Annotated in this window: 114 protein-coding genes, 4 tRNA genes and 1 other RNA gene (2 of these 119 cut by a window edge); 79 read left to right on the plus strand and 40 right to left on the minus strand. The window is 43.4% G+C overall.

Annotation, left to right across the window (positions count from 1 at the left end; genetic code table 11):
• The 13 genes from ord to ffs form a co-directional block, all read left to right on the plus strand.
• Window positions 1–618, plus strand: partial view of a 2,4-diaminopentanoate dehydrogenase gene (gene ord / locus J3A84_RS05350; RefSeq protein ID WP_207598977.1) — the 3' portion only. Its footprint begins 414 nt before the window's first position; 618 of the gene's 1,032 nt are visible here — the last part of the coding sequence; its start codon lies off the left edge, out of view; its stop codon occupies window positions 616–618.
• A 16-nt stretch (window positions 619–634) separates the two neighbouring features.
• Entirely contained in the window at window positions 635–940 is a 306-nt protein-coding gene (gene ortA, locus J3A84_RS05355; protein ID WP_207598978.1) for a 2-amino-4-oxopentanoate thiolase subunit OrtA, read from the plus strand.
• Window positions 933–2,357, plus strand: coding sequence for a 2-amino-4-oxopentanoate thiolase subunit OrtB (gene ortB, locus J3A84_RS05360; RefSeq protein WP_207598979.1), 1,425 nt, complete (start codon window positions 933–935; stop codon window positions 2,355–2,357). Before ortA ends, ortB begins: the two co-directional genes overlap by 8 nt.
• A gap of 29 nt (window positions 2,358–2,386) precedes the next feature.
• A complete protein-coding gene (locus tag J3A84_RS05365; RefSeq protein ID WP_207598980.1) occupies window positions 2,387–2,755 on the plus strand; it encodes an ornithine aminomutase subunit alpha in 369 nt (122 codons plus the stop codon).
• Window positions 2,755–4,953, plus strand: coding sequence for a D-ornithine 4,5-aminomutase subunit OraE (gene oraE, locus J3A84_RS05370; protein ID WP_207598981.1), 2,199 nt, complete (start codon window positions 2,755–2,757; stop codon window positions 4,951–4,953). Before J3A84_RS05365 ends, oraE begins: the two co-directional genes overlap by 1 nt.
• A 24-nt stretch (window positions 4,954–4,977) precedes the next feature.
• Window positions 4,978–6,369, plus strand: coding sequence for a GlmL-related ornithine degradation protein (locus tag J3A84_RS05375; protein WP_207598982.1), 1,392 nt, complete (start codon window positions 4,978–4,980; stop codon window positions 6,367–6,369).
• Window positions 6,353–7,429 (plus strand): alanine/ornithine racemase family PLP-dependent enzyme, encoded by a 1,077-nt coding sequence (locus J3A84_RS05380; protein ID WP_207598983.1) that lies wholly within the window; start codon window positions 6,353–6,355, stop codon window positions 7,427–7,429. Before J3A84_RS05375 ends, J3A84_RS05380 begins: the two co-directional genes overlap by 17 nt.
• Before the next feature lie 272 nt (window positions 7,430–7,701).
• Window positions 7,702–8,790 carry a 3-phosphoserine/phosphohydroxythreonine transaminase gene (gene serC / locus J3A84_RS05385; protein ID WP_207599091.1) on the plus strand — a complete coding sequence of 363 codons (1,089 nt, stop codon included), beginning with the start codon at window positions 7,702–7,704 and terminating at the stop codon, window positions 8,788–8,790.
• Window positions 8,791–8,817: 27 nt separating this feature from the next.
• Window positions 8,818–9,729 (plus strand): D-2-hydroxyacid dehydrogenase, encoded by a 912-nt coding sequence (locus J3A84_RS05390; protein ID WP_207598984.1) that lies wholly within the window; start codon window positions 8,818–8,820, stop codon window positions 9,727–9,729.
• Window positions 9,730–9,746: 17 nt separating this feature from the next.
• Window positions 9,747–10,994 carry a DUF1015 domain-containing protein gene (locus tag J3A84_RS05395; RefSeq protein ID WP_207598985.1) on the plus strand — a complete coding sequence of 416 codons (1,248 nt, stop codon included), beginning with the start codon at window positions 9,747–9,749 and terminating at the stop codon, window positions 10,992–10,994.
• 168 nt (window positions 10,995–11,162) lie between these two features.
• Window positions 11,163–12,347, plus strand: coding sequence for a carboxylate--amine ligase (locus tag J3A84_RS05400; RefSeq protein ID WP_207598986.1), 1,185 nt, complete (start codon window positions 11,163–11,165; stop codon window positions 12,345–12,347).
• Window positions 12,348–12,464: 117 nt separating this feature from the next.
• Window positions 12,465–12,554 (plus strand) — tRNA-Ser (locus tag J3A84_RS05405).
• 3 nt (window positions 12,555–12,557) lie between these two features.
• Window positions 12,558–12,823: signal recognition particle sRNA large type (gene ffs, locus J3A84_RS05410), an RNA gene on the plus strand.
• A 63-nt stretch (window positions 12,824–12,886) separates the two neighbouring features.
• Here the strand turns inward: ffs and J3A84_RS05415 are convergent.
• On the minus strand, window positions 12,887–14,542 hold the full coding sequence (locus J3A84_RS05415) for a Na/Pi cotransporter family protein (RefSeq protein ID WP_207598987.1): 1,656 nt from the start codon (window positions 14,540–14,542) through the stop codon (window positions 12,887–12,889).
• Window positions 14,543–14,748: 206 nt separating this feature from the next.
• Here J3A84_RS05415 and dnaX point away from each other — a divergent pair, with 206 nt between their 5' ends.
• The 5 genes from dnaX (at window position 14,749) to J3A84_RS05440 (ending at window position 19,327) form a co-directional block, all read left to right on the plus strand.
• Complete coding sequence (gene dnaX / locus J3A84_RS05420; RefSeq protein WP_207598988.1) at window positions 14,749–16,425, plus strand: DNA polymerase III subunit gamma/tau; 1,677 nt, start codon at window positions 14,749–14,751, stop codon at window positions 16,423–16,425.
• A 63-nt stretch (window positions 16,426–16,488) separates the two neighbouring features.
• The gene (locus J3A84_RS05425) at window positions 16,489–16,821 is read left to right on the plus strand and encodes a YbaB/EbfC family nucleoid-associated protein (RefSeq protein ID WP_207598989.1); all 333 of its coding nucleotides are present in this window, start codon (window positions 16,489–16,491) and stop codon (window positions 16,819–16,821) included.
• Window positions 16,822–16,832: 11 nt separating this feature from the next.
• Window positions 16,833–17,432: a recombination mediator RecR gene (recR, locus tag J3A84_RS05430; RefSeq protein WP_207598990.1), complete on the plus strand. Its 600-nt coding sequence runs from the start codon at window positions 16,833–16,835 to the stop codon at window positions 17,430–17,432.
• Between the two features lie 1,095 nt (window positions 17,433–18,527).
• On the plus strand, window positions 18,528–19,031 hold the full coding sequence (locus J3A84_RS05435; RefSeq protein ID WP_207598991.1) for a hypothetical protein: 504 nt from the start codon (window positions 18,528–18,530) through the stop codon (window positions 19,029–19,031).
• On the plus strand, window positions 19,028–19,327 hold the full coding sequence (locus tag J3A84_RS05440; RefSeq protein ID WP_207598992.1) for a hypothetical protein: 300 nt from the start codon (window positions 19,028–19,030) through the stop codon (window positions 19,325–19,327). Before J3A84_RS05435 ends, J3A84_RS05440 begins: the two co-directional genes overlap by 4 nt.
• 774 nt (window positions 19,328–20,101) lie before the next feature.
• On the opposite strand, the gene J3A84_RS05445 is transcribed toward J3A84_RS05440, so the two are convergent.
• Entirely contained in the window at window positions 20,102–20,317 is a 216-nt protein-coding gene (locus J3A84_RS05445) for a helix-turn-helix domain-containing protein (RefSeq protein WP_207598993.1), read from the minus strand.
• A gap of 285 nt (window positions 20,318–20,602) precedes the next feature.
• Here J3A84_RS05445 and J3A84_RS05450 point away from each other — a divergent pair, with 285 nt between their 5' ends.
• The 12 genes from J3A84_RS05450 to J3A84_RS05505 all read left to right on the plus strand — a co-directional run bounded on the left by J3A84_RS05450 (window position 20,603) and on the right by J3A84_RS05505 (window position 33,272).
• Window positions 20,603–21,577, plus strand: coding sequence for a hypothetical protein (locus tag J3A84_RS05450; protein ID WP_207598994.1), 975 nt, complete (start codon window positions 20,603–20,605; stop codon window positions 21,575–21,577).
• Window positions 21,578–21,705: 128 nt separating this feature from the next.
• Window positions 21,706–23,139: a toll/interleukin-1 receptor domain-containing protein gene (locus J3A84_RS05455; protein ID WP_207598995.1), complete on the plus strand. Its 1,434-nt coding sequence runs from the start codon at window positions 21,706–21,708 to the stop codon at window positions 23,137–23,139.
• Between the two features lie 22 nt (window positions 23,140–23,161).
• Complete coding sequence (locus tag J3A84_RS05460) at window positions 23,162–23,668, plus strand: hypothetical protein (protein WP_207598996.1); 507 nt, start codon at window positions 23,162–23,164, stop codon at window positions 23,666–23,668.
• Window positions 23,669–23,676: 8 nt separating this feature from the next.
• Window positions 23,677–24,354: a hypothetical protein gene (locus J3A84_RS05465; RefSeq protein ID WP_207598997.1), complete on the plus strand. Its 678-nt coding sequence runs from the start codon at window positions 23,677–23,679 to the stop codon at window positions 24,352–24,354.
• 280 nt (window positions 24,355–24,634) lie between these two features.
• On the plus strand, window positions 24,635–24,964 hold the full coding sequence (locus J3A84_RS05470) for a hypothetical protein (protein WP_207598998.1): 330 nt from the start codon (window positions 24,635–24,637) through the stop codon (window positions 24,962–24,964).
• 274 nt (window positions 24,965–25,238) lie between these two features.
• Window positions 25,239–28,022: a type I restriction endonuclease subunit R gene (locus J3A84_RS05475; protein ID WP_242694020.1), complete on the plus strand. Its 2,784-nt coding sequence runs from the start codon at window positions 25,239–25,241 to the stop codon at window positions 28,020–28,022.
• A 19-nt stretch (window positions 28,023–28,041) separates the two neighbouring features.
• The gene (locus J3A84_RS05480; protein WP_207598999.1) at window positions 28,042–29,586 is read left to right on the plus strand and encodes a type I restriction-modification system subunit M; all 1,545 of its coding nucleotides are present in this window, start codon (window positions 28,042–28,044) and stop codon (window positions 29,584–29,586) included.
• 12 nt (window positions 29,587–29,598) lie between these two features.
• On the plus strand, window positions 29,599–30,837 hold the full coding sequence (locus tag J3A84_RS05485) for a restriction endonuclease subunit S (RefSeq protein ID WP_207599000.1): 1,239 nt from the start codon (window positions 29,599–29,601) through the stop codon (window positions 30,835–30,837).
• A 40-nt stretch (window positions 30,838–30,877) separates the two neighbouring features.
• Window positions 30,878–31,969, plus strand: a complete 1,092-nt coding sequence (locus J3A84_RS05490) for a WG repeat-containing protein (protein ID WP_207599001.1) — start codon at window positions 30,878–30,880, stop codon at window positions 31,967–31,969.
• Window positions 31,970–31,981: 12 nt separating this feature from the next.
• Window positions 31,982–32,458, plus strand: a complete 477-nt coding sequence (locus J3A84_RS05495; RefSeq protein ID WP_207599002.1) for a hypothetical protein — start codon at window positions 31,982–31,984, stop codon at window positions 32,456–32,458.
• Window positions 32,459–32,646: 188 nt separating this feature from the next.
• Entirely contained in the window at window positions 32,647–32,991 is a 345-nt protein-coding gene (locus tag J3A84_RS05500) for a type II toxin-antitoxin system RelE/ParE family toxin (RefSeq protein ID WP_207599003.1), read from the plus strand.
• Window positions 32,988–33,272: a helix-turn-helix domain-containing protein gene (locus J3A84_RS05505; RefSeq protein ID WP_207599004.1), complete on the plus strand. Its 285-nt coding sequence runs from the start codon at window positions 32,988–32,990 to the stop codon at window positions 33,270–33,272. The genes J3A84_RS05500 and J3A84_RS05505 overlap by 4 nt, the downstream gene beginning before the upstream one ends.
• A gap of 203 nt (window positions 33,273–33,475) precedes the next feature.
• Here J3A84_RS05505 and J3A84_RS05510 read toward each other — a convergent pair whose 3' ends face one another.
• Window positions 33,476–33,814: a hypothetical protein gene (locus J3A84_RS05510; protein WP_207599005.1), complete on the minus strand. Its 339-nt coding sequence runs from the start codon at window positions 33,812–33,814 to the stop codon at window positions 33,476–33,478.
• 196 nt (window positions 33,815–34,010) lie between these two features.
• Between J3A84_RS05510 and J3A84_RS05515 the strand changes: the two genes are divergently transcribed.
• Together J3A84_RS05515 and J3A84_RS05520 are read left to right on the plus strand one after the other, a co-directional pair.
• A complete protein-coding gene (locus J3A84_RS05515; protein WP_207599006.1) occupies window positions 34,011–34,256 on the plus strand; it encodes a hypothetical protein in 246 nt (81 codons plus the stop codon).
• 1,415 nt (window positions 34,257–35,671) lie between these two features.
• Window positions 35,672–36,232 (plus strand): tyrosine-type recombinase/integrase, encoded by a 561-nt coding sequence (locus J3A84_RS05520; RefSeq protein ID WP_207599007.1) that lies wholly within the window; start codon window positions 35,672–35,674, stop codon window positions 36,230–36,232.
• A gap of 220 nt (window positions 36,233–36,452) precedes the next feature.
• Here J3A84_RS05520 and J3A84_RS05525 read toward each other — a convergent pair whose 3' ends face one another.
• From J3A84_RS05525 to J3A84_RS05535, 3 genes are all read right to left on the minus strand, one after another.
• Complete coding sequence (locus J3A84_RS05525; protein WP_207599008.1) at window positions 36,453–36,944, minus strand: hypothetical protein; 492 nt, start codon at window positions 36,942–36,944, stop codon at window positions 36,453–36,455.
• A gap of 18 nt (window positions 36,945–36,962) precedes the next feature.
• Window positions 36,963–37,799: a GIY-YIG nuclease family protein gene (locus J3A84_RS05530; protein ID WP_207599009.1), complete on the minus strand. Its 837-nt coding sequence runs from the start codon at window positions 37,797–37,799 to the stop codon at window positions 36,963–36,965.
• Window positions 37,800–37,860: 61 nt separating this feature from the next.
• Window positions 37,861–38,277 carry a hypothetical protein gene (locus tag J3A84_RS05535; RefSeq protein WP_207599010.1) on the minus strand — a complete coding sequence of 139 codons (417 nt, stop codon included), beginning with the start codon at window positions 38,275–38,277 and terminating at the stop codon, window positions 37,861–37,863.
• Window positions 38,278–38,807: 530 nt separating this feature from the next.
• Here J3A84_RS05535 and J3A84_RS05540 point away from each other — a divergent pair.
• From J3A84_RS05540 to J3A84_RS05565, 6 genes are all read left to right on the plus strand, one after another.
• Window positions 38,808–39,620: a TnsA endonuclease N-terminal domain-containing protein gene (locus tag J3A84_RS05540; protein WP_207599011.1), complete on the plus strand. Its 813-nt coding sequence runs from the start codon at window positions 38,808–38,810 to the stop codon at window positions 39,618–39,620.
• Window positions 39,617–41,530 (plus strand): Mu transposase C-terminal domain-containing protein, encoded by a 1,914-nt coding sequence (locus J3A84_RS05545; protein ID WP_207599012.1) that lies wholly within the window; start codon window positions 39,617–39,619, stop codon window positions 41,528–41,530. The genes J3A84_RS05540 and J3A84_RS05545 overlap by 4 nt, the downstream gene beginning before the upstream one ends.
• A 22-nt stretch (window positions 41,531–41,552) precedes the next feature.
• The gene (locus J3A84_RS05550; protein ID WP_207599013.1) at window positions 41,553–42,908 is read left to right on the plus strand and encodes an AAA family ATPase; all 1,356 of its coding nucleotides are present in this window, start codon (window positions 41,553–41,555) and stop codon (window positions 42,906–42,908) included.
• Window positions 42,874–44,586, plus strand: coding sequence for a TnsD family Tn7-like transposition protein (locus J3A84_RS05555; RefSeq protein ID WP_207599014.1), 1,713 nt, complete (start codon window positions 42,874–42,876; stop codon window positions 44,584–44,586). Before J3A84_RS05550 ends, J3A84_RS05555 begins: the two co-directional genes overlap by 35 nt.
• 305 nt (window positions 44,587–44,891) lie before the next feature.
• Complete coding sequence (locus tag J3A84_RS05560; RefSeq protein WP_207599015.1) at window positions 44,892–46,919, plus strand: hypothetical protein; 2,028 nt, start codon at window positions 44,892–44,894, stop codon at window positions 46,917–46,919.
• Between the two features lie 516 nt (window positions 46,920–47,435).
• Window positions 47,436–47,987 carry a hypothetical protein gene (locus J3A84_RS05565; RefSeq protein ID WP_207599016.1) on the plus strand — a complete coding sequence of 184 codons (552 nt, stop codon included), beginning with the start codon at window positions 47,436–47,438 and terminating at the stop codon, window positions 47,985–47,987.
• Between the two features lie 234 nt (window positions 47,988–48,221).
• On the opposite strand, the gene J3A84_RS05570 is transcribed toward J3A84_RS05565, so the two are convergent.
• Together J3A84_RS05570 and J3A84_RS05575 are read right to left on the minus strand one after the other, a co-directional pair.
• Window positions 48,222–49,112 carry a hypothetical protein gene (locus J3A84_RS05570; RefSeq protein ID WP_207599017.1) on the minus strand — a complete coding sequence of 297 codons (891 nt, stop codon included), beginning with the start codon at window positions 49,110–49,112 and terminating at the stop codon, window positions 48,222–48,224.
• Between the two features lie 967 nt (window positions 49,113–50,079).
• Window positions 50,080–50,601, minus strand: a complete 522-nt coding sequence (locus J3A84_RS05575; RefSeq protein WP_207599018.1) for a hypothetical protein — start codon at window positions 50,599–50,601, stop codon at window positions 50,080–50,082.
• A 315-nt stretch (window positions 50,602–50,916) separates the two neighbouring features.
• On the opposite strand from J3A84_RS05575, the gene J3A84_RS05580 reads away from it, so the two are divergent.
• The 4 genes from J3A84_RS05580 to citG all read left to right on the plus strand — a co-directional run bounded on the left by J3A84_RS05580 (window position 50,917) and on the right by citG (window position 54,725).
• The gene (locus J3A84_RS05580) at window positions 50,917–51,081 is read left to right on the plus strand and encodes a hypothetical protein (protein WP_207599101.1); all 165 of its coding nucleotides are present in this window, start codon (window positions 50,917–50,919) and stop codon (window positions 51,079–51,081) included.
• Window positions 51,082–51,288: 207 nt separating this feature from the next.
• Window positions 51,289–52,893 (plus strand): mannitol dehydrogenase family protein, encoded by a 1,605-nt coding sequence (locus J3A84_RS05585; protein ID WP_207599019.1) that lies wholly within the window; start codon window positions 51,289–51,291, stop codon window positions 52,891–52,893.
• A 202-nt stretch (window positions 52,894–53,095) separates the two neighbouring features.
• Window positions 53,096–53,839 (plus strand): GntR family transcriptional regulator, encoded by a 744-nt coding sequence (locus J3A84_RS05590; RefSeq protein ID WP_342590940.1) that lies wholly within the window; start codon window positions 53,096–53,098, stop codon window positions 53,837–53,839.
• A complete protein-coding gene (gene citG, locus J3A84_RS05595; RefSeq protein WP_207599020.1) occupies window positions 53,823–54,725 on the plus strand; it encodes a triphosphoribosyl-dephospho-CoA synthase CitG in 903 nt (300 codons plus the stop codon). The genes J3A84_RS05590 and citG overlap by 17 nt, the downstream gene beginning before the upstream one ends.
• Before the next feature lie 98 nt (window positions 54,726–54,823).
• On the opposite strand, the gene J3A84_RS05600 is transcribed toward citG, so the two are convergent.
• The 8 genes from J3A84_RS05600 to citD (J3A84_RS05635) form a co-directional block, all read right to left on the minus strand.
• On the minus strand, window positions 54,824–55,936 hold the full coding sequence (locus J3A84_RS05600; protein WP_207599021.1) for a sodium ion-translocating decarboxylase subunit beta: 1,113 nt from the start codon (window positions 55,934–55,936) through the stop codon (window positions 54,824–54,826).
• 9 nt (window positions 55,937–55,945) lie between these two features.
• Window positions 55,946–56,296 (minus strand): biotin/lipoyl-containing protein, encoded by a 351-nt coding sequence (locus J3A84_RS05605; RefSeq protein WP_207599022.1) that lies wholly within the window; start codon window positions 56,294–56,296, stop codon window positions 55,946–55,948.
• 12 nt (window positions 56,297–56,308) lie between these two features.
• Window positions 56,309–56,599 (minus strand): OadG family transporter subunit, encoded by a 291-nt coding sequence (locus J3A84_RS05610; RefSeq protein WP_207599023.1) that lies wholly within the window; start codon window positions 56,597–56,599, stop codon window positions 56,309–56,311.
• Between the two features lie 10 nt (window positions 56,600–56,609).
• The gene (locus J3A84_RS05615; RefSeq protein WP_207599024.1) at window positions 56,610–58,031 is read right to left on the minus strand and encodes a pyruvate carboxylase subunit B; all 1,422 of its coding nucleotides are present in this window, start codon (window positions 58,029–58,031) and stop codon (window positions 56,610–56,612) included.
• A 273-nt stretch (window positions 58,032–58,304) separates the two neighbouring features.
• Window positions 58,305–59,609, minus strand: a complete 1,305-nt coding sequence (gene citS, locus J3A84_RS05620; protein WP_207599025.1) for a citrate/sodium symporter CitS — start codon at window positions 59,607–59,609, stop codon at window positions 58,305–58,307.
• A gap of 103 nt (window positions 59,610–59,712) precedes the next feature.
• The gene (gene citF / locus J3A84_RS05625) at window positions 59,713–61,263 is read right to left on the minus strand and encodes a citrate lyase subunit alpha (RefSeq protein WP_207599026.1); all 1,551 of its coding nucleotides are present in this window, start codon (window positions 61,261–61,263) and stop codon (window positions 59,713–59,715) included.
• On the minus strand, window positions 61,263–62,162 hold the full coding sequence (locus J3A84_RS05630; protein WP_207599027.1) for an aldolase/citrate lyase family protein: 900 nt from the start codon (window positions 62,160–62,162) through the stop codon (window positions 61,263–61,265). The genes citF (J3A84_RS05625) and J3A84_RS05630 overlap by 1 nt, the downstream gene beginning before the upstream one ends.
• A complete protein-coding gene (gene citD / locus J3A84_RS05635) occupies window positions 62,162–62,491 on the minus strand; it encodes a citrate lyase acyl carrier protein (protein WP_342590941.1) in 330 nt (109 codons plus the stop codon). The genes J3A84_RS05630 and citD (J3A84_RS05635) overlap by 1 nt, the downstream gene beginning before the upstream one ends.
• A 345-nt stretch (window positions 62,492–62,836) precedes the next feature.
• On the opposite strand from citD (J3A84_RS05635), the gene citC reads away from it, so the two are divergent.
• The 7 genes from citC (at window position 62,837) to trxA (ending at window position 68,226) form a co-directional block, all read left to right on the plus strand.
• On the plus strand, window positions 62,837–63,868 hold the full coding sequence (gene citC / locus J3A84_RS05640; RefSeq protein WP_207599028.1) for a [citrate (pro-3S)-lyase] ligase: 1,032 nt from the start codon (window positions 62,837–62,839) through the stop codon (window positions 63,866–63,868).
• A 6-nt stretch (window positions 63,869–63,874) separates the two neighbouring features.
• A complete protein-coding gene (citD, locus tag J3A84_RS05645; protein ID WP_207599029.1) occupies window positions 63,875–64,195 on the plus strand; it encodes a citrate lyase acyl carrier protein in 321 nt (106 codons plus the stop codon).
• The gene (citE, locus tag J3A84_RS05650; protein WP_207599030.1) at window positions 64,183–65,073 is read left to right on the plus strand and encodes a citrate (pro-3S)-lyase subunit beta; all 891 of its coding nucleotides are present in this window, start codon (window positions 64,183–64,185) and stop codon (window positions 65,071–65,073) included. Before citD (J3A84_RS05645) ends, citE begins: the two co-directional genes overlap by 13 nt.
• 2 nt (window positions 65,074–65,075) lie before the next feature.
• The gene (gene citF / locus J3A84_RS05655; RefSeq protein ID WP_207599031.1) at window positions 65,076–66,614 is read left to right on the plus strand and encodes a citrate lyase subunit alpha; all 1,539 of its coding nucleotides are present in this window, start codon (window positions 65,076–65,078) and stop codon (window positions 66,612–66,614) included.
• A gap of 21 nt (window positions 66,615–66,635) precedes the next feature.
• Window positions 66,636–67,190: a citrate lyase holo-[acyl-carrier protein] synthase gene (citX, locus tag J3A84_RS05660; protein WP_207599032.1), complete on the plus strand. Its 555-nt coding sequence runs from the start codon at window positions 66,636–66,638 to the stop codon at window positions 67,188–67,190.
• Between the two features lie 172 nt (window positions 67,191–67,362).
• Window positions 67,363–67,761, plus strand: a complete 399-nt coding sequence (locus J3A84_RS05665) for an OsmC family protein (protein ID WP_207599033.1) — start codon at window positions 67,363–67,365, stop codon at window positions 67,759–67,761.
• Between the two features lie 147 nt (window positions 67,762–67,908).
• Window positions 67,909–68,226, plus strand: coding sequence for a thioredoxin (gene trxA, locus J3A84_RS05670; RefSeq protein WP_207599034.1), 318 nt, complete (start codon window positions 67,909–67,911; stop codon window positions 68,224–68,226).
• Between the two features lie 69 nt (window positions 68,227–68,295).
• Here the strand turns inward: trxA and J3A84_RS05675 are convergent, their stop codons facing one another.
• On the minus strand, window positions 68,296–68,925 hold the full coding sequence (locus J3A84_RS05675) for a dUTP diphosphatase (RefSeq protein WP_207599035.1): 630 nt from the start codon (window positions 68,923–68,925) through the stop codon (window positions 68,296–68,298).
• Window positions 68,926–69,048: 123 nt separating this feature from the next.
• Here J3A84_RS05675 and J3A84_RS05680 point away from each other — a divergent pair, with 123 nt between their 5' ends.
• Both J3A84_RS05680 and J3A84_RS05685 read left to right on the plus strand, forming a co-directional pair.
• Complete coding sequence (locus tag J3A84_RS05680) at window positions 69,049–69,516, plus strand: HD domain-containing protein (RefSeq protein ID WP_207599036.1); 468 nt, start codon at window positions 69,049–69,051, stop codon at window positions 69,514–69,516.
• Window positions 69,517–69,563: 47 nt separating this feature from the next.
• Window positions 69,564–70,541, plus strand: a complete 978-nt coding sequence (locus tag J3A84_RS05685) for a Gfo/Idh/MocA family protein (RefSeq protein WP_207599037.1) — start codon at window positions 69,564–69,566, stop codon at window positions 70,539–70,541.
• A 200-nt stretch (window positions 70,542–70,741) separates the two neighbouring features.
• Here J3A84_RS05685 and J3A84_RS05690 read toward each other — a convergent pair whose 3' ends face one another.
• From J3A84_RS05690 to J3A84_RS05710, 5 genes are all read right to left on the minus strand, one after another.
• Window positions 70,742–71,164 (minus strand): LptM family lipoprotein, encoded by a 423-nt coding sequence (locus tag J3A84_RS05690; RefSeq protein ID WP_207599038.1) that lies wholly within the window; start codon window positions 71,162–71,164, stop codon window positions 70,742–70,744.
• Between the two features lie 18 nt (window positions 71,165–71,182).
• Window positions 71,183–71,656 carry a glutathione peroxidase gene (locus J3A84_RS05695; protein ID WP_207599039.1) on the minus strand — a complete coding sequence of 158 codons (474 nt, stop codon included), beginning with the start codon at window positions 71,654–71,656 and terminating at the stop codon, window positions 71,183–71,185.
• 140 nt (window positions 71,657–71,796) lie between these two features.
• Entirely contained in the window at window positions 71,797–72,270 is a 474-nt protein-coding gene (locus J3A84_RS05700) for a glutathione peroxidase (RefSeq protein WP_207599040.1), read from the minus strand.
• A gap of 214 nt (window positions 72,271–72,484) precedes the next feature.
• Window positions 72,485–72,763, minus strand: a complete 279-nt coding sequence (locus J3A84_RS05705; RefSeq protein WP_207599041.1) for a DUF427 domain-containing protein — start codon at window positions 72,761–72,763, stop codon at window positions 72,485–72,487.
• Between the two features lie 80 nt (window positions 72,764–72,843).
• A complete protein-coding gene (locus tag J3A84_RS05710; RefSeq protein ID WP_207599042.1) occupies window positions 72,844–73,449 on the minus strand; it encodes an NAD(P)H-dependent oxidoreductase in 606 nt (201 codons plus the stop codon).
• Between the two features lie 242 nt (window positions 73,450–73,691).
• Here J3A84_RS05710 and J3A84_RS05715 point away from each other — a divergent pair.
• A tRNA-Glu gene (locus J3A84_RS05715) sits at window positions 73,692–73,766 on the plus strand.
• Between the two features lie 211 nt (window positions 73,767–73,977).
• Here J3A84_RS05715 and J3A84_RS05720 read toward each other — a convergent pair.
• Window positions 73,978–74,664, minus strand: coding sequence for a 3-oxoacid CoA-transferase subunit B (locus J3A84_RS05720; protein ID WP_207599095.1), 687 nt, complete (start codon window positions 74,662–74,664; stop codon window positions 73,978–73,980).
• Window positions 74,664–75,323 carry a CoA transferase subunit A gene (locus J3A84_RS05725; RefSeq protein ID WP_207599043.1) on the minus strand — a complete coding sequence of 220 codons (660 nt, stop codon included), beginning with the start codon at window positions 75,321–75,323 and terminating at the stop codon, window positions 74,664–74,666. The genes J3A84_RS05720 and J3A84_RS05725 overlap by 1 nt, the downstream gene beginning before the upstream one ends.
• 175 nt (window positions 75,324–75,498) lie before the next feature.
• Between J3A84_RS05725 and J3A84_RS05730 the strand changes: the two genes are divergently transcribed.
• The gene (locus J3A84_RS05730; RefSeq protein WP_207599044.1) at window positions 75,499–76,422 is read left to right on the plus strand and encodes a LysR family transcriptional regulator; all 924 of its coding nucleotides are present in this window, start codon (window positions 75,499–75,501) and stop codon (window positions 76,420–76,422) included.
• Between the two features lie 45 nt (window positions 76,423–76,467).
• Here the strand turns inward: J3A84_RS05730 and J3A84_RS05735 are convergent, their stop codons facing one another.
• Window positions 76,468–77,415 carry an alpha/beta fold hydrolase gene (locus tag J3A84_RS05735; protein WP_207599045.1) on the minus strand — a complete coding sequence of 316 codons (948 nt, stop codon included), beginning with the start codon at window positions 77,413–77,415 and terminating at the stop codon, window positions 76,468–76,470.
• Window positions 77,416–77,565: 150 nt separating this feature from the next.
• Here J3A84_RS05735 and J3A84_RS05740 point away from each other — a divergent pair, with 150 nt between their 5' ends.
• Window positions 77,566–78,645 (plus strand): DUF3048 domain-containing protein, encoded by a 1,080-nt coding sequence (locus J3A84_RS05740; RefSeq protein WP_207599046.1) that lies wholly within the window; start codon window positions 77,566–77,568, stop codon window positions 78,643–78,645.
• Between the two features lie 126 nt (window positions 78,646–78,771).
• Here the strand turns inward: J3A84_RS05740 and ypfJ are convergent, their stop codons facing one another.
• The gene (ypfJ, locus tag J3A84_RS05745) at window positions 78,772–79,641 is read right to left on the minus strand and encodes a KPN_02809 family neutral zinc metallopeptidase (RefSeq protein ID WP_207599047.1); all 870 of its coding nucleotides are present in this window, start codon (window positions 79,639–79,641) and stop codon (window positions 78,772–78,774) included.
• Window positions 79,642–80,162: 521 nt separating this feature from the next.
• Here ypfJ and sfsA point away from each other — a divergent pair.
• The 4 genes from sfsA (at window position 80,163) to J3A84_RS05765 (ending at window position 83,374) form a co-directional block, all read left to right on the plus strand.
• Window positions 80,163–80,867, plus strand: coding sequence for a DNA/RNA nuclease SfsA (sfsA, locus tag J3A84_RS05750; RefSeq protein ID WP_207599048.1), 705 nt, complete (start codon window positions 80,163–80,165; stop codon window positions 80,865–80,867).
• A gap of 72 nt (window positions 80,868–80,939) precedes the next feature.
• A complete protein-coding gene (locus J3A84_RS05755; RefSeq protein WP_425350730.1) occupies window positions 80,940–81,623 on the plus strand; it encodes a beta/alpha barrel domain-containing protein in 684 nt (227 codons plus the stop codon).
• Window positions 81,620–81,850, plus strand: coding sequence for a hypothetical protein (locus tag J3A84_RS05760; protein WP_207599102.1), 231 nt, complete (start codon window positions 81,620–81,622; stop codon window positions 81,848–81,850). Before J3A84_RS05755 ends, J3A84_RS05760 begins: the two co-directional genes overlap by 4 nt.
• 15 nt (window positions 81,851–81,865) lie before the next feature.
• Entirely contained in the window at window positions 81,866–83,374 is a 1,509-nt protein-coding gene (locus J3A84_RS05765) for a carboxypeptidase M32 (RefSeq protein WP_242694022.1), read from the plus strand.
• A gap of 83 nt (window positions 83,375–83,457) precedes the next feature.
• Here the strand turns inward: J3A84_RS05765 and J3A84_RS05770 are convergent, their stop codons facing one another.
• Window positions 83,458–84,156 carry a 5'-methylthioadenosine/adenosylhomocysteine nucleosidase gene (locus J3A84_RS05770; protein ID WP_207599050.1) on the minus strand — a complete coding sequence of 233 codons (699 nt, stop codon included), beginning with the start codon at window positions 84,154–84,156 and terminating at the stop codon, window positions 83,458–83,460.
• Window positions 84,157–84,367: 211 nt separating this feature from the next.
• Here J3A84_RS05770 and J3A84_RS05775 point away from each other — a divergent pair, with 211 nt between their 5' ends.
• A complete protein-coding gene (locus J3A84_RS05775) occupies window positions 84,368–85,102 on the plus strand; it encodes a ThiF family adenylyltransferase (protein WP_207599097.1) in 735 nt (244 codons plus the stop codon).
• A gap of 2 nt (window positions 85,103–85,104) precedes the next feature.
• On the opposite strand, the gene J3A84_RS05780 is transcribed toward J3A84_RS05775, so the two are convergent.
• The gene (locus J3A84_RS05780) at window positions 85,105–85,317 is read right to left on the minus strand and encodes a DUF4250 domain-containing protein (protein WP_242694029.1); all 213 of its coding nucleotides are present in this window, start codon (window positions 85,315–85,317) and stop codon (window positions 85,105–85,107) included.
• Between the two features lie 291 nt (window positions 85,318–85,608).
• Here J3A84_RS05780 and J3A84_RS05785 point away from each other — a divergent pair, with 291 nt between their 5' ends.
• Together J3A84_RS05785 and J3A84_RS05790 are read left to right on the plus strand one after the other, a co-directional pair.
• Window positions 85,609–86,643, plus strand: a complete 1,035-nt coding sequence (locus tag J3A84_RS05785; protein ID WP_207599051.1) for an NADH:flavin oxidoreductase/NADH oxidase — start codon at window positions 85,609–85,611, stop codon at window positions 86,641–86,643.
• Window positions 86,644–86,712: 69 nt separating this feature from the next.
• Window positions 86,713–87,021, plus strand: coding sequence for a PTS sugar transporter subunit IIA (locus tag J3A84_RS05790; protein ID WP_207599052.1), 309 nt, complete (start codon window positions 86,713–86,715; stop codon window positions 87,019–87,021).
• A gap of 79 nt (window positions 87,022–87,100) precedes the next feature.
• Here J3A84_RS05790 and J3A84_RS05795 read toward each other — a convergent pair whose 3' ends face one another.
• The gene (locus tag J3A84_RS05795; RefSeq protein ID WP_207599053.1) at window positions 87,101–87,877 is read right to left on the minus strand and encodes a ChbG/HpnK family deacetylase; all 777 of its coding nucleotides are present in this window, start codon (window positions 87,875–87,877) and stop codon (window positions 87,101–87,103) included.
• Entirely contained in the window at window positions 87,874–89,214 is a 1,341-nt protein-coding gene (locus J3A84_RS05800; protein ID WP_207599054.1) for a 6-phospho-beta-glucosidase, read from the minus strand. The genes J3A84_RS05795 and J3A84_RS05800 overlap by 4 nt, the downstream gene beginning before the upstream one ends.
• 334 nt (window positions 89,215–89,548) lie before the next feature.
• Between J3A84_RS05800 and J3A84_RS05805 the strand changes: the two genes are divergently transcribed.
• The 7 genes from J3A84_RS05805 to J3A84_RS05835 all read left to right on the plus strand — a co-directional run bounded on the left by J3A84_RS05805 (window position 89,549) and on the right by J3A84_RS05835 (window position 94,526).
• A complete protein-coding gene (locus J3A84_RS05805) occupies window positions 89,549–89,851 on the plus strand; it encodes a PTS sugar transporter subunit IIB (RefSeq protein ID WP_342590943.1) in 303 nt (100 codons plus the stop codon).
• A gap of 78 nt (window positions 89,852–89,929) precedes the next feature.
• Window positions 89,930–91,270 carry a PTS sugar transporter subunit IIC gene (locus J3A84_RS05810; RefSeq protein WP_207599056.1) on the plus strand — a complete coding sequence of 447 codons (1,341 nt, stop codon included), beginning with the start codon at window positions 89,930–89,932 and terminating at the stop codon, window positions 91,268–91,270.
• Between the two features lie 75 nt (window positions 91,271–91,345).
• Complete coding sequence (locus J3A84_RS05815) at window positions 91,346–91,765, plus strand: hypothetical protein (protein WP_207599057.1); 420 nt, start codon at window positions 91,346–91,348, stop codon at window positions 91,763–91,765.
• Entirely contained in the window at window positions 91,762–91,983 is a 222-nt protein-coding gene (locus J3A84_RS05820; protein WP_207599058.1) for a hypothetical protein, read from the plus strand. The genes J3A84_RS05815 and J3A84_RS05820 overlap by 4 nt, the downstream gene beginning before the upstream one ends.
• The gene (locus J3A84_RS05825; RefSeq protein ID WP_207599059.1) at window positions 91,973–93,397 is read left to right on the plus strand and encodes a glycoside hydrolase family 1 protein; all 1,425 of its coding nucleotides are present in this window, start codon (window positions 91,973–91,975) and stop codon (window positions 93,395–93,397) included. Before J3A84_RS05820 ends, J3A84_RS05825 begins: the two co-directional genes overlap by 11 nt.
• 9 nt (window positions 93,398–93,406) lie before the next feature.
• Window positions 93,407–93,715 carry a PTS sugar transporter subunit IIA gene (locus tag J3A84_RS05830; protein WP_207599060.1) on the plus strand — a complete coding sequence of 103 codons (309 nt, stop codon included), beginning with the start codon at window positions 93,407–93,409 and terminating at the stop codon, window positions 93,713–93,715.
• Between the two features lie 106 nt (window positions 93,716–93,821).
• The gene (locus J3A84_RS05835; RefSeq protein ID WP_207599061.1) at window positions 93,822–94,526 is read left to right on the plus strand and encodes a GntR family transcriptional regulator; all 705 of its coding nucleotides are present in this window, start codon (window positions 93,822–93,824) and stop codon (window positions 94,524–94,526) included.
• A gap of 88 nt (window positions 94,527–94,614) precedes the next feature.
• On the opposite strand, the gene J3A84_RS05840 is transcribed toward J3A84_RS05835, so the two are convergent.
• From J3A84_RS05840 to J3A84_RS05865, 6 genes are all read right to left on the minus strand, one after another.
• Window positions 94,615–95,412, minus strand: coding sequence for an ABC transporter permease subunit (locus tag J3A84_RS05840; RefSeq protein WP_207599062.1), 798 nt, complete (start codon window positions 95,410–95,412; stop codon window positions 94,615–94,617).
• Between the two features lie 18 nt (window positions 95,413–95,430).
• Window positions 95,431–96,225, minus strand: a complete 795-nt coding sequence (locus J3A84_RS05845) for an ABC transporter permease subunit (protein ID WP_207599063.1) — start codon at window positions 96,223–96,225, stop codon at window positions 95,431–95,433.
• A 2-nt stretch (window positions 96,226–96,227) separates the two neighbouring features.
• A complete protein-coding gene (locus tag J3A84_RS05850) occupies window positions 96,228–97,112 on the minus strand; it encodes an ABC transporter ATP-binding protein (RefSeq protein WP_207599064.1) in 885 nt (294 codons plus the stop codon).
• A 151-nt stretch (window positions 97,113–97,263) separates the two neighbouring features.
• Window positions 97,264–98,946 (minus strand): hypothetical protein, encoded by a 1,683-nt coding sequence (locus J3A84_RS05855; RefSeq protein WP_207599065.1) that lies wholly within the window; start codon window positions 98,944–98,946, stop codon window positions 97,264–97,266.
• A gap of 27 nt (window positions 98,947–98,973) precedes the next feature.
• Complete coding sequence (locus J3A84_RS05860; RefSeq protein ID WP_207599066.1) at window positions 98,974–99,378, minus strand: hypothetical protein; 405 nt, start codon at window positions 99,376–99,378, stop codon at window positions 98,974–98,976.
• Window positions 99,375–100,571, minus strand: a complete 1,197-nt coding sequence (locus tag J3A84_RS05865) for a class I SAM-dependent methyltransferase (RefSeq protein ID WP_207599067.1) — start codon at window positions 100,569–100,571, stop codon at window positions 99,375–99,377. The genes J3A84_RS05860 and J3A84_RS05865 overlap by 4 nt, the downstream gene beginning before the upstream one ends.
• A 213-nt stretch (window positions 100,572–100,784) precedes the next feature.
• Between J3A84_RS05865 and J3A84_RS05870 the strand changes: the two genes are divergently transcribed.
• From J3A84_RS05870 to J3A84_RS05885, 4 genes are all read left to right on the plus strand, one after another.
• On the plus strand, window positions 100,785–101,957 hold the full coding sequence (locus J3A84_RS05870) for an MFS transporter (RefSeq protein ID WP_207599068.1): 1,173 nt from the start codon (window positions 100,785–100,787) through the stop codon (window positions 101,955–101,957).
• Between the two features lie 36 nt (window positions 101,958–101,993).
• Entirely contained in the window at window positions 101,994–102,929 is a 936-nt protein-coding gene (locus J3A84_RS05875; RefSeq protein WP_207599069.1) for a GNAT family N-acetyltransferase, read from the plus strand.
• 20 nt (window positions 102,930–102,949) lie between these two features.
• Window positions 102,950–104,176: an MFS transporter gene (locus J3A84_RS05880; protein WP_207599070.1), complete on the plus strand. Its 1,227-nt coding sequence runs from the start codon at window positions 102,950–102,952 to the stop codon at window positions 104,174–104,176.
• 181 nt (window positions 104,177–104,357) lie between these two features.
• The gene (locus J3A84_RS05885) at window positions 104,358–104,987 is read left to right on the plus strand and encodes a nucleoside/nucleotide kinase family protein (RefSeq protein ID WP_207599071.1); all 630 of its coding nucleotides are present in this window, start codon (window positions 104,358–104,360) and stop codon (window positions 104,985–104,987) included.
• Window positions 104,988–105,059: 72 nt separating this feature from the next.
• Here J3A84_RS05885 and J3A84_RS05890 read toward each other — a convergent pair whose 3' ends face one another.
• From J3A84_RS05890 to J3A84_RS05900, 3 genes are all read right to left on the minus strand, one after another.
• Window positions 105,060–105,824 carry a DUF975 family protein gene (locus tag J3A84_RS05890; RefSeq protein ID WP_207599072.1) on the minus strand — a complete coding sequence of 255 codons (765 nt, stop codon included), beginning with the start codon at window positions 105,822–105,824 and terminating at the stop codon, window positions 105,060–105,062.
• Window positions 105,825–105,948: 124 nt separating this feature from the next.
• Complete coding sequence (locus tag J3A84_RS05895; RefSeq protein WP_207599073.1) at window positions 105,949–106,569, minus strand: SOS response-associated peptidase; 621 nt, start codon at window positions 106,567–106,569, stop codon at window positions 105,949–105,951.
• A 2-nt stretch (window positions 106,570–106,571) separates the two neighbouring features.
• A complete protein-coding gene (locus J3A84_RS05900; RefSeq protein WP_207599074.1) occupies window positions 106,572–107,681 on the minus strand; it encodes an iron-containing alcohol dehydrogenase family protein in 1,110 nt (369 codons plus the stop codon).
• A gap of 167 nt (window positions 107,682–107,848) precedes the next feature.
• On the opposite strand from J3A84_RS05900, the gene J3A84_RS05905 reads away from it, so the two are divergent.
• From J3A84_RS05905 to cuyB, 7 genes are all read left to right on the plus strand, one after another.
• Window positions 107,849–107,924: transfer RNA gene (locus tag J3A84_RS05905), tRNA-Lys, on the plus strand.
• A gap of 159 nt (window positions 107,925–108,083) precedes the next feature.
• Window positions 108,084–108,159: transfer RNA gene (locus J3A84_RS05910), tRNA-Lys, on the plus strand.
• A 223-nt stretch (window positions 108,160–108,382) separates the two neighbouring features.
• A complete protein-coding gene (locus tag J3A84_RS05915; protein ID WP_207599075.1) occupies window positions 108,383–109,522 on the plus strand; it encodes an aminopeptidase in 1,140 nt (379 codons plus the stop codon).
• A gap of 42 nt (window positions 109,523–109,564) precedes the next feature.
• The gene (aroA, locus tag J3A84_RS05920; protein ID WP_207599076.1) at window positions 109,565–110,827 is read left to right on the plus strand and encodes a 3-phosphoshikimate 1-carboxyvinyltransferase; all 1,263 of its coding nucleotides are present in this window, start codon (window positions 109,565–109,567) and stop codon (window positions 110,825–110,827) included.
• A gap of 199 nt (window positions 110,828–111,026) precedes the next feature.
• The gene (locus tag J3A84_RS05925) at window positions 111,027–112,304 is read left to right on the plus strand and encodes a uracil-xanthine permease family protein (RefSeq protein ID WP_425350729.1); all 1,278 of its coding nucleotides are present in this window, start codon (window positions 111,027–111,029) and stop codon (window positions 112,302–112,304) included.
• Window positions 112,305–112,449: 145 nt separating this feature from the next.
• Entirely contained in the window at window positions 112,450–113,997 is a 1,548-nt protein-coding gene (locus tag J3A84_RS05930) for a Mur ligase family protein (RefSeq protein WP_207599077.1), read from the plus strand.
• A gap of 45 nt (window positions 113,998–114,042) precedes the next feature.
• Window positions 114,043–114,750, plus strand: coding sequence for a cysteate racemase (cuyB, locus tag J3A84_RS05935; protein ID WP_207599078.1), 708 nt, complete (start codon window positions 114,043–114,045; stop codon window positions 114,748–114,750).
• Between the two features lie 61 nt (window positions 114,751–114,811).
• On the opposite strand, the gene J3A84_RS05940 is transcribed toward cuyB, so the two are convergent.
• Window positions 114,812–115,343 carry the 3' portion of a cob(I)yrinic acid a,c-diamide adenosyltransferase gene (locus J3A84_RS05940; protein WP_207599079.1) on the minus strand. The gene runs 32 nt beyond the window's last position, so only the last 532 of its 564 coding nucleotides appear in the window; its start codon lies off the right edge, out of view; it ends in the stop codon at window positions 114,812–114,814.

The raw sequence follows: 115,343 nt of genomic DNA on the forward strand, positions 1-115,343 counted from the left end.
TTTGTACTGGATACGCTGATCATTCAGCTTTCCTTAGGCGTACGACGCGTGGATCATATCTTCGCACGAAGAGTCAACGATCTGTCCCCTTTCGGGCTCACCGTCATGGAAGAGCAGGGCGTGGGACTGTCCAGGGAGGCCTTTGAGCAGGGCGTTAAGGACGGAAGCATCTACGGACATGTTGGCTTCATGCAGTCCATTCCCATGATCGCCAAGTCTCTGGGACTCACCTATGATGAAATCAGGCAGACAAGAGCACCCATCATGACGGCGGTCCGTCGTGAGACAAAAGACGTGGTGGTGAAAGCGGGCATGGTCTGCGGATGCAACCATACAGCAGTGGCGCTGAAAGACGGGAAACCCGTGATCACCCTGGAGCATCCTCAGCAGGTGAGACCGGACATGGAGGACATCGAAACGGGAGATTACATCGAGATCCACGGAGACCCGGATCTTTCCATGGTCATCAGACCGGAGGTGCCTGGCGGCATCGGAACCATAGCGGCGGCTGTGAATGTGATTCCCCATGTGATTAATGCAGACCCTGGGCTCATCACCATGACGGACATTCCGGTGACCCACGCCATCATGGATGATTTCAGAAACCATCTGAAGTAGAAAGAAGGATAGATAGATGAAGATTGGTAAAGAAACATGGGTGGAGATCCATGACATCGTATTGAAACCCGAAGAAAGAACCGGGAATCTGCCGGAGGAGACGAAGAAAGTGCCCCTGGAAATGAGGCTGAAGGGATTTCTTCTGGAAGAGGCGGAGCTTGGTGACAGAGTGAAGATCAGAACCGTCACAGGAAGAATCGTGGAAGGAACGCTTCTCAAGGAAAATCCTGTCTATGAACACGGGTATGGGGAAACCTTCATTCCGGAGCTTCTGACCATCGGACAGAACCTGAGAGCCATGCTGGAGGTGGATCATGAGTAGAGATAAGAGCTATGCCGCAGTGATGGCGAGAAAGAACGAGATCATGAAGAAGGCACTGGGTGTGGATTATGAGGAATATGAGCTCTCTGACATCGCCTTCGATTATGACTCTTTGATGGAAGATGTGCATCTCACCATGGAGGACATCAGAAGAATTCAGAGAGAAGTGTCTGTGGGAGATACACCACTGGTGGAGCTTAAAAATCTCACAGCTCTGGCGAGAAAATTCTCGGAGTCCGGCAAAGGAGCGCGAATCTTCATCAAGGATGAAGCGGGCAATCCTTCTGGAAGCTTCAAGGACAGAAGAGCCTCCCTTTCCGTATACAAGGCAAAGGAGCTGGGCTATAAAGGCGTCGTCACCGCCACATCAGGCAACTACGGCGCAGCGGTGGCTTCCCAGGCTGCAAAGCTTGGCTTGAAGTGCATCGTGGTCCAGGAATGCTATGACAGTGAAGGCATCGGTCAGCCGGAGATTCTGGAGAAGAGAAGAAAGTGCGAGGCCCTGGGGGCGGAAGTGATTTCACTCACCGTGGGACCGGAGCTTTTCTACACCTTCTTGAGCATTCTCGAAGAGACGGGTTATTTCAATGCTTCCCTTTATTCCTCCTTCGGTATCCGTGGCGTGGAAAGCCTGGGCTATGAGATTGCAGAAGAGGTGAAGGAGAAATACGGCAAGTTCCCGGAAGCGGTGCTTGTGACCCATGCGGGAGGCGGAAACCTCACTGGAACCGCCAGAGGACTGAGACAGGCAGGCGCGGAGGAGACGAAGGTCATCGGTGTCAGTGTGGACCTCAAGGGCCTTCATATGGCCTCGGATGTGGACTTCAACAAGAAGTCCTTCACCACCGGGCATACGGGATTCGGCATTCCCTTTGCCACCTTCCCGGACCGGAGCGATGTGCCGAGAAGTGCTGCAAGACCTCTGCGCTACATGGATGAATACTATCTGGTGAAGCAGGGAGAGGTCTTCTATATGACCGAAGCTCTGGCCCAGCTGGAGGGACTGGAAAGAGGTCCTGCAGGAAACACTTCCCTCACGGCAGCCTTCGCCATGGCGAGAACCATGAAGGATACGGATATTCTTGTGGTGCAGGAGACGGAGTACACAGGTGCCGGAAAGCATCCTTTAGCGCAGCTTTCCTTTGCAAGGGAAAGAGGTGTGGAGGTATACTTCGGAAACGCTGATGAAGAAGTGCCTGGAAAGAACATCATTCTTCCCAAGAGTCCGGAAGACATCAGGCTCCGGCCTGTGGACCTGGAGAACCTGAAACGGTCTCTCCTGAAGAACATCGTGGCAGACAAGAAAATCGAAAGAGTCACGGAGCTGGACCTCTTCTATCTGATGGAAGAAGTGCGCGCATCCTATGACTTTGTGAAGCTGGAGCTTCAGCTTCTTGGTGTGAATGTGGTTTTATAAGACAAATGAGAGAGTAGGGGTAAAATAATATGGCAGAAAAAAGAAAAGACGACTTCAATATAAGACGGGCGCATCTAGCGGAGCTCAGTGACGAAGAACTCAAGGCGAGATTCTTCACCCTGGCGGAAGAGATTGTGGAGCCGCTCATTGCGCTCTCAAAGAAAAGCACATCTCCCTCCGTGGAAAGGTCCGTGCTTCTTCGGATGGGCTTCTCCAGCCTTGAAGCGCGGGATATCGTGAATCATGTGCTGGATCTTGGCCTCATGGGCAAAGGCGCCGGCAACATCGTGCTGAAGACGGCGGAAAAGCTTAAGAAAGACTATCTAGAGGTCGGCAGGGAAATGGCTGAAGGAAAGCATCTGGATCTTGCACAGAATATCTTCAAGGGGGGTAAATAATGAAGCTTCAGAAGAATGAGAAACTGAGTGTGGAGGAAATACTGAAGGACCTGGAAAGCTATACCCCCAAAAGGCGTGGATGGCACTGGAGAGAGCCGGTGAAGGACCTGACCATGGGACAGTTCACCTACAAGGAAATGAGCAGACCCCTGACCCAGAGTGAAAGTCTCCCTTCCGCCAAGTATTTCGAGAACATCGATCCGCAGCCGAAGGCTGTGATCACCACGGAAATCGCATCAGGCAGGTTCGAGGATGACATCAGAAGAATGAGGATGGCCGCCTGGCATGGTGCAGACCATATCATGGTCATCAGAACTGCAGGTCAGAGCCACTATGATGGCCTAATTGAAGGAACCCCTCAGGGCATAGGCGGTATTCCCATCACCAGAAAACAGGTGAGAGCCCAGAGAAAGGCTCTGGATCTCATCGAAGAGGAAGTAGGCAGAGAAATCAACTATCACTCCTATGTTTCCGGTGTGGCAGGTCCTGAAATCGCCGTGATGTTCGCCGAGGAAGGCGTCAACGGAGCGCATCAGGATCCTCAGTACAACGTGCTCTACAGAAACATCAATATGGTCCGGTCCTTTGTGGATGCGGGCTATGCGAAAAAAGTCATGGCTTTTGCCCAGATGGCCCAGATTGACGGAGCCCATAATGCCAATGCCACGGCCAGAGAAGCCTATAAGGTGCTGCCGGAGCTCATGGTGCAGCATGCGCTAAACTCCGTATTCTCCGTGAAGGTGGGCATGGAGAAGGAAAACATCTGTCTCAGCACGGTACCGCCTACGGCACCGCCTGCGCCTTCCATGACCCTGGATCTTCCCTATGCGGTGGCACTCCGGGAGTTCTTCGATGAATATCGCATCCGTGCCCAGCAGAACACGAAATATATGGAATCCGACACTAGAGAAGCCACGGTGACCCATGTGCTGAATCTGCTCATCTCCGAGCTCACAGGCGCTGACATCCAGTCCACCATCACGCCGGATGAGGGTCGTAATGTACCCTGGAACTACAACAATATCGCAGCGCTGGCCACAGCCAAGCAGGCCTTCCAGGGCATGGACGGACTCATGGAAATGATCGAGCTGAAAAAAGACGGCTTCCTTCGAGACAAAACAAGAGAAATCAAAGAAAGAGCAGTGCTCTTCCTGGAAGAGATTCTGGAAGTGGGCGGATATTTCCATGCGGTGGAGAAAGGATTCTTTGTGGATTCAGGCTACTATCCTGAAAGAAACGGAGACGGCATCGTGAGAAAGGTCGATGGAGGCCTTGCGGCGGATACGGTCTTTGAAAAAGATGAGGACTATTTTGCGCCCGTGACCGGATTCTTCGGATACAACAATGTGGAGGAGAAATACGAAAGTCCTTCCGATGCCATCGGTGGAGATACACTGGAGCATAGGGAAAAGATCGTCTATATCGATGAACTGGACCCGGAAGACAATGTGAACAGGAGACTGGAGGAAACCAGGAAGTACTTCACCAGAGAGCACATCCGGCCAGAAGTGGAATGGGCAGGCGATGGTGTCATTCTTCAGACCATGATGCTTCCGGTGGATGAGATGACCGCAGAAGCGGCGGCTGTTGAAATCGGCAGAAAGATGGGGCTTCTGGATGTGGAAGTGGTCCATAAGGAAGTGCTTCAGGAAGCGGAAGGGACCTTAGTTGAAATCAAGGGAAGAATAGCCTTCTCGCTGGATGCGAAAGACCTGGTGATTCCGGAGAAACCGGAAGTGTTCTCGGACGAGGAAATCCGAGCCGACATCGAAAAGCAACCCATGAAGATCGTCGCAGGAACCCTTGGCAGTGACGAGCATTCCGTGGGTCTGAGAGAGATCATCGACATCAAGCATGGCGGCATAGAGAAATACGGCATCGAATCCATCTACCTGGGCACCTCCGTGCCTGTGGAGAAGCTGGTGGATGCGGCCATAGAGTCTGATGCCGATGCCATCCTGGCCAGCACCATCATCAGCCATGACAACATTCACTACAAGAACCTGAAGAAGCTCTGTGATACGGCGATCGAAAAGGGCGTCAGAGACAGACTCATCATTCTCGGTGGCGGAACGCAGATCATCAGCGACCTGGCATTGGATACGGGACTGGATATGGGATTCGGACGAGGAACCAAGGGGTCTCATGTGGCCACATTCCTGGTGAAAAAGAGAAGAGAACTTAGAGGAGAGGAGTAGTATCCCTTCTGGAGGAATCGAAAGATGAAAATAGATGTATTGGTTGCAGAAATCGGCAGCACCACCACGGTGGTCAATGCCTTTCATAATCTGAAAAGCGAGAATCCTGTCTTTCTGGGTCAGGGACAGGGGGTCACCTCCGTGGAGAAAGGGGATGTGACCATCGGTCTTCATGAAGCGATGGAGGACCTTAGAAGGAAGCTGGATGCTTCGGAGATTACCTATGACAGGTTTCTGGCCACTTCCAGCGCGGCAGGTGGGCTCAGGATGACGGTTCACGGACTGGTTCATGACATGACCGTGAAGGCTTCCAGAGAGGCGGCCCTTGGTGCGGGTGCCATCATAAGGCTGGTCACCTCCGGCAGACTGAAAAAATCGGATCTTCGAAGGATCATGGACATCAGGCCCAACATCATCATGATCGCAGGCGGACTGGACCATGGAGAAAGAGACACCGCGCTATACAATGCGGAGAAGATTCTGGAGCTGGGCCTTTCTGTTCCTGTGATCTATGCCGGAAATACGGACAATCGGGATGACATCGAGGAGATCTTCGCAGATTATCCAGGCAGACTGTATGTGACGGACAATGTGTATCCTCAGGTGGATGTCCTGCAGGTGGAGCCTGCAAGAAGAATCATCCAGGAAGTGTTTGAAGAAAACATCGTCCATGCCAAAGGCATGGAGAAGGTCCATGAGCTGGTCAATGGGAGAATTCTGCCCACGCCGGGTGCCGTGATGGAGAGTGCCAAGGTGCTGAAGGAGGTCCTGGGAGATCTCATGATCATCGATGTGGGCGGGGCCACCACAGATGTTCATTCCGTGACCAGAGGGTCGGAGGAGATCGCAAGGATTCTCCTTTCTCCGGAACCGGAAGCCAAAAGAACCGTGGAAGGGGACCTGGGGGTCTATGTGAACAGGAAGAATCTCATTGAGCGGATCGGAGAAGAGAAGATCTGTCAGGAGCTGAAGATTTCAGGTATTGATCTTGAAAAGCTCAAACCCATACCGGAAACACCTCTGGAGAAGGAGATCATCAGAAGACTGACCAGGGAAGCGGTGTTTGCTTCCGTGGAGAGGCATGCGGGCACCGTGAGGAATCTCTACGGAGAATCTTCAGGAAGGAAGAGTGTGGCGGAAGGAAAGGACCTGACAGAGGTGAAGTACATCATCGGTACAGGGGGAGCCCTCACCAGACTGGAGAACATGGAAGAGATTCTATCAGACATCCATCTGCAGGGCAGGGGACAGAAGCTGTATCCGAAAAAGGAAGCCGAGGTGCTTCTGGATACGGATTACCTGCTAGCTTCCTTAGGGGTTCTTTCTCTGCAGAATAAGGAAGCGGCGCTGAAACTGATGCTGAAAAGCCTGAAAATCGAGGATAAAGGAAGTGAACCTGATGTATCCGTGCATTGAAATCAATCTGGAAAAACTGGAAGATAATTCAAGAAAGGTCAACGGACTGCTGAAACCTCTGGGTATCAGTGTGATGGCTGTGACAAAGGGGTTCACTGCGGAAACCCGGATCGCCAGAGCGATTCTGGACGGAGGAGCAGATTACATCGCCGATGCCAGAATCAAGAATCTCATCAAGCTGAAGGATCTCCCCAGGGAGAAGGTGCTTCTCCGGCTGCCCATGCAGAGTGAAATCCATGATGTGGTGAAATACTGTGACTACAGCCTGAACTCGGAGCTAGACACCCTGAAGCTCATCGGAAAGGAAGCCACCTCGCTGGGCATCGTCCACAAGGTCATCATCATGGTGGATCTGGGGGATTACAGGGAAGGAATCCGGTATCACCGGGTGGAGCAGTTCGTGAAGGAAGCGGTGGAGATTGAAGGCGTGGCTATCCGAGGATTCGGTGTGAATCTGACCTGTTTCGGGGGCGTCATCCCCGAACAGACCACTCTGCAGAGACTGGTGGAGATCTCAGAAACCATGCGGGTGAAATATGATCTTAAGATCGACATCGTCTCAGGAGGAAGTTCCTCCAGCATCTATCTCATCAATGAGGAGAACGGGATTCCCAGGGGCATCAACAATCTGAGACTGGGGGAAGTGATTCTTCTTGGGAAGGAAACAGCCTTTGGAGAGCGTTTTGATGGACTGCATGAGGATGCGTTCATTCTCAAAGCCCAGATCATCGAGCTGAAGGACAAGCCGTCGGTTCCCCATGGACGAATCGGAAGAGATGCCTTCGGGAATATCCCCCATCATCAGGACCGCGGCATCATAAGGCGTGCCATACTGGCACTGGGGAAACAGGATGTGGACCCTTCAGGGATCATTCCCGTGAATCCGAATCTCAGCATACTTGGAGCAAGCTCTGACCACCTCATCGTGGATCTGTCGAAAGATAAGGAAGCCTATCAGGTGGGTGATATCATTTCGTTCTATGTGAAGTACGGGGGCCTGCTCAATGCCATGACTTCTCCTTATGTGGAAAAAGTCTATATCGAGAGAGATGACCGCTGAATAGGGAGGCTTTCCATAGTCGAGATACATCTGCTCTCGAATTGGCCATGACAGGTGGAAAATCGCCAATGTCAATGTAGAAAATATATTTCAAACAATTCGGTATTGTGTAAATGATTACAAGCTATAATTTCGAGATTTTTTTGTTGACCGGAACTTTTCTGCCAATTTAGAAATGGTTCATTTTTATGCTGTAAAATAAGGTTTACCAATATTTTTTTAGATGACATAATGAAAGTACTGTAACGAAACTATACATATTAAAAGGAGCGATTACATTGTCAAGAATTTTTAATTTTTCTGCTGGTCCATCCATGCTGCCTGAAAGTGTACTGGAAAGAGCCGCTGCTGAGATGCTGGAATATCAGGGTTCAGGAATGTCCGTCATGGAAATGAGCCATAGAAGCAAGGTGTATGACGGCATCATCAAAAACACCGAGAAGAAGCTGAGAGAGATCATGTCCATTCCGGACAACTACAAGGTATTGTTCCTTCAGGGAGGAGCGACGCTTCAGTTCTCCATGATTCCCATGAATCTCCTGGTGAAAAACGGAAAAGCGGATTACATCGTATCGGGAAGCTTCTCCGGAAAAGCCTACAAGGAAGCGAAGAAATATGGCGAGATCCATCTGGCTGCCACAAGCAAGGAAGACAACTTCAGTCACATTCCAACCCAGGAAGAACTGAATCTTTCCAAGGATGCGGATTATCTGCACATCTGTGAAAACAACACCATTTTCGGAACCACATATAATTATCTGCCGGAAACTGCAGGCGTACCCATCGTTTCAGATATGTCCTCCTGCATTCTGTCCAAACCTGTGGATGTGTCAAAATATGGCCTGATCTATGCAGGTGCACAGAAGAACATGGGACCTGCTGGGCTTACTGTGGTCATCATCCATGAAGACCTCGTAGGAGAGCCACAGGAGAAGACTCCTGTTCTCATGAGATATGATGAACAGGTGAAAGCGGAATCCATGTACAACACGCCACCAACCTATGCCATCTACATTCTGGGGCTGGTCCTGGACTGGGTGGACTCCATGGGTGGTCTTTCCGGTATGAAGGAGCACAATGAAAAGAAGGCTGCGCTTCTTTATGACTTCCTGGATGGAAGCAGGCTCTTCAAGACCAATGTGGTCAAGGAGAACAGATCCATGATGAACGTGACGTTCTTCACCGGGAACGAAGAACTGGATGCCAAGTTCGTGAAGGAAACCGCTGCCAAGGGATTCTCCAATCTCAAGGGTCACAGATCCGTGGGCGGCATGAGAGCATCCATCTACAATGCGATGCCAATGGAAGGTGTGGAAGCACTGGTGAAGTTCATGAAGGAATTCGAAGCTGCCAATTCATAGAAATCTGTTATTTAAGGGGGAAATCACATGATCAGAATATTAACCGCTGACGGAATGGAGCAAGGTGCCATCAGAACACTGGAAGACTTAGGCTATGAAGTCGTCAATGAGCACTACGAACTGCCGGAGCTAAATGAGAAAATCAAGGAATTCGACGTGATTGTCGTGCGTTCCGCAACCAAGATCAGAGAGCCGCTCATCGACGAGGCGCTGAAGTCAGGAAGACTGAAGCTCATCATCAGAGGCGGCGTCGGAGTGGACAACATCGATGTGAAGTATGCCGAAGAAAAGGGCATCGCCGTGAGAAATACACCCAATGCGTCCAGCGCATCGGTGGCGGAGCTTGCCATCGGACATCTCTTCACCATCGCAAGACACATGCACAGTGCCAATGTGACCATGAGAAAAGGCGAATGGAACAAGAAGAAATACAGTGGCATCGAGCTTGCAGGCAAGACCCTGGGACTCATCGGATTCGGAAGAATCGCAAGAGAAGTGGCGCTGAGAGCCAACGCCCTGGGCATGAAGGTCATCTACACCAACAGAAGCGGACACAAGCCTGAAAATGAACCCAATCGTTATGTGACCATGGAGGAGCTTTTCAAGGAAGCGGACTTCATTTCTCTGCATATGCCGAAGCTAGCGGACAAGCCCCATCTCATCGGCAAGGAAGAGATCGAAATGATGAAAGATGGCGTATATCTGGTCAATACAGCCAGAGGTGGACTCATTGACGAAGACGCTCTTTGTGATGCGCTGGACAGTGGGAAGGTTTCCGCTGCAGCCATAGACGTATTCAAGGAAGAGCCTACAAAGAATGAGAGAATCTACACCCACGACAGGATATCCCTGACACCGCATATCGGTGCTTCCACGGAAGAAGCGCAGCTGAGAATCGGTGAAGAGATCGTGTCCATCATCAAAGCGTTTTTCGCGTAGCGTAAAGGAGAAAAAGCATGGCAATAATCAGACCTTTTCAGGCAGTGCGGCCCCATGAAGATCTTGCAGATCGGGTTGCGGCTCTACCTTATGATGTAATGAATTCAGATGAAGCAAGAGAGATGGTCAAGGACAATCCCTACAGCTTTCTCCATGTGGACAAGGCGGAGATCGATCTGGATCCATCCATCGACCATTATGACCAGAGAGTCTATGACAAAGCGCGTGAAACCCTCATGAGATTCATCGAAGAGGGTACTCTGGTAAGAGAGGACAAGAAAGGACTCTATATCTACACCCTGGTGATGGATGGACATCCTCAGACCGGTCTTGTTTCCCTGGCCTCCATCGACGACTATCAGAACAATGTGGTGAAAAAGCATGAGTTCACAAGAGCGGAAAAGGAAGCGGATAGAATCCGTCACGTGGATGTGACGAATTTCCACACCGGCCCCATTTTCCTGACGTATGTATATAAGGAAGAGATCACGAAGATCATTGAAGACTACAAGAAAAACCATGACCCCATCTACGACTTTGTGGCGGAAGACGGTGTAAGACATTCAGCCTGGGCGATTCTGGAGGATGAGATCATTGAGACGCTTGTGGAGAAATTCAGCAGCGTGGAGTCTCTCTACATCGCAGACGGTCATCACAGAGCGGCTTCTGCCGTAAGAGTGGGAATGATGAGAAGAGAGCATAATCCCGATTATACGGGGGATGAGGAGTTCAATTACTTCCTTTCCGTGATCTTCCCAAGCAACGAGCTGAGAATCATGGACTACAATCGAGTGGTGAAGGATCTGAACGGATGTACCAGCGAAGAGTTCCTAAGGACCATCGAAAAGAACTTCACGGTGACTCCTCATGAAGGAGAAGGCCCATACAGACCCGAAGAGAAGCATACCTTCGGTATGTATCTGGACAAGAAGTGGTATAAGCTCACTGCCAAGGAGCACATCGTCTTTGATGAAGATCCGCTGAAGAGACTGGACTGCAAGATTCTGCAGGATCATCTGCTTCACCCGGTTCTGGGCATCGAAGATCCCAGAGTGGACAAGAGAATCGACTTCGTAGGCGGCATCAGAGGCCTGGAAGAGCTGGAAAGAAGAGTGGCGAAGGACATGAAGGTGGCATTCTCCATGTATCCCACAACCATCATGGATCTGGTTTCCATTTCCGATGCGGGCATGGTCATGCCTCCCAAATCCACCTGGTTTGAACCGAAGCTGAGAAGCGGACTGTTTCTCCATGATCTGGACTAGAGAAGAAATATTGTGACATAAAGACTGCCTGAATACGACTCCTCATGAAGGAGACGTCGGGCGGTCTTCTTTTCTTTTTGGCGGTCTCAGCGGTGACAAGCGTTTTTTCTATGCAAGGGAGAACAATATGGTTTATAATGTTGAGAGTATCAGATGGAGGACGAAGAAATGAAAAATAAAGCTGTGATTCTGGGTTCGAATTATTATATAGGATTGTCAATCATCAGATGTCTTGGAAAAGAGGGCATCCATACGGTGGCCATGGATTATGCCAGGGAGAACACCTATGGGGCAGACTCGAGATATCTCAAGGAACAGATCATCGTTCCTCATTACAAGAAGAATGAACAGCAGCTGCTGCAGTTCATGGTGGACTATGCAAAGAAAGAGAAGGAGAAGCCTGTGCTTTATCCCAGTGGAGACCCTTATGTGGAGTTCATCGACAGAAATTTCGATGCCCTCAAAGAAGGGTATCTCTTCCCCATGGATGTCAAAGGGAAATGGACGGACATCATGATGAAGGACACGCTGGAGAAGCTGGCTGTGCAATACGGCATGCCCATTCCGGAAAGCGTGGAGCTGAACGATCCGGCTATATTCGAGAAGGTGGAAAGAAGCATCGGATATCCCTGCATACTAAAGCCTACGGAATCTACCATGTTTGTGGCGAAGTTCCGTGTGAAGAACTTCATTCTGAACAGCAGGGAAGAGCTCACGAAGTACAGAGGCATCATACAGGAAAGCGGACTGGATGGAGTCATTCAGAGAATCATCCCAGGTTTTGATGATCACATGTACACCTACGATGCCTATCTGGACAGAAATTCCGAGGTGACCCACTGGATGACCTGTCAGAAGCACAGGCAGTTTCCCATCAATTTCGGCGCATCCGTGTACACAGAGCAGAGGCTGGTTCCGGAGCTTCATGAGATGAGCAGAGAATTCTACAGGAACATCGGATACAAGGGCTTCGGAGAAATAGAATACAAGAAAGATGAGAAGACAGGAAAATACTACCTCATCGAGATCAATACGAGAACCACGAATCTCAATAGTCTTCTGGAAAAAGCGGGGGTGAATTTCCCGCTGCTGGCCTACAAGGAAATGACCGGAGAGAAGATCGAGAAGGATAACAGGACCTATGATACCGGAATTCATTTCCGATACCTCTACGAGGATCTTCTGGCAATCAGAGAGTATGTCCGTGCCGGGCAGCTTACAAAAAGCCAGATCATGAAGTCTCTCTTCAGGCGCAAAGCGCCCGCAATCTGGAGTTTCACCGACCCGAAACCCGCCTTCGGTTTTCTGAAGATGGTCTATGGAAAGGTACGGAAAAGATCCGCCCGGTCCTGAAGAAGGGAATGAAAAAAAGCAGGATAAATAATCCTTGATTTAGTGTTGACTTCAGGAAGGTTTTCCTTTAAAATTAACTGTGTTGCTCGTAGATTCAGTTTTACGAGCAGCCTATATGGAGAGGTGGCCGAGTGGTCGAAGGCGCACGCCTGGAAAGTGTGTATCGGGGAAACTCGATCATGGGTTCAAATCCCATCCTCTCCGCCATTACCGTGCTAGACGGGGAGTTAGCGGTGCCCTGTAACCTGCAATCCGCTATAGCAGGGTGTAATCCCTAACCGAGGCTTGAACTTTCAGGGTCTGACCCTTAAAAGTGACGTTGATAAGTGGGTCCCACGCAACGGATGTCTATGAACCTCGTCAGGACCGGAAGGTAGCAGCGATAAATAGAATTTTTCGTGTGCCGTGGCAAACCTATTTTGAGTTTACTGTTCGGGTAACGCTTGAACGTTTACTGAACGGAGTTAGGTGCACGGTTTTAATTAAATAAGAAGCAATCCTCTGTCTGAAGTCAGGCAGAGGATTTTTTGCGTTTCCTATCATTCCACAGGTGCAGGAATCCCTCTCAGCTCATATCTGCAGAGCTTCTCGATTTTATACAGGTAATCGCTGATGCTCTCCAGGGTGGAAAGCATCTCCAGATAGATCAGCGAGGCATCCAGGGAGCATTCCTCATTCTCGAGACGATGGACATGACTGATGCTGTAGCTTTCCAGCTTGAGATCAATGGATGCGTGCAGGTTTTTCATTTCAACGAAGTCCGCTTCCCTGTAGCTGCTGAGGTTGGAGCAGGTTCTTTCATACATCTCATCCAGAAGTTCACTGACTTCTTTCATCTCACTTAATGCATCCTCCGTGAAAAACATCTCTTTTTCAACCCGATCCTTCTGGAGTTCCATGAGGTGACCGGTGTGATTGGCCATACGCTCCAGATATTTCGCTCCTTTTATGATGCCAGGCAGCATAATGGACTGGGTTTCACTGAGGGTTCTCTTGGACAGTGCAATCATGTAGTTGGTGAGATCCTTCTGCAGGAGAACGACATTTTTCTCCATGGATCCGACTTCTTTCAGGGCATCCAGATTGTTTTCCAGAATGGAGGAAAAGACGTTTCTGACCATGGTTCTGCTGTAGGCGGTTGTGCGCCTGAGCTCTCTGAGAGAAGCGCCAAGAGCCGCTACGGGTGTATCCAGAAGCAGTTTGTCCAGATAGCTTACCTGTCCCTTTTGTGAAGATTTCTTCTCTTTAATGATGGTCAGAAGAAGTTTCACGAAATAGTCGTTGAGAGGGAGAAAAATCAGTGCCACTACAATATTGAAGATGGTGTGGGAGTTCGCAATCTGCAGCTGGATGTTGGTGCTTCCCTGAACAGTCAACGTGAAGTATTCGATGAAGCGCACAAAGAGGTGCAGAAAGGGCAGCGCAAGAACCACGCCGATGACATTATGCAGAGCATGGCCCCAGGCGGTACGCCTTGCATTGATGTTTCCGTTAATGGAAGCGATGAGTGCTGTGACGGAGGTGCCGATGTTATCCCCAAGCATGAGAATCACTGCAGTGGTGAGAGAAATGAGTCCAGCGTTTCCAAGGAGAATCACGATACCCACGGTGGCAGAGCTGCTGTGGACAAGGGCTGTGGTTACGGTACCGATGAGGATGCCCAGAAAGACATTGGAGGCATAATGGGAAAAGAAGTACTGTATGGACTCGTTCTGCTGCATATAGGGAATCCCTTCATTGAGAATCATCAGTCCCAGAAGAAGAAATCCTACGCCCATGACGGAATGTCCGGCATTGATGATTTTCGAGCCTTTTCCCATGGTTTTCATAATAAAACCGATGGCCACAATGGGCAGAGACAGCTGAATCAGGTTGAAACTGAAGCTGAAGGCCATGAACTGGGCAGTGATGGTGGTTCCGATGTTTGCTCCGTAAATGATGCCGATGGCCTGGGAGAGCTTCATGATGCCGGAGTTGACAAAGCCTACGCTGAGAACGGAAATGGCAGTGGAGCTCTGAACAACGGCAGTGAGAAAGATTCCAGCCAGAAAAGCCTTCCAGAGCTTTCCGGTGAACCGCTCCAGAATCCGTTTCATCATGTTTCCGGACATTCTTTCAAGACCCTCTCCCATCATGTCCACACCATACATGAGAAGGGCTGTGCCGCCAACGATACCGAAAATGAACTGAATCATGGTGCATCATCCTTTGATAAATCCAGGTGAATAAATTAACAGGCTTATCTACTATCAACATACCACTAACTATCAGAATATTCAATGAAATCAAGAGAGGATAAATGACTGGAGATTCTTATGAACTTCATGATAATCCATGAAAAAGAGAGTCAACTCATGTATAATAAAAAGGTAAGAATTTTTAGGAAGCAGGTGAAAAAGTCATGGCATATACCGCACTGTATCGTGAATGGAGACCTAGAGTATTTAGTGATGTGATTGGACAGGAACATATCACCACCACACTCATTAATGAAATAAGAGCCAATCGCATTGGTCATGCCTATCTTTTCAGTGGAACAAGAGGAACGGGTAAAACCACCTGCGCCAAGATCATGGCAAAAGCACTGAACTGTGTCGATCTGAAAAACGGAGAACCCTGCAACAAGTGTCATATGTGCGTGAAAATCGATGGGGGCATGTCTCTGGATGTGGTGGAGCAGGATGCGGCCACCAACAACAAGGTGGATGACATCAGAGACCTGATTGATGAGGTCCAGTATCCGCCCCATGAAGGAAAGTACAAGGTATATATCCTGGATGAGGTGCATATGCTCTCTACAGGGGCTGTGAATGCGTTCCTGAAGACACTGGAAGAGCCACCCGAACATGTGGTATTCATTCTGGCCACGACGGATCCTCAGAAGCTTCCGGTGACCATTTTATCCAGATGTCAGCGGTTCGATTTCAAAAGGATCAAATATACGGAGATCGCAAAGCGTTTGAGAAGGATTGCCACAGAAAAGGGAATCTATGCGGAAGACCGTTCGCTGGATCTCATCGCCCGTATTTCCGATGGCGCCATGAGGGATGCGCTGTCCATCATGGATCAGGCCATCAGCATGGGAGAAGGGAAGCTCGATTACGAGGATATTCTGGATATGCTGGGTCTTTCCGGACAGGAGAATCTCTTCAGGCTTTCCGAGGCGATGCTTGGAAAGAACGTGAAGGAATCCATCCGGATTCTGGATGATGTGGTGGATGGAGGAAAAGATCCCTATAGCTTCACAAAGGATCTCATCACCCATTTCAGAAATATTCTGGTGGCGAAGATCATGCCCAATCCCGAAGAGGTCATAGACCTTTCCAAAGAGGATATTGAAGTGATCAGAAGGCAGGGCGATATCGCATCCAATGAAGTGATCACGAGAATCATCAGGCTTCTGCAGAAGGCGGAGGAACAGGCGAAGTTCAGCAAGCAGTCCAGAATTTATCTGGAGCTGGCCATCATCAGTCTCACGAAGAACGAGCTGGATGTGTCCCAGGAATCCGTTCTTGGCAGACTATCGGTCATAGAAGACTATCTCAGGCGCGGACATGTGGTGCCGAAGACCGATGAAGGGCAGAAACCCCAGGTAGCTGCTTCGACGGCTCCGGCGGCGGAGAAGGCGCCCGAGAGGAAGTCCAAATCCGATGAACTCACAAAGGCCGAAGAGCTGAAAGTCATGAAGAATGCGGTTAAAATCGAAGAAGAAGCGTTTAATGAGGACTGTAAGGTGACTCTGGACATGGTGAAGAGAAACTGGAAAGAGATCATGGAAGCGCTGAAAGCGAGAAGGCAGATGATCATCCAGGCTTCGATCATTGTAGGCCAGCCGGTGAAATGCGATCGCGGCGTGATCGAGGTGAGATTCACCAAGGAATACGCCTTCAGCAGAAAGAGGCTGGAAAAGAAGGAGAACAAGACTATTCTGGAAGAAGCGGCAAGCTCCATCCTGGGTGAGCCAGTGAAGTTCAGATTCAGCGTGGAGGGCGAACGTGCCCAGCAGGAGGAGGAATCCCCGGCAGAAACCTTTGATGATGCGCTGAAGAAATTCGGGATCGATGTGGTGGATGAGTAGCGTTGCAAGATCAGATGAGTTATAGTAGATTATAAAATGATGAAATATATGGAGGTATGAATTATGGCAAAAGGATTCCCAGGAATGGGTGGAGGAAACATGAACAACCTGCTGAAGCAGGCGCAGAAGATGCAGAAGGACATGGAGAAGAATCAGAAGGAGCTGGAAAGCAAGGAATACGAAGCTTCTGCTGGCGGCGGAGCCATTACGGTGGTCGTTACTGGTAAAAAGAGACTGCAGAGTGTCACCATCAATCCCGATGTAGTGGACCCTGATGATGTGGAAATGCTCCAGGACCTGGTCCTGTCTGCTGTGAATGCTGCAATGCAGATGGCAGACGAAGATGCAGAGAAAGTGATGGGTAAGCTGGCTGGAGGAATGCCGGGCTTATTCTAGGAGGAATATGAATGGATTTTTATCCAGTTGCCATTGAGAAGCTCATCGAGGAATTCGCGAAGCTTCCCAGTATCGGAAACAAGACAGCGCAGAGACTGACCCTGCATGTACTGAATCTGCCTGAAGATGAAGTCAGGGAGTTTGCAGAAGCGCTGATCAAAGCAAGAGGAACCATCAAGTACTGTCAGGTCTGTGGAAACTATACGGAGAAAGACCCCTGTGCCATCTGCGGCAATCCCAACAGAGACCATCATGTGATCTGTGTGGTGGAGCAGCCCAAGGATATCATGGCCATCGAAAGAGTAAGGGATTTCAACGGCGTCTATCATGTGCTTCATGGTAGTATTTCGCCCATGGCGGGACGAGGTCCGGAGGACATCAAGATCAAGGAACTGGTCCGAAGAATGTCCGGTGACATCAGAGAAGTCATTGTGGCGACGAACTCCACCATCGAAGGGGAGGCTACGGCCATGTATATCTCCAGAGTGCTGAAACCTCTGGATGTGAAGGTGACACGTATCGCCTCTGGTATGCCTGTAGGAAGCGACCTGGAGTATGCGGATGAAGTGACATTATCTAAGTCCTTCGAGGGCAGAAAAGAGATTCTATAAGCATAAAAAAATTGACCCATCAAAACAAAGTCATCCCAAAAATTTAAACACCCCTTAGAGCGAGAAGCAGCATCAACTGCCTCGCTCTTTTTTATTCCCAACCTTTCCCCAACCCTTCCCCCTTCCTTTGCGTCCTTGCGGACGCTCCCCCTATCCTCTTAATCCATTGGTACATAATGATTGCAGAGCTTACCCTAATCATCCACCCAACGATTAACCCAAGTTCATCCACTATCCCAATCATCACCCCATTCTTACACCACAATCCAATCATATCCCATTCATTTATCCTTCTTTGCGTCCGTAAGGACGCCTATATCAGGCACTTACTTTATTGAGACAAAAAAACAAGAAGGATTACAGAGTTTTTCCCTGATTCCTTCAAGCCTTATCCCAAGCCTTTCTCCGAGCATTTTACTCAGGCTATTATGGTCCTATGATATCTCGAATATTTCTATGAAATAGAGTGCAACACAATATCGCTAGAGTTGATTTGTCTAGCGTTCAATCATTTATACGAGGGATAACATTGAGAAAAGTGAGGGGCACAGTGAAAAAAGAGAGAAAAAGAGGGTGTTGATAATTGGGATAACTATATTCGATTTTTGAAAGAAATAGAGGGTAAAAATCTGTTTTGAAACAACTTTAAAGGTGGAAAAATAGGCAGAAACAAGAATTGGATAAACAATTGTGGAAATTGTGGTCAATTCAAGAATGGGGTAGATAGGGGGTTAGAGGGGTGGGAGAAGTACAACTTTATTGATAATTTGTGATGACATTATTCGTGGGTGACATAGTAGGAGATATGTTTTTGAGTACTTTTCCAGAACAGAACAGAAAGTGGAAAAATACGCAAAAAGTGGTTGTATTAAAATACAAATATAGTTGTTTCAAAGTACAACTTCAAAATTGACGATTGTACTGAGACTATTTTGCTGTGCTTATAGATATAAGTCATGAGTTAGCGTGTTGAATAGAAACGATTAATTATCACGCATATTGTTGAAATTTTCTATATATTTAGATTATAAGCAGTGGTACAATTAGATAGAGATGTAATGAATAATAATCATTATAAATGAAGTGAGGTGGGAGATGGATTATAAAAGTAATAAGTCATATGGTACTAAGTATTACAATACACAAAAGTCACTTATCACTGATAAATTTAGTAGATTACCTAATTGGTTAAGGTGGCTAGTGGCAGTACCTGCTGGAATTATTAGCTTTATATTGTTTTGGAGTATTTTTAGCTTTAGTTGGTTTTTTCTCTTTCAAACTAAAGCAAATAGTAACTATTTAGGATTATCAGTACAAAGTGTAGCTTTTGTATTGATACCTATCGTGGTTATTCACGACTGTATCCCAAAACATAGAATAATGATTACGATAGCTTTGGGAGCTCTTGCAATCATAATTTCAATAATGAATATTGGAGTCACATTAGTTTCAAGACCTTTTGAAATAGGGCTTGATTTCTTGATTGAAGATATTTTGCAGAATATATTAACCTCTATCGCAGGAGGAATAATAATAACATCTGTATTTGGTCAAAATTATAAAATATGTAAAAAGAATAAAGAGGAGAATATGTCATGAAACATCTCATTATTAATGGACTCGTTATTATAGGGTTAATTGGTTTAATTGTAGGATACCCATTACTAGCCTATGTAAGTGGGGTAGCTACAATATGGGACCATATATCTGAAGTTGCTAGTGGAGCACAGACATCTACATTAACTTTTTGGATAGCATTGCTTGTAGGTATCGGGATTGCCTCTAATAGTCCATTTAGTTGGTGGCAAGGCATTTTAATAGGGTTTACAATTGAAGGATTTATCATGTTAGTGTTATCTATAGCAACGGTTTTAATTTCAAATAGAAGATTTTAATTGAAAAAATTCTTTTAAATAATTATCCATTTAAAAGATTATCATTTTTTATTTGTGTAATTAGAAACATTCATTAATATAGTTAATAGACGAAACTTGACGTGATAGTCATGACAGCAATATTCCCATAATGTTTCGCGTGGCGAAACGGAGTGCCATAAAACTGTTGAGAACTAGTTGATATTGAAGTGACAGAAGAAGAACCCTTATTTCGATTCTTCTTCTATGCTTTGAACCAATACTTCAAATTCGAGTTATCCAAACTATAGTTGAAGAAAAGTAGGTTTCCTAATATCTTCCGGACTACTTCTAGGACTTCTACATACTCAAGGGTATTATCTGTTTCTTTATGAAAAGTAATGACTAAGTTATTGCTTTTACAATTAAGTAAAGCAGCGACATTTCCTTTCTCTAGAAGAATTAGATTATCCATAATCTTTGTTTGAGAACAACAATATTGTAGATTGCTACTTTCTACCGTGCAAATTTGTATTTCAAATGACCCGTATACCTTCATGAATACCTCCAATATTTTATTTGTAGTATTCTAGACGGTCACCTTTTAAAATATAACCAATAATAAAAGAAATTTGAAAAATTCTATATTAGAATTATTACATCGTTTAACTAATAAAGAAGATAGATAAAGGCAAAACTTTATCTATCTTCTTTTAATTGACTCGTAATATTAGGGAAGGCGCTTTCCTGTAGTCAAATCATTAAGTGTCTTATATCAATGCTCACAGGGGTTATCAGTGTAGAGAAACATGTATATTAGAATTTAAAGCCATCTTTAGGCTCACTAATTTGTAATGAAGTTTTAAGTTTGAAAACCAGTTGATAACCAAGCTTTTTTCTGGTTCCATTTTCAATTCTAGATATAGTAGACGCTTCTATACCAATTCGTTCAGCTAGTTCATTCTGGGTTAATCCTAATGATTTTCTGCCTTGGTAGACTAGATTTCCAAATGGTTCTGTTTTCGTGTTCATTATTTCACCTCATTTTATATTATGAATCGATTTGTGAAAATATAACTAATTCAGCAATACTAAATTCAAATAAATAAAACAATAAAATTATTCCAATTGGCAAAAAAAAGTAGTTATACATTTTGTTTCGATTGACTAATATGAAGTATCTAATACTTAAACTATTTTTTACAATTCTTTTGCGGTGAATATATATTGAACTTTAGTTTTCAAATTTTGAAGATGAATATCCTTAATTAGATTGATAGACAATGGTTTGAGTAAATTTAGAATGAGGTGAATAATATGAAAAATCAATGCTTTGGAAATGCTCACACTGCTAATATGTATGTAAGAGCCATACCCAAAACACAATCATTAATCATAACAAGTAATAAGCATCTTATAAGTAATTCACACAAAGGTTTAGAAATACAAAAAAATGGTTTTACATTTGTAATCAATAACAATAGTAGATATATAGATATTCAATTTGATTTCATAGAATTATTGAAAAAAAGTAGGATAGATGAAAAAGACTCAAATAAAATCCTCGATTTACTAAATAGTGCTATGCATGAAATACATCCTTTCGTTTTTGAACCTATCTTAAAAAGAATTGATTTGCGTTATGATATTGTGATGCAACCAGATGAGAGACAGGTTTTTTGGGAACTAATGACAAAAACAAAAGAGAGAATTGGAAAGCTATATAAACTTTATGGAAGCTCATCAAGTGATAAAAGTCTGTATTATCGAGGCAAAGAGGGGCGACATAATCATGGGAACCTACGTATAAACATCTACGATAAGGAGCAACAATTAAATAGCATTAATAGCAATATTTCCAGTAACGAAAAAAATATAATTAGGTTTGAATTACAATTTTTAAACAGACATCTCAACTATAATAAGTATAAGTATAATATAAACAAAGTTCTAAATAATTACTTGTCTGATGATTCCAGAAGGAGTAATTTTAACAAGTATATAATTCCAATAATATATCCAGGAACATACTATAAGCTTAGTTGTGCTAAAAAGATAATTAAGAGTAGTGGCTTAACCCAATCTATGAAATTAAAAATCATAAAACTTTTAGTGCAATGTTCTCAAACTAATATTGATGAAACCAGCAAAAATTACTCTGTAAATACGTGGAATAAATATTTAGGAATATTGAAAGACTTAGATATAAATCCGATTACCATACCATCAAAATCGCAATTAGATGAATTGCTGAATCCACTTTCGAATGATTACAAAAATCCAATAATTTAATTTTATCGAAACGAATAATCACATCCAATATATTTAATTTGTATGATGAATGAATTATAGCTGAATAGTTATGATAAAATGAACACATATGATTGGACGAGAAATGGTGTCACGAAGGGGGAGATTAAATGGGAAATGCCATTGAGAAGCCAAAAGTGTTTATTTCTTATGCTCGAAGCGGTAGTGAGTATGACGATAAAGTACTTGCATTAGCTGAGCGACTAGTTACTGACGGTATTGATGTTGTTCTTGATAAATGGGACTTGAAACCTGGTCAAGATATGTATGATTTTATGGAATCATCAGTGACTGACTCGAAAGTAACTAATGTCTTGATACTATTAAATGAACAATACAAATTAAAAGCTGACTCACGAAAAGGTGGAGTTGGTACTGAAACTCAGATTATTTCTCCTCAAATCTATTGCGAAGTAAAACAAGATAAATTTATTCCTGTAGTTTTTGAAAGAGGACCTAAAGGAGAGGTATATGTTCCAGAGTATTTGACAAGTAGATATCACATTGATTTGACTTATGCAGAAAGATTTGATAAAGAATACGCTGGTTTAGCACGTATATTATGGGGATTTGATATATTCAGAAAACCCGAGCTTGGGAATAGACCAAGTTGGATTAGCGAACCTAATTCAATTAAGCTTGAAACAGAGAGTAAATTAGAAGAATTGAAGAGGATAATGTCAGAGAATGCTAGAAAAGAGAAGTATAATGATTTTCTCGACGAAGTTAAGAACGAAATAATGCTTTTTAAAAAAGAATGGATAAATAGCACTGTAAACTCTGAAGAGTATATTGCTCTTTATTCTGAGACAAAAAATATTAGAGATAAATTCTTGGCTCTTCTCAAGTATTCTTCAGTTGTTGATGATAGTTATATATTGATTGCTAATGCAATAGAAGAATTGGCTAACAATATGAGACAAGATATACTGATTAGAGAAATACAAAAAACACTGATTCACGAGTTATTCTTATATACAATAACTTGGTACCTAAAAAAGAAAAATTATAGAGCGTTAGGCAATATCTTTGAAAGAACATATTTTAAAACAAGTTACGGCAGCCTAATGCATGATAGCTATAATATGTTTTACATCAATAATACAAGACTAGATAATGCAATAAATGAAAGAGACGATAAAAAATATTATAGTGGTACAGCCCAGTATTGGATTGAAAATTTGAATATTGATATCTGTAACAAGGACGAATTTGTCTTTGGTGATTTACTATGTTATCAGCATTCTGTAATTGGAGTAACATATTATAGTGATTGGAATTGGTTTCCGTTGACATATGGATACGGGCTAAACAACAAACTACTACAGGATTTTTCCGTACGTTTCAAATCAATGGAACAACTAGATAGTTTTAAAGAAATATTTGGATACAACGACTATGCTAAGTTTATTGAACGTTTGACTACGCTAGCAAATAATTACAAAGATGGAGATTTTAGACAGATACGCTATCCAAGGTCTTTTGATAGTGCTCCTATGATATTCTCTTTCATTATGCCCAATGAGATTGGAACATTAAAATAATAGGTGTAAGAAGGTGTCAGCATTGAGTCTTGGTGATGTGGCCTCAGTAGCAACTTTGCTTTTGTTTATTACATATATTGCTGGAAGAGTTTGGAGAGTGAAAATCGTTCTTGATAGTAAATTCGATGTCCTAGAAGTAAAAGATTTTTCCGAAGATATTCCTGCTTTAATTACTGAAGAAGATAATTATATAGATTTGGGAGGACCCCATTTAATCAAACTCTCATCTCCTATAAAAATTCGCCAGGTAACTTTTCATAAAATTGATTACAGTATTGATGATAGTGGGGATATGCAAAGTAAATTAAATTTTGGGTCTTCACATATTAAAATTGAGCCTCATGAGTGTCTTTATATTGGCATTGAACTATCCGAGACATTGCCACTACATCAAATTAGAATTGAGTACATAGATTTTAGCATAGCTACTTTTGGCATTTCTGAAAACCGAAGAAATGGTTCGATTGAAAAGGAAAACTATGAAGTGAAGTCTACTATTAAAACATATTTATACTATTTAGTGATATAGAGGTTAAAATGAAAAAGATAAATGTGATTATTTATATTTTAATTGGACTTAGTTTATTTTTTATATTTTATAGACCAGACCAAAGAGAATCAGTATATTCAAGCTTATTAGTGATTGTAACATCGGTCTCAGTACTAGTAAGCTATATGATGTACAGTTCCCAAATAGTTCCTAAGCTTTATGTGCTAGGAAGTATTAAAGACGCCAAGAATCAGTGGTCAGGAAGAGTTATGAACGATTTCATTGTTTCACAGACAGATGATATAGAGGGAATAGCGTATGATGGAAATGACAAGTCTGTTATTTTGGAGATTCACAACAATGGTAGTGTTCCTGCCACAAACATTAAGATAGAATACGATATTGTTACATATATTAAAAAGATTAAATTCGGAGTGGATAGAGCGGAGATTTTAAATTTTAGTAGTGTTATTCTAGAGAGGGTATCAAGAACGATAGAGTATGATTACTTACCCCCAGGAGATTCGAGAAGTGAAGTGATTTTTTATGTAAGCAGATATCCGCAAGTTGACATTGTAGTCAAGAAATTAATAAGTAAAGAGGAGAGATTTATTTCGAGTGATACAGTTATATTAAGATATAGAGATGAGAGATTTACTAAGCTAGGGGATAATCAAGATTTACTTTATTTATTGGGAATTAGTAATCCAGATGTATCTCCTTAAATAGAATAGAAGGTATCGCCATATTATTGGAGGCAAAGGATAGGAAACGCAAGTTGATATGATAAAACTGAAATGCATAATATTTCGTAAAGTTTGGTATAGAACTTTATAAGAAAAATTACGAATTAGAAATTTAAAGTAGATGATTTAGCATAAATCAATCGGATAATTATGAGTAGCCATCCAGATGAACTTATATTTAATGAGGTTCATCTTTATTTTATGTAGAGTGAATAATTCCCCGGATTACTAGAATAATAAAATTGGAGGTGTTCAGATAATGATTGACACAAAAATCCATGCACTTGAAGTCCTAAATTATGTACTAAGTAGAAGTAGTGAGAAGGATAAGAAAGAGATAATTAGGAAATCGATGGTAGAGTTAAAAAAATTCGAATTCAAGATTGATGAAGAGGTATTCTTTAAGGAGATACTCAAGAGGAAAGATGGACTTAAATTCATGCAATCAAATGGTATATTGACTTTAGAAGAACTTGTGATGAAGCAATACGAGTATCGTATGAAGTATGAGTGGGGTCTTTACAAGAAAATTCCTTCAATGATTGATATAAACGAAGATGACTTAGATGAATCATACTATTTAGATTAATATTCATGTATCAATCTGGAAGAATCAATAATAAAAGCCATTTTTGTGATTTTTTCATGTTGATGTCCCTAATTGTGGACATCAATTATAGTAGACTAAAATAGGTGCTTATTCTAAGTGCTGAATTGTTGTGATTAAATGGAAAATTGATTAATTTCAAAGTATAATTGATATTGCGAGTATTGTAGTTAAAAGATGATTAGTGATTTAAATATATCATACTATAATTTATAGTATATAGTTGGTTAAAACGAAAAAAATACGGGGGATAACGATGAAAAACATGAGTAATTCAGAACAAACCGCTGGATATCAGTCGGAGGCTCAGCTGGAAGCGCTTCTTGTCAAAAACCTGATAAGAAAGGACTATGAGCGGGTGGAGATAAGGGATAGGGATGACCTTGAAGCTAATTTCAGGCAAACCTTATATCGGTTCAATGAAAGTAAGCTAAATGGAAAACCGTTCTCCAATAAGGAATTCGAGAAAATACTGCTTCATATTGAAGGGAAGAGCATCTACCAGAGCGCAAAGAATCTCAGGGACCAGTTCGTGCTGACCAGGGATGATGGAACCGAGGTGTATATCGGATTCATGAGTGATGAGCATACCGACAACATCTACCAGGTGACGAACCAGGTGACAATGATTGGGAAGTATACCAACCGATATGATGTTACGCTGCTGATGAATGGACTGCCAGTATGCCAGATTGAACTCAAGCGAAGAGGCATGGACATGAAAGCGGCTTTCAATCAGATAATGAGATATCGAAGGCATTCCTTTGCGGGGCTTTACCGGTATGTGCAGCTTTTTGTCATCAGTAACGGAGTAGATACCAAGTATTTCTCCAATAATGATGGAGAAATCAATTACGGGAACACGTTCTTCTGGACAGATGAATCAAATAATCGTATATCCACTTTACAGGATTTTGCGGATTCCTTTTTCAATCGCTACTTCCTCACAAAGATTCTTTCGAAATACTTTGTCATCAATGACACAGACAAGATGCTTATGGTCATGAGACCCTATCAGATATTCGCCACAGAGGCTCTTGTGAAGAAGGCGACCGAAACCTTGTCTAACGGTTATGTATGGCATACAACAGGCGCAGGGAAGACGCTGACCTCATTTAAAGCTAGTCAGCTCATTGCGCAGGACAATCAGGTCAAAAAGGTATTCTTTCTTGTAGACAGAAAGGACCTGGACACCCAGACAACTCAGGAATTCAATAAATTTGAAGCAGGCTCCGTGGATACGACAGACAGTACAAAAGTACTGGTCAAGCAGATTAAGGACCCGCAGAGGAAGCTTATCATCACAACCATTCAGAAGCTGGCTCATGCAGTCAACTCAGCCAGATATGAAAAGGTCCTTTCTCAGTACAGTGAAGAGAAGGTCATCTTCATTATTGATGAGTGTCACAGAAGTCAGTTCGGTGATATGCACAAGGATATCAAGAAGCATTTCACCAAAGCGCAGTATTTCGGTTTTACCGGAACACCCAGGTTCATAGAGAACAAGAGCCAGGATGGAAGAACCACCACCGACATATTCGGGAAGTGTTTGCATACCTATCTCATCAAGGAAGCCATTCATGACAACAATGTCCTTGGATTCAATGTGGAGTATATCCAGACCTTTACAGGGCAGTATGATGAATCCGATGATGCTATGGTGGAGGGAATCGATACCAAAGAAGTATATGAGGACCCGGAGAGAATCTCCCTTGTTGCCAATCACATTGTGAATCATCATCACATGAAGACCAGAAACAAGCAGTATACAGCACTCTTTACCGTAGCGTCCATACCGATGCTTATAAAATACTATGACATGTTCAAGACCATTCAGCACAACCTGAAGATAACAGCGGTTTTCACATTCGGCCAGAATGAAGATGCGGAAGGTAAGGATGAACATTCCAGAGAGTCCCTGGAAAGAATCATTAAGGACTACAACAAGGAATTCGGGACCAACTATTCCACTGATACATTCAGTGCTTTCAACACGGATGTCTCCAAGAGAGTGAAGACGAAACAGATAGATATCCTCATTGTCGTGAATATGTATACCACAGGCTTTGACTCCAAGCCTCTCTCCACGCTTTATGTCGATAAGAGGATGAAGTTCCATGACTTACTTCAAGCCTTCTCCCGAACAAATAGAGTGGAACTGGCCACGAAGCCCTATGGCAATATAGTATGCTACAGAAATCTGAAAGAACGCACGGATGAAGCCATTAAGCTGTTCAGTCAGACAGACAGTGTGGATGATGTGCTGCTGAGAGAGTATTCCTACTACCTGGATAAGTTCCAGGATGCTATTGGTGACCTTCATGATGTGGTTAAGACGCCTGCTGATGTGGATAATCTCATGTCAGAGGACGACCAGAAGAAATTCATTATAGCATTCAGAGAACTCTCCAAACTTCTCCTCATCCTTCAATCCTTTGTTGAGTTTGAGTTTGACCCGTCTGTTCTCCATATCACGGAACAGACCTATCAGGATTTCAGAAGCAAGTATCTGGACCTCCATGAAGAGAGTACTCGAACCAGTGGAGATAAGGCGACAATCCTGGATGATATCGACTTTTCCATTGAGCTGATGCATACGGATAGAATCAATGTAGCTTATATCATGAATCTTATTCGAAACATCAACTTCGAAGATGATGAAAAGAAGAAGAAAGATGTGGAATACATCAAGAAGGAGTTGGACAGAACGGATAATCCTCAGCTCAGAAAGAAAGTGGACCTTATCAAGGCATTCCTTGATGAAGTCATTCCCAATGTTTCACCCGAAGATAATGTCGATGATGAATATTTTGGATTTGAAAACAGGAAAAGGGATGAAGAAATCACCGAGTTCTCCGAAGAAAAAGGAGTAGATGTGGGGATTCTTACAAGAGAGATATCAGAGCTTGAATTCACAGGTATCTTCAACAAGGAAAGAATAAGGGAAAACCTGGGTTCAGGAATATCCTTCCTGAAAAAGAAATCACTTCTTGAAGAAATAAAGAATTTCATATACGAATTAGTGGAGAAATACCAGTAAAAATGAAAGGGGTAAAAATATGACATTAACACAGAAACAGCAGAAACAGCAGAGAGAGCTTCATGGAAAACTATGGACAATGGTGAACGACCTTCGAGGCAATATGGAGGCTTATGAGTTCAAGAATTACATTCTTGGCGTCATCTTCTACAGATATCTGTCCGAGAGAACAGAAAGGTTCATGGCAAGACTTCTTAAAGACGACAACATCACCTATGAAGAAGCCTGGAAGAATCCGGAGTACAAAGAAGCTCTGATAGAAGAAGCCCTTGAATCTCTGGGATTCGTCATTGAACCGCAGAACCTCTTTTCACATCTGGTGAATAATATCAATACTGGCGATTTCACTGTGGAAGCCTTCCATAAGGCCATCAATGATGTTGTAGAGTCAACTTTAGGACAGCCTTCACAGGATGCATTCGATGGACTCTTTGAGGATATGGACCTGACCTCCACAAAGCTCGGAAGAGAGGTAAGAGAGAGGGGTAAACTGATGGGGAAAATACTCTCCACAGTGGATTCCATCAGCTTTGACCATGAAGACATCACCATAGACGTGCTTGGCGATGCTTATATGTATCTTATCGGTATGTTTGCGCAAACAGCGGGTAAAAAGGGGGGCGAGTTCTACACCCCTCAATCAATTGTGGAGCTGGTAGCCAGGATTGCTACGCAGGGAAGAAAAGACATCCTGTCAGTTTCTGACCCGACATGTGGAAGTGGTGGACTTCTTCTTGAAACAAAGAAGTATTCCAATGTAAGAATCTTTGACGGAGCGGAGCTCACGTCTACCACTTACAATCTCTGTCGTATGAACATGATTATTCATAATGTTCCATACACAAACTTTAACATCGCTAATACAGATACACTTGAGAGACCTGCTCATATGGACAAAACCTATTCTGTACAGGTTGCCAACCCTCCCTATAGTGCGAAATGGAGTGCTGATGCCAAGTTTATGGAAGACGACAGATTCTCTCAATACGGAAAACTGGCACCTAAATCTAAGGCAGACTTCGCATTTGTTCAGCACATGGTGCATCAGATGGATGAGGATGGAATAGCAGTAGTGCTCCTGCCTCACGGAGTGCTCTTTAGAGGGGCTGCAGAGGGAACCATAAGAGAACACATGATTAAAGAGCAGAACGTCATAGACACCATCATAGGGCTTCCTGCAGGGTGCTTTATGGGTACGTCCATACCAGTTGCGTGCCTCGTCTTAAAGAAGAACAGAGACAATAGTGATAATATCTTCTTCATAGATGCATCTAAAGAGTTTATTCCTGGAAAACCAGTCAATGCACTGTCAGAAGAGCATATCGAAAAGATTCTGGAGACCTACGTGGCAAGAGAAGATGTAGAGAGGTATGCATCGAAGGCATCCATGGATACAATTGCAGAAAACGGCTATAATCTCAACATACCAAGGTATGTGGATACCTTCGAGAAAGAAGAAGAGATAGATATCCAGGCTGTAAAGGAAAAGTATGTGGAGCTTGAAACAGAGGCAAAAGAGATTGAGAAAAAGATAGAAGAGTACTTTGCAGAGCTTGGGATATAGGGGGGTGAATGTATGAGCAAGAACACTTCACGATTAAGATTTAATAAGTATAAGTCTTCACCTCAAATTGCGAAATTAGGGGATTATTCCATAAAAGTAGGTAGTGGAAAAACTCCCAAAGGAGGCTCTTCTGTATATCAAGATGATGGTGTAATTCTTATTAGAAGCCAAAATGTTCTTGATGGGCAGTTAGAACTGAAAGAGGTTGCATTTATTTCTGATGAAATAAATAAAACAATGAGTAACTCTGAAGTTAATCCGAGAGATGTTTTGCTGAATATTACAGGAGCTTCCATCGGGCGATGTGCTATTGTCCCCAATGATTTTCCCCCAGCTAATGTTAATCAGCATGTATGCATTATTCGTGCAGATGAAAACAAACTAGACCCCAAATATCTTATGCAACAGATATTATCTCCCAGAATTCAGAATCAGATTAATAGTCTTCAAGCAGGAGGAAACAGAGAAGGACTGAATTTTCAACAAATTAGAGCTTTTGATGTGCTAATTCACGACTATCAAGAGCAAGTTCAAATTGGTGATTTCCTATCTACCATTGACTCCCGCATCACCAATCAATCCTCTAAACTGGACTCTCTCCAGGAGTTGAAGAAGGGGGTTATGCAGAAGATATTCTCACAGGAGATTAGATTTAAGAGGGAAGATGGGAGAGAATATCCTGATTGGGAAGAAAAAACACTGGGGGATATTTTTGCTCAAATTGACAGTGGAATGACTGCTGAGCAAGTAACTGGGCCGACTGATTTTCCTGTTAGCAGAATTGAAACGATATCTGATGACAGAATAAATATTGATAAAGTTGGATATGTTAAACATTTTGATGGCATAGAAAGATATAAATTAATGAAAGGAGATATTTTATTTAGCAACATAAATAGTCTGAAGTTTATAGGTAGGGCTGTATTGGTTGAAAATGAAAAATTATATCATGGTATGAACTTACTCAAACTTAGAGCTAAGGATGGATTCAGTAGCAAATTTTTGATTTACTCCTTCAATACTGAAAAGATGAGTAATCAGTTTAAGAGTAATGCAAAACGGGCTGTTAACCAAGCGAGTATATCTCAATCTGACATTAAGAGGCTCACGGTGAAAATCCCCATTATGGAAGAGCAACAAAAAATCGCAGACTTCCTCTCCACCCTCGACTCAAAAATCTCCCTCGAATCACAAATCTTGGAAACTCTTCAAACCATGAAAAAGGGATTACTGCAGCAGATGTTTGTGTAATTTGTTGTCATAAAATAATTTAATGGAGGAAAGAATAAGTATGAACAATCATCAAGTACTTTCAAATGTTAAACCAGGAAGAAGAGGCAGGTATTTCTCACTTATTATGTTGATAGTGTTATTGCTCATCATTTCTGGATGCTCTTCAAAAGAAAAAAATCCAGGACTCTTTTCTGAAGGTCTACTGTACGCAAAGCAAGGTGATTCGTATGGGTATATCGACAAAACGGGTACATTCGTAATTAATCCGCAATTTGATTATGCCTATGGTTTCAGCCCGAATGGATTGGCTCCTGTAGCAAATGATGACAAGTGGGGATATATCAATAAAAAAGGCGAAATAGTTATCCCGTTGCAGTATGAACTGGCCAATCATTTTAATGATGGTGAATTAGCAGTTGTAAAAATGAGCGGGAAGTATGGATTTATTGATAAAACTGGTAAGTTTATTATTAATCCAACATTTGATTACGCTTATGGGTTTGGAGTAGGCAAGCTCGCACCAGTTCAAATTGGGGATTCTTGGGGATATATAAACAAAGAAGGGACTATGGTTGCAGCTCCAATATTTAGTGAGGCTGATGAGTTCTATGACAGTGAATTAGCTGCAGTATGTATAGATGATAAATGGGGATATATTGATGAATCAGGTGAAATCGTGATTACCCCTCAATTCGATTCAGCAGCATCGTTCTATCACTCAAATCTAGCCCTCGTTTCCATGGGAGGGAAATATGGGTTTATAAACAAAGAGGGAACTCTTGAAATCAATCCAATATATGATAAAGCTACTATTTATTCTATTGATGGATTAAGTCGTGTTCACATTGCTGGTAAATATGGATTCATCAATGAGAAAAATGAATTTGCAATTAATCCGATGTTTGATGAAGTTGGGATGATGTTTAATGGTTATGCTTACATAAACGAAAATGACAAATATGGATTCATCAACAATAAAGGTGAAGTAGTAGTAGAACCACAATTTGAACCATTTAGTGAGTATTTTTCTTATGTAGGAAATGCTCGAAGCGATGGATTTGCAACTGTAAAACAGAATGGTAAGTATGGAATCATCAACATGAAGGGTGAATTCATTATTCAGCCAACATTCGATGATTTAGAATCTTAAAGGGAGATATAAATGATATTCGAAATCCACGATGAAAAAGATATTGAAAAGGTCAAGAAATTCCTGGAAGAAAGTGCCATTGTCCATGATGTGAGAGATAGTTCTTATGACTCATGGGATGGAGTGAACATATATGATACCCTGACATCCATGTTTGGCGATAATCCAACACTTGATGGAAATGAAGTGGTGGACCTGGTTTACCAAAGAGTCCCATCAATGGTTGAAAGACTGAACGAGATTGCTATTCATGACTTCAGCAATGAAATTGACGATAGTCCCTATCTTGCTATGGAAGGACATATCACAGACTATTACACCAAATTCATTGAAGAAGAATTGCAACTGATGGTGAATGAAGGAATAATTGAAATAGAAGAAGAGAAAATGCCTGAGTTAACGGCGGAGGAATTTGAAGACTATACCTGCACCTGCGGAAACACAAGTGCTGACAGTGGGTTTTCCCTTGTGACAAGGATGGGGGAATGATAGAGCCAACTTATGAGAGTGGCTGGACTGACCTCTGTGTCTGTGCCGGATGCGGGAAGATATTAAGAGTTAAATAATCGATTCACGAGCGGAGACAGATAGAGCTAAAAGTTTTATCTGTCTTTTTTAAATATAATCTTGTTATAATTTCGCATATATGCTAATATGATGATACAAAGGAGTCGAACATGTGGGATATTGAATTTTACAGAACTGAGAATGATATTGTTCCTGTCAGTGACTTTATTGAAGAAATGGATGTTAAGATGCAGGCTAAGATTTTTAGAGAAATAGACATATTGCAAGAATTAGGAATTGAATTGAGATTCCCTCATTCAAGAGCTTTAGGTGATGGGCTGTTTGAGCTTAGGATATCATCCAGAGGAAATATCTCACGCATCATATATTTTCATTTTAACAATAATAAATTTGTCTTATTGCATGGATTCGTAAAGAAAACTCAAAAGACTCCTAGAAAAGAAATTGAAGCAGCTAAAAACTATATGAATGACTACAGGAGGAGAAACGAATGAGTAAAGCAGGTGTAAGTTACAAAGAAATCAAAAAGAAACACCTTCAAAAACCAGAGGTAAAGAAGGAGTACGATGCTCTCGAATTAAGATATAGTATTGTCAAAGCTTTGGCAAAACTGAGAAAAGAGCAGAACCTGACGCAACTTGAACTTGCAGACAAAATGAAAACCACACCTTCTGTCATTTCCAGAATTGAGAGTGGAAATCAGAATGTATCTGTGGATACAATTGAGAAAATTGCAAAAGTACTGGGGAAAACGCCGGTGCTTTCATTCAAATAGGATGAGTAAGTTGTAATTGAATTAATGGACGAAAATAATAAAATAAGAAAAAAGATAGACGTCAATTTGTGACAGCTATCTTTTTTTTGTAAAAAGTTCTATTCCTAACTTTTTGAATACATTATTATCTGCTAGAGAGAGGATTATAGAGCGATGTGAAATGAACTCCAATAAAATGTTATAAGAGAATAAACTAGTGATTACTAATTAACGATATCAGAAATTCCATATGCTCCATGACCTGTAATGGAGTTTAGACTATCCTCGATATTGCTAAATTTATCATTTATATCAGAAATTGAGGTATATAACCCATAACCTTTTATATCTGAAAGATTATCATTAATCTCTGTTAACTTATCCCTAATGTCTGTTGCTACATAACTCAAGTCAGATAAAAGATTCTTGATTTCATCCATTGTCGTATTTAAGTCATTGATTTGATTAGCCTCCATTCTTAATGTATATATTATCAATACCAATTGTATCATACTAGGCACATAGATAATAATCATATTATAAGTTAAGTTTTTACGTTTCATTGCAACAAACTACCATTAAAGTCAAGTACACAACTTTAATGATTCATGAGAAGGTATTGCAAAATATTATGTAAATCATAATTGACCAATTACTACTTAACAAATTAAAAATGGAATATTTCATCTGTCTATTGGATAGAATAAGCATAAACAAGGAAGGTGTGTATATGACACAATTGAAAAGGGGGAAATGAAGATGAAAGAAATTATTAAGGCAGTCTTGTTTGTTGCATGTTTAGTGCTTTTAACTGGATGTGGCAATAAAGCTGTTGATGTGAAGGAGGTAAGTGCCCAAAGCATAATAAAATTAGGAGAGGAGTATTCTACTATTGAGGTTGTGAGGTGGGAAATTAAAGATGAGAGGATTAAGTTATTGTCGACCAATGGCGATATATATAATTTACTGTATAAGGATGTGGTTATAATCACTAAAGGATTCTAGGTTGAAGCTCTCATTGGGGAGCTTCTTATCTTTATATAGGATATTAAGCGTTGTCACTTTTAGGTAATACCAATCTAATATATTTTTTGAAAGCTTGAAATAACCTTACACTGTTATTCTAAATGAATTACAGTGTAAGGTTATGAGGTTTAGTGTTTTGTAAAAAGGTTCTTAAAGAATCTGAAAATTATTTAATTTACCCAAGAAAATTTAATGCAATAAAGTCTCTGTAGTGGTTATATTATTTGGGCCTGCTACCTATATTAAAGCATAAAGACAAAAAATTGAATAAGACAGAGAAGAATTACAATACAAACGCGTGATTGCATCCACGCCAAATATGCACGCAGTAGCGGGAATATCAAGAGTTCTGCTAACGGCGAAAGTAGGTAAAAACAGCGAAAAAAAATAAGCCTTCAAAAGTCCTCTTTAGAGCATATGACGCAATGTGACTCAAAGATAGGAGGATAAAGACGCTCGGGGGAATTAAGGCCAGCAATGGTAGCGGACGCTTTAAACGGTTGGGATTGATAACATGTATCATAACGGAGTAATCTGCAGTACGATGGTAAACCCATTTAAATTGATTGTGCTGATAAAATACATGCCTCTTGGACTGATATGGCTCTCACAGCTCAAAAAGTGGGGCAGACTCAGGAACTATGAAAGAAAAAGTCTTCTCTTTAGCGTGTCTTATTCAAGTCCTAGCATTTATTTTAAAAAATAACTATCAGGGGATAACTACGCCCAGAACTGCAAGCAGTCCTCGGAACTATGAAGTATGTATAAGTTTTTGATATATATGAACGCATATATATCATCACAAAGTGAATGATTATTAGTCATAATCTTTATAGTCATTTGCAAAAGTATCATACAATTAATGGGATTCACCAATAATGTATATTGTTTAGTTCTACTTCGAAAAGTGATTAGGCTAAAAATACCTTCCGTAACCATTCTGAACAAGGTAATGTAATTATACGCAATAGTTCAATAGCATACTTTCGAGTTAAGGCATAACACATCAATTAAATGTCATCATTTAAGTATTGTTCCTAGTAAATAGGATTCGAAGTCATTTATGTATGGGGAATTCGGTTTTCCATTATGAGGTAATTACGAATATTTATATTACGAAGCGATACGAAAATCAAGTATATATCTACTATAAGGTTTAATAAAATATAAATAATTCTGAAATACTGACGACTAAGTAATACTAAATGAATCAAATAGGATATATCCCAATGTATGAATTTGTATAAAATCATACATTAAAGAAATGGGTGTAAAGTGTTGGTATGCAAAGGTTTATCAACTTTTCTTCAAACTATAATAGAGGTATTTGTTTTGAATGTATTGTTTTTGCGATATAATAGATATAACAATACATTGAGAAAGGGGATAAAGAGATGGTTGTAGAACCTATTAGAGACAAGAAAATGGTTTCGAAGTTTCTCATCTATTTAAAAGGCACCAACGAAAGGGACTTTCTACTAGCCAAGTTTCAACTCAATACTGGTCTTCGAATAAGCGATGTAGTCCAAGTCAAAGTATCAGATTTACTTACAGAAGGTGGACGTTTTAGAGAATACTTTACAAAATCAGAACAGAAAACACATAAGACTACCAAAATTAAATTAAATGATGAATTGAAGAAAACGATAAAGAGCTACATAGAGGTCTTTAAACTCAGGAATGATGACTATTTATTTGCTAGTCGAAAAGGCGGCTGCATCAGTACCACACAAGCTTATAGAGTTTTAAAGGCCGCAGCAGATGCTCTTGGAATTGAACATTTTGGGACACACTCTCTGCGAAAGACTTTTGGCTACTGGACCTATAAGGAAAGCAAATACAATATAGGACTTATCATGGATATATTTAATCATACATCTCAATCCATGACGTTGCTATATATAGGGATTAATCAAGAACAGAAAGATAAACTTTATTCTGTCGTAAGTTTCTAATAGAACGATATAAATCGTTATTCTCTAAAGTTGATTATATGACTTTACCTTCTCTGAAAGTTATATAATCAACGTCAATCAAATGAAAATCTCCATATAGTTATGAGAATAATATATGGAGATTTTCTTTACATATATATGATGAGATTGACTACCAGCCTTAGAGTCAGATATTGTGGTTTTTTGTTATCTAGTATCTTTTGACTATAGAATAAGAAACTTAAGGTGCATTTTGGGTCAACATTGTTTTATTCACGGAGACAATAGCTTTTGAAATCCATTTTATACAAAACCAAGAAGGTACAAAAGGTCTTGCATCAATGTGAACGATTAAGGGGGATGCTTCAGGTTTGACATAGCCTTGAAACTCGATTTTGTTGAACATCTCATATAAGGATGTATCAGTTGGTTCAACTACTCCTTGGACTCCATCCAGATACTCAGTCATAGTATTCTCTATTAATAACTCCAACCATGACTGAAGCTCAGCTAAGAGATTTTCATTAGAATCATTAACGCGTTCAGGGAAATGAATATACATCAAGAACTCCTTTGCTGATTTAGCGTCAACTAAGAGTATACGATGGGTATCATATTTAAGAACACCTGAATATAGTGGATGTGGACTATATCGTAAAGCCTGGTTTATCTCATTGAGATAGTCTAATTCTCGTAATCCTTCGAAATCAACTGAGATTATATTTTCCTTCATGAACTCTCTCCTTTTAACTCAACTTATTTGTGGATTTTTGGTTTTCAATTTATTATGTCTTTTTCCAATTTTAATCTTTCCTATAGTGCTATATGAGACCCCGAATTCCTTTGCTATAATTGATACTTTCACACCTCGACTTAGTAGTACTAAAATGACCTCAACTTCTTCATTTTTGAGTCTTCTCCTATTATTCCTCTTTTCTTCAGATATAATACCATCACTAATATGTCTCCATCTTCTACCATTTTTAATATCCGAGATTAGAATAGGAGTAACATTATAAGCTTTTGCAATTATTTTCAACGGAACTTCATTCTCTATATCCATACATATATTATTAACATCACTTATACTGAGTTTTGATTGACAGTTATTCTCCCCCCTTGTTGTGATACCTGGGCCAATATGGGAAACTCGCATATCTTTAGACACAGCTGCTATATTGAACCCTTTCACCAATGAATTATACGTATTTATCCATTTTATTTCTGCATACTTTCGTTCCTTTCGTCCATTAACAACTTCAAGTGTTGCAAAATAAAATGAATCTTTTCCGTATTTATTAAAAGCTCTCTGAAGAAGTATATTATGGTGTGTATTCTTTTTTAGCTCCCTATAATGTATACCTATTCGCTTGTTGATATCGTTTGATTGTCCGATGTATACTTTTTTATCGGAAAGACAGGCTATTAGATAAATTCCGGAGATTATTTGATAATCAGACCAACCACGTTTAGATTCAATTTTACGAATATCGCCAAATTTCTCAGCGCTTACGTGGCAATAAATTTCACTGAAATCTCTTGATGCATTCATCTCTGGTTCTTTCACATAGTTCATCATAAACTTCATTTAAATATCCTCTTTTCTAATTTGCAGATTATCTTGTTGATGTGCCAAAAAGTGGTGTATGTTACGAATACTTTATAGTATTGATATACTCAATTCTGAAAGTCTTTTCATCTATTGGTACCATTCTCATTATACTTAGTATCCACAGCTTATTTTTTTCTAAATATAGAGCATTCATATTGTATTCCCAGAACAATACTGTTTTTTTACATATTTTATTTGTATTATCATCCATCTTGCTTATTAACATGTTTTTGAGAGAATTTTCTGAAAGAAGATTCGATAGGGTGTCTGATATCTTATCTATATTTTTAAAATAGTTTCTTTCTGAATAATATGATTCTCTTTTCCCCATTGGTTCTGTATATCGTGCTTTCAAATACCATTTTCTTTCATCACTTAGTTTTTTTCTTATATTTTCTTCATCACAAAATATAATATATTCTATTTTGTTTATAAGAACTCCAATTCTTTCCATATAATCGCCTCTTTCTATTGGATAGAGAAATTGAGAGTTTGCACTTGCCATAGAGTAGAACAGTAAGAATTCTATTTTTTCTGATAATAACTCCTTGAAGATTATTATAACATCGACAGCGCAAAAATCAATATGAATTAAATATATTACCTATAGTCAAAATTCTTAAAAGTTTTGCCTATAGTCAATAAGCAATTTAGATTAATTGCAAAAATGATTATAAAGGGATATAAAGAATGTCAGCATTGAGCTGCATAAAGCTTGCAAAATGTTCTGATGATATAAATGTAAATGAGTGGTAAGAGCAGGTTTTCACTAGAGCATTATAAGTAATATTTACAGTACCACTAACTTTGTATAATCTCCTATTAGTTGAGATTTCTCACGATAATTACAGATTGTTCACAACAAATCATGTGAGTATAACCTTAAAGTTATGTATATAACTTTAAGGTTATTAATATTTATTTGATATATATTATGAAATAAGCTATTATTTTTATAATAATACAACTTTATTGGAGGTTATTATGACTAAGCGTAAATTAGAATGGGATGAGAGTAAGTTGAAGAGATTTACAAAAGAAAAAAGAGGTCAAGGAGAGGGCATAGATTATACGCCATGGCTTAAAACTCAAGATTTTCCAAGTCTTGGAAGAGCTTCACGAGTTATGTCAATGACTACAGGAAGAATGCATCACCTATTTTCTAGAACGCAGCGAGATTTTTTTTTGGAACTGGATTGGGAAGAATCAGTCATTGATATTCGAGAACATTTCCCATTGCTCGATTATAAGGAAACAATTGAAAATCTTGATGATATAAATCAATCCAAATTTAGTGATGGAGAAATAGATTATGTGATTACAACAACATTTCTGGTAACAAAGAGAATTGATACAGATAAAGTTAAGTATTTTGCTCGCTCAGTGAAATACGCTTCTGAACTTGATAAAAAAATCACTCTAGAAAAGCTTGAGATTGAGAGACGTTATTGGAGTAATAAATCAATAAATTGGGGACTTGTCACAAATAAGGAAATTAACACAGTACTAGTTAAAAACATAGAGTTTATTAATCCAGTAGTATCGTCCAGACTGAAGATTAACAAACAGGAAGAAATTACAAGCAATCTAATTAGTGAATATACCAGAAGTTCTGATAAGGTTCTATATGGAATATTTAAGTCAATTGATAGAAGTCTCAATCTTAATCCTGGTGAGAGCATAACAGTCTTTAAATATCTCCTCGCAAATAGATTCATCCAAGTTGACATGAATTCCATGATAGATATCAGAAAACCAATAGAACTTCACTTTAGAAGATTGGAGGATACCCTATGATTCTAGTAAACTCATTATTAAAACTTGATGAGTCAATATACAGAGTCCTGTGGATTGATAAGGAGCAATACATTGTGATTTCTATGGATGAGAACCGAATGCCCATAAAACTTCGAAAGGAAGAAGTGAATAGTGGTATTTCAAATGGCGATATCATCGAAATTGAAGAAGAAATCAAATTTGCTCAAAATTCTGATATAGCGAAATACTTGGCAAAGAGAGACAGTAATTGGAATAAACTCAAGGTTCTGCTGAAAGATGAACCAAATATCTATGAAAAAAAATATAGAGTACTAAGACTTAAAACTTTACAAGAGAACATTGGATATTCTGAACAGCATATTTTATCAATGATGAAGAGATACTGGAGAAGTGGAAAAAATAAGAACTCTCTTATGCCAAGATACAGCAATTCAGGTGCTCCTGGAAAGGAAAGAAAATCTGGATTGGTAAAAAGAGGAAGACCAAGTCGCAGTGAATATGGTGTTAATATAGATGATGTTTGGAAAGTTAGATTTGAAAAGGCTATCCAGAAATACTATTATTCTAGAGCTAAAAATTCTATCATCATGACATATCATCTTATGAGGAAAGACTACGTTCAGACTGTTGATGCATTTCCTACTATGGGACAGTTTCGCTATTGGTTTAATAAAAGTAGAAGTATTAAATCTGAAATTAAAGGACGATACAGTTCAAAAAAATATTCAAGAGATTTCAGGCCATTATTAGGAACGAATGAAACTACAATGCCTGGAACCTTTGAAATAGATGCTCATATGGGCGATGTCTACCTGGTTTCGGACTTTAATCGAGAATATATTATTGGAAGACCAACATTATATATTGTAATTGATAAATACAGCAGGATGATTGTTGGAATGTATGTCGGCTTTGATAGCTCATATCCGAATGCTGCGATGGCTCTTTATAACTGTATAAGTGACAAGGTTGAGTTTTGTAATCACTTTGACATTAACATTGATGAATGTGAATGGCCAGCAAAAGCACTTCCTCAAAAACTTATCGCTGACCGAGGCGAGATAGAAGGTCAGGGCATCGAAAATCTTATTGAATCCTTAGGTGTGGAGGTTGAACTTACGCCAAGTCATCGAGCAGATATGAAAGGAATTGTGGAGGGCTTCTTTAATATATTAAACTCTCACATTAAAACAATACTTCCAGGAACGATTGATATGGATGGAAGAGAACGAGGTGATAAGGATTACCGAAAAAGTGCATCGCTAACCATGAGAGAGTATACAAAAATCGTAATTCACACAGTACTGTTCCATAATAAGAATTTTTTAGAGAACTATAATAGGTCGGAACAGATGATAAATGACAATCTTATCCCAACTCCAATTAATTTGTGGTACTACAGCTTAGAGAATTTTGGGACATCCTTGAAATACAGTTCAAATGAAATCAAACTTGCATTAATGACGAAGAGCGAAGGAGTCATTACCAGAAAAGGCATAAAACACAAAAACTTATTTTATGCATCTAAGAATTTCATCAAGCAAGGGTATTTTGATAAGGGAGGAAGAAAGCAAAGTCGTGTCGTAATATTTTTCGATAGGCGGAATTTGTCATTCATTTATGTGGAAAATCCACTAACCAATGAAATAGAACATTGTGAGCTACTTCCCAACAGTGAGAAATTTAGAAATAAATCTATTGAAGACTGTGAGATTCTCATGCAGAAGGAATCAGAAATTAGAGCTCAATTTGATATTGAAAATCAAACCAAAAGGGCTGAGTTGATTAAGAACATTGAAGATATTGTCGATATAGCAAAGAAAGAAGTTCAAACACCTTATAATTCAAGAGATGTTAAGAATATCAGGGTGAATCGAAAGTTGGAGAAAACTAGTTCGATGGAAGAGGAAGCATTCACGCTGGAATGATTTAGAAGGAGGAAGTGATGGGATGAATGGCATAAAAGCAATGTATAATGAGACAAATATACCTCAATATTGCGGGAACCCTCTCATAGAAGCATTACCAATTAAAAAAAGTAAACTTGATGAAATTAGAGATTTAAGTATAATTGCTGATTGGCCCGAATCAATTCAGCTACTGGATGAGCAATCAAAGATTTATGCACTCGATACGATTCAAACTGTTTTTCAACCTATTCCGCAAACTATAGACCTGAAGGAAAGTGTTGATAGATTAATCAGAGCAGGTTATGTTAATCGCAATCCATTGGCGAGAAGCGGGGATTTCTCTCAACCTCCAAGCATAGCTATTATCGGAATTTCAGGAATAGGAAAATCAACAACTATAAGCAGAATACTTTCTATGTATGAACAGGTTATTTATCATAATGAGTATAAGAGTCAGCCAATCCAAACAACACAAGTTGTATGGCTAAAGCTAAATACACCTTTTGACGGGTCGTTGAAGAGTCTCTTATTAGAATTCTACTCTGAAATTGATTCATTACTAAAAACAAACTACTATGAGCGTTTTATAAAGAATCGTGCTACAACAGATGTAATGATGCAATCCATCTATAAAGTGAGCCAATCTTGTAATCTTGGCGTTATCCTCATTGATGAAGTGCAACATTTAGAACATGTATCAAACAAAAATAAAATGATGATAATGAATTTCTTTGTTAATCTGAGCAACACAGCAGGAGTACCAATAATATTCGTCTCTACACCCTCTGGTATTAGTGTTTTGAGACAAGATTTTAGATTGGCAAGAAGAATGGTATCAGCGATGGATACCTTTATCTGGGATAAGCATGATAATGATAAAATATGGGGGCTACTTGTTGAGTCTCTAATGAGGTATCAGATAACCCAAGAGAAGGCCGTCTGCGATACTGGAATTCTTGATGCATTTCATAGAGCTTCTGGAGGTGTTGTTGATATTTTGAAGAAGATTCACATATCTTCTCAAGTACTGGCTATGAGGAGTGGATTTGATAGAGTAAATCCACACATTATTAAAGAGTCTGCAAAAAAGACTTTAAAACTTCTAGAACCTATGATGAAAGCAATCGAAAGTCAGAATCCATTCGAGGAATTAGTATACTCTGATATCAGAATTCCCGAAACGCTAAAGAATAATGATAAATGTCATATAGTGATTAAGACTACTGATAGTCTTAGAAAAGGGAATAAGCAAATGCAGTTAAAAAGCTTTGCGGACCCTCACGACATCAGGGTGATAGTGAAAGAAGCTGGATTGAGGGGGGAATCTGCATATATATCTTTGAAAGATGCGGGTTATATCATTGAAAAAGACAGTGTATTGTTTGGAGGTCGATGAAGTGTATTTCTTTCCAGTAGCGTATCCAGATGAGTTATTTTACAGCATAATGGCCCGATACAACACAATGACAGGGAATAATGCAGCTATACATACAGTTGATGATGTGTTTCAGACAAAGACTGCTGTAAGCACGATTGAGTTTCCATCTAGATTGAATATGTTGAGTCTATCCATGCCAAGTACAATACAGCTAGATGTAAGAAGTATAATCGAGAAAAATACTCTTCTTAACTTCTATTGTGCGTTCAAAAGTCCAGAAATCAAAAAAGAAATTATTAAGCGAATGCTTGAGTCAGATGGAAAAGGAGTTCACATTAAGTTAGGGCTTGTAAGTGGAGGCGTTAGTTTTCACAGGTATCTCAGATATTGTCCATCATGCTATATTGACGATATGAAAAAATTTGGCATGCCTTATTTTCATCGTGAGCATCAGATTTCAGGTGTATTTCAATGCACTAGACATAAAATTATAACTAAAGACAGTAACGTTCTCAGGAATCCTCCTAATAGACAGATATGGAAGGAACTTAAAGAAACAAGTGAAGTGGTGGCAGCCCGTTCTGAAGTTTATTCATTACAAACAATGAAGCATATAGAAATGTATGCAGAATGGGCGAAATATCTACTTGAAAATCCTCAATCAAAAAGTCTTGATTGGATTAAGAAGAGATATAGAATCATCTTGTTCGAGAAAGGGTATGTTAGACTGAACAATTACACGAAGGTAGCTAAGTTTATTGAAGACTTGAAAGAGTATTTTTCAGATGAATACTTGCGAATGATGAAATCTAATGAAAGCTACAACTGGGTTAAGGATATTCTGGTATCAGGAGTTAAAAATCCAGATGTAACAAGACACTTGATTCTGCTCCAGTTTTTGAACATTCATCCCAAAGAGTTTTTTGCTGCAACACTTGATTTAGACAAAATAGATATTCGGAGTTACTTCCAAAATGCTTGGGACAAAAACTTAGTGGAACTTATTAAGATGGGTAAATCACAGCGTGAAATCTGTAAAATTTTAGGAACAAGCAGAAAAACGATTATTCTTGCTACTGAACGATTGGGAATAGCTGCGGAGTGGAAATACAATGGTGGAAGAAGATATGAGAGAACTTATGAGGAAACTGAAGAATTTATAAAGAAGAAAAAAGAAATGGAAAAATTCTGGGAAAAATGGCATAAAGAAAATCCAGATTTAAGCAGCCATGCCATTCGAGAAAAACACGACCATATTTATTCATGGCTCAAAAAGTATGATAAAGAATGGATGAATGAAAGATACATAAGAAAGAATAATACTTCCAATGATAGAGTGAATTGGGGGAGAAGAGATGAGAAGCTTTACGTAGAGGCTAGGAATATAGTAGAAGCAATGAAAGCGAGAGGAAATAAGAGAATAACTGTTGGAAGGGTAGCAGCGTATCTCAACATAAAGGGTTGGGTATATAAGAAAAAGAACAAAATCCCAAAAACAATGGATTATTTAAATAAAGAGGTGGAAACTGTCGATGAATTTCATAAAAGAAAGTTGATGCACACATACGATAAATTAAAGACGATAACAGTAGTAACATATAATTCACTCTTTGAAGCTTCCAAAATAAATTATAGGTATAAAGATAAATTGAGAGAGTTCGGGGAGAAATTAATTAATGGAAATCATTTTAAGTGACTGCAAAAATTGAAATAATTTAATGAGGAAATGCATATAATAATTTATGAGAAACAAAGGAGTACTATATATAGTACATTTTATCTCATCGGTTGGAGTTAGTTTCCCCCACTAATGAGAACCAGGTTCGGAGAGTCAAAATGACTCTCTTTTTTTGATTTAATAATATTTAAGTTGTCTTATACAATAAAGTGTGGATTAAAATATACTTATTTATGATTATAAATAGTATATATACTATTATTTTTGAACCTAGAACATTATAATGTAATCAGTATACGGACAAGTTTGATAGGAGGATATCTATGAATAATAACTTATATCGCCTCGGTGCATTGATGTACACTGATGATACTTCTTCATTTAGCAGAAAGACAACTATTAGAAAAATTATTGAAGCATTTTTTGTTTTATGCAACAATGAATCAGTTGTTTGTTCTAACTTACCAGAAATGATAAAAGACACTTTTGATATTGAGTTACATATCGATGAAATTCACAAGGTCATATATAGTTCAAAATACTTTGAGTATATTGGCGGACATTGTTCAAAGCATCATTTCGAGCATTGTAATATTTTAGTTCGCCTTAGCGAGAAGAGGTATAGCTTAATTGCTTCACAAGAGAGCCTAAACTCCATCTATCATTATATGAATGAGTATTATAATGCAAACGAAGAACTTAAGAATTTAATTTCAATTGAGGGGTTTACCCAAATGATTGAAAAATTTCTTTACTTAGTTTTTGTGCAGAATATCGAGAAAAGCTCTAGAATGTTTGATGTGCATTTAGATAAAACAGAGTTATTAGATGATTTGAAGATTACTGAAATTGAAAAGAAGATAATCAACGAGTTTTTAGATTATGATGATGATAATAAGAATAAGGCGATATATGATATAGGTAGTCTGGCACTTGAATACGTTATACTGAGTGGTGGAATAGACTTAAAATCACAAGAGCCCAATATACTGAAAAAAACACTGTACCTAGATACTAATATTATTTATAGGTTGCTCGGGATTAATGGTGAGCAGAGAAGAATAAAAGTGCGAAACTTAATTGAGAGATGTATTGAGACGGGGCAACAAATTAGGATATCAGACGCTAGTAAGAAAGAGTTCTTTGACTCTATTAAACATCAGTTGCTGAAAATTGAAAAATTACCTTCACCAATTAGATATACAGAGCCGATTGATAATGCAATTATGAGAGATTTCTATGACTCAAATAGTGGGAATACTAAATTTTACTTAGCTAAAATCCAAGCAGAATATGAAGAAATGATTAGAGAGTTTAAAATACATGAAGATAAAAAAGACTTGTATGACACTGTTTCTGGGCATGAAAGAATACAGATAAAAAAATATGTTGAATCTATTTCTAGATATAAAAACAAAACAGAAAAAGAAGTTAAACCTGATGCAATCAATATATTTTACATTGAAAGTATGAGGAAAAATCAAGGACAAACATTTAGAGAACTTAAAGAGTTTTTTCTAACTTCTGATAAAAATCTAATTAATTGGGAAGCAAGTGAAAAAGATACCTATCCTGTTACTATTTATCCTAGTAATTGGCTAAGCATTATACTTAGATTCGGTAACAGAACAAGTGACGATTATAAGTCTTTTGTTAGTTTTATTAGAAATGTGCAACATGAAGAAAAAAGAGACCCAGATGTTGTCTTAGCTACAATGCAAGTAATAGCACAAAAGGCTGAGACAGCTGAAAAGCAGAAAGCTTTGTTTGATATTTTTGTTGAAAATGAATACGAAAATATTGCGAACACTATAACTTTTGAAGATAAAATATCATATGCTGAAGAAAAGATTCCAGAATATATAGATGAAATATACGAAAAACAGGAAGAGAGATTAAGAAAATTAGAAGAAGCAACTAGTATTAATAAAGAAGAGCATCAACAAGAAATAGAAATTCTGAGACAAGAGATTGAGATGAGCAAATCTAAAGAGGATAAACAAAGAAATGTACTGGTGACAGAAAGGTTTAATACTGAAATCTCTGATAGAAGACGTAATTTAGCTTATAATTTAGTTGCGGTTGTTGTAAGTGGAACTATTATTTGGAATACATTACCTAGTATATTAAGCTTGAATTCTGGTGAAGTGAATTCGGAAATGAAATTTTTAGAATTGGTAATTACAGTTATTTTTATTCCTACATTGTTACGGTGCTTAAGCAATATATTTAAGTTATCAAGTGTCAAATGTTTAGAAGAGAAATTATTATTAAAAGAAATCACCAGAGAGGAAATAGACAAACTACTTGAACATAAGAAAAAAATGTTCATATTCATTCTTTTTTCATAGATACTCTTTGGTAATAAACCTATAACTACTATGAGTTCATCCGTAGACAAATTCTGAAATGAAACTTGGGAAGATTCTTTGTTGTCAACCATGCAATATCTGGAGTATTAGATATTGAGGAATATTAGTCATCTATTTTATAATTGACAGTACTATGGAAAACGTGGATAATACAAAATAGAACAAATGACTTGTGCATTTTGTAGGGCGATGATGATTGATTACTTGCCATGAGGTGATTGGTCGTAGTTCCTTTTGGGTTTATGCATTCACCACGACATGGATAGTCTTTGGACGAAAGAAAATGTATCTTAGAGGATTCAGCTCTGCTGAATCTTCTTTTTTTTTCATTATGAGTATGGCTCTCTTTCAATTAACAAGGTGTAAAGTATTCATACTTGAATTATAGAATTGGAGATAGCTCAAGAGTTAAGAATTGTTTCAATGTGTTGAAACTATTTATACAATATTATATTATATAAATATAATTTATCATATCTGGAGGAAACATTAATAATGAAAAAGATTCTAATGTTGGTATTGACTATGCTGGTAGTCACAGGATGTTCTCAAGAACCTCAGTTTGAGAATGGTGATTCAAATAAATCAGATACAATGCAGAAAGAAACGATTGTAGATATTACAGATGGCGAACCTTGGGTTTATAATGGTAGCCTTGGAGAAGCGGAGCTTGAAGAAACCAAAGATATTTTCTTTGTAAATGACACGTTTGATATGACTGAAAACAAAATTGAAGCAACGCTATCAAAACTCTACTATGAGGAGGAAGGTTTGTTTGTTGAACTCAATATTACCAATGGAAAGAATGATTTAGTTGATACCATATCGATTGATAAATTCTCATTAATAGAACTTTTAGAAGAGGAAGAAGAGAATACAGAGATTACTATTGCTGAAAATCTTAAAATCGGAGAGTTTAATAACTTAAATCTGAGCAGTGGTCATAATACTATTGTTTCGTTCGTAATCCCAGATGAATATCTATTGGCTGATGCTTTTAACTTTAAGACAATGTCGTACTTAATCGAAATATCTGTTGGTGTATAGGTCTGATTATGAGTAATTCATGCAGAATGAAATGATTTTAAATTAATCATTCAGCATCTTGATAACTTTAGTTATGGACTGGTTCATCTTATTGAAGAAGGAAAAGATGAGTACATCATTGGTCACATCACCATGGACCTGAGTGCAGGAAGTAGAAGAGGTAAACTGGCAGAGTTCGGCACAAAGAGATTATAGACATTGAAAAAGAGCCCCGTTGAGGGCTCTTTACTATGCTTAGGGTCTTACAATAGCGGCGTCTTTGTATTTCTCGTATAAGACCATTGGGTCTGGGTAGTATTTCTCCTGAAAGGCCGTGCTTTTTGACATTCTTTTAAAAAGCCTTGCTTCTATGAAATCACTATCAAAGAAGCTGTGAACATTTTCAAACCAGATGATAAACTTCCCGTCTTTAATCCCTGCAATGATTTCAGAACTTCGATAATCATTACCATTATTAACTACAGTTTCATAAGCTTTCTTTATTTCTTCGACATGCATTTCGACTTCAAGAACTTCTGCATAATAAAGAAGAAAATCCAATGATGGTGTTTCTAAGAAACGACTTTCTCCGAATTCAAATTCGATTATTCGTTCACCATCAAGATAAAGCACGGATTCGTCCCAGTAATTATCTTTGTCAAAATCGGGGGTTGGGCCTTTTGCCTCAAGAAGTCTTGTTTCTCCCTCTCTTTCCAATTCAAGCATCCTTAGATTGATGAAATCCTTATTATCGTTTCCTTCTAACGTTCCTCTAAAGAAATAACGAGGAGACATTTCAGTTACGACCTCTTCATTTATGATTTTATAGGATTTTTGGACATTCCCTTTCATTAGTCTGCGGTATGTGTATTTTGTTTGCATCTTAGTGCCTTCAGCAAAAAATGAATAATTAATGTTGAATTCTGGCACATCAATTATTATTTCTGTGGGCTCTGTTTCTCTGATTACTTCTTCAAGTTTAATGTGGTAAAGATTTTCATTTATTTTATAGCCTTTGCTCTGATTATTGAGGCTTGCTGTAGCCTGTTCAGCTGATGGGGATAGAAAACCATATCCGAGTAGGTAAAAAATTGAAAAAGTAATAATGATTGTTACAATAACAGTTATAAGTATTCGTTTCTTCATGTAGTGCTCCTATTGTTTCAAGTTTAGTTATTAATGACAATATTATTGTAAAGTATAAAAATAGATTAAACAATATTATAAATATATTTAAAAATAGAATCTGTGGTTATTTAGTAAAGGAAATCTACTATGACCCATCAAAACAAAGTCATCCCAAAAATTTAAACACCCCTTAGAGCGAGAAGCAGCATCAACTGCCTCGCTCTTTTTTATTCCCAACCTTTCCCCAACCCTTCCCCCTTCCTTTGCGTCCTTGCGGACGCTCCCCCTATCCTCTTAATCCATTGGTACATAATGATTGCAGAGCTTACCCTAATCATCCACCCAACGATTAACCCAAGTTCATCCACTATCCCAATCATCACCCCATTCTTACACCACAATCCAATCATATCCCATTCATTTATCCTTCTTTGCGTCCGTAAGGACGCCTATATCAGGCACTTACTTTATTGAGACAAAAAAACAAGAAGGATTACAGAGTTTTTCCCTGATTCCTTCAAGCCTTATCCCAAGCCTTTCTCCGAGCATTTTACTCAGGCTATTATGGTCCTATGATATCTCGAATATTTCTATGAAATAGAGTGCAACACAATATCGCTAGAGTTGATTTGTCTAGCGTTCAATCATTTATACGAGGGATAACATTGAGAAAAGTGAGGGGCACAGTGAAAAAAGAGAGAAAAAGAGGGTGTTGATAATTGGGATAACTATATTCGATTTTTGAAAGAAATAGAGGGTAAAAATCTGTTTTGAAACAACTTTAAAGGTGGAAAAATAGGCAGAAACAAGAATTGGATAAACAATTGTGGAAATTGTGGTCAATTCAAGAATGGGGTAGATAGGGGGTTAGAGGGGTGGGAGAAGTACAACTTTATTGATAATTTGTGATGACATTATTCGTGGGTGACAAAAATATTTAGAAGACAAAAAAGAGTGAAACCGTATATGGAATCACTCTTTTTTGTTATATTCTTTTCTTTAAATTCGAGAAAGCCTCATTATGATCTTCCAGATACTGCTTCAGCTGGCTCAGCTTACAATTACCAGAATCGTATTTTCTGATTTCTGTCAGTAAGTCGTTTTCATCACCGGAAAGGTTCTCCTGCTGATCATCAAAGTGATTTACTACGTTCTGAAGCTCTGTCTTCAGCTCCTCGTCCTCTGTGATATCTGTAAATCCATAGCCTTTCAGCCTTTCGATGACTTTCTCCATGGAGGGATCATTGAATCTTTCATACCAGTCCAGGAATCCCTTGAGCTGCATGCTGTTTTCAGATACTCCATTTTCAGGGAGAACAAGCTTGATCCCACCATCTTTAATCCATTGCAGAGTAATGGCATCTCCAACACTTCTGAACTGCTTTTTTGTGGACATAAAGTCCGTAAAGAAGCCAATATTGATCTCTTCTACAAGTTCCTTACTCAGAGACAGGGTGGAGCTTTTACTGACAATACGGTAACCTCTAAAAATTTTATCAAACATCATTACTGTTATTCTTCCTTCCTTGTTTCAAACTAAAATTAATACCTCAAGCCAATAGTATATCGCAAGGGGCTCAATGAAAATGTGAATCTTTGATTCGCTTCCAAATTTTGAAGTGGATCGTATTTCGATAAAGAAGTAATACCAGATGTTACAGGGTGTAATGTTTAAATTGTGAATTTTGTTTGTTCACGTATCTCCAGTTGTTAGAGAATCTTAATGAAATTGATACAGAATCTCTTTGGTAGTTTACAACTTAAATTTGTATAATGAAATTAATCAATTTGATAATATATAATAAATCAGGAGGAATTATTCATGGCTGATAATGAAAACAAAGATATAAACGTGGAAAAGAGAAACGTAAATAGAAATGAGAATCCGGGTCTTGTTGGATCCACTTTCATAAAGTATGGAGCATATATCATCATTCTGCTGATTGTACTTTATTTCGTTATCAACTACATACTGCCTATGCTGTAAAGGTGCAATAATGAGATCAAGGCGTTTGTCTTGGTCTTTCTTTTTGTTTGGATACTGCTGTATCATGACAATATAGCGTTTACATTCGACTTCATGGCAAATATTGCTTTATAACGGATTAATTGTGGATATTTAATGATCTTTGGCATAAACTGAAACTATCAATCCTATTCAAGAGATAGGCAAATAAATCAGAGAGGTGAAATCATGGAACTTAAGGTAAAAAGCTTGAAAGAACTCGAGAGCAAGGGAATAAAGGTACCACAGTTTGATGTGGAAAGCATGGTGAAAAAAACAAAGGAGGATCCTGTGTGGGTGCACTTTGGTGCAGGAAATATCTTCAGAGGCTTTATCGCGAACCTGCAGCATGCCCTGCTGGACGATGGTGTAACAGATAAGGGGATCATCGCAGCGGAAACCTTTGATTTTGACATCATAGACAAGATCTATGAACCATACGATAATCTGACACTGCTGGTCAGTCTCAATGCGGACGGCAGCACATCAAACTCAGTGGTGGCAAGCATCGCGGAAGGTGTCAAGGCCAATCTGTCCGATGAGAAGAATGCGGCCAGACTGAAAGAGATTTTTGAGAATCCGTCCCTTCAGATGATCAGCTTCACCATCACAGAAAAAGGATATGCATTAACCAATGTGAATGGAGATGTATTCCCATTCGTAACCAAGGATTTTGAAAATGGTCCAACGAGCCCAAGTCATGCCATGAGCGTCGTCACATCCCTGCTTTATGCAAGATACCAGAAGGGCAAGTATCCTCTGGCAGTGGTCAGCATGGACAACTGCAGCCACAATGGTGAAAAGGTGGAAACATCCGTGAAGACCATCGCAGGCGAATGGCTGAAGAGAGGGTTCGTAGATCAGGGATTCATTGATTACATCAATGATGAAAAGAAGATTTCCTTCCCATGGAGCATGATCGATAAAATCACACCTAGACCAGCAGAAGAAGTGAAGAACATGCTGGATGAACTGGGTGTGGAGAACATGGCACCGGTGGTCACATCCAAGAATACGTTCATTGCACCGTATGTCAATGCGGAAGTGCCACAGTATCTGGTTGTGGAAGACAAGTTCCCCAATGGAAGACCGGAACTTGAGAAGGCAGGCGTATACTTCACCGACAGAGACACCGTGAACAATACGGAAACCATGAAGGTGACCACCTGCCTGAATCCGCTTCATACTGCACTGGCTGTCTATGGATGCGTACTGGGCTTTGACAGCATTTCAGCTGAAATGAACGATAAAGAGCTGAAAACTCTGGTGGAGAAGATCGGTTATGAAGAAGGTATGCCTGTGGTGGTTGATCCGAAGATCATCAGCCCGAAGAGCTTCATCAAGGAAGTCATTGAAGAAAGACTGCCTAATCCATTCATTCCCGATACCCCACAGAGAATCGCAACGGATACAAGCCAGAAAGTGGCCATCAGGTTTGGTGAAACCATCAAGTCCTACATGAAGAGAGAGGATCTGGATGCCTCTTCACTGACATATATTCCTCTGGCACTGGCCGGATGGCTGAGATATCTTCTGGGTGTGGATGACAACCTTGAAAAATTCGAGTTATCCAGCGATCCGATGCTTTCAGAGCTTCAGAGCAAGCTGGAAGGCATCAAGGTTGGAGATGTCTCCTCCTACACAGGTCAGCTGAAGGATGTGCTGTCCAATGAGATTCTGTTCGGACTGGACCTTGAAAAAGCAGGTCTGGCAGACAAGGTGGAAGGCATGTTCCTGGAACTCATTGCAGGCAAGAATGCAGTAAGAGACACACTGAAGAAGTACTTAGCTTAATAAGATCCAACTTTGAAACGGCCTTCGGGCCGTTTCTTTATATCCGGAAAATGTGCAGAGAGCTTCAGCATCAAGGATGTTTCGGGTTGCATTTTTACTGTTTTTGTGTGAAATGCATGGTCCGGACCTGTGAAATCCTTTATAATGGTCCTGTATACAGTGTGCAGAAGAAAAACAGAAGGAATAAAAGGAGTGTCGATAAGTGGATGAATACATGAAGGAAGTCATAAAGCTGGCGGATCTGAGCCAGAACAAACCGCTGAATGAAATCGTGTTTGAGGGACTTAGAATCGCCATCATCAAAGGAATCATTCCCGTGGGTGAGAGAATCAACGAGTCGGTCTATGCTGAGAAGATGAATATCAGCAGAACCCCTGTAAGAGAAGCCCTCCGAAGGATCCAGGAAGAAGGACTGGTGGAGTATGTTCCGCACTATGGCGTAGTGGTGAAGAAGATCACCATTGAAGATGCGGTTGAAATCTATCAGATCCGAAAGGCGCTGGATATTCTGGCTACCCAGAATGCCATGAAGATCATGACCGAGGAGCAGTTTGATGAGATGAAAGCGCTGCTGGAAAAAACCGATGAGGCGGATACCAGAGGAGATTATAAAGAAGTCATTGAGCTTTCCAGACAGTTCAACGACATGATCTACGAGTTTTGCAGAATGCCGAGACTGGATGTCATCGTGAAGAAACTGAGACAGTATCTCATGCGCTTTCGAGACATCTCTCTTACGGAAAACGACCGTAGACGAAAAGCGCTGGATGAGCACTGGCTCCTGTATCAGAATATGAGACAGAAGAACTATGAACAGGTGGCCATCATCACCTCGGAGCATCTGGATTACTCAGAGAAGTTCATCCTCAAAGAAATGAGAAGAATTGAAGAGGAAGCGGATGATCAGGCCAGGGAAAAGGATAGAAGTAATGGAAGAAAAAAATAGAGCACATCATTGGGCGGAGGAAGCGGCAAAGCTTGCAGAGGAATCCATTCTCACGGAAGCGGTTCTGACACCCAAACCAGGGCTTGTGGATGCGAAGGACAGCGGTTCCCACAAGGATATGGATATTTTCACCTTTCTTCGCAGTGCTGTAAGCCTTCGAGAAGGATTCAAAGAGATGTTTCTCTCCGGATATCATGGGGGTGCGGATCTCAAGGAGCTTCTCAAAAGCCTGCGACCAAAGGGGATGGATATTGAAGCCCGGATGTTTGAAGCGACGAAGGACATCAACACCCACAAAGGAATCATCTTTTCCATGGGACTTCTTCTGGCTGCCCTGGGAAACCATATGAGTAGATCCGATTATCAGAAAAATCAGCTCCCGACATTCACTGAAAAGGACACGGAAGAAGTGTTTCAGATCATCCGGTCCATGACGAAAGGCATCATTCAGAGCGATTTTAAGAATCTTAATGAGAAAACCCTGCTGACTCATGGAGAAAGACTCTACAAAGAATATGGTTTTACAGGCATCCGAGGAGAAGCGGAAAAAGGATATCCTGTATTAAGAGAAAAAGTGCTTCCTGTTTTACGGGAAGGTGGATACAAGGAACAGTCCTATGACAGCAGGCTACTGGACATGCTGATGATCCTCATGAGTGAAGTGGAAGACTCGAACATCGTGAGCCGAGGTGGCATGGAGTCACTGCAGTACGTAAGAAGAAGTGCAGATAGATTCATGAAGGATGGCGGGATGAGAAATCCCACCGCATTGGAGAAGCTTCATGAAATGAATCAGGACTTCGTGAAGAGAAATCTTTCTCCAGGCGGATCGGCAGATCTTCTTTCTCTGGCTGTTTTTCTGGGGAAAATGGAAAATATCTTATGAATAGCTAGTAAATAGAATAGATTAGTTACAGGCATATGAAAAACCCTCTCGCTTAGAAACGAGAGGGTTTTTGAATATATAAACTGATATCGGAATTGTTAACCGAAGAAGTTCAGGAGAACGCCGGCTGCTATGGCAGAACCGATGACTCCGGCTACGTTGGGTCCCATGGCATGCATGAGCAGGAAATTGGAAGGGTCTTCTTCCTGTCCAACCTTCTGAACCACTCTTGCGGCCATTGGCACTGCAGATACACCTGCTGCACCGATCATCGGATTGATCTGACCCTTGGTGAGCTTACTCATGAGCTTACCGAAGAGTACGCCTGAAGCGGTTCCGATGGAGAAGGCTACAAGTCCCAGTGCGATGATGCCCAGGGTCTTGGGGTTGAGTAGTGTTTCTGCATCCGCCTTGGCGCCTACTGTCAGTCCGATGAGGATGGTTACAGTGTACATCATGGCGTTCTTGCCCACTTCAACCAGATTCGGTACAACGCCCACTTCCTTGATCAGGTTACCGAACATTAGCATACCCACAAGAGGAGCTGCACTTGGAACCAGAAGAATCACGACGATGGTCACGATGATGGGGAAGAGAATCTTCTCCAGTCTGGAAACAGGTCTCAGCTGCTTCATCTTGATCTGTCTTTCTTCCTTGGTGGTGAGCATTCGGATGATCGGTGGCTGAATCACTGGCACAAGAGCCATGTAGGAGTAAGCCGCCAGAGCGATGGGTCCTAGAAGATGATCCGCCAGCTGGCTGGTCAGATAGATGGCTGTAGGGCCGTCTGCTCCACCGATGATTCCTATGGATGCTGCTTCAAGGGCAGTATATCCAAGAAGGATGGCACCGAGGAATGCGAAGAAGATACCCATCTGAGCAGCTGCACCCAGGAGCATGCTCTTGGGATTGGCGATGAGGGGACCGAAGTCTGTGGAGGCTCCGACACCCAGGAAGATCAGAGAAGGATAGATACCGTACTCGATCCCCATGTAGAGCAGTCTCAGAAGACCGCCCTCTTCCATCAGTCCGTTGCCTGGCAGATTCACCAGAAGCATACCGAAGGCGATGGGGATGAGCAGGTAAGGTTCGTATTTCTTATAAATGCCGAGATAGAGGAAAAACAGAGATATGCCGATCATGAGAAGGGCCTGTCCGTTCAGCTGCATGATTCCGCTGCTGGCAAAAAATTCGCTTAGTATTTCTAACATTTATGCCACCTACTTCGTTGCGATGGTCATAAGAAGAGCGCCACTATCCACGACCTGTCCGTCTTTTGCCTGAACAGTGGATACGGTTCCGTCAAATGGGGACACGATTTCATTTTCAAGCTTCATGGCTTCCAGAATCGCCAGAACCTGACCCTTCTTTACGGCCTGTCCTGGAGCAACCTTGACGGACATGATGGTTCCCTGGATTGGTGCCTCGATCTTTTCATCTGATGACTGTGGTGATGCAGCAGCTGGTGCAGCTGGTGCGCTCACGGGAGCTGAAGCGGTCTCATTGGCTCCTGCTTCCTCTACTTCTACCATATATACTTTTCCGTTAACGGTGATCTTGTATGTTTTCATTTATTTATCTCCTTACCCTATTCTCTTTATGGATTTTACTTTGACATTACCCTGATACTCTTCTTTGGCCAGTGCAGATGCTGTGAGCATCGCAACCATTCTGTCTTCTTCATCGTTATCCTGATGTGCAGGAGCCGCCACTGGTGCCGCTGTCACTGCTTTGTTCTTTCCATTCAGATCCTGTGGCAGGAACTTGAAAGAATAAATGATCATCTGCAGGAGTACAAGGATGAGGAAAACCACGAGCATGGCGAAGATGGACATGGTGATGCCATCTGAAAACTGGAAATTATTGATATCCATGTTGTTTTTCCTACCTTTCTATTATCATTTCGAATTCTACGACTTCGTTCTTGTTCTCTATCACCGGAGCGGCACTTTTTCCTTCAGGTGCCTCCGTCTTGGGCTTCAGGATGGCCTGCTGCGGATTCATGATGTAGGACAGGACTTCTTCGTCCTTGGCCTCGCGTCCGAGCTTCTCTTCCATTTCCTTCTTGGCTTCGTCATAGACCGGAGATAATTCGGAAACAGGTCTTGGAGGCTGAACGACTTCGTCTCCAAGGATCTTCTTCATGATCTCTTCATCTACGGGAGCAGGGGACTTTCCATAGCCGCCTCTCAGGTAGGTCTTGATTTCGTTGGGGATCATCTTGTAGCGTTCTCCGCTGATGACGTTCATGACCGCCTGGGTGCCCACCATCTGGGACAGTGGCGTTACTAGTGGCGGATAACCCATGTCTTTTCTCACTTCAGGGATTTCCTTCAGCACTTCTGTGAAGCGATGGAACATCTTTGCATCCTGAAGCTGACTCATGAGGTTCGAGAGCATTCCACCAGGTACTTCGTACTTGAGAATCTTCGGATTGACCACCAGGGCTCTTGCCTTGTACTGACCGCTGTCGATGTACTTCTGGGCAATCTTGTCTGCCAGTTCATAGGCATCATCCAGCGCCTGTGCATCATACTCCACTTCTCTGCCGATGTTCTTGGCCGTCTCGTAAATAGTTTCCGCAGCGATGTGGCTGGTTCCGCCGGAGAATGGAGAGATTACCGTATCCACGATATCCGCGCCGGCTTCCATGGCTCTCAGCATGACGAGGTGCGTGAGTCCTGCAGTGGTGTGACTGTGGACATTTATGGGAAGATCCGTTACGGACTTCAGTGCCTTGACCAGGCTGTAGGCCGCATCAGGAACCAGAATTCCTGCCATGTCCTTGATGCAGATGGAATCTGCGCCCATGTCCGCCATCTTCTTCACGAGATTCACGAAGTATTCCTCTGTATGCACTGGGCTCACAGTGTAACTGATGGCACACTGGCAGTGGCCGCCGTGCTTCTTGATGAACTTCACGGAATTCTCGATGTTGTTCATATCATTCAAGGCATCGAAGACTCTTATGATGTCTATGCCGTTTTCGATGGCAAGTTTTATGAATCTTTCCAGGGTGTCGTTGTCATAGTGTCTGTAGCCCACCAGGTTCTGACCACGCAGAAGCATGGACAGCTTGGTGTTTTTGGCTGCTTTTCTGATTTCTCTCAGAATTTCCCAGGGGCTTTCGTTCAGGAATCTCAGAGCGGAATCAAAGGTGGCGCCGCCCCATACTTCAAGGGCATTGTAACCGACTTTGTCCAGAGCGGTGACAAGCTTTATGATGTCTTCTTTCTCCATTCTTGTGGCAAGAAGACTCTGATTGCCATCTCGGACGGTCAGGTCATTGAGCAGGACTTTTGTCATATTTTCTCCTCCTATTTATTAGGATGTCTTTCAGTAAAGTACACGAAACGGATTTTCATCGGTCTTAATTTCATGCGGGAAAGACAGTCTAAATTTCAATCACTACTAGTATAAACGATTACGAATCAGGGAACAACCACACCATCATGAAAATACAGCGAAAGTACATGATTAAAATCCGGGATATGAATAAAGTGCACGACTGTCTATGAGTCGTGCACTTTTAAGGGAGCTACCTAATGATAGTATGATAGTTTCAATCTAAGGCTTCAGCTACATCATGAAGGAGAAGGCAAAGCTTCCCAGAATCAGGATGATGGCTCCGCCAAGACGGCTGGACAGCTGTGCGTAGGCGATGAGGTCCATTCTGTCCGCAGCACCAAGGACCGCCAGGTCTCCAGATCCACCTCTGTTGGCCATACAAAGACCAGCTGTGATGGCAGCGTCGATGGGATAGAATCCCACAAGGTATCCGACCAGTGCGGATCCGATGATGGCACCGACAACGATGAACAGTGCAATGATTGCATTCTGTGGCGTAAGGGCTGCAACGAATTCTCCAAGGTCCATATCTGCACCTACACCAACCATGATGAGGATGGTAAGGTTTGTTGTTGTGAAGGACTGAAGCTTCTTGGCACCCATTCTGATGCTCTTAGGCACAACACCGGTAGCTGCAAGAACCACTACAAAAAGAATCATGTAGGCAAGCTGATGGATGGGTGCTCCGAATATTTCTGGAAGGATGCTCTTTGACATCAGTCTACCGAAGGTGTACGCCGCAACGGTCAGGAAAAGACCAGCTCCGATATCCCCCATGGTAACTTTGTAGTTCACATCATCAGATACATCAAAGGTGGAGTTTCTAAGAAGCGTCTTCTTGTCTCCAGTCCAGGATGGCTTCTTCTCCCCAAGGGAGTTCAGCAGAGCACCGGAGATGATGGCGAAGATATTGGCGATGGTCAGAATGACGATGGCGAAGGCATAGTAGGAATCACTGCTTCCGCCTGTCACATCCGCATAGATCTGTGACAGTGGGATTGCACCAGCTCCGTTACCACCACCCATGACTGGCAGCACATACTGCAGCATGATCATAGCAGGGTTCACACCAAAGACCAGTCCTGCAAGGGAACCAAGGATTCCGGCACCTATAACACCACCAAGGATGGCAGGAACGTAGCCTGCAAAGCTCTTCAGCAGGATGTCTCTATCCAGAGATAGTACTGAACCTGTGATCAGAACGATGATGAAAAACGTAAGGAAGTTGGTATCGCTCATGAATACATCCATGGATTCCACATAGCTTTCAGGAATCAGGTTCCACTGAACGAGGGCAGAAGTACCGAGGAAGGTAAGGACAAGTCCGCCTCCCACATATTTGTTCCAGATGGGAATTCTCTTTCCGATTTCATTGAGCGGGATGGCGATGGCAAGCATAAGGGCCATGATTCCGCCCATATCTGTGGAGAGAACCTCCAGATAAGTGGCAACGTAAATAATGAGTATGGCAGCTAAAGCAAACCACCATGGCATGGAAAAGAGCCTGAGGCCTTTTTTGTCGGTAGTAGTAGTCATTGATCATTCCTCCGATTATGTATTATTTAGTATGAATATATTATTTCAAGATGAACATCGCTCAAGATAGGATTAGACATTCATCATTGGAATCCAATTGATATCATGTTATTTTCTTTGGTTTTCTGACCACATCGATGAGCGTACCGTCACGATATTCAACCAGAGCCACCACTTCATCTTCAAACTGGATTTCTTCCGGTTTTCCCACCAGCTGATAGGCTTCATCGCGAAGCTTTTCAATTGTCATAAGCGGGAGGCCGGAGTCTTTCAGCGCTTCAAGAAGATCGGTTCTCGCTGGATTGACGGCTACGCCAACTTCAGTCACGACGATATCGACGCTTTCCCCGGGAGTTGTCACAGTGATGACGGAATCTTTGATGGTGGGGATACGGCTTCTTACAAGAGGAGCCACGATGATGGAGCATTTGGATCCGGCAGCTGTATCCACATGACCACCAGGAGCACCTCTCACTACGCCATCCGAACCGGTCACGACATTGACGTTGAAGTCTGTGTCCACTTCCAGTGCACCCAGTATGACGAAATCCAGTTTATTGACGAATGCGCCTTTGTTCATGGGATTGGCGTACTGGGATGTGGAAATTTCGAAATGTCTGGGATGGTTATGGACAGAAGCGATGGATGTGAGATCAAAATCCTGTGCATCCACGATGGTTCCTATGAGCCCCTCTTCCATAAGATCGATCATGGGCTTCGTGATTCCTCCTATGGCAAAGCCCATCCTGATGTCTTTCTCCACCATATAGGGTTTCAGAAATCTCGTCACAGCAAGAGAGGGTCCGCCGCCTCCGGTCTGGAAGGAGAATCCGTCTCTGAAATAAGGTGTGCTGACAAGAGCCTTGGTGGCATATTCCGCGATGAGCAGTTCTCGGGGATCTGTTGTGAAGCGAAGCAGTTCATTGGCGATTTTTCTGGGATTTCCTATTTCTGGCACTACAACCACATAATCCACATCCACCTGCTTTATGCTGGGAGGGAAATTCGGGAAAGGGACCAGTGTATCGGTTATGACAACCACTTTATCCGCATACTCTGCATCCACCATGGAATAGGACAGAACACCGCAGTCGGATTTTCCGCCTTTACCTCTCGCATTTCCATAGAGATCCGATGTAGGTGCTCCGATGAAGGCAACATCAATATGGATGTCTCCGGTTTCAATAGCACGTACTCTTCCACCATGACATCTGATATAGGCGGGATTCTTCAGTTTTCCTTCTGAGATGGCTTCTCCGATCTCACCACGAACGCCACTGGAAGAGATGCCTGTGATGGTTCCATCTTCAATATATCTGACGATGGGAGCATGGGCGGTCCCCAGTGAACTGGCACAGACAGTGATGTCTCTTATGCCCATCTCATGGATGGCATCCATGACCATGTTTACGATGTAGTCTCCATCTCTGAAGTGATGATGGAAGGAAACGGTCATTCCATCACGGAGCTCTGATTTTATGATGGCTTCCTTCAGATCCGAAACCACTTTACTCTCCTGAGGTCGTATAGAAGCTTTCACTTTCGGTGCGGCTTTCCTGTACTCATACCCTTCTCGGTAATACTGGCCCTGAAAGACCTCTACATCATGGACAAGAAACTGGTCCGGGATGTCTCTTTTCACCTTGTTGATCATTATAAATCCCCCCTATACACACCGGATGCTTTCGCCAGGGTAAGCACTCTTCTTGCACCCTCCACCATGGCGATATCGATCATCTGACCATCCACCACAATTACACCGACCCCTTCTTTGGCCGATTCTTCTACACCATAGATGGTTTTCTCTGCCATCTGGATCTCCTTCTGACTGGGTGTGAAGACCTGATGAATGATGGATATCTGTTTTGGGCTGATGACGGATTTTCCATCAAAGCCCATATTTTTGATCTGTTCTGTATCTCTTCTCAGACCTTCGAAATCATCCACGTTCGTATGCACGGTATCAAAGCACATGATATCAGCGGCTCTTGCTGCAAGGACCAGCTGACTTCTGGCTGCAAGCATCTCATAGCCTTCAGAGGTTCTTTTGGCATGCATGGTTCTCATGAAATCGCCGGCACCGATGGAGATGCCGAAAATACGATCCGAGCTCTGTGAAAGTTCCAGCGCGTTGATGACCCCCATGGGTGTTTCAATGGCTGCCATGAGAAGTGTGCTTCCGAGAGGCCTTTGAAACTCAAGCTCCGCTTTTCTTACTTCTTCTTCCACAAGGGTGACATCGCTCCTGTATTCACATTTCGGGATTCTGATACCGTCACATCCTCCTGCTACAGCAGCACGAATATCTTCTTTCCAGTGCAGAGATTCTTTACCATTGATTCGGACCAGACGCTCTACACCTTTATAGTCCGAATACTTCAAGGTATTGTACAGCTGGATTCTGGCTGAATCTTTCTGGTTTTCAGAAACAGCATCTTCCAGATCGAAGATCACGGAATCCGGTTTATAGATGTAGGCATCTTTCACAAGCCCGGCACGATGGGCATTGAGAAACATCATGGTTCTTCTGATTCTGTTTTTGTTCGGATGCATTACATCACCTCCCAGGGCAGATTCTCTTTCTGATCCATGGCGCGAAATACAGCGGTTTCCACGCGGGATCGGATGGTACAGTCCAGAGCACCCTTATCCATGGCGATGATCTTGGCGTTCTTCACATCGAGTTTTTCTAGAACATCCATGATGGTACTTCGGATCTGTTTGCCATACTGGCTCAATACACTGCTTTCGAGAATCAGTTCCAGGCCATCTTCTTGTGGTGAGATCATGATCTGGATGTCACTGGACTCTACAGTGCCGGCTACAGCTGAATGAAGCAGGTTCATATCGTTCCCTCCTGTTCTGATAAAGATCGGTTCCATACCATTCCTCATCTCAACGTTTTCACTCAGTATAAATTAAAGATATTCTCTTCACAATATATTTTGATTTAAAGAACAGTAAAAAAACAGCATCTCATTAACGCAATTATAATGTAGAGATGCATTTAGTGATGAATCGATAATTGTGCAGCAATCAGCATCAGAAGTACTGACAAAGTTGTTTCCTGGTCGGGTACATGGTTCTGATTGTCAGGAATAAAACATAAAGTACAGGTAAAAAACACATGAAATAAAAAAGTTGTCGTATAATGAAAATGTAATCGATACGATAGGGGTTGTCTGATGATCCCTGAAATCCTATATAGGTAAATGGGGGAGATTTTCATGAATTATATACTTCAGAGAATGTGGATCGGAAGAAGCAGATCTGCCAGAGAAGCATGGGAGACCATGCTGAGTCAGGCTGGAATCAGATCGGAAGACACGGTGGAATATACCGTAGGGGTATATGACGGAGAAAAGCTTGTCGCCACGGGATCCCGCTACAAGAATGTGCTCAAGTGCATAGCGGTCTGCAAAGATTATACGGGAGGAGAAGTCATAAGTCTTCTCATATCCCATCTCATGACGGAAGTCTTTGATGAGGGTCATACCTCCTGCTATGTCTATACGAAACCGGAGTCTGTCCAGTCCTTTGTCTACATGGGATTCAATGAGATCGAACGAGTGGGAGAGGATCTGGTCTTTCTGGAAAAAGCGGTTCACGGATTTGATGAGTTCCTGAGAAACCTCGAAAAAGAGAGGATTCCAGGTGAAAAGATCGCAGGCATTGTCATGAATGCCAATCCATTTACAAAGGGTCATCAGTATCTCATCGAAACAGCGGCAAAGGCCAGTGATGTGCTTCATGTTTTCGTTCTTACGGAAGATCTGTCCGCTTTTCCCACGAAGGTGAGAAAAGAGCTAGTGAAAAGAGGGACAGCTCATCTGAAGAATGTGAGGATTCACGAGACAGGAGACTACATGGTCTCCGCCAAGACGTTTCCTTCCTATTTCCTGAAGGAAAACAAGGATGTGACGGAAGTCCAGGCAAGCCTGGATGCCAGGATCTTCAAAAATCATATTGCAAAGGCCCTAGCCATCACCACCAGATATGTGGGAGAAGAGCCGCTTTCCTTTGCGACCAACATCTACAATGAGGCCATGAAGAAAGTGTTTCAGGATGAGATGAACCTGGTGATCATTCCGCGTAAGGAATTCGGCGGAGAAGTCATCAGCGCATCCAGAGTGCGGAAATACCTGAAAGAAGATCGTGTAGAGGAGCTGAAGGGGCTGGTTCCGGAAACCACCTTCCAGTTTCTGGTCTCTGAAGAAGGGAAAAAGATACAGGAAAAATTAAGAAGCGAGGAGCAGTAACAGCGTATGCAGAAGTTTAACATTGTAAGGCAAGCCATTGCAGGTACCATGGAATCATCTGATCTTCAGATCATTCTGGACCAGAACGAAGGCAACGGCATTGAAATCGAACTGAAAAGTAGTGTGGAAAATCAGTATGGAAGAAGAATCAGAGAGGTCCTTCTGGATACTCTGAAGAACCTGGGCATAGAGGATGCGAAGCTGACGGTGACGGACAAGGGTGCGCTGGACTGCACCATCGTGGCCAGAACCATCGCAGTGGTGCATCGCGCAGCGGATGCCACAGATAAAATCGACTGGGAGGGACTTGAAGAATGGAACGTTTAAGAAGAACCATGATGTTTGTGCCTGCCAGTAATGCAGGAATGCTGAGAGATGCCTATATCTACGGAGCCGATTCCATCATGTTTGATCTGGAGGACTCCATCTCCCTGAAGGAGAAGGACACTTCAAGATTTCTGGTCTACCAGGCAGTGAAGACCATCGACTACGGCGCAACGGAAACAGTGGTCAGAATCAACAGCCTGGATATGGGCGGAAAAGATGATGTCCATGCCATGGTCAGAGCAGGCATTGATGTCATCCGGCTGCCAAAGACGGAAACCGCCCAGGATATCCTGGATGTGGAAGAAGTGATTCTGGAAGCGGAAAGACAGTGCGGCAGAGAAGAAGGAAGCACGAGGATGATGGCGGCCATCGAAGGCCCTGTGGGTGTTCTCAATGCCCTCAGCATCGCCACAGCAAGCAGAAGACTCATCGGTATCGCACTAGGCGCAGAAGACTATGTCACCTCCATGAAGACCAGAAGGTATCCTGAAAGAAACAGCGAGGAAATCTTCTTCGCCAGATCCATGATCGTCCATGCAGCCAGAGCTGCAGGGATCGCGGCGCTGGATACGGTGTTCTCCGATGTCAATGACTCCGAAACACTGCGGAAGGAAACAGAGCTGATCAGGCAGCTGGGCTTCGACGGAAAATCCGTCATCAACCCAAGACAGATTTCCATTGTGAACTCCGTCTTCACACCTACGGAAAAGGAAATCGCCAATGCCGTGGCTGTGATGCATGCCATCGAAGAAGCCGAAGCAAAGGGTTCAGGCGTCATCGCGCTCAATGGAAAGATGATCGACAAGCCCATTGTGGAAAGAGCGGAAAGAGTTCTGATGCTTGCTGAAGCAGCCGGCGTATACAGGAAAGGGGAATAATCATGGCAGAGAACAAGTTAGGTAGGGAAATCCCTGAACAGTATGCAGATGTCTTCGGCACCTTTGAAGGACAGTTTTCCAGAAGACATGACTATAAAAGATCCAGCGGGAAAGTGACCTCTGTGAAACCGGGAGAATCAAAGCTTCTTAGTTCCATCAGAGAAGCCATAGAAAAATCAGGACTGAAAGATGGCATGACCATTTCCTTCCATCATCATTTCAGAGAAGGGGACAAGGTCCTGAACATGGTCATGGAGGAGATTGCTGCTATGGGCATCAAGAATCTGACCCTGGCACCAAGTTCCATCGCCAATGTCCATGCACCGCTTATTGACCATATCAAGAACGGTGTGATCACCCAGATTACCTCTTCCGGTCTGAGAGACAGGCTGGGCGCGGAAATCTCTCACGGGCTCATGGAGAAACCGGTGATCATCCGGTCTCACGGCGGTAGAGCCAGGGCCATCGAAAAGGATGAAATTCACATCGATGTGGCGTTTCTGGGTGCACCCAGTGCTGATGCCTACGGCAACGCCAACGGTTCCCATGGAAAGGCCAACTGCGGTTCTCTGGGCTATGCCAAGGTGGATGCGGAATTTGCAGACAAGGTGGTCATCATCACAGACAATCTGGTGCCCTATCCCAATACACCCATCAGCATCCCTCAGAACCAGGTGGATTATGTAGTGGTTGTGGACTCCATCGGAGACCCTGATGGCATCGCAAAGGGAGCCACCCGAATCACCACCAATCCGAAGGAGCTTCTGATTGCCGAGAATGCCAATAAAGTCATCACAGCTTCACCATACTACAAAGAAGGATTCTCCTTCCAGTCGGGAACTGGCGGTTCCACCCTTGCCGTGGCAAGATTCCTTCAGGACTCTATGAGAAAGGACAACATCAAGGCGTCCTTCGCATTAGGTGGGCTGACAGGACATCTGTGCAGCATGCTGGAGGAAGGTCTCATCGAAAAGATCATCGATACCCAGTGCTTTGATAGAAGCGCCATCGAATCCATGAAGAAGAATGAGCATCACTATGAAATCAGCGCCTCCTTCTACGCCAATCCTGGAAACAAGGGCGCAGCAGTGAATCAGCTGGATGTGGTTGTGCTGTCTGCACTGGAAATCGATACGAACTTCAATGTCAACGTCATGACAGGTTCTGACGGTGTCATCAGAGGAGCCTCAGGGGGGCACAGCGATGCATCAGCAGGAGCAAAGCTCAGCCTGGTTCTGACACCGCTGATCAGAGGAAGAATTCCTACCATCGTGGAGGAAGTGAATACCGTGATCACCCCTGGAGCTAGCATCGATGTGGTGGTGACGGAGATCGGAATCGCCATCAATCCTCGCAGGCAGGATCTCATGGAAGCCTTCAGAAATCTCAATGTTCCTCAGTACACCATGGAGGAGCTGAAGGAGAAGGCCTATGAGGTGGTAGGGCGACCAGACCCCATCGTCTACGAGGACAGAGTGGTGGCGCTCATTGAATACCGTGACGGAAGCCTCATTGATGTGGTCAGAAAAGTAAGAGACTAGCATAATTTGGAGGTGCGAAGGATGAAGAAAAATCCCTTGGCAGAGGGCAGCAGCCCCTCGCTGGAAGAAGTGCTTCATACAAGAGAGAATCGTGTGCGATTTCAGGAAGCTCTGGCTGCAGAGTATGCTCCTGATTCCGTAATCTCCTTCAAGCTGAATATTCCAGGACCCGTGAAAAGCAATGAAACCATAGGAAAAATCTTTTCTCTCGGAAAATCCGACATCACAGATGCGATCGCTGCCGAAGGGTGGGAGATTCTCTATGAGAAAATCATGGATCTTAAAACAGGGCCGGAGCTTTTTCTGGTGACCAGAGGAACACTTGCGGAAGTGAAAAGTGCCATGATCAGGCTGGAAGAGGAAATGCCTCTGGGGCGGCTCTTTGATCTGGATGTCTTTGCGGCAGAGGGGACTGTTGTCAGGACCCTCTCCAGAGAAGCTCTGGGGTATCCCGAGAGGAGATGCCTGATCTGTGAGAAGCCTGCAAAGGTCTGTGGAAGAAACAGAACCCATGAAATCCGTGAAATGCATGAGAAAATCATGGAAATCCTGGAAAAAGAAAATCGACTGAAATAGAGTGAGCAGGTCTGAACTCCGGAAGAGGGGATCAGAGCTGCTCTTTCTAGTGCGGGAAAAAGTGATTCATCACTTCACTCCGTGTCTTAGCCCGGAATCATATGACACGTTCTGATTCCTATGTTAAAATCTAACTATAGAACAGAACACATATCATCAGGAGGTATAAATTATGAAATGGGTCAACATGGAATTTGACTATGCATTCAAAGGGATACTGAAGGCGAAGAGAGGAACTGTGGACATCGGCATCGAAGAAGGAACCATCGAACCCTACGATATGGTCTTCGGCGCACTGGGATCCTGTCTCTACTCCACTTTTCTGGATATTGCCGTGAAAAAGAAAATCGTCTATGAAGGAGTCAGAATGAAGGTCTCCGGAGAAAAGAGAACGGAAGTACCTACAACACTGAAAACCGTGAATGTCGAGGTCACTGTCATCAATCCTGTGAAGGAAAAGGGACTGGACCAGGCCATGAGACTGGCAACCGAGTACTGCTCCGTTTATCAGACACTGGCACATGTGGCGGAGATGAGCTACAGCCTGAACTTTGAATATACCGACAAGTAGGAGAGCATCGGCCCTGATTTGATCAGGGCTTCTTTTTTTGCAATCATGGAATGGAGTTCACAGGATAATACATTGTGCAAAATCGGATTTTGCTGTATAATAAGTTTTATAAAATTTAATTTGATAGTAATATGGAGATGATAATGCATGATAAGAAATACAGGAGAAGGCACTTTCGAGAAAGATGTTCTGGAAAGAAAAGGACTGGTGCTGGTGGATTTCTGGGCACCCTGGTGCGGTCCCTGCAAGATGATTGCGCCGGTGCTGGAACAGGTGGCGGAGGAACACAAAGAAGAGATTGAAATCGCCAAGCTGAATGTGGATGACCACAGCATCATCGCCCAGAGATACAAGATCAGGAGCATACCCACCATGATTCTGTTCAAGGACGGAAAGCCGGTGGATGGAGCCATAGGAATGAGATCAAAGGATTATTTCAAGGAACTCATCAGAAAACACAAATAAGGGACAACAGAAAAAACACCGTGCATGGATTGCCATGAGCGGTGTTTTTGTGTTCGTAAACGGTTGGAATTATTTCAGGCCGGTGCTTCCATAGCCGCCACCCCGATTTTTTCCGATGATTGATACATCATCGGTTTCAATGAATTCTGCATGGATCACTTCATTGAAAACCACCTGGGCGATTTTTGTGCCTTTTTCGATGTAGAGCGTGCCATAGGGGTTGTTCTGCTCATCGAGCACAAGAAAGGGAGCAAGTCCCAGCGTTTCCTGGGTTTCTGTTCCCTTGGCGCTGTAGGTGGTGAAGACACCATCCTTTTTATCGGGAAACAGGATTCTGCAGTTTCTCTGAACCTCAGCCCGGAGCTCTTCGTTATAGAGCATCTCATAGGGAAGGGTTGCGATGTTGTAGGTGTTTTCCGCTATGACGCCTACAGGATTTCTGTAGCCCGCATCAACGGTGCCGGGGCTGTTTGGTATACTGAGGCTGGTCTTCAGGGAGAGTCCGCTTCTGGGTCTTACCTGCATCTCGATGGAATCCGGCAAGGCGACTTTGAAATTCAGCGGGATGATGATTTTTTCTCCCGGCCTTATGACCAGATCCTCTGCCGCATAGACATCCGCCCCTGCATCATTGAAATTGGCGTATGCCGGAATTCTGCCATCCTCCATGAGTTCGATGTGTATTTTTTCTTTCTTCATTTTACTGCTCCCATCTCTTCTTCTTAAATAAGGTATAATAGTATCAATATCTAAGGGAGGCTGCTCCCTACCTTCTATTATAAGCCAATGGAATCTTGCGGCAAAGAGAAAGGAGCTGGTATAGTGGAAAAAGTGAAACTGAAAGGACTGCCTCTCTTTGAAAGAGCGCTGACCCTGGCAGCGGTGATGCATGCAGGTCAGAAAGATAAGGGGGGACAACCCTATGTGATGCATGTGATCCGGGTCATGATGGAGCTGAAAGAACCGGAACTGAAAGTGGCGGCTCTGCTTCACGATCTTCTGGAGGACACCGACCTTACAGCAGAGGATCTGCTTTCCTATGGATTCAGTGAAGAAACCATAGGAATCGTGGCGCTTCTTTCGAGAGAACCGGAGGAGCCGTATATGGACTATATCAGAAGATTGTCCAGGGATGAGGGAGCCATCCGGATCAAGCTCAGTGATCTCAAAGACAATCAGAATCGCACCAGACTCAAGGGAAGCCTCAGCCAGGAAGACCTTAAGAGGATGGAAAAATATCACCGGGCAGAAGAATATCTTCTCCGTGTTCTTCATGACAGGGAAGTATAGGATTCTACTGATTTATTCTAAAGGATGAAAAATAAGGAGGAAATGTAATGAAGAACATCACATTTGGAATCATCGGCTGCGGAGACGTGACAGAGAAAAAGAGCGGACCTGCCTTTCAGAAGCTTCCACACACCACGCTGAAGTGGGTGATGCGAAGAAACGAAGAGAAACTCATTGACTATGCAAGAAGACATCATATCAAGGATTATACTACGGATTACAAGGAGATTCTGAAGGATCCTGAAGTGGATGCGGTCTACATCGCCACACCGCCGTCTATGCATAAATTCTATACCATCGAGGCAGCAAAACATAAGAAGGATGTCTATGTGGAAAAACCCATGGCTATGACAGTAACGGAGTGCAGAGAAATGATAAAGGTCTGCAAAGACGAGGGAGTGAAGCTGTTTGTAGCGTACTACAGAAGGTCCCGGAAGAAGTTTCGGACTGTGAAGAAGCTTCTGGAAGATCATGAGATCGGAGAAATCAGATCCTTTCAATATCACTATGTGAATCCCCTGCCGCTGCATAATCCTAAGAGAGCATGGCTCTATGATCCGGAAGTGTCCGGAGGCGGTCAGCTCTATGATGTGGGTTCTCACATGATGGATATGATGCTCTATCTCTTTGGAGAAGTAAGCTATGCCAAAGGAATATCATCCAATCAGTCAGGCGTACTGGATGTGGAAGACAATACATCAGGGATTCTTTCGTTCAGAAACGGCGTTCAGGGAACGGTGCAGATGACTTTCAACGGAAAAATCAGTGAGGATGAGATGGTGGTGACAGGAAACGAAGGCACGCTGAAATTTTCCATCATGAATAATGAGCCTCTTAAGATCATGAAACCTGAGGGCGTCGATGAGATTGTTTTTGAGGAACTGGAGCATGTTCAGATGCCACTGATCAGTGATGTGGCTAAGGCCATGGCTGGTGAAAATGAACTGGATTCCACTGGACTATACGGGCTGAGAACTCAGGAAATCATTGAAGCATTCAGAGACAGCAAGGAAATCAGATACTGAAAAATAAATTGGGGCAAAAATTAAGACTTCTGCAAGTAATTGCAGAAGTCATGTCCATTCTTTAAAGCAATTTGAGGATTTCCTCTGGATTCCTTTTGTCCTGTATTGGTTGTCAGAAGTACAGTGAGAATAATACTCTACTTCCTTCTTTAGTATAACAAAAATCGGATGATTATAACAGTAGATTCTATAAAAAATATTCAGTTTCCTTGATAAATCCACAGCTCTTCATGAATATTCTTTTCATCAATGAGAAAGTAGTTCTTGGACTCGGTTCTGCTGATATGGGTATAGATCATCTCATCGCTGATCTGAGATTTATTGGAGTCCCGATCCATGAAATATCTGGAAGCATGAAGCAGTTCACCATCGTAATGGATGGAGATCACATACTGGCTTCTGGTCAGATCGTAGATGACGATATGGACCGAATCTTCTCTTTTCGCATCGACATTCTGCAGGAAGATTTCAAATCGTTCATGATTTGCGCTGTTGGTTCCATCTAAGACAATATAGCCTCTACTGACTGCATCTTCCCTGGGAAAATATTCCTCTTTCGCTGAACATCCCGTGATGAGAAACAGAACCAGAAGAGCGGCCAGGGGGATTATGAGTTTTCTCATGGGAGTTTCTCCTATCGTCTACAGCAATTCCAGTATGTCTTTTTCTATGGATAGAGGATTGGTGGTGGGTGCATATCTTCTGATGACTTGCCCTTCCTGGTTCACAAGAAATTTTGTGAAGTTCCATTTCACAGCATCGCCCAGGAGACCGCTGGTTTCTTTTCTCAGATACTTGAATAGTTCATGGGCATGTTCTCCATTGACATCGACTTTGGAAAACATGGGGAAGGTCACGCCGTAATTGATTTCGCAGAAATTACGGATTGCTTCTTCATCACCAGGTTCCTGACTCTTGAACTGGTTGCATGGAAATCCAAGCACAAGAAAATTCTTGTCCTGGAGCTTCTGATACAGTTTTTCCAGATCCGCATATTGTGGAGTAAAGCCGCATTTGCTGGCGGTATTCACAATAAGAAGAACTTTCCCCTCGTACTTTTTCATGGACTGCAGTTCTCCATCGATGTCTCTCGCATGAAATTCATATATACTCATAAAGCACCTCAAAAAATTAATAATATTGTTACAGTTAGGATAAGACAAAAATTAAATAATGTCAAATATTATTGTGTGCAAGGTATTTTTTGGCGAATGAAAAGAAGCGCCTTTTTCAAAGCGCTTCTGATAGTTTCGGATTATAAAATTGCTCTGATGTCCTTTTCAATATCCATGGGATCTACCTGTGGAGCATATCTTCTGATCACTTTTCCGTCTTTTCCCACAAGGAATTTGGTGAAATTCCATTTCACGGAATCGCCAAGCAGTCCTTTGGTTTCTTTTCTGAGATACCGGAAAAGGGCATGGGCATGTTCACCGTTCACATCGATTTTAGAGAACATGGGGAAGGTTACCCCGTAATTCAGCTCACAGAAATTCTTGATTCCAGCCTCATCTTCCGGTTCCTGATTCTTGAACTGGTTGCTGGGGAATCCCAGTACCATGAAGCCCTGATCCTTCATATTCTCATAGAGGGTTTCCAGTCCCTGGAATTGAGGGGTAAATCCGCACTTGCTTGCAGTATTCACAATGAGCAGGACTTTACCTTCATACTGGCTCAGATCCTGCTTCTCTCCATCGATGTCAATGGCGCTGTACTCATATACACTCATCAAAATAAGCTCCTTCTATTATTATTTCTTACAATAATTGTATTACGAATATTATATTTAGTCAAATTAAATTGCAGTAAATTTAATAAGAATAGAAAATGAAACACTCTACGTACAGCAGTGAGCTGGTGTAGAGTGTTTGCTTCTTGTTTGTTTACGAATCACAATGTGTGAAGAAGTAAGGATATTGGGGAGAAATTTCTTCTGCCCGAAGTCAGGGCTTCACATATTTTGATTCAAACGCCAGGTGTCCGGCAATGTTTTTCGCCTTTTCCTTCGGATTCTCATAGGACCAGGCCGCATTTTTCAGCTGATCCTCTCCAGCTTGAATATGATAGTATGTTGCATCGCCTTTCCAGGGACAGGTGTACTGTTTGTCACTTTTGGTGAAATGCTCCATCTTCACATCTTCTCTTGGGAAATAATGATTGTTTTCCACAATTTCAGTGCGATCGCTTTCTGCAAATACGGTATCTTTATAGACTACTTTCATGAAGGGCCTCCTTTTCACATGTAATCTTTTTATCACAAGAGAGCTTCATCTTCTGAAGCTCTCAAAGTTGTCATGTTGATTTATTTATTAAGAAACTGTTTGGTTACATCCACCAGTCTCTTCGCCTGATGTCGGACAGCGCCTTCCACATCATTGAGGATCTTTCCGTCCACGATACTTGCTGTGGTTCCGTAAGGATTTCCGCCTGCCTGATAAATCACCGGGTCACTGTAACCAGGAGCTACGATGATTGCACCGAAGTGCATAGCGGATGTATAGATGGATCTGACGGTTTCTTCCACACCACCATTTACGTTCATGGCAGAGGACATGGCGGTGACCATCTTGTTCACAAGAAGACCTTGTGACCAGACTCCACCAAGAATATCAAAGTACTGCTTGAACTGGGATGTTACATTACCATAACGGGTTGGGGTGGAGAAAATAACGGCGTCCGCATCCACGAAGTCCTGAGGCGTTGCCTCTGGGATCAGATCCTTTGTTTCCTCATAATGCTTCTTCCATAACGGATTCTGTTCGATGGCTGATTCTGGAGCAAGCTCCTTGACTCTCAAAAGCTTGACCTCAGCGCCTGCCTTTTCAGCTGCGTCCTTTGCCCAAAGGGCCATCTGATAGTTTCCTCCAGTTGAGCTGTAATAAATGACTGCTACTTTGACTTTTTCCATTATTTCATCGTTCCTTTCACTGTGTTTATTGTATTTCTGAAATTTATTTTGTTCCATGTAATAGTTATACCATTAGATTGTGTACGATGTGTAAATGGACTGTATCCTTTGAGTTAATTTAATACTAATTAGTAGTATTTACAATTGGTTCATAAATTATCCGTTTTTTCAGTTCTGCTATGAAATTTCTTGACTTGTCATTTTTTGAGTGCTATTATTTAAAGGTCATGTAGACAGATTGTGGCCCCTTGGTCAAGCGGTCAAGACGCTAGCCTCTCACGCTGGAATCAGGGGTTCGATTCCCCTAGGGGTCACCAGTATAAATACATCTTTCGTAGAGTTCAAGGATAGTTCTTCAAAGAACTTCCCGCTGGACTTCACAGAAGGTGTATTTTTTTGCGTCAGGATGCAGAAGCAGTCCGTATGGAGTGTTGCTCTTCAGAAAGGATGAGGACAGGATGAAAAAATCCATTATGGCGAAGCAAAAACCGTGGAAGAAGGATTTTCCACGGCTTTTTATGTGCGATGTCAGATTACACCTTCATCGGATAATTCATCTTCATTCATGTAGATCAGATCTCTGGAAAATGTCAGTGGTGCTTCCGTCAGTTTCTGGATTTCCTCCTCCGAGAACAGCGGATTGATTTCTCTCACCAGAAGACCTTTTTCGGTCACTTCGATTACAGCCATTTCAGTGATGATCATATCCACCTGATTTCTTGCTGTCAAAGGAAGCGTGCAGTCTCTCAGTATTTTCGGATTTCCTTTTGCAGTATGCTCCATGGCCACAATCACCTTTTTTGCACCGGATATGAGATCCATGGCGCCACCCATGCCAGGCACCATTTTTCCGGGGATCATATAGTTTGCGATGTTTCCTTTTTCATCCACCTGCAGGGCACCCAGGACTGTCAGATCCACATGCCCGCCTCGGATGATGCCGAAGGACAGCGCGCTGTCGAAGAAAGCGCCTCCGGGGAGGATGGTCACAGGCATGCCACCGGCATTGGTGATATAGGGGTCGAATTCCTCTTCCGTGGGGGAAGGTCCGAGACCCACGAATCCGTTTTCCGACTGGAAAACGATGTTCTTTCCTTCTGGAAGGAAATTAGCCACCAGGGTGGGCAGTCCAATGCCCAGATTGACCACGTCGTTTTCCTGCAGTTCCTTTGCCACTCTTTTTGCGATATAGTTCTGAATCTCTCTTTTCTCCATCATAAGGCATGCCCTCCATCTACAATATAGTCAATGAAAATTCCGGGGGTATGAACATGGTCAGGAGGTAGTTCACCCACTTCCACAAGTTCACCGGCTTCCACGATGGTAAGGTCTGCTGCCGTCGCCATGATTTCATTGAAGTTTCTTGTGGAACCATGGAAATTCATGTTGCCGAAATGATCGACTCTATTTGCAAAGAGAATGGCGACATCGGCTCTCAGAGGTTTTTCCAGCAGGAACTCTTCTCCATCCACAATCACCTTTTCTTTCCCTTTTTCCACTTCTGTCCCCAGACCTGTCCTTGTCAGCACTCCGCCCAGACCGAAACCGGCGCAGCGGATCTGCTCGATGAGTGTTCCCTGAGGGGTGAGAACCACCTCTGTTTCTCCGGCAAGCATCTGCCTTCCGGTTTCCTTATTGGTGCCGATATGCGACGCGATGATCTTTCTGAACTGTTTGTTCACCACAAGTTTTCCGGGTCCTTTATCTATGAATCCGGAATCATTGCAGATCAGTGTCAGGTCTTTGGCGCCTGATTCGCAGAGTGCATCGATGATCTTTTCGGGACATCCCACACCGAGGAATCCACCGACCATGATGACATCACCATCTTTGATTTTTGATGCAGCATCCTGTATTGAGATCAGCTTGCTCATATTTACCTCCAAATCTTTCTTCCTGATTCTATTTCTGATTTTACGTATACGATTACACTCTGATTCTATTTCTTTGTGATGCTTTTGTCTAATTGCAATCCTTCATATTTCCTATAACGGGAAGTTATAAGAAAATGATATAATGAGGGCAGAATGATATGCAAGGAGGTCTGTCATGGATATCAACCAGCTGAAATATTTCATTGCCATTGTGGAGAATGATCTGAATCTCTCTATCGCATCCAAAAAGCTGCACATCAGCCAGCCTGCTCTGTCGAAATACATCATCAAGTTTGAAGAGGAAGAGAAGGTGCGGCTATTTGAACGAAATCACGGAAGACTAACAAGACTGACTCCTGCGGGCGAAAACTTCTATGCCAATGCGCTGATTGTCATCGAGAAGCATGATACGCTCATGAGTGAGTTCCGTGAACATGGAAGTCTTATCAAGGGAACCGTGAAGATCGGGATCCCGCCACTGATTCTGACTGTATTGTTCACTGAGGTCATGGCAGATCTCATAAGGTTGAACCCAGATATAAGGTTCATCATTGTGGAGAAGGGGGCTTTTGAGCTTCGACGAATGCTTCTTCTGGATGAACTGGATCTCGCTGTACTTCTTCATCCGACAAATCTCAACGAACTGCTTTTCAAAGAGGAGATCATAAGAGAGGATGAACTCAGCGCATTCATGAGCACAGACAATCCACTGGCGGTGAATAAGACCATAGCATGGACAGATCTCAGAGGGAAAGATCTGGCGGTCTTCAATGAGACCTTCATGATTCACCATCAGCTCATGGGTAAGTTCAAATCCATAAAGATGGAACCGAAGATTTCGCTGATGTCGGGTTCCTGGGACTTTCTTCTGGAAGTCACAAGAACCTCCAGCTTCATCACCATTCTCCCTGCGCCCATCAAGGAACACTTCTCCTTCAGGGATGTGAGGGAAGTCCCCTTTGAAAAACCCATTTCCTGGCAGGTGGTCATGACCTATAGACAGAAATCCCATTTCACGAGAATCGAGGAATACACCATTGATTCCATAAGGAGATACTTCAAGGAGAAGAAGAAAATAGAGTCCCTGACAAATGAATAAAGAGAAACACTGCCCTCTATGCGATTCGCATAGAGGGCAGTGTTTTCATTGGATCTCATTCAGAGCCACCATTTCCTCTATCTTCATAAGAAGATCCTGATAGACTTCCTTTCGGTTGAGTTCATTAAGCATCTCATGCCTGCCATCCTCATAGAGCTTCATGGTCACAGTCTTGACCTCGGTATCGAGGAGCCGGTTGAATGTTTCCGTCACGCCTTTTCCGTAGCTTCCTACAGGATCGTTTTTTCCACTGAAAAGATGTACAGGTACTTCCTTGGGCATCTGCGCAGCCCATTCATCAGAAGTGACATCTTTCATGATTTCAAGAAATCCCTTGAAGCCGTTCATGGTGAATACGAAATTGCATTTCGGATCTTTATGGTATGCAGCTACAACTTTCTCATCTCTTGTGAGCCAGGAGAATTTATTCTTCTCATCCTGGAAATTCTTGTTGAAGCCATTGAAGAAGATGGAATTAAACAGTGTGCTTCGATGCTTCTCGCCTCTCACGGCGGAGATGGATTTTGCAAGGGTGATGCCGGGGACGACACCTGGATTTGCACCACCGGTTCCACTGATGAAGATTCCGGACAGGCTTCTGCCGAATCTCATGAGATATTTTCGCAGGACAAAAGAACCCATACTGTGTCCCAGTATGAAGTGAGGTAGCTCAGCATAGCGCTCAGATAAAAGATCGGTCATGGTCTTCAGATCCTTGACCAGTGTCAGGTCCGTTGCATCCTCTGAGAAATAGCCTAAATCATCCAGAGTGCGGATGCTTCTGCCATGGCCCGCATGGTCATGACCGGCGACCAGTACACCTTCTCTGGAAAGATACTTGATGAATCCCTCATACCTTTCGATGTATTCACACATCCCATGGGTAATCTGAAGCACGAAACGAACAGGTTTCTTGGGCGTATAGATATAATAGTGGATATCAAAGAGACCGTTGCTGCTGGGGAAGGTTTCCATTGTTTTGTTATAACTCAAAATTATCACGCTCCAACTTCCTTATTAGTTCCATTATAAGGTTGGAACTGAAGTTAAACAAATGATTTTGAAGATTTCGTCATTTGTACAAAGCTGTTTGAAGGAAGATATGGTAAAATCAGAGTATGATTTAAATCTTGGGGGATGAGTATGAAGAAAATCGCAATCATTGTATCTGTTCTGTTGCTGTCCGTAGGGTTATCAGCCTGCGGCAAAGAGGAGGTGCCGGAGGGACCCATGGAAACACCGGTGGAGACGCCTGCCGAAGAAGAACCGGAAGAAGAACCGGTGGAAGAGCCGGTGGAGGAGCCAGAAGTGAGAGAAAAGCATCACTACGACTCACCACAGCCTGGTCTGTCTCCACTGACAGGTCTTCCTTATGAGGGTGACGGTAAAGTCATCATGGTTCAGATCGAGAATACGGAAGCTGCAAGGCCTCACAGCGGTCTGGCGGAAGCGGGTCTGATCTATGAGATGGAAGTGGAAAGCACCATCACAAGGCTCACGGCCTTTTTCCATGGAAGTTATCCGGAAAAGGTGGGTCCGGTCAGAAGTGCCAGAAAACAGCATATGTTTTTGTGGAGCGAATGGAATTATCTGTATGTATTCTATGGTGGTTCCACGCCGGAGGGACAGAACATCTACAACTGGATGCGTGACCTTGACATCACAGCCAGAAGAGTGGATGGAATGAGAGATACCATTGGATTCTCCAGATCAGCGGATAGAAAAGCGCCGCATAATGCCTACACTAATCTGGACACGATCATGGAAGAGGCCTATGACTTCGAACCGTATGATCGAACGCTTTATTATGCCGATGGGGCGGGAGTAGACGGAGAGCGTGCGGTGAAGGTATCCCTTTCCTACAGAAGCGACAACAAGGTCACTTATGAATACGATGAGGAGAGAGCGGAGTATCTTCGTTTCATCAACGGGAAGCCTATGATGGATAAGGAATCCGATGAGCAGATCGCGGTGAAGAATATCATTGTCCAGCACACCAATCACTATCATGTGACGGGAACAGTGTATACCAATATGGATCTCGTTGGTACGGGAGACGCGGAGTATTTCATTGATGGCGTCATGAAGAAGGGAACCTGGGAAAGAAGGGATGAAGGAGTCATGACCCGATATTTTGATGAAGAGGGTAATGAGATTCCATTCGAACCCGGAAAGACGTTCATTCAGATCATGAGAAACGACAGCGAAGTGCATTTCGAGTAGTGAAAACCGTGGGTCTGCTTCATGTAGAGAAAGTCCATATGGGTAGCAGAAAGGCCTGAAACATCGCAGTGTGATGTTTCAGGCCTCTGCTTATTCATAAGGGAAGGCTTCAAGTACCGCTTCCCATCAGAGATCATTTGTGTTGAAGGTGTCCCCATGTTCCAGATCACCATACTGGAAACCTCTTTTGAACCATCTCATCCGCTGCTCGGATGTGCCATGGGTGAAGGTGTCAGGAATCACATATCCCTGAGACTGCTTCTGGAGACGGTCGTCTCCGATGGCATTGGCTGCATTGATGGCTTCCTCCAGATCCCCTTCTTCCAGATAGCCTCTGCCATGCACATAGTGGGCAAAGACACCTGCCAGATAATCCGCCTGAAGTTCCAGACGAACGAGATAGGTATTGTATTCCGTTTCACTGACTCTGCCGCGAAGATCCTGGACCTGCTGAGAAATGCCGAGGAGCGTCTGCACATGGTGGCCTACTTCATGAGCCACCACATAGGCCATGGCGAAATCTCCCGGTGCGCCGAACCGCTGACTCAGCTGCTGGTAGAATTCAAGATCGATATACACTTTCTGATCCGCCGGGCAGTAGAAGGGGCCGGTGGATGAGCCTGCCACGCCGCAGGCAGACTGGACACTGTCATTGAAGAGAACCAGCGTCGGTTTCTGATAGGTGCCGCCGTTCTCTCTGAAGATCTCAGTCCAGACATCCTCCGTATCCGCTAAAACCACAGACACGAATTCTGCCAGCTCGTCTTCCTGCTGGGTGCTTTCATAAGGCGCCTGGGTACCAGGGTTCACGACACCGGGGTTGGGGTTGAGAAAAGATCCGATGTCTCCACCAAGCAGAGCGATGATGATGATAAGGATGATTCCGAATCCACCACCCATGATGCTTTTTCCGCCGATGCCTCCACCCATGCCGGACCTAGTGCGGCCTCTTCGATCTTCCACGTTGGAGCTGCTTCTTCTACCTTTCCATTTCATATCTAACTCTCTCCTATGCTATGATTTTTACACACACAGTCTTACTGCTTTCATGATTCTGATTACTCTAATTATACCATTTTCCGGAAGTGATATATTTTGACAATCAGTGAATTGAGAGCCCTATCATGAAGAATATATGAACAGGTTGTGCCTGTTATTCATGGCGTTCGGAGATTCACGGAACTTTGCAAAGGAATTATTAAGATTAATGGTATAGCATGAATGCTACAGCTACCTATTGAATGAAAAGGTTTTAGACAAGATATAGCGGGTAGATATTATGGAAATGTTAAATCTCATGAAACGGGTTGACATTCGAGAATTCCCAGTCAAAAAGTTATACACAAAGAATGTGGACAATAATGAGAATCTGTGGATAACATCAGCATTGATTCTGTGGGTTTCCACTGTTTTAACCACATTATCCACAGGAAAAGGAGTAGAACATCCACTGTTCTGTGGATAACATTTGATGGCTGCTAAGCATACTGTGAATCATATTTCAAGGAGAATTTATTATGAAATTCATAAAAGATACTGTTCGAGCCACCTTTGTGAAAAGACCAAACCGCTTTCAGGGGTTTGTGGAATATGAAGGAGAAGTGATCATGACCCATGTACCCAATACGGGCCGTGTTCAGGAGATCCTGCTGCCGGGCGCAACGGTGATTCTGAGAAAAGAAGACAATCCTGCGCGTAAAACCGCCTTCAGTCTCATTGCAGCCTATAAGGGAGAAGCGCTGATCAACATCGATTCTCAGATTCCCAATAAAGTGGTGGAGGAAGCTCTTCTATGTGGTCATATACCGGAACTCAGGAAATATTCCATCATACAGAGAGAAAAAACATACAATAAGAGCAGGTTCGATTTTCTCCTTGAAAGTCCTGAAGGGGAGAAGTTCTATCTGGAGGTCAAGGGCGTGACACTGGAGGAGAAAGGACGAGCAAGTTTTCCAGATGCCCCTACAGAAAGAGGAACAAAACACATCAATGAGCTGATGGATGCCTATGATGAAGGGTACGGGGCAGGAGTGCTTTTTGTACTTCAGATGGCGAATATGAAAGAATTTTCACCGGCCTATGAAAAGGATCCGCTCTTTTCCTCTACGCTCTACAAGGCCAGCCAGCATGGCGTCATGGTCATGGCTTATGAATGCAAAGTGACAGAACATTCCCTTGATCTCACGCAGCCGGTTCCGGTGCGATTCCGGGAGGAAGGCTGACCGAAGTTTCAGAAAAAAACTTCATATCGCTGGGCTTGATTAGTGATATAATAATTCAAAATGAATGGAATTCTGGAGGGACATATGGAAAAGAGACCTGCACCGACCATCACCACAAACCTCCGAGGACACATGCTGGAAGTGCCTGAAGTGATACGAAAGGCAAGTGGTATCGTGATCCTCGGTAAACGAATCAAATCGCTGCTCTTTACGACGGATGTGGCAGTGATCAAGAATACCAATGCGGACGCCATCATGAGTGTCTATCCCTTTACACCGCAGCCCATCATCACCCAGAGCCTCATTGCGGCATCGGATGTACCGGTTTTCTGCGGTGTCGGCGGGGGAACCACCACGGGCAAGAGGGTGATCAATCTGGCTCTGGATGCGGAGTTTAAAGGAGCCATTGCCGTGGTGCTGAACAGTCCCACGAAAAATGATATACTGCAAGGGGTGAGGGATACCATCGATATCCCCATCGTCATCACCGTCATTTCCATACTGGACGACTTCGAGGAAAGAATCCGATCCGGTGCCACGATCTTCAATGTATCCGGAGCGAGAGAGACACCGGAGATCGTGAGAAAGATCAGGGAAAAGTATCCGGAGTTTCCGATCATCGCCACAGGTGGTCCAACAGAGAAGAGTATTCTGGAAACCATCGAAGCGGGAGCCAATGCCATCACCTACACACCACCATCCAATACGGAAATCATGAAGAAGCTTATGGATAAATACAGGGGGCAAAATTATTGAGTGCAAATGTATTAGCGGAAAACTGCAAGCACTGTCCGGAATATCAGAAGAGCTGTGAGGGCAATGACCCCTCCTGTCTCTGCTACAGATGTCCAAGGAATCTCGGGCAATGCATAACAGTTAAGTACTGCAGAGAAACAGAATCGGTTCTGGAGCTGGCCAGTTCTATAGACATGGAACGTGAATATATGATAGAAAGATATTACAAGACAAAAAATATGGAATAGATAGGAGTGAAGATTTTGGAAAACTACAAAGAAGGATTCAAGAGATTTCTTGAGATTCAGGAAGAGATGAAGAACATCGGAGATGCACAAGGTGTCCTTTACTGGGATATGGCGACGATCATGCCTTCCAAGGGAGTGGAGAGAAGATCTGAAGTGATGGCATACCTCAGTAAACTCATGTATGATCTGGAAACCAGCAAGGAATACAATGATCTGGTCTATGGTCTCCATGAACATCTGGAAGAAATGGACGACAAGGAAAAGGCCATGATCAAGGCTGCTAAGAAATCCCTGGATTTCATGAATAAGATTCCAGAGGAAGAATATCTTGAGTACAGCAAGCTCGTGGCATCCGGTGAAAACTACTGGGCAGATGCAAGAAGCAAGAATGACTATGAAGCATTCAAACCGATTCTGGAGAAGATCGTTTATTTCAACAAGAAGATTGCAGGGTATATCGGCTATGAGGATACTCCCTATGATGCGCTTCTGGATATGTATGAACCAGGTGCCACAGTGAAGGAAATCGATAAGGTTTTCAAAGAGCTGAGAGATGGTCTTATTGAGCTGATCGACAAGATCAATGCCAGCGATGTCCGGATAGATGGGGATGTGCTCAAGGGCGAGTATGAAATCGAGCCACAGAAGAAATACAACACAGAGCTTGCCAAGAGACTAGGGTATGATTTTGAGCGTGGAGCCATTGCAGAGAGTGCGCATCCTTTCTCCACAAACTTCGGAAACAAGGATGTGAGAATCACAACTGCATACAGCAAGGAAGACCCCCTTACCGCCATGTACAGCACCATTCACGAAACAGGACATGCCATTTATGAGCAGAATATCCCAGACGATCTGACAAAAACCAATATCGGTGGAGGGGTATCCATGGGCATCCATGAGTCCCAATCCAGATTCTACGAGAATATTCTGGCTAGAAGTCAGGAATTCATCGATGCCGAATATCCGAATATGGTGAAGGCTTTCGAGGGACTGAAAGACCTTACTCCATTTGATGTGTTCCAGGCGGTGAACGATGTGAAGCCATCTCTGATCAGAATCGATGCAGATGAGCTCACCTACAGTCTTCATATCATCATCCGCTATGAACTGGAGAAGATGATGATCAATGGAGAAGTGAATTTCGATGAACTGCCAGAACTGTGGGCGGACAAGTATGAAGAGTATCTGGGGGTAAGACCGGATACCTTCGCCAAGGGTGTACTGCAGGATGTCCACTGGTCCGGCGGCATGATCGGATACTTCCCAAGCTATGCGCTGGGTAATCTCTACGGAGCTCAGATGCTGTACAAGGGCATCTTCAGAGATCTTCCAGACTATCATCAGCTGATTAAGGACGGCAAGATCAGTGAAATCACCAAATGGCTTTCCGATAACGTGCATAGCCATGGTGGAACCTATGAGCCCAAGGTTCTCATTGAGAAGATCACAGGGGAACCGCTGAACGCGAAGTACTTCCTCCAGTATCTGAACGAGAAGTACAGCAAAATCTACAATCTATAGTAATACAAAATGGTCCTGAAGGAGATCTCCTTCAGGACCATTTTGTATTACTATGATTTATGAGCACGAGTGGAAAGGTTCTTCTACAAGTGTCTGATGATGTGCAGTAGAATCGATACGGTGTTTTCCACAGCCAGGTCCTTGAACTTCTCATAGTCCATGCTGGCACCGGTACTGGCATTGTCTGAAATGGCCCGGATGACAGCGAAGGGGATATGATTGAGATAGGCTGCCTGAGCAATGGCGGCGCCTTCCATTTCGCATGCGGAAGCATCAAAGGTTTCGGACAGGTCCATGATTTTTTCTTTGCTGGAAATGAACTGATCTCCGCTGACGATGACTCCTTCATGGGTGGTATAGTCGTGATTGCTTCTTGATGCGGCAAGAGCAAGACTGGTGAGGGCTTCATCCGTGAGGAAGGAAGAGGTTTCGAATCTCGGAATCTCTCCTCGTTTCAGTCCGAAGGCGGTCACATCCATATCATGCTGGATCAGTGATGTGGCAACTACTACATCCATGGGAACGATGGTTTCCTTGACGCCTCCAGCGACGCCAACGTTGATGAGGTGGGTCACCTGATAGTCATCGGCCAGGATCTGGGCGCATAGGGCTGCATTCACTTTTCCGATGCCGGAGACCACCATGACGACGGGAACATTTTCGATGTTTCCTTTGAAAAATTCCATTCTGGCTTTGATTCTGGTTTCCTTAAGATTCATGATTTTCTTCAACGGGGCAAGTTCTTCCTCCATGGCACAGATGATTCCTAGTATTTTATTCATTTAATTCTCCTTTGAACCCTTTTGTTTTCTTTCATTATATTGAAAGATGGAGGTGCTGTCCATTGGGCAGGAAAAAGTATGCATCCATTTCTCTGCGACATGCAGCAGGCTGGATACTCTTGAATCTCTCTGCATGATAATTTGAGAAATCCATTGAAAATCAGGGGGATCTGTACTATATTATATGTTGTCTGAAATGAAAGGAATGGAAATTATGCAACATGAATTAAGAAGAACGGGAATGCTCATAGGAGAAGAAAAATTGACGAAGCTCCATCAGTCCAAAGTGGTTTTGCTGGGTCTTGGGGGAGTGGGAGGAACCTGCTTTGAAACACTGGTTCGAGGTGGAATTGGTAACCTCACGGTGGTGGACAATGATATATTCACCCTATCCAACCTGAATCGGCAGCTTCTGTCGTCCTATGACAATATCGGAAAATATAAAGTGGATGCAGCCATAGAAAGAGCCTCGCAGATCAATAAGCACTGCGTAATCACGGGCTACAAGGCGTTCATAGGTCTGGAGAATATGGAGGAGATTATTCCAGAAGGCACGGATTACGTCATCGATGCCATCGATACGGTGACCAGTAAACTGCAGGTCATCGAATACTGCAGAGCAAAGGAGATTCCAGTGATCAGCTCCATGGGTACGGGCAACAAGCTCGATCCCACAAAACTCATCGTGACGGATATCACGAAAACCACCATGTGTCCGCTGGCTAAAGTCATGAGAAGGGAACTGAAAAGAAGGGGCATCGGATCGCTGAAGGTGATTTCCTCCACGGAAAAGCCGCTGGTTCCTATGGAAATAGGACAGGAGTCCACTGATGGTCCTGTAAGTATGCTCAAAAAAAGAAGTACTCCTGGGAGTACCTCATTTGTTCCACCTGCAGCAGGGATTATTCTGGCGGGTGAAGTCATCAATGATCTGATGGAAAGATAAGATCAGGGCATTCTGAACTGATTGATCTCACCGATGTATTCGTATCCGAATTCACCGAGTTTCGAGATCAGATCAGATTGATTGATGTCATACCTTTCGCATAGTGCGTTGAGTGATGAGTAATCATTTCTGAGCTTCGTGTTGATGGTGCTCAGTAGGATAAAAGGATCCATCTCCATGACGGCCTCATGATTGAAGTTTGTTTCGAGCATCATTAGTATTCCCCCCTAATTCGTGATTGATGTGTTACGAATATTATATAATGAATTGGGCTTCCGGTGTAAATTATTAACAATAGTTTGATAAATATTATAAGTTTGTTAATTAACTATCTAAGTAATCTAGAAATTCATAATGAGAACTGAGTAGTGAAAGTCCATGAGCGGGAGAAAAAGAATGTCCGTCTTGTGGACTTTGCCTATATTTAAAGGTAGAATTGAAAGTGAGTAAATTCAGAATTGACAAGCAAAGAGGAGTTGAGGGGGAGCTGTTTCTGCAGCTGATCTATGAAGACATTTAGTGAATATAAACTTAAGAATCTGACACTGAAAAACAGGGTGGTCATGCCGCCCATGTGCATGAACATGGCGGAAGATGGCCATCCCACGGATTTCCACTACATCCACTATGGAAATGCGGCTCTGGGGGAAATCGGACTGATCATTGTGGAGGCTACGGGGGTAACGCCTGAGGGCAGAATTCTGGAAAGAGATCTGGGATTATGGAAAGACGATCAGATCGAAGGACACCGAAGAATCGTGGATCTGGCAAAGAAGTATGGTTCCCATATTGGAATCCAGCTGGGTCATGCTGGCAGAAAATGCGGGATCTCATCGCTGACCACTCTGGCGCCGTCGGCCATCCGTTTCAGTGCGTCCTATCCGATGCCCAAGGAGATGACGACGGAAGATATCGAGCATATCAAAAAGGCGTTCAGAGATGCTGCTGCAAGAAGTGTGGAGGCGGGATATGAGCTCATTGAGCTTCACGGTGCCCACGGGTATCTCCTGCATGAGTTCCTGAGTCCTCTGACCAACAAGAGAACCGATGCATACGGTGGTTCAAGAGAAAACAGAGTAAGGCTGATTCAGGAAATCGCCGACACGGTTCGATCCGTGGTTCCGGAAGATTTCCCTGTGATTCTTCGCGTATCCGCTTCAGACTATATGGAAGGGGGAATTGATCTGGATGAGATGGTGGAGATCATCCATCTTCTGAAGGATCGGTTTGACATGATCCATGTGAGCTCAGGAGGTCTTGACGCGAATCAGCAGATTACGGTTTATCCCGGATATCAGGTGAAGTTCTCGGAAGTGATCAGAGAGAAGTGTCAGATTCCTACAATTACCGTGGGGCTGATCACGGAAGTGGGACAGGTGGAAGAGATTCTCCAGCATGATCGGGCGGACCTGGTTGCCCTGGGAAGAATCCTTCTGAGAGATCCTTTTGTGCTGATCAATCAGGGACAGGGCATCATTGCACCTCTTTTCGCATACAGAAGAGGATTTCATGTAAACTGGGCGGAAAGAAACAGAAAGTAGAAATCCGAATGATGTATTTTGCTTATCCTGTCGTGTTGATGCAATCTGAGCCTATGGGGGGAGAAACAGATGAAACATTCCGATCAGGTTTCTTTTGAGATGATCGCGAAAAATGGAGCTGCCAGATCTCTTTTTCTGGAAGCCATACAGGAAGCGAAGAAGGGAAAATTCAAAGAAGCCGCAATACTGATGGAAGATGGAGAAGCCATGCTTCTTGAAGGGCATGCGGTTCATGGGGAGCTTATCACGCAGGTTGCGCGCGGAGAGTCTGTGGAAATGGATCTGCTACTTGTCCATGCGGAGGATCAGATGATGGCAGCTGAGATGTTCAAGCTGCTGGCCCGTGAGTTCATAGAACTCTACAGAAGAATAAAATAGTGAAGATGCATAAATTGTGAATGAGAAAGCGATCCGGATCAGTCCGGATCGCTTTTATTAATTTTCTCTTGCGTTTCCCTTATAGATTCATTCTGAAGTCCCGTACGTTTCCAAGCTGAACGTTCTGATTGCGCAGTGCGCCCTGCACTGCTTCAGAAGTCAGGATGACCAGTTCTTTCACGCGATGGATGTTATAGCTGCTTCCGGTGTAGATGATGTCATCCATATAGGCAGGGTGGCACATGAGCTCGACAACATCCTCTTCCTGAAAGTCATGGTTGCTCCTGAAATGGAGAAAGTAGTCTTCGCTGACGGCATCATGATAAAAATCAGCCAGTCCATGAAGAATCTGAGTCTTTTTCTTCCTGATCAGTTCGCGTTCCTCCTCTCCGTGATAGAGGGGAAGATATCTGATGGGGAGATCATATTTTTCGGCAAGCGCCAGGGTGATTCCCATGACATCCCGATGAAGATGCAGATGATGATGTCCGTCCAGATGAGTGGGGGTCACCCCAAGACTTTTTATTCTTTCGATCTGAGCAGTCCATTCCAGGAGGAGCTGACCTGGATCGAGATCGATCTTCCGATGCTCTGGATGTTTCCGGAAGTATCCTTTTTCATCCACCAGAGAAGGGACAGCCTGAGGTGAAAGGACTGGCTTTCCTAGATCCAGTGTCAGATGGACGCCGATTCCCAGTCCGGGATATCTGGACGCTTCTTTAAGACCTTCTTCGAGATAGGCTCCGTTGGCTAGCGCTGTGGTGGATGTCAGAATTCCTTCCCGATGGGCTTTCAGGATGCCTAGATTCTGACCGGGCGAGAATCCGAAATCATCTCCGTTTACGATGAGCCTCATGATTTATTCCTCAGGTTTTCTATGACCTCTCTGAACTGTGGAAGATAAGATTCATGAGCCAGAAGCAGTTCGTCAAGAACCAATCTTCCGATTTTTTCGCTCTGCACCAGAGGATTGGAGACCATGGCGACAAAAGCGTCTTCATACTTTCCGCTGAGGGCTGCTTTGCAGGTGAGTTTTTCAAAGGATTTCAGCTGCTGTACGATGCCCTCGGCACCCACTGGAAGAACGCCGGTAGCCAGTGGTATGGGGCCGTTTTTTGTGATAAGGGACGAAATTTCCACTGCACAGTCATAGGGGAGCGAAGAGATGGCCCCCTTGTTTCGGGTATTCACCACCTGAATATCTCCCGTGTCATTGGCGATGGATGAAATGAGGTTGCATGCAGTATCACTATAATAGGCGCCGCCTCTCTTCTCCAGTTCTTCCGGTTTGTCTGCCAGATTTGCATCTTTATATTTCTCGAAAAGAGTTTTTTCCACTTCCATGACTTCGGTGGCTCTGGAAGCTCCTTTAGAGAAGTCTTCCAGCATATGAGCGAGCATTTCCTCCTTCTGGAAATAATATCTATGATATGCACAGGGGATTGCACCCAGTCCCTTCAGGAACTCCGGTGACCAGGGCAGGTCCATGACATTTTTCATGTTCAGGGCGCTAGACCGGGTCACCATGAGATCGAGGACCTCTTTTTTCACGGAAGTTCCGTCGAGAAATACATCAAGACCGAAGACCATATGGTTCAGGCCTGCCATATGAATTCGGACTCTTTCCTTCTCCACTTCAAGGATTTTCGAGACGCCCATCTCCATGCCGAAAGGCAGATTGCACACACCGATGAATCGATCCCAGTCCGAGTGATTAAGTACAGCCTCGGTGACAAGTCCTGCCGGATTTGTAAAGTTAATGATCCAGGCATCAGGGCAGAGATCTTTGCAGTCTCTTATGATGTCGAATATCACAGGAATGGTTCTCAATGCCTTGAACATGCCACCTGCCCCGTTGGTTTCCTGGCCTATGAGTCCGTGTTTCAGTGGGATGGATTCATCCTGAGCTCTGGCTTCAAGTCCACCTACTCTCAGCTGCGTAGTGACAAAATCAGCATCCTTCAGTGCGTCTCTCCGGTTGAGAGAAGAATGGATCTCCATAGGAAGGCCAGCTTTCTTTACCATTCTACGGGCAAGCGCTGTGATGATTTTAAGCTTTTCTCTGCCTTCTTCGATATCCACCAGCCATAGCTCTCTTACAGGCAGCTCTTCATAGCGTATGATGAAACCTTCTATGAGTTCGGGTGTGTAACTGGAGCCACCGCCGATGGTCACGACTTTATAAGTTTTCATTTTCAATCCTCCATTTCCATGATTATTACTTTTTAATACGATTATACTAAATTATAGGTACAAATTATAGTGATAGGAATAATTATTTTCAAGAATTATGAAATCTGATTTTTTTGCGTATGTTTTTATTAAACGAGCAATCCATTATCAATATCTCTAAATTATTATGTAATAAGGCTTTTAATTTATAAAATACACATTTGTTAAACTTTATGCGTTTTTATATTTACAATATTTAATTGCTTCTGTATAATCAAATCATAAAGTTGTACCAATGAATTTATTGGTATTCATTTTTTAAATCTGTTGTAATCGATTGTATGTTTAAGGAGGAATCATGAAAATTTTATTAGTTTGTTCTGCAGGTATGTCCACCAGTCTTCTGGTGACAAAAATGAAGAAAGCAGCTGAAGGAAAAGGGATTGATGCTGAAATTTTTGCGCTGAGCGCAGGAGAAGGCAAAAAAATACTGAAGAATGTGGATCTGGTTTTACTTGGACCCCAGGTAAGATTCATGAAGAATGAATTTGTCAAGCTGGCGGACGTACCGGTGGATGTCATCGATATGCTGGCTTATGGAAGAATGGAAGGGGAAAAGGTCCTGAATCAGGCGCTTGCTCTATTAGAGCAGAAGTAGCGATATGGAACCTGATTCATGAGACGTCAATGAATTCAGGAGAAATATATATTAATCATATAACAGAAGGAGGTCAACATGAACCGTTTTATCAGCTTTCTTGAAGAAAAATTTGTGCCGGTAGCTGCAAAGATCGGTGGCCAGAAACACTTGGTGGCCATACGTGATTCCTTTGCAAGTCTAATGCCGCTTATCCTTGTAGGGGCTTTTGCAGTCCTCTTGAACAATGTGTTTTTCGTGCCATGGTCCTTGCTTGCCAGTTATATCGGGGAAGAAAGTGCATTCATCGTCTGGGCGAATACCAACCTTGCCCCACTGTTCTCTTTAATGGAAAGTGGAACTTTCGCAATCATCGCATTGGGTCTTACTTTCTCTATGGGTTACAACAGAGCTGTCAATGAAGACAAAGACCCGTTATCAACAGGACTTATTTCCGTTGCATCTTTTGTGCTTCTTGGTGCACTAGCAAGAAACAATGAAGTCGTAGCCTCATGGGTGACGAATTTTCTGGGCGCACAGGGAATATTCATCGGACTACTGGTTGGTCTGATCACTCCTGAAATCTATTTTGCCATAGTCAGAAAAGACTGGGTCATCAAGATGCCTGATACTGTACCACCTGCTGTGGCAAAAGGATTTTCTGCTGTCATACCTGGTTTCATTGCAGTGTTTTTCTGGGCACTGGTTGCCTACATCTTTAATGTGGCAGCTGGCATGAATATTTTCACCTGGTTTGAAACCAATATAGCCGCTGGTCTTTCCGTTCTAGGTCAGAACATCATTTCCATCGTCTTTATTTCCACGCTGATTCCGCTGCTGTGGTTCTTCGGTCTGCACGGTGCCAATATGCTGGAGGCCATCATGAGCCCTGTATATGGAACCATGGGGATTGAGAACATCACAAAGTTCTCCAATGGAATCAGAGCGGTAGGAACGGGTGCAGATGAGCTTGCTGTATGGGTAAGAGGTTCCTGGGATGCTTATGTGTTCATGGGTGGTTCCGGAGCTACGCTTCCGCTGATCATCGCGATTCTGGTGTTTTCGAAGGTGAAATCTCAGAAAGAGGTTGCCAAGCTTGGACTGCCACCTGGAATATTCATGATCAACGAACCCGTTCTGTTCGGTATTCCGATCGTACTGAATCCCGTCTACTTCATACCGTTCATTCTGGTACAGCCGATCCTGACACTTGTAGCTTTCTATGCTGCAAAAATCGGATTTGCAGGACCTATTGTCAACAGTGTTCCCTGGACAACTCCACCAATTCTCAATGCCTTCCTTGCAACCAACGGTTCATGGGGTGCTGTAGGAGTTTCCATCATCAATCTCGTCATCGCCTTTGTAATCTATATGCCATTTGTCATGATTGCAAACCGATACGAAGAGCAGAGAGAAATAGAAGAAGAGAAAATCGCATAATCAATCATGCAGTGACAATTACTATAGTCCCAGATGCAAACTGGGACTATTCTTGATACAAGAGGTGATGAATAGGTGGAAAAGGAAATTCTGATCTACAGAAATATTGAGGACGTCTATCAGAAAGTGGAAGACACATTAAGGAAAACCTTTAAAGTCAAAGGGAAGCTTATGGGTGCTGAGCATCTGCATAAGATGCCCACCATGAAAGGAGAAGTGAGGATCAGGCAGGTTGTTTCCAGAGAAGAGAAGAACAAAACCCTTTCTTTTGACTCTTTCTGGGGTCAGGATAAGGTGGTTACAACCTATTCCTTCAGAGAAGACGGGCCAGATTTCACATACGTGAAACTGGAAGAACAGGCTTACAGCGTATCAGCTTTAAGAAAGTACAATTATATGCTCATGAGTCTGCCTGTACTTCGAAGAGGATCCATGAAGAAACTGAATCAGCAGCTGTACAACTTGAAAGAGATCATAGAAGGTGAGAACAAATGATAATAATAAATATGCCCCTGAAAAGAGACTTTGTGATAAAGCTTCTGGATGGAAAGAACATAGAAGGAATTGACTATCGATTTCTGAAGCAGGAAAGCATGAAACTGTATTTTGAGGTTAGTGAAGAGTCAGAAAGAGCCGCTTCTGTCGCTAAAGCCGCCATTAAAAAATCAGAGCTGGGACCAGCACTGTTCTTCATGGTGGAACATGTCAGGTAGGTTTCCGGAAGAGTTTCTCTTTGGCAGTGCATCCGCGGCATATCAGGTGGAAGGTGCATACAAGGAAGACGGAAAAGGAGATTCCATCTGGGACAACTGGGTGAGAATGGAAGGAAAGACCTATAAGGGAACCAACGGAGATGTGGCAACGGATCACTATCACAGGTTCAGAGAAGATGTGAGACTTATGAAGGAAATGGGACTGAAAGCATATCGCTTTTCCGTATCCTGGACGAGAATTCTTCCTGAAGGAAGAGGTCGGATTGAAAAGAAGGGACTGGATTTCTATCATCAGCTCATTGATGAACTTCTCGAGCATGGGATTGAGCCTGTTCTTACAATATATCATTGGGATCTGCCGCAGACGCTGCAGGATGAATATGGCGGATGGGAATCCAGACGCATCATTGATGATTTTACGGAATATGCGAAAGTTCTTTTCGAAGCTTTTGGAAAGAAAGTGAAATACTGGATTGTACTGAATGAACCTAATATATTCACCCAGCTGGGCTATCTCCTGGCGCTGCATCCTCCAGGGAAGAAAGATATGAAGCTGTATCTGAAAACTTATCATATTACAGCGCTTGCCCATGCCCATGTGATCAAAGCCTATAAAGAAGGCGGATATGATGGTCTTATAGGATCCTCCATAGCCTACACACCGGGATATGCAGCCTCAGACGAGGAAGCGGACCAGGAGGCCAGAAGAAGATATTATGATACTGTCTGCTGGTGGATCATGGACGTTTTCTACAAGGGGGAATATCCTGCATGGGGATATGAGGAGTTCAAACGCAGAGGCATCGCACCGGAGGTGACGGAAGAGGATACCGCCATTTTAAAAGAAGGTGCAGCGCTTTCTGATTTCATCGGAATCAACTATTATCAGAGCGCGATGCTTGCCCATAATCCCATAGATGGAGTGGGACTCACGGATTTCAACGTTTCCGGAGAAAAAGGGGATTTCAGGGAATCAGGGGTTCCAGGTCTTTACAGGCAGGTGTTTAACCCGAATGTGGAATATACGGACTGGGATTGGTCCATCGATCCGGATGGACTAAGGGTGGCGCTGGTGGAGATCTCAGAAAGATATGAGAAGCCGGTGTTCATTTCTGAAAACGGCATCGGTGCCTTCGACGAGCTGGATGAGGATAAAGTCCATGATGATTACAGGATAGAATATCTGAGAGGGCATATTAGAGCCTGTCATGAATCCATGAAGGAAGGGGTGGACCTTATAGGATACTGCACCTGGTCCTTCACGGATCTTCTCAGCTGGCTCAACGGATATCAGAAAAGATATGGATTTGTGTATATCGATTTTAAAGATGAGAAACTGCCGAGAATAAAAAAAGACTCCTTCTCGTTCTATGAGGAAGTCATCAGAACCCGAGGAGAAAACTGTATAAAGTGAGGAATGGAAATGGAAGGATTAGAACTGATCTGCTTTGAAATGATTGCAGCCAATGGCTCCGCGAGATCGTATTTCATGGAAGCCATCGCTGCAGCAAAAGACGGCGATTTCACTGAGGCCGCAGCGCTGATGGAAGAAGGAGAGAAAATGCTTGAAGAAGGGCACCATGCCCATGGAAATCTGCTTTCTCAGGAAGCGGGTGGCGACAAGGTGAAGGTGGACCTTCTGCTGATCCATGCGGAAGATCAGATGATGTCCGCAGAGACATTCAGAATCATGGCAGGCGAGATCATAGAGATATACAGCCGCCTGAAATAGATCTGTTTATCTGGAACACATATTGAGCAGGTGGTCTTGTAACCTTTCATCAATAAGATATAATTTAAGGAAAGAGATCAAAAGAAACGTGCAGGAGGAATTCGGGTTGGAAGTAAAATACAAGATTATATGCGATGATATGGCTCAGAACATTCATAACGGGATGTATCTCGGAAGCAAGAAGCTTCCGACGGAAGAAGAGCTTATTGAAAAATATCAGGTCTCCAGAAACACGATAAGAAAAGCCATTGATCTTCTGACGCGTAAAGGTCTTGTGATTCCCATCCAGGGGAGCGGTGTCTTCATAAGGAATGTGGCATGTAATGGAGCCATCAATCTGGAAGATTTCAACGGACTTACAGAAGGTTTCGGGAATAAGGTTACAACCAAGGTGATCAGCTTCAAGCTGATTGAGGCGGACGAAAAGCTTGCCCATACCATGCAGTGTGAAGTCGGCACACCGATCTATTTCATTGAAAGACTCAGAAGTGTCAGCAATACACCTTATGTCATTGAGTACTCTTATTACAACAAGGATGTGATTCCCTATCTCAGTGAAGAGATTGTTTCCGGGTCCATCTACAAGTATATCCGGGATGAACTGAAAAAGCAGATCGGTTTTGTTGACCGTGAAATCACAGCGGGTATCTTGAGTGAGCACGATGCAAGAGAGCTGGGACTCACACCGGGAGAACCGGCTCTGATTTCAACAAACAGAGCGTATCTGAAAAATGGAGTGATCTTTGATTATTCCATAGACATCCACAATTATAAGGAGACCAGATTCCTGAAGCTGTCCAACTACATGTAGCAATGGACGACAGGAGGTCACCAGATAGAGAGTAGTGAAGAAAGCCATGACGGAGAAGAAGCGTTCTCCTGTCGTGGCTTTCCGTTTTCTAGATGTACATGTCTCTTTTTTCATAGGACCAGAAGGATAGAAGGCCTGCAGTGATCACCAGAAACAGTGTGAGAAAGGTGAATGACACAGACAGCGTGTTCTTCTCTACCAGATCCACCAAAGGGAAGTAGCGGAAGGGAGTAAGAAGTCTTATGACCAGAGGGCCATCTAGAAGATCATGGAATACGCCCGCCAGAAACGTGATGAGTACAAGAGACAGAGTCAGGCTGCTGGCGAGCTTCGGTTTTGCCAACCATGACGCGGCCAGAATACCCAAAGAAAAAAAGAGGAGCATCAGCAGAATCAGGGAGAGAATTTCCTTGAAAAGCTCTGCCTGATAGGGAACGGTTCCTCCGATGAACTCCATGCTGAGGAGAGAAGTCAGATAGACTGCCCCTGTAAACAGGCAGATCAGCGTGATTCCGGCAAGAATTTTCGCCGTAAGAATCCGCCTTCTTGAACGGGGTTTGGTCAGAAGAAACTCCGTGGTCTTCAGGAGCTCTTCCTTGGAAAGGATACGCACGCCCAGCATGGAGGAATAGATGACACCGGCCAGAATGACGTAATACATAAGAATACCGTGGTATCCGAGACGGGTACCCATATCCAGGTCGCTCATGCCGAAAAGGACCATGAGACTTCTAGGCATGGCATTCATGAATTCAGAGATATTCACACCCGAGTCGGAAAACAGCAGAAACTCACTCATACCTGCGAACAGCGTCAGCCCTATTCCGAGGATCCAGAAGAGAAGGCCTTTCCGCTCACTTTTCAGTTCTCTTTTATAGATGTTCATGATTTTCTCCTTTCTCCATCAGGCATGGATCTCTTTTCTTTCCAGAAGAATGTAGGAAAGAGCCGTAAAAGCTGAAATCAGCATGAGGGCAAGCAGCAGATAGCGCGTTTCATAGCCGCTCTTCTGCAGAATCTGATTGAAATCGAAGTAGCGGAAGGGGGAGAGATAGGTGAGAAAATCCTTCTTAATGATCTGGCTCAGCATGCCGAGAATATATAGGGTGAATACAATGCCCAGTGACTGAGAGGTGATGAACCGGATTCTTTGGCGGAGGATCCCCAGAAGCATCCCCAGGGTGAAGAACAGAATCTGCAGAATGAACCCTGCTGTGAGAATGAGCAGGAGTCCCTTCAGATCTCTGTCTTCTTTTTCCAGGAGCATACCCATGATAACGCTGGTGGCAGCGGTGAACAGGTTCGTCAGGGTGATGAGGGTAAGTCCGGACAGGATTTTCTCCGTCAGCAGTCTGCTTCTCGTGACAGGTTTTGTCAGGAGAAAGTCCGCCGTCTTACCGGAAATCTCTTTACCCAACACAGACAGCCCCAGATTCATGGCAAGTACACACATGGCCAGAAGAACATAGGTGAAGATGTAGCCGAGAAAACCGTTGAAGCTGAGAAAAGTGCTGAAGTCAATGGATAAGGCCTCGAGAACCTGTGGAGGCAGTGCATCAAAAATCTCCACATAGGCTTCTCCTTCACTCATGACCGCAGGGTAGATGAGCAGCATCAGTACAAGGGTGAGGAAAAGGGATAGATTCCAGATGAACAGTGTCTTCCTGCGGAAGCGAAGCTCCTGAACATAGATATTCATGTTCATTCCTCCCTCTCATAGTAATGGAGAAAGATCTCTTCCAGAGTAGGCTCTTCGATGAGTATATCACGGATGTCTACGCCTGCAAGAAGTCCTGTTATGGGATTGAGATCTCCTTTGTAGATGAACCGGTAGAGATGCTCTGAAACGTAAAGATCGGAGATGCCAGGAATCTGACTCAGAACATCGCTCAGGTTATGCCCAGTATCGATGGTGAATCTCTTGTAAGTCTCTTCTTTCAGCGTAGCCATATCCTGAAGCTTGATGATTTCCCCCTCCTTGATGATGGCGACTCGATGGCAGAGCTTCTGCACTTCACTGAGGATATGGGAGGAGAAGAAGATGGTTTTTCCGTTTTGATTCTCATCCAGGAGCAGCTGAAAGAATTTCTGCTGCATCAGAGGATCCAGTCCACTGGTGGGTTCATCCAGAATAATGAGCTTCGGGTCATGCAGCAGTCCCTGCACGATGCCGACTTTCTTTCTGTTACCGTAAGAGAGGTCTTCGATTTTCCGGTTCAGATCCAGCTCCAGAAGATCGGAGAGCTCTCTGATTTTCCGGGAGCAGTCCTTCTTGTAGAAGGAAGCGGAGTAGTTTAGAAGGTCCTTCACTTTCATGTCATCATAGTAGAAAACTTCAGAAGGCAGATACCCTATATGCTGGGCGATCTTGTCAGCCTCTTTCACACTGTCCATGCCGAATATCCGAACCTCCCCCTTGGTGGGGGCAATGAGATTCAGCATGGTCCTTATGGTGGTGGATTTTCCGGCGCCGTTGGGGCCGATGAATCCGAAGATCTCTCCTTCTCTGACTTCAAGATCGATGTTCTCCACACCTCTGCTTTTTCCATAGAATTTACTCAGATTGCTGATTTCGATTGTATTCATGACCGCATTTCTCCTTTGGTGGAAGCTTCCATTCAGATATATCAGTGTTCTATATATGATTTCAGATTACGCTAAAGTCCTTCTCATTACAAGGGTTTCCTGCTGAGAACGATGAAAAAAAGCAGAGCATCTTCATGCTCTGCCTGAGATATTATTCCGGCATATAGGGTCCGCTCTGACTGTAGGCGTCTTTCAGCTGGAAAAGAACGGTGTGAAGGGAGGTCTTGTGCTTGTTTCTCATCACCAGGTTCATGATCGTATCGTTGGCGAGACTGGTCTGGCCATAGATATAGAGTTTTTCGATCATCTGGGAAAGATGCTCGTAATTCTTCCTTCCGGTGATCTGATGGGCTGTTTCCTCTATATACGCCGCAAGAAGCCTGGAAGCCTCCTGATTGTATTCAGGATTGAGAAAGTCATAGTGTTCGGAGATAAGCTCCGGATTTTCTTCGATGAAGCCCAGAAGTCTTCGCTTGTCCTTCTCCTGGAGAATGATGCGCTTGTAGGCCCCTTTCATGTTCTTCTTCACTTCTTCATCTTCCACCAGCTTTTCGTAGATGCTGTGCCATTCTTTGGGGCTGATGGTTCTTTTGAGATCCAGGTAGGCTTTGTATTCCCCCAGGGTGATGAGTCTTTTGGATACATCCAGATATTTTTCCTGATTCTGGAGCAGTTTATGGATTCCGGCTTCCATATAGAGCCATCTGATGAGTTCATCCCAGTTCCTGTCAGCTCGCTCTATGCCATCACTGACAATGATAAGGGCTTCATAGAGTTTGCCTCGACCCAAAAGGGCTTCGGCTTCCATGAACCTGAACTCGGGCACGTAGGGGTTCTCCTTGCGGAGCTCCTTTGCCTCATCGGCTTTCCCGATCATCATGAGGAGTTCATATTCCAGATAGAGAAGATTGTTCCGGTCGTAAGGGAGAACCGTCTCCTTCTCATAGACATAAAGAAGAATGTCATAGTAGTTGTCATAATCCTTCTCAGTGGTGATGTAGTTTTTCATGATGCGAAGAAGCGTCGTGATGTGAGACAAATCAGAGAGATCCTCGCAGATCTGTCTCAGATAATCGAAAATCATCTGGGATTCTCTTGCGGTATATTTCTTCTCTGCCAGGGGCAGAAGTGCTTCCTGATAGGTTTTGATGTAGTGGCTGTTAAAAAGGTAGTGCTCCATGCCCACGCTTGGAATGCTTACCATCTCATAGAGAAGCAGATACAGGAGAGTGGACCTCAGGTAGTTTCTCTCCTTGGATTCCTGCCGTGCTCTTTCGTGCACAGACAGCATCAGGTTGAAATGGCGGGCCAGCACCTCCTTGGAACTGGTGGCCTTCAGGGAGTGATGAGACTCCATGAGTTCTTCGCGATTCTCCCTGAGAAACTCCTCATCCGTGGAACTCAGAAAGCTTTTTCGGATGATGACGGGAATATCTTTATAATAGCTTCTTAAGGAAAGGATGAATTCAATGAGATCTTCCTTCTCCGCAGCTTCCAGAATCACTTTCAGATTGCTTTTCGTGTTTTTCATGGAGGCTTTGGGCTTCTTGACCGGAATGCTTTCCTCTTCCTCTTTCTTTCCTTCTTCTCTCCTTTTCAGGAGCGCAAGAAGGTGATGGCAAAGAAGCGGCTCTTTGCTGCAGCTGCAGCTGTAGCTTTTCACCTCACCGCTTTCCAGCTCGACTCTCTGCGTGTATTCCTGTCCATCCATGACGGTGGAAGTAAGGACCCCCTTAGCATAGGAGATCTTCAGGAGATTGTTTTCTTTCAGAATCCGTTCCGCTTTGATCCGGGTGATTTCAGCGGAGCTTTTGATCAGTTCGGAAATAGTCAAGGACTTCACCTCCAGGCGAATGCTCATTTACAGCAGCGAATACAGGTTGAAGGGGGTAAACCCCGCCAGGTTGGTCAGAGTCAGGATATAGATGATGCCCACAAGAATGAGATTGAAGACAACCATCACAAGGAACTTCTCCTTGTTTTTTCCAGTATAGAGCCCATAGAGATACAATCCGTTCTCCATGGCTAATGTGAAAATAAGGATATAGATCACATAATAGGTCCGGAAGTAGCTGGAGCCGATGAAGGGAACAAAAATCCATGGAATCAGATAGACAAGGTACAGTCTGTTGAAGAGTCTCATTCCACCTGCTTCCTTCTGATAGAACCGATTCAGCTGATAGGGGAGCTTCGAACCGATATGAAGCACCCCTAAGAACAGGATGATGAAGAGGGTCACAAAGAGCCCTGTATTGTAAGCCATCATAACAGATCATCCAGACCGCTCTGGCCATAAGTATACTGGTCCAGATAATAGCGGAATGCAGGATAGATGGACAATGAACGAATCAGCTGATCCGCATTCTCCCTGGAGGCCTCATTCGGTGTACCGGTTCTGTATGCGCGAATCATAAGATTTTTCGGTGTCTCCAGTGGAGAGATGTACTCCACGATGGAAACCTCATAACCATGCTCTTCCAGCATCAGCCCGCGCAGCCCATCGGTGAGGGTGTCTGCCAGTCTCGCCTTCAGGATGCCATGCTTCAGGATGCCTTCAAAAGGCTTGTAGGAATAGGTCTTCAGCATCTCCTTGTGGCAGCAGGGAACCGCGACGATGAAGTCGGCTTCCTTGTATACACCAAAAGCCAAGGCCATGTCGGTGGCTGTATCACAGGCGTGCAGAGACAGGACCACATCGATCTTGCGATCGTCCTTGAAGTCTTTCACATCCATGGCATGGAACTCCATATTTCGGTAGCCCAGCTCTTTCTGGATCTCCCGTGAGGTTTCGATGACCTGGGGGGAGATGTCGATGCCGATGAAATGGCACTTGATCTTCTTGACTTCTGTCAGGTAATAATTTAGTACGAAGCTGAGGTAACTCTTGCCGCAGCCCACATCCATGATGGTGAGCGTGCCCTGCCTTTTCATGGACTCAAAGTTCTTCTCCAGAAGCTCCACATAATGATCAATCTGATTGTATTTACGGATCTTATCGTTCTTCACTTTTCCGTCTTTACTCATGATGCCGATGGCTTTCAGAAGACTGGAGGCTTCTGTGGCCTTGATGAGATAGTCTCTTGAAAGAAGTGTGGACGTATCCTTCTTTTCTTCCCCGGCGTCATATTTCAGTTCCTCCGTGTTCATGGTGACGCCTTTTCTGTTTGCGCTGATGAGCAGTTTCATGCCTCTTTCCTTGTAGGTAAGAACCAGTTCGTCATACTTCAGCGCTTCTTTTCGGATGTCTTCCAGCATGTTATGAAAGGATAGAAGTTTTGTGACGCCATTGAAATTATAGGAAATGAGATCCGCTTCGTTCAGGACGCCATGACCTTTGAAGGTTTTCAGGCCTGCTTTGAACCGTATCTCCACTTCCAGAAAAATATCTCTGTTTTCAAGAAATCTGTTTTCCAGTCCCATGAAGAAAAAGGAAAGTTTATCTGCTGATGATTTGTTCATTTTATTTACACCTCTTCGTTCTGTAAGAAAAAGTCTGATCACATGATCCAGGTGAAACAAGATTTCTGGCCTCATTTCTATAGTGACCGCTTACGCTTCGGGAATTATTTTCCCGGATGCTTCTATTATATTATATCCCAATGGCTTATAATAATGTATATATAATTGAGGGAAATCGAGAGAGAGACGCAGTAAAGGAGCAACATATTGACCATGCAGAACAGAAAAAGCAACAGATTCGGAGTATTCATCATCTTCACGCTGATGTTTCTGTCTCCGTTTATAGAAAATACAAGAGGGATCTTCATTCCGATATTCAAGGAGGACTTTTCTGTCTCGAATACAGTCATTTCTTCCATGATCACCAGCGTATCTCTGGCGGGCATGGCGGTGACCTTCTTCAGCGGTGCGCTCATTGAGCGGATCGGACAGAAGAAAACCATCATCATAGGAATCCTTTGTCTCATCACCGGAATATTCGTCCAGTCCCAATCTGAAAGCTTCCTGATGTTTTTCATCGGGTTCATTCCGATCATAGCCGGCATCAATATTTATGGTGTGGCGGCCAACACGGTGATTCCCATCCTTTTTGTAGGGACATCCACCATCGCCATGAATCTGCTTCACTTCATGTATGGAGCAGGCTCCACCGTATCCCAGAATGCCATCGGGTTTCTCCTGGACCGGAACATCACCTGGAGAACCATGTATGTCTTCATCGCCCTTCTGTATCTGATCGTGCTCATCGCCTTCATCTTCGCGAAAATTCCGGATGAACCCAAGGCGGAAAACGTGACAGCAGGAAGAAGCATCTTCAAAGACCCCATGCTGTATATCTTCGGCCTGAGCCTTGGATTCTACGTTTTTGCAGAGCAGGGGATTTCCCTCTGGCTGACCAATTATCTCAAGGAAGGGTTCGGTATGAGAGAAAGCGTAGGAGCCAGATATCTGGGGATTTTCTTCTTCATCTTTGCCTTCGGCAGGCTTGTGGGTGGATTCATCGTGCAGAAGACAGGGGTGCTGAGAACTGTCATGGCCACGCAGGTAATCGCCATGCTTCTTCTTTCTGCTGGAATCCTGCTGGGAGAAGATTACATCATCATCATCAGTCTTTCGGGGCTCTTCTTCTCCATCGTATTTCCTTCACTGATGTCGCTGGTTTCCGTTCTCTTCAGCGAAAAACCGGGGATGGCGACGGGATTCATGATGACCATGGTGGCATTTGTCCTGAACCTGATGAATCTTCTCATGGGCGTTCTGACAGATCTTCTGGGACCGAAGGTTTCAATCTATCTGCTGCCGATTTCCATGGCGATTTCACTCAGCATCGTGGCCTACATCAGACTGAAAGTAGGAAAGAAACTGAAAGCAGCGGGAATAAAATAGAGCATCACCGGCAGGAAAGGGGAGAATGGGAGAGTTATGAACAAGACGAAAGTTTATATGGAAGAGATCAAGGAAACAGACGGGAAAGAGTTCATCATAAGAGATGAGGCCAGAATCACCATCGGCAGATTCACCATTGTGGAAAGAAACAGCGCAAACAAGAGCATCATGATCCGGCTGAGATTCTACAGAGAAGGGGACAGGAGCCTTCTGAGGGAATCTCTAGGTGCCATGACCCGAGGATTCCTTCGAGACGGGTCCTTCTTCAAGGTCAATGTCATCGTGTCCGATGACATTTCCACGGTTCCTTTCACGGAACTGGGCTATACGCTGGAGGGGATTCTGGTCAACAACAGCTATCAGGATTCCAGAATCAGAAATGAGTATCTGTTCGGAACGGATAATACCAGGTTCAATCAGTTCAAGGAATTCAAGCTTCTTGCGCTGGATGGGGAAAGAGTAAGCCTGAAGCTTGCGTCTCCAGAGAATGTGGAGGATTATCTGATCTACTATACGGAAAACAGAGAATTTCTGAGGGCCCTGGAGCCCCACAGAAATGCGGAGTTCTATACCCTTACGGGACAGAGAAAAGCATTGGATGAAAACTACAAGCAGTATATGAACGGCCTGGCCATCAATTTCGGGGTCTATTACAGCGGAAAGCTCATCGGAAAAGTTCAGCTGTCGAATCTTGTGTATGGCGGTTTCAGAAGTGCCACCTTGGGTTATGCGCTCCATAAGGATTTTGAAGGAAAAGGACTCATGAATGACGCCTTGAAAGCAGCCATCAGCTATGCCTTCGAGGAGCTGATGCTTCACCGGATTGAGGCATCGACGCTGCTCGACAACTATAAATCGCAGAACGTCCTGAAAAGGCTGGGTTTTAAACTGGTCGGAATCAATGAGAAATATCTGTACATCAACGGGAAGTGGCAGGACCATTATACTTTTTCATTAATCAGTGAATCCTAATCAATCTTAAGGAGGCGACCATGACAAAAGAGGAACGAAGCTGGATTCTACAGGACTTCGGTAATTCAGCCTACTCCATCACCATCACCACAGCAATTTTACCTTTATTTTTCAAAAGCGTGGCGGCAAGTCATCTGGCTGATGCCACCTCTACAGCCTACTGGGGATATGCAAACTCTCTGGCGACGCTTCTCATTGCGCTTCTGGCACCGCTGCTGGGCACCATTGCTGATTTCCGGGGCGTCAAGAAGAAGCTTTTCACAGCGTTCACACTGGTGGCCATCCTCTCCTCAGCGATGCTTGCCACGGTGGGAGAAGGACAATGGATCTATGCCTTGGTCATTTACGTCATAACAGCAGTAGCGTTCAATGGATCCAGCATCTACTATGATGCATTTCTTACGGATGTGACCACGGATGAGCGGATGGATGAAATCTCCTCCAAGGGATTCGGATTCGGATATCTGGGTGGAACCATTCCTTTCATCATTTCACTGGGCATCATACTCAGTGCGGAAAGACTGGGACTGACGGTAACCTTTGCCACCCAGATGGCCTTTCTCATCACGGCACTATGGTGGATGATCTTCACCATTCCGATGCTGAAGAATGTGAAGCAGAAGTACTATATTGAAGGGAAACCGTCAAAGATCAAGGAGAGCTTTCTGATGCTGGCAGCCACTGCCAGAGACATTGTGAAGAACAAAATGGTTCTGTACTTCATGATCGCCTATTTCTTCTACATTGATGGTGTTCATACGGTCATCACCATGGCTACGGCTTATGGGGTGGATGTCGGAGTGGATTCGGACAGGCTGCTGATCATCCTTGTGGCCATTCAGCTTGTGGCCTTCCCCTTTGCAATTTTATACGGAAAACTGGCGAAGGTATTTGGTGCACGAAAGATGATCATGACTGGAATCATCACCTACACATTCATTTCCATCTATGGATTCTTCCTGAAGACGGAACTGGATTTCTGGATTCTGGCCATGCTGGTTGCCAGTGCCCAGGGTGGAATTCAGGCTTTATCCCGGTCCTATTTCGGTAAACTGATTCCCAAGAACAAATCAGCGGAGTATTTTTCCATCTTCAACATCTTTGGAAAAGTCTCTTCGATATTCGGGCCCCTGCTCATGGGAATCGTCATCAGCATCACCGGTGAAACCAGGTACGGTATACTGAGTCTTATCCTGCTTTTCATTTTAGGTGCCTTCTTTTTCCTTAAGATCAAAGATGAGGAGTAAAGGGTGTACAGGATATTTTCCGCTTTCACTTGAAATCTCATCCCATTGTCTATATACTAAATTAGGAATTTAACGCATAAACGAAGCGGTGGAAATTTTAACTGCATTGTGCTTCAGTAGGAGAAGGAATCTTCTCTGGAACTGATGGAAGTGCTGGAGATGCAGATTAATGGAGGTAAACATGAATTATAAAGGAATTATTATTTTCGGCGAGATGGGATCAGGCAAGGATACCCTGGCGGACTTCATCATCGATCTGGAACCGAAGACGAAGAAGTATGGTCTGGGAGACATCATAAGAGGCATGAAGCCCATAGTGTCCATATCCCCTGAATGGCTTGGCAATGAAAGAGGGTTCTTTCAGCTTGTGGCAGATAAGCTGAGAGAAATCGATATGAACATCCTCAACAAGTACGCATTGTCCAGAATGATCACGGAAAACGCGGAGCTTCACCCGGTGGCCCAGGAGACCAAGTGGGATGATATTTACGAGAATCTCAACAGAGTGAATGAAAATATCCTTCCTATGATCGTCGGTGGAAGAACCAAAGACGACTTCGATTTCTGGAAGAAGGCCGGGTTTCTGATTGTCGGAATCACTGCCACCAAGGAGAACCGATTCCAGAGACTGGTGGAAAGAGACGGAGAAGAAGTGGCCAAAAACAGCAATCCGAATCACAACACCGAAAAGGAAGTGGCTGCCCTTGTAGAGAAGGCAGACTTCATCGCAAACAATGACGGAAGTCTGGAAGACCTGAAAGTGAAAGCGCAGGAAGTCCTGGATTTCTTCAGAAACAGCGAAATCAGCTAAGAAAGATCGAAAAAAACCATCCCTTTCCCATCACAGGCTGACTGTGATGGAAGGGATGGTTTTTTTCATGAGCTAGAAGTATCCAGGAGGAGCCACTTCCGAGCGTTCTCTTGGACTCTTCAGCACTTCATAAAGCTCTGTGACGGTGGCTTTTCTGTATGTGCTCACCAGCGGTGCCGCAAGACCCAGCGTAAGCATGGCGAGAAGATACCAGCCGATGAAGGAGAGCTCCAGCACGAAGATGTCCATCTTATGTCCCTGGGTCATCTCGGTGCTTAAGGAGAATGCATCCTTATAGTGCATATCCGGATGGTCTGCCATGATGTAGGGAACCATATAGAGCTTGAAGGTCTTGATGATTCCTGGAATGATCAGAAGCAGGAAATGCAGAAAAATAAACAGGTTCTGTAGAAAGATCACCACAACGCCATTAAGATAATGTCCTGACCGGAAAGAATCAAAGAGATTCAGCGGTGTATTCTCCTCAGGAGCTCTCCTGTTGACGATGAAATATCTGGACAGGCCGATGGAAAGCGGAGCTGCCACGAATATCTGATAGAGGAAGGAGAGAAAACTAGCCATTGCGCCAAAGAGCAGGAGGAGTGCGGTGAGAGGGTAGGAGATGAGATTATCGAAATAGTTCTCACCAATGGTGTAGCTCAGCATTTCATTTCTGACTTCCATTTCTCTGGTCGCATCTTCCCCCAGCTTCAGGGTAAGATTACTGTTTTCTCCGCCAGTCAGTATGCTGTAAAGGATGATGACCAGAACACTGATGAGAAAAGTGCCTTTCAGTGCCTTCTTAGCGCTGTTTTTCAGTTCGCTTCTTGTCCACATATAGGAATCCACCTCTTTCATAAATCAGTTGATAACATAATTATATACAATAGTTCCGGAAATACAATAAAAAGATGAAACAGTGAAAAGTGTAGAAATGAGAAAAAGAAGCCGAAGCTTCTTTTTAGAACATGGATAACTGGGCGTTGTGATCTTCCTTCGTAATCAGAAGTTTTTCAGGATAGGAACCGATGATTCTTCTGACCTCATCCTGAGGAGATTCTGGGTTCAGGAAGGTTCGGATATCCTCTCTACTGACAATGAGCGGTGTTCTCGGATGAATCGCGCTCATTTCATTCCGAGAGGGTCCTGTGATGATGGAAAAACGCTGGGTGATGCTGCCGTCGTTTTCAGCGAATTTCTCAAAGACTCCGCCCATGAACAGAAACTGGTCAGGTGTTCTGACGAAGTGCTTGATTTTCTCTTTTCCCTGCCACTCGTAGAAAAGATTCGCAGGAACCAGGCATCGGCTGCTGGCAGCAGCTTTTCGGAACATGGGTTTTTCGAAGATGCTTTCACCACGGGCGTTGAACACCAGTTTCTTATGCAGAGGAAACCCCCAGGTGGAGCGATGCAGTCCTTCTCCTGTTACAATAAGAGATTTTGAACCCGGGTAGATGTCCTTCTTTTCATGGGTGTAGGAGGAAAGTGTTTCTTCACTGTATCTGTCCCTCACTTCACCCAGCACATCGATGATGTTTAAAATATCATCCATGCTCAGTTCAAGCTGAAATCGTCCGCACAAATCTAGGATTCCTCCTTTCTCAGTAACGTCTTATAGATGTTTGTCAGATCCTCTCGAGAAACTCTTTCAGGATGATTTTTCAGCTTCTTCTCGCTGGATAGCATATCATCCACATATTTCTTGATTTCCGCATCCGTCAGGCTGACGTTTCGGAAGTGCAGGATCTCTTTCAGTATGAGGGATAGCTCTTCAATAGAAGCTACTTTGATCAGATGCAATAGCCTTTCCAGTTTATCCGTCTTTCTGAAATTTTTCAGATAGCCCGGAAAGAGCAGACCGTTGGCGACACCGTGAGGCACATGTTTCTCTGCAGTCAGCACATATCCCATGCCATGAGGCAGACTGGTCCCGGTCTGGGAAATCACCATGCCGCCGATACTGGAGGCCATCAGAAGCTTCTCTCGGACCTCGATGCTGCAGTCTTTCTTTCTCAATGGTTCGATACATTCACCGAAAAGGCGCAGTCCTTTTTCTGCAAGGGTATCTGTCAGCAGATTGGATTTGGTGCTGAGATATCCTTCCGCCAGATGGGAGAAACCATCCACAGCGGTGCAGGTGGTGATGTCATAGGGTTTGTTCAGTGTGTAGCGCGCATCGAGAAATGCGATACCCGGAAAGATTCTCTGTCCGGTGCTGCGACTGATGCCTTCTTCCTGAAGATAGACGACTGAATAGGGCGTGGTTTCGGATCCTGGCCCTGCTGTAGTCGGGACAGCAACAATGGGAATGCCTTCCAGGTTCTTCAGCGACAGGATTTCCTTGGCTTGGATCTGATTTCGAAAGAGAATGGAAATGGCTTTTGCGGCATCAATGGCGGATCCTCCACCTACTGCCAGAATGAAGTCGATGCCGTTTCCTTTGTTCTCCTGATAGGCTTTTTCAATGATTTCAAGCGTAGGTCTTTCCTGCACTTCATCAAAGATGATGTACTTGATGTTTTCGTTTTCCAGAGCGGTGATGCTGTCTTCAAGGGATCCGTTCAGTTTTGAAGATTCCAGTCCTGTGACGATGAGGCATTTGTGCCCAAGACCACGCAGTCTTTTACTGTTTTTCACCAGAGCGTTTCTGCCTACAATAATGGAAGTCGGCATTCTGAATTTGAATTCGAACAATTTTAAGATCCTCCTCTAAAATTATTAAGATTATACCTGTTCATCGCGCATACACGATGTATTTCTTCAGTTTTTCCCAACGCCTTCAGATATCAGTTGAAAAAAATTCTCAATGACTATTGACATTCCTGTACTACATAAGTATAATAATCTTTGTCAGTAAATCTGGTTGATTAGCTCAGCTGGTAGAGCATGCGACTCTTAATCGTAGGGCCCAGGGTTCGAACCCCTGATCGACCACCATTTAATCCGGTATTCGTACCGGATTTTTTTATTGCGCTGCATTTTCAGACGACCAGTTCATTGAGGCTGTCCATGGCAAATGAGCCAGCTGAATTTTTTTGTGATTTTCGGTTGACAACTTCCCATCCACTGCGTATAATAAATTTTGTTGCAAAACATGGTTGATTAGCTCAGCTGGTAGAGCATGCGACTCTTAATCGTAGGGCCCAGGGTTCGAACCCCTGATCGACCACCATTTCAATCCGGTATTTATACCGGATTTTTTTATTGTCTTTTTTCTTTTCTTCATTATAATCCAGAACTTTGAACTTAGTCTTAACGATTCCATATTCTTCGGGAATTTCCCATCCTATCAATAATGCGAAGACTGTATCTTTTTTGAGAATCCTGCATTTTAGGTTCATGGAGTCTGAAACGGGTGATATAATGAAAGAAAAAGATGATTGAGGAGAGACCCTATGAGAGATGAGAGATTAGAAAAACTGGCAAAGCTGCTTGTTGCGTATTCCACCGAAGTGAAACCTGGAGATTTCGTCTATATTCGTGCCGATGAAGTAGCCACACCCTGGGCTAAGGCGGTGGCAAGAGAAGCGGTGAAGGCGGGCGGTCATGTGGAAGTGGTACTCACCTCCGATGAGATCAGTGAAGTGATTCTGAAGGAGTCCACGCCAGAGCAGCTTAAGCAGGGAAACCTTATCAATGAAACGCTACTAGAGAGGGCGGATGTGTGGCTGACGGCATGGGGTTCCAGAAATGTGAAGTACGCCACGAACATCGATCCGGAGAAAGTGAAGAATTCTTCCATCGGTGCCAAGAAGTGGAGAAAATTCTATTCGGAAAGAACCGGAGATGGAAGTCTGCGCTGGTGCGGTACGCAGTTTCCGGCCATGGGAGATGCTCAGGAAGCCGGAATGAGTCTGGAAGAATATGAGGATTTCGTTTATGGGGCAGGTCTTCTGAACAAGGAAGATCCCGTGGCGGAGTGGAAAAGAATCTCCAGAGAGCAGGAGAGATGGATCAGTTACCTCAACACGAAGAAAATCATCAGAATCGTATCCGGAGAGACGGATGTGACGGCAGAGGTGGAAGGAAGAACCTGGGTTAACTGTGACGGGAAAGCGAATTTTCCCGACGGGGAGATCTTCACATCACCCATCGAAGATGGGGTCAACGGTCATGTTCACTTTGAGATTCCGCTGATTTACGCAGGGAAAGAAATAGAGGGTATCCGTGTGAAGATCGAGAAAGGAAGAGTCGTGGAAGCCTCTGCGGAAAAAGGGGAAGCGCTTCTAACCACCATTCTGGATACGGATGAAGGGGCGAGAACCTTCGGGGAACTAGCCATAGGCACCAATTACGGAATCAAAAGCAGCACAAAGAACATTCTTTTTGATGAAAAGATCGGTGGCACCTTCCATATGGCCATCGGAGATTCCTTCCCTGAAGCAGGAGGACAGAACAGGAGTGTCATCCACTGGGATATGATCGGAGAACTGAGAAAAGAAGGAAAGATCTATGCGGATGGGGAGCTGTTCCATGAAAACGGACACTTCATACCGGAAGTGCTGGAGAGATTCGAAGAACAGATGAAAAAATAAAAGCGGCTTATTCTTAACTTGTCCCACAAATGGAGGTGGAGAATGATGATCAAGGAACTTCATTACAATAAGGTGAAAGGCACCGTCATGGTACCCTCTTCCAAGTCCTATGCGCACAGAGCACTCATTGCGCTGTCCCTCTCCAAGGGAAAGGGAACCATACACCATGTGGATCTTTCCTCCGATATCATGGCCACGCTGAAATGTCTGGAGGACCTGGGAGTGGATTTCTTCATAAAGGAAAAGGATATCACGCTGGATGCCACATCCTTCGGGAATAGGAGGGATCGGGTACTGAAGCCGGAAGAGTCCGGTTCAACACTGAGGTTCTTCATTCCCATCACCCTTCTTTTTGATGAGGTCTATGAGTTCAGAGGCAGTACGAGTCTTCTGAGAAGACCACTCACAGTATATGAAGAGCTGTTCCGGAATCTGGACATCATGATGTTCAGAGACAGTCTGGAGAGCATTGTCATCAAGGGGAAACTTGAACCAGGAGATTTCTCCATGCGCGGTGATGTGAGTTCACAGTTCATCTCCGGTATGCTCATGGTGCTTCCGCTTCTGCCAGGTGATAGCACCCTGGCTGTAACGGAGGATTTTCAGAGTGAAAGCTATGTGAACATGACGGTGAACGTGATGAGAGATTTTGGAATCGAGATTCACAGGGAAGGCGACACCTTCATCGTGCCGGGCAATCAGGCCTATCAGGTGAGAGATTATGTGGTGGAAGGAGACTATTCCCAGGCAGCCTATTTTCTGGCAGCGGGAGCCCTGGCGGGTCAGACAAAGGTGGTAGGACTCAATCACGCATCCACACAGGGGGATCGGGAAATCCTATCGATCCTGGAGAAGATGGGTGCGGCAATCACCCCTGTGGAAGACGGATATGAAGTGCACAAATCGGAACTCCGTGCACTGGATATCGATGTTTCGGATATTCCCGATCTCACACCTGTACTCGGTGTGCTTCTTTCTTTGTCCAAAGGCACAGGAAGACTCATGAGAGTGGACCGGCTGCGGTTCAAGGAGTCGGATCGCGTGAAGACGACCGTGGAGCTCATCAATACCCTTGGCGGAGAGGCGAGAGAAGAAGGAAGCGACATTGTCGTCACGGGAAGAGAGAAGCTCATCGGCGGAAACATCTACTGCCATAATGATCATCGAATCGTCATGGCTGCATCGGTGGCTTCTCTGGGATGCGTGAATCCTGTCATCATTGATGGATATGAAGCGGTGGGGAAATCCTATCCGGAGTTCTTCCATGACTTCCAGAAAATCGTGGATGAACGATTCATCGGATGAATTTGAGAAAATCTAACAAAAATTCTTGATGTCTTCTGAACCATATGGTATACTTCGTAGGAAGAAATCTTTAATGTGGTCCAGAGAGGCCGAGAAGATACTAAGCAGGAATAGTGGGCTTATTATACCTCTTGTCTCTAGGGACAAGAGGTTTTTATATTATTAAATGGGTACAGGGATGCCCAATAAGGAGGAAAAAATGGCAGCAATTACAGCAAAGAAAAAAATGGAAACGGAAAACAGGTTCATCGCCATCAATTCAGGGAAGGATATCATCTTAGCGCTACAGCACCTGATCGCAATGTTCGGTGCGACAGTTCTGGTTCCGATGCTCACAGGACTGAATCCTTCTGTAGCTTTATTCTCAGCAGGAATCGGTACACTACTGTTTCACCTGGTCACTGGAGGAACGGTTCCGGTGTTTCTGGGCTCCTCATTCGCATTCATAGCAGTCATAAACATTGTCAAAGAGGCCAACGGTGGAGACTTAGCCTATGCCCAGGGTGGAATACTTGTAGCAGGGCTTCTGTATGTACTGGCTTCATTCGCGGTAAAGAAGATAAAATATGAAACCATCAAAAAGATCCTGCCATCTTACGTGGTAGGACCCATGATCATGGTGATCGGTCTTACACTGGTACCAACTGCCTACGGAATGGCTCAGGGCAACCTGATTCTTGCATCGGTGACCCTGCTCACAGCACTGGGCATCAATCTTTTCGGCAAAGGTATGCTGAAGCAGATGTCCATCATCACAGCGGTAACGGTAGGATATATTGTCTCTCTTCTTATGAATCAGGTGGATACAACAATCATTACCAGTGCAGCGCTGCTTGAGATGCCTGCATTCACGCTCCCTAAATTCAGCGTAAACGCAATCCTGACCATCGCGCCAGTAGTGCTTGCGGTATTCATGGAACATGTGGGAGACATCACTACAAACGGACAGGTAGTAGGAAAAGATTTCATCAAGAAGCCAGGTCTGCACAGAACCCTTCTGGGGGATGGACTGGCAACTGCATTCGCAGCACTCATCGGTGGACCTGCAAATACAACCTACGGTGAGAACACGGGCGTTCTGGCCATCACAAAGAATTACAGCCCTCAGCTTCTGAGACTGGCAGCGGTCTTCGCGGTGGTGCTGGCTTTCGTAGGAAAGCTCGGTGGAACCTTAAGAAGTATTCCAACACCAGTCATGGGAGGAATCAGCATCATCCTGTTCTCCATGATTGCACTCATCGGACTGAAGACAATCAAGAAAGCCTACGAAGACAAAGAAGTGAAAGTGGAGCTGAAAACTGTAGTCACTGCAGCAGCCATCCTGATCATAGGTCTTGCGCCAACGTATCTTCCAACGGAGATCGCTTCCCTCTTCTCGGTGAAGATCACAGAAGCCATTTCCCTGAGCGGATTAAGTCTGGCAGCTATTGCGGGAATCATCCTCAATACACTCTTCGGTTTCGCAACAAGAAAATAGATCAGACAAAGACAACAAGTATACTCGGTATGCCCCTTCGGGTGTACCGGGTTTTTCGCTTTTCAGCAGATAATTCACAAGAAGGATTATCACAATAATGTCATACTCTGATATAATGAAGAGAATTAATAAAGAAGGTGAAGAAATGAAGCTGAAGAAACTGATAGAGGGATTGGAGTTTGTGGAATACAAAGGGTGCTTTCCTGATGAGATGGAGATCACGTCCGTGACCAATGATTCCAGAAAGGTGAAGGAAGGAAGTCTTTTCGTAGCCATTAAAGGATACCTGCAGGACGGGCACGACTTCATAGAGATGGCAAGAAAAAAGGGCGCTGCAGCGGCAGTTGTTTCGGAGTTTCGCGAGGATGTGGACATTTTCCAGGTGAGAGTGCAAAACGCCAGAGAAACGCTGTCTGCATTGTCTGCGAAGCTCATGGGACATCCGACGAGAAAACTGAGAATGGTCGGAATCACAGCGACCAACGGCAAGACCACCACAAGCTACATACTTGATCATATCTATTCCATGGCCGGATACAGGACGGGTCTCATCGGAAGTGTCGTGATCAAAGTGGGCGACCGTTTTGTGCACTCTGAACTGACCACTCCCGAAAGTTCCGATCTTCAGCTGATCTTCAGTGAAATGGTGGAAGAGAAAATCGAAAGAACCGTCATGGAGGTATCCTCATCTGCCCTTGAGCTTTACAGAGTTCATGATGTGGATTTTGATATCGTGGCCTTCAATAATTTCAGCCGGGAACATATTGACCAGCATGGCAGCCTGGAGAAGTATTATGATGCAAAATCCTCACTGGTGAGAAATGCCAAAGAAGGAGCTTTTGCGGTACTGAACATGGATGATGAAGCGACATACAGCTTAAGGGGAGAGACGAAAGCTCATGTGGTTTCTTTCTCCACAAAGGATGATACCGCAGATCTGTACTGCAGTGACTTGGATCTCAGCAGTGGCAGAGCGAAATTTCTTCTAAAAATCAGGCAGGATATCGTCGGGCTTGAAGGTGTAATTGAAAAAGGAGAATACCCTGTAAGTCTTATGGTTCCAGGATTTCATTCCGTGGTCAACTCACTGTCCGCCATGGCCATGGCACTGATTGATGGAGTTCAGATGAGAGATGTCATCAGTGCAGTGGAAACTTTCGGCGGAGTGGAAAGAAGATTCCAGTATATCTATGATGAAGAGTTCATCATCATAGATGATCATTTCGCCAATGCCAGCAACATCGATATGACCCTTGAGAGTCTGGTGAAGCTGAACTACAATAAACTGCACCTGGTTTATGCGATTCGAGGGAATCGAGGACCTACAGTCAACAGGGAGAATATCACAACCCTTCTCAAATGGAGAGACAGGCTACATATGGATGAAATCATCGGTACGAAAAGCGGAGAATATGTCACATCCAAGGACAAGGTCACAGAAGAAGAGATCAGGGTCTTTCATGAAGAACTCGAGAAATCGGATCTGAATGTGATTCTATATGAAGAGCTCAAAGAAGCCATATACGATGCCATTGACAAGGCGCAGCCGGGAGATGTCGTTCTTCTGGCCGGTTCTCAGGGGATGGACCATGGAGCAAGGGTTGCTCTGGAATATATTTATGAGCAGAAAGACTGCAAGGACAAAGAGAAACTGTTTGCACCATTAAAGGGAAGAGTCTCTGACATGGCGTAAAGATTTGAAGGAGTTGAAAAGGGAAGCCCAGAGCTTTTTAAGCGTATGAAAGAAAAAATACTAGGTATCATAGGCGGCATGGGGCCGGAAGCCACAGCGCAGCTGTATATGAAGATCATCAAGGCGACAAAGGTGAAAAAAGATCAGGAGCATTTCAGAATTGTCATCGACAGCAATCCTAAAATTCCTGACCGCACAAAAGCCATACTGGGATTAGGGGAAAGTCCTGTTCCTTATATAATTGAAACGGCAAACAACATCAAGAAAATGGGTGCAGACATTGCTTGTATCCCCTGCATCACATCACATTATTTCTATGATGAGATTGTAGCGGGAACTGATCTTAAAATCATTCACGCACTGGAGGAGCTGAACCTATACATACACAGGGAGTTTCCGGGAATCCAAAGGATTGGTGTTCTGGCGACTACCGGCACCAGAAACACGAGAATCTTCGATGAATATCTGAAGGATGTTTCCATCATCTATCCAGATGATCAGGTGCAGGAAGAGTGCGTCATGGAAGCGATCTATGGCGAAGGTACAGGCATCAAGTCGGGTATAACCGACGGGAAGCCGGTGGAGCGGCTGAAAGAAGCAGGAGAACATGTCATTGGGAAAGGTGCCGAGGTGGTCATCCTCGGATGCACTGAAATCGGACTTGTGCTTTCAGGAGATTCTTTAAGCAGACCAAGCATCGATCCCATGAATGTCATGGCGCTGGTCATGATCGAAAAAGGTAGAGAAGTGTAGAGATTTGGATGCATATATAAGGAAAGGACCTGCCGGGGTGGCAGGTTCTTTCCTGTAACTGTTATTTATCCCAAGGAATGGTTTCGACTTCCTCGCCGCCGAGTTCCTGATTGATGAATCTTGCCAGCGTGAAAAGATAGTCCGACAAACGATTCAGGAATTTGTAGGAGTGAGGGAAGGGGTCCACATTCTCTTCCAGCAGAAAACGCACGAACTGTCTTTCGCATCGTCTGGATATGGAACGAACCACATGGGTGTAGGTGGCTTCCTTCTTTCCGGAGAAGATGATGAATTTTGTCTGTGGCGGCATGAGTGCCGTCATTTCATCGATCTTTTCTTCGAGGAGGAGCGCGTGACTTTCATCGAAACGGACGATGGTGAAGCCTGACGAGACTTCTGTGCCCAGGTTGTATAGCCCGTTCTGGATATACCGGATGAATTCCATGACTTCCGCCTTTGCGGGGAAATCCTCGGCTTCATCCAGCAGTGAGTTCAGATACCCTAAAGATGCATTGACTTCGTCAATCTGCCCATTCAGCTCCAGCAGGGAAGATGATTTCAGCATTCTTTTGCCGCCCAGGGTTCCAGTTGTT

It is taken from the genome of Proteiniclasticum aestuarii, assembly GCF_017368455.1.
Lineage (GTDB): Bacteria > Bacillota > Clostridia > Clostridiales > Clostridiaceae > Proteiniclasticum > Proteiniclasticum aestuarii.

What these genes read in the sequence shown, in the direction of transcription:
- J3A84_RS05585 (WP_207599019.1), top strand. Translation starts at nt 51,289, where the DNA reads ATGGAACTTAAGGTAAAAAGCTTGAAAGAACTCGAGAGCAAGGGAATA.
- J3A84_RS05545 (WP_207599012.1), top strand. Translation starts at nt 39,617, where the DNA reads ATGATTCTAGTAAACTCATTATTAAAACTTGATGAGTCAATATACAGA.
- J3A84_RS05700 (WP_207599040.1), bottom strand. Translation starts at nt 72,270, where the DNA reads ATGAGTGTATATGAGTACAGCGCCATTGACATCGATGGAGAGAAGCAG.
- citG (WP_207599020.1), top strand. Translation starts at nt 53,823, where the DNA reads ATGGAAGAAAAAAATAGAGCACATCATTGGGCGGAGGAAGCGGCAAAG.
- J3A84_RS05825 (WP_207599059.1), top strand. Translation starts at nt 91,973, where the DNA reads ATGTCAGGTAGGTTTCCGGAAGAGTTTCTCTTTGGCAGTGCATCCGCG.
- J3A84_RS05780 (WP_242694029.1), bottom strand. Translation starts at nt 85,317, where the DNA reads ATGATGCTCGAAACAAACTTCAATCATGAGGCCGTCATGGAGATGGAT.
- dnaX (WP_207598988.1), top strand. Translation starts at nt 14,749, where the DNA reads ATGGCATATACCGCACTGTATCGTGAATGGAGACCTAGAGTATTTAGT.
- J3A84_RS05810 (WP_207599056.1), top strand. Translation starts at nt 89,930, where the DNA reads ATGAACCGTTTTATCAGCTTTCTTGAAGAAAAATTTGTGCCGGTAGCT.
- ypfJ (WP_207599047.1), bottom strand. Translation starts at nt 79,641, where the DNA reads ATGAAATGGAAAGGTAGAAGAAGCAGCTCCAACGTGGAAGATCGAAGA.
- J3A84_RS05850 (WP_207599064.1), bottom strand. Translation starts at nt 97,112, where the DNA reads ATGAATACAATCGAAATCAGCAATCTGAGTAAATTCTATGGAAAAAGC.
- J3A84_RS05560 (WP_207599015.1), top strand. Translation starts at nt 44,892, where the DNA reads ATGAATAATAACTTATATCGCCTCGGTGCATTGATGTACACTGATGAT.
- J3A84_RS05455 (WP_207598995.1), top strand. Translation starts at nt 21,706, where the DNA reads ATGGGAAATGCCATTGAGAAGCCAAAAGTGTTTATTTCTTATGCTCGA.
- J3A84_RS05415 (WP_207598987.1), bottom strand. Translation starts at nt 14,542, where the DNA reads ATGATTCAGTTCATTTTCGGTATCGTTGGCGGCACAGCCCTTCTCATG.
- J3A84_RS05450 (WP_207598994.1), top strand. Translation starts at nt 20,603, where the DNA reads ATGAAAAATCAATGCTTTGGAAATGCTCACACTGCTAATATGTATGTA.
- ortB (WP_207598979.1), top strand. Translation starts at nt 933, where the DNA reads ATGAGTAGAGATAAGAGCTATGCCGCAGTGATGGCGAGAAAGAACGAG.
- J3A84_RS05575 (WP_207599018.1), bottom strand. Translation starts at nt 50,601, where the DNA reads ATGATGTTTGATAAAATTTTTAGAGGTTACCGTATTGTCAGTAAAAGC.
- J3A84_RS05495 (WP_207599002.1), top strand. Translation starts at nt 31,982, where the DNA reads ATGATATTCGAAATCCACGATGAAAAAGATATTGAAAAGGTCAAGAAA.
- J3A84_RS05845 (WP_207599063.1), bottom strand. Translation starts at nt 96,225, where the DNA reads ATGAATATCTATGTTCAGGAGCTTCGCTTCCGCAGGAAGACACTGTTC.
- oraE (WP_207598981.1), top strand. Translation starts at nt 2,755, where the DNA reads ATGAAGCTTCAGAAGAATGAGAAACTGAGTGTGGAGGAAATACTGAAG.
- J3A84_RS05695 (WP_207599039.1), bottom strand. Translation starts at nt 71,656, where the DNA reads ATGAGTATATATGAATTTCATGCGAGAGACATCGATGGAGAACTGCAG.
- J3A84_RS05580 (WP_207599101.1), top strand. Translation starts at nt 50,917, where the DNA reads ATGGCTGATAATGAAAACAAAGATATAAACGTGGAAAAGAGAAACGTA.
- J3A84_RS05530 (WP_207599009.1), bottom strand. Translation starts at nt 37,799, where the DNA reads ATGAAGTTTATGATGAACTATGTGAAAGAACCAGAGATGAATGCATCA.
- citD (WP_207599029.1), top strand. Translation starts at nt 63,875, where the DNA reads ATGCAGAAGTTTAACATTGTAAGGCAAGCCATTGCAGGTACCATGGAA.
- J3A84_RS05870 (WP_207599068.1), top strand. Translation starts at nt 100,785, where the DNA reads ATGCAGAACAGAAAAAGCAACAGATTCGGAGTATTCATCATCTTCACG.
- J3A84_RS05860 (WP_207599066.1), bottom strand. Translation starts at nt 99,378, where the DNA reads ATGATGGCTTACAATACAGGGCTCTTTGTGACCCTCTTCATCATCCTG.
- J3A84_RS05395 (WP_207598985.1), top strand. Translation starts at nt 9,747, where the DNA reads ATGGCAATAATCAGACCTTTTCAGGCAGTGCGGCCCCATGAAGATCTT.
- J3A84_RS05485 (WP_207599000.1), top strand. Translation starts at nt 29,599, where the DNA reads ATGAGCAAGAACACTTCACGATTAAGATTTAATAAGTATAAGTCTTCA.
- J3A84_RS05440 (WP_207598992.1), top strand. Translation starts at nt 19,028, where the DNA reads ATGAAACATCTCATTATTAATGGACTCGTTATTATAGGGTTAATTGGT.
- J3A84_RS05725 (WP_207599043.1), bottom strand. Translation starts at nt 75,323, where the DNA reads ATGAGCAAGCTGATCTCAATACAGGATGCTGCATCAAAAATCAAAGAT.
- citF (WP_207599031.1), top strand. Translation starts at nt 65,076, where the DNA reads ATGGCAGAGAACAAGTTAGGTAGGGAAATCCCTGAACAGTATGCAGAT.
- J3A84_RS05865 (WP_207599067.1), bottom strand. Translation starts at nt 100,571, where the DNA reads ATGAACAAATCATCAGCAGATAAACTTTCCTTTTTCTTCATGGGACTG.
- J3A84_RS05705 (WP_207599041.1), bottom strand. Translation starts at nt 72,763, where the DNA reads ATGAAAGTAGTCTATAAAGATACCGTATTTGCAGAAAGCGATCGCACT.
- J3A84_RS05720 (WP_207599095.1), bottom strand. Translation starts at nt 74,664, where the DNA reads ATGGAGAAAAGAGAGATTCAGAACTATATCGCAAAAAGAGTGGCAAAG.
- J3A84_RS05675 (WP_207599035.1), bottom strand. Translation starts at nt 68,925, where the DNA reads ATGAAGAAAGAAAAAATACACATCGAACTCATGGAGGATGGCAGAATT.
- J3A84_RS05425 (WP_207598989.1), top strand. Translation starts at nt 16,489, where the DNA reads ATGGCAAAAGGATTCCCAGGAATGGGTGGAGGAAACATGAACAACCTG.
- J3A84_RS05610 (WP_207599023.1), bottom strand. Translation starts at nt 56,599, where the DNA reads ATGGATATCAATAATTTCCAGTTTTCAGATGGCATCACCATGTCCATC.
- citS (WP_207599025.1), bottom strand. Translation starts at nt 59,609, where the DNA reads ATGACTACTACTACCGACAAAAAAGGCCTCAGGCTCTTTTCCATGCCA.
- J3A84_RS05390 (WP_207598984.1), top strand. Translation starts at nt 8,818, where the DNA reads ATGATCAGAATATTAACCGCTGACGGAATGGAGCAAGGTGCCATCAGA.
- J3A84_RS05840 (WP_207599062.1), bottom strand. Translation starts at nt 95,412, where the DNA reads ATGAACATCTATAAAAGAGAACTGAAAAGTGAGCGGAAAGGCCTTCTC.
- J3A84_RS05930 (WP_207599077.1), top strand. Translation starts at nt 112,450, where the DNA reads ATGAAGCTGAAGAAACTGATAGAGGGATTGGAGTTTGTGGAATACAAA.
- J3A84_RS05470 (WP_207598998.1), top strand. Translation starts at nt 24,635, where the DNA reads ATGATTGACACAAAAATCCATGCACTTGAAGTCCTAAATTATGTACTA.
- citX (WP_207599032.1), top strand. Translation starts at nt 66,636, where the DNA reads ATGAAGAAAAATCCCTTGGCAGAGGGCAGCAGCCCCTCGCTGGAAGAA.
- J3A84_RS05445 (WP_207598993.1), bottom strand. Translation starts at nt 20,317, where the DNA reads ATGAACACGAAAACAGAACCATTTGGAAATCTAGTCTACCAAGGCAGA.
- citF (WP_207599026.1), bottom strand. Translation starts at nt 61,263, where the DNA reads ATGATCAACAAGGTGAAAAGAGACATCCCGGACCAGTTTCTTGTCCAT.
- J3A84_RS05490 (WP_207599001.1), top strand. Translation starts at nt 30,878, where the DNA reads ATGAACAATCATCAAGTACTTTCAAATGTTAAACCAGGAAGAAGAGGC.
- J3A84_RS05570 (WP_207599017.1), bottom strand. Translation starts at nt 49,112, where the DNA reads ATGAAGAAACGAATACTTATAACTGTTATTGTAACAATCATTATTACT.
- J3A84_RS05615 (WP_207599024.1), bottom strand. Translation starts at nt 58,031, where the DNA reads ATGACAAAAGTCCTGCTCAATGACCTGACCGTCCGAGATGGCAATCAG.
- citC (WP_207599028.1), top strand. Translation starts at nt 62,837, where the DNA reads ATGAATTATATACTTCAGAGAATGTGGATCGGAAGAAGCAGATCTGCC.
- J3A84_RS05535 (WP_207599010.1), bottom strand. Translation starts at nt 38,277, where the DNA reads ATGGAAAGAATTGGAGTTCTTATAAACAAAATAGAATATATTATATTT.
- sfsA (WP_207599048.1), top strand. Translation starts at nt 80,163, where the DNA reads ATGAAATTCATAAAAGATACTGTTCGAGCCACCTTTGTGAAAAGACCA.
- J3A84_RS05435 (WP_207598991.1), top strand. Translation starts at nt 18,528, where the DNA reads ATGGATTATAAAAGTAATAAGTCATATGGTACTAAGTATTACAATACA.
- J3A84_RS05520 (WP_207599007.1), top strand. Translation starts at nt 35,672, where the DNA reads ATGGTTGTAGAACCTATTAGAGACAAGAAAATGGTTTCGAAGTTTCTC.
- J3A84_RS05770 (WP_207599050.1), bottom strand. Translation starts at nt 84,156, where the DNA reads ATGAATAAAATACTAGGAATCATCTGTGCCATGGAGGAAGAACTTGCC.
- trxA (WP_207599034.1), top strand. Translation starts at nt 67,909, where the DNA reads ATGATAAGAAATACAGGAGAAGGCACTTTCGAGAAAGATGTTCTGGAA.
- J3A84_RS05365 (WP_207598980.1), top strand. Translation starts at nt 2,387, where the DNA reads ATGGCAGAAAAAAGAAAAGACGACTTCAATATAAGACGGGCGCATCTA.
- J3A84_RS05730 (WP_207599044.1), top strand. Translation starts at nt 75,499, where the DNA reads ATGGATATCAACCAGCTGAAATATTTCATTGCCATTGTGGAGAATGAT.
- J3A84_RS05820 (WP_207599058.1), top strand. Translation starts at nt 91,762, where the DNA reads ATGATAATAATAAATATGCCCCTGAAAAGAGACTTTGTGATAAAGCTT.
- J3A84_RS05475 (WP_242694020.1), top strand. Translation starts at nt 25,239, where the DNA reads ATGAAAAACATGAGTAATTCAGAACAAACCGCTGGATATCAGTCGGAG.
- J3A84_RS05800 (WP_207599054.1), bottom strand. Translation starts at nt 89,214, where the DNA reads ATGAAAACTTATAAAGTCGTGACCATCGGCGGTGGCTCCAGTTACACA.
- citE (WP_207599030.1), top strand. Translation starts at nt 64,183, where the DNA reads ATGGAACGTTTAAGAAGAACCATGATGTTTGTGCCTGCCAGTAATGCA.
- J3A84_RS05630 (WP_207599027.1), bottom strand. Translation starts at nt 62,162, where the DNA reads ATGCATCCGAACAAAAACAGAATCAGAAGAACCATGATGTTTCTCAAT.
- J3A84_RS05925 (WP_425350729.1), top strand. Translation starts at nt 111,027, where the DNA reads ATGGCAGCAATTACAGCAAAGAAAAAAATGGAAACGGAAAACAGGTTC.
- J3A84_RS05465 (WP_207598997.1), top strand. Translation starts at nt 23,677, where the DNA reads ATGAAAAAGATAAATGTGATTATTTATATTTTAATTGGACTTAGTTTA.
- J3A84_RS05785 (WP_207599051.1), top strand. Translation starts at nt 85,609, where the DNA reads ATGAAGACATTTAGTGAATATAAACTTAAGAATCTGACACTGAAAAAC.
- J3A84_RS05525 (WP_207599008.1), bottom strand. Translation starts at nt 36,944, where the DNA reads ATGAAGGAAAATATAATCTCAGTTGATTTCGAAGGATTACGAGAATTA.
- J3A84_RS05710 (WP_207599042.1), bottom strand. Translation starts at nt 73,449, where the DNA reads ATGGAAAAAGTCAAAGTAGCAGTCATTTATTACAGCTCAACTGGAGGA.
- J3A84_RS05380 (WP_207598983.1), top strand. Translation starts at nt 6,353, where the DNA reads ATGTATCCGTGCATTGAAATCAATCTGGAAAAACTGGAAGATAATTCA.
- J3A84_RS05375 (WP_207598982.1), top strand. Translation starts at nt 4,978, where the DNA reads ATGAAAATAGATGTATTGGTTGCAGAAATCGGCAGCACCACCACGGTG.
- J3A84_RS05880 (WP_207599070.1), top strand. Translation starts at nt 102,950, where the DNA reads ATGACAAAAGAGGAACGAAGCTGGATTCTACAGGACTTCGGTAATTCA.
- J3A84_RS05480 (WP_207598999.1), top strand. Translation starts at nt 28,042, where the DNA reads ATGACATTAACACAGAAACAGCAGAAACAGCAGAGAGAGCTTCATGGA.
- J3A84_RS05690 (WP_207599038.1), bottom strand. Translation starts at nt 71,164, where the DNA reads ATGAGAAAACTCATAATCCCCCTGGCCGCTCTTCTGGTTCTGTTTCTC.
- J3A84_RS05515 (WP_207599006.1), top strand. Translation starts at nt 34,011, where the DNA reads ATGAAAGAAATTATTAAGGCAGTCTTGTTTGTTGCATGTTTAGTGCTT.
- citD (WP_342590941.1), bottom strand. Translation starts at nt 62,491, where the DNA reads ATGGAACCGATCTTTATCAGAACAGGAGGGAACGATATGAACCTGCTT.
- J3A84_RS05505 (WP_207599004.1), top strand. Translation starts at nt 32,988, where the DNA reads ATGAGTAAAGCAGGTGTAAGTTACAAAGAAATCAAAAAGAAACACCTT.
- J3A84_RS05600 (WP_207599021.1), bottom strand. Translation starts at nt 55,936, where the DNA reads ATGTTAGAAATACTAAGCGAATTTTTTGCCAGCAGCGGAATCATGCAG.
- J3A84_RS05540 (WP_207599011.1), top strand. Translation starts at nt 38,808, where the DNA reads ATGACTAAGCGTAAATTAGAATGGGATGAGAGTAAGTTGAAGAGATTT.
- J3A84_RS05550 (WP_207599013.1), top strand. Translation starts at nt 41,553, where the DNA reads ATGAATGGCATAAAAGCAATGTATAATGAGACAAATATACCTCAATAT.
- J3A84_RS05915 (WP_207599075.1), top strand. Translation starts at nt 108,383, where the DNA reads ATGAGAGATGAGAGATTAGAAAAACTGGCAAAGCTGCTTGTTGCGTAT.
- J3A84_RS05885 (WP_207599071.1), top strand. Translation starts at nt 104,358, where the DNA reads ATGAATTATAAAGGAATTATTATTTTCGGCGAGATGGGATCAGGCAAG.
- J3A84_RS05830 (WP_207599060.1), top strand. Translation starts at nt 93,407, where the DNA reads ATGGAAGGATTAGAACTGATCTGCTTTGAAATGATTGCAGCCAATGGC.
- J3A84_RS05605 (WP_207599022.1), bottom strand. Translation starts at nt 56,296, where the DNA reads ATGAAAACATACAAGATCACCGTTAACGGAAAAGTATATATGGTAGAA.
- recR (WP_207598990.1), top strand. Translation starts at nt 16,833, where the DNA reads ATGGATTTTTATCCAGTTGCCATTGAGAAGCTCATCGAGGAATTCGCG.
- J3A84_RS05665 (WP_207599033.1), top strand. Translation starts at nt 67,363, where the DNA reads ATGAAATGGGTCAACATGGAATTTGACTATGCATTCAAAGGGATACTG.
- J3A84_RS05790 (WP_207599052.1), top strand. Translation starts at nt 86,713, where the DNA reads ATGAAACATTCCGATCAGGTTTCTTTTGAGATGATCGCGAAAAATGGA.
- ortA (WP_207598978.1), top strand. Translation starts at nt 635, where the DNA reads ATGAAGATTGGTAAAGAAACATGGGTGGAGATCCATGACATCGTATTG.
- J3A84_RS05565 (WP_207599016.1), top strand. Translation starts at nt 47,436, where the DNA reads ATGAAAAAGATTCTAATGTTGGTATTGACTATGCTGGTAGTCACAGGA.
- J3A84_RS05400 (WP_207598986.1), top strand. Translation starts at nt 11,163, where the DNA reads ATGAAAAATAAAGCTGTGATTCTGGGTTCGAATTATTATATAGGATTG.
- J3A84_RS05510 (WP_207599005.1), bottom strand. Translation starts at nt 33,814, where the DNA reads ATGAAACGTAAAAACTTAACTTATAATATGATTATTATCTATGTGCCT.
- J3A84_RS05685 (WP_207599037.1), top strand. Translation starts at nt 69,564, where the DNA reads ATGAAGAACATCACATTTGGAATCATCGGCTGCGGAGACGTGACAGAG.
- J3A84_RS05890 (WP_207599072.1), bottom strand. Translation starts at nt 105,824, where the DNA reads ATGTGGACAAGAAGCGAACTGAAAAACAGCGCTAAGAAGGCACTGAAA.
- J3A84_RS05740 (WP_207599046.1), top strand. Translation starts at nt 77,566, where the DNA reads ATGAAGAAAATCGCAATCATTGTATCTGTTCTGTTGCTGTCCGTAGGG.
- cuyB (WP_207599078.1), top strand. Translation starts at nt 114,043, where the DNA reads ATGAAAGAAAAAATACTAGGTATCATAGGCGGCATGGGGCCGGAAGCC.
- J3A84_RS05500 (WP_207599003.1), top strand. Translation starts at nt 32,647, where the DNA reads ATGTGGGATATTGAATTTTACAGAACTGAGAATGATATTGTTCCTGTC.
- aroA (WP_207599076.1), top strand. Translation starts at nt 109,565, where the DNA reads ATGATGATCAAGGAACTTCATTACAATAAGGTGAAAGGCACCGTCATG.
- J3A84_RS05795 (WP_207599053.1), bottom strand. Translation starts at nt 87,877, where the DNA reads ATGAGGCTCATCGTAAACGGAGATGATTTCGGATTCTCGCCCGGTCAG.
- J3A84_RS05875 (WP_207599069.1), top strand. Translation starts at nt 101,994, where the DNA reads ATGAACAAGACGAAAGTTTATATGGAAGAGATCAAGGAAACAGACGGG.